Annotated in this window: 75 protein-coding genes and 1 riboswitch (1 of these 76 cut by a window edge); of the genes, 45 read left to right on the top strand and 30 right to left on the bottom strand. The window is 31.8% G+C overall.

Going from position 1 to position 95,980, the window contains the following annotated elements:
• Positions 1-583: the 5' portion of a SatD family protein gene (locus Q0820_RS07440; protein WP_298486564.1), read on the bottom strand. 29 nt of this gene lie to the left of the window's left edge; 583 of the gene's 612 nt are visible here — the first part of the coding sequence; its start codon is at positions 581-583; the stop codon falls past the left edge of the window.
• Between the two features lie 71 nt (positions 584-654).
• Positions 655-1,107 (bottom strand): isoprenylcysteine carboxylmethyltransferase family protein, encoded by a 453-nt coding sequence (locus Q0820_RS07445; protein WP_298486566.1) that lies wholly within the window; start codon positions 1,105-1,107, stop codon positions 655-657.
• A 61-nt stretch (positions 1,108-1,168) separates the two neighbouring features.
• Between Q0820_RS07445 and Q0820_RS07450 the strand changes: the two genes are divergently transcribed.
• The 4 genes from Q0820_RS07450 (at position 1,169) to Q0820_RS07465 (ending at position 5,018) form a co-directional block, all read left to right on the top strand.
• A complete protein-coding gene (locus Q0820_RS07450) occupies positions 1,169-1,750 on the top strand; it encodes a non-canonical purine NTP diphosphatase (RefSeq protein ID WP_298486568.1) in 582 nt (193 codons plus the stop codon).
• A 255-nt stretch (positions 1,751-2,005) separates the two neighbouring features.
• The gene (locus tag Q0820_RS07455) at positions 2,006-3,805 is read left to right on the top strand and encodes a DEAD/DEAH box helicase (RefSeq protein ID WP_298486570.1); all 1,800 of its coding nucleotides are present in this window, start codon (positions 2,006-2,008) and stop codon (positions 3,803-3,805) included.
• Between the two features lie 76 nt (positions 3,806-3,881).
• Positions 3,882-4,667 (top strand): carboxypeptidase-like regulatory domain-containing protein, encoded by a 786-nt coding sequence (locus tag Q0820_RS07460; RefSeq protein WP_298486573.1) that lies wholly within the window; start codon positions 3,882-3,884, stop codon positions 4,665-4,667.
• An 81-nt stretch (positions 4,668-4,748) separates the two neighbouring features.
• The gene (locus Q0820_RS07465; RefSeq protein WP_298486575.1) at positions 4,749-5,018 is read left to right on the top strand and encodes a heavy metal-binding domain-containing protein; all 270 of its coding nucleotides are present in this window, start codon (positions 4,749-4,751) and stop codon (positions 5,016-5,018) included.
• 21 nt (positions 5,019-5,039) lie between these two features.
• On the opposite strand, the gene Q0820_RS07470 is transcribed toward Q0820_RS07465, so the two are convergent.
• Both Q0820_RS07470 and Q0820_RS07475 read right to left on the bottom strand, forming a co-directional pair.
• Positions 5,040-5,567: an SRPBCC family protein gene (locus Q0820_RS07470; RefSeq protein WP_298486577.1), complete on the bottom strand. Its 528-nt coding sequence runs from the start codon at positions 5,565-5,567 to the stop codon at positions 5,040-5,042.
• A 42-nt stretch (positions 5,568-5,609) separates the two neighbouring features.
• Positions 5,610-6,266: an RNA methyltransferase gene (locus tag Q0820_RS07475; RefSeq protein WP_298486578.1), complete on the bottom strand. Its 657-nt coding sequence runs from the start codon at positions 6,264-6,266 to the stop codon at positions 5,610-5,612.
• 125 nt (positions 6,267-6,391) lie between these two features.
• Here Q0820_RS07475 and Q0820_RS07480 point away from each other — a divergent pair, with 125 nt between their 5' ends.
• Together Q0820_RS07480 and Q0820_RS07485 are read left to right on the top strand one after the other, a co-directional pair.
• The gene (locus Q0820_RS07480; RefSeq protein WP_298486579.1) at positions 6,392-7,573 is read left to right on the top strand and encodes an HYR domain-containing protein; all 1,182 of its coding nucleotides are present in this window, start codon (positions 6,392-6,394) and stop codon (positions 7,571-7,573) included.
• Positions 7,574-7,678: 105 nt separating this feature from the next.
• Positions 7,679-8,374, top strand: coding sequence for an NAD-dependent deacylase (locus Q0820_RS07485; RefSeq protein WP_298486580.1), 696 nt, complete (start codon positions 7,679-7,681; stop codon positions 8,372-8,374).
• Here the strand turns inward: Q0820_RS07485 and Q0820_RS07490 are convergent.
• A complete protein-coding gene (locus tag Q0820_RS07490) occupies positions 8,337-8,810 on the bottom strand; it encodes a heme-binding domain-containing protein (RefSeq protein WP_298486581.1) in 474 nt (157 codons plus the stop codon). The genes Q0820_RS07485 and Q0820_RS07490 overlap by 38 nt on opposite strands.
• Before the next feature lie 37 nt (positions 8,811-8,847).
• On the opposite strand from Q0820_RS07490, the gene Q0820_RS07495 reads away from it, so the two are divergent.
• Positions 8,848-9,408, top strand: coding sequence for an adenylosuccinate lyase (locus tag Q0820_RS07495; RefSeq protein WP_298486583.1), 561 nt, complete (start codon positions 8,848-8,850; stop codon positions 9,406-9,408).
• 118 nt (positions 9,409-9,526) lie between these two features.
• Positions 9,527-10,870: an adenylosuccinate lyase gene (purB, locus tag Q0820_RS07500; protein ID WP_298486585.1), complete on the top strand. Its 1,344-nt coding sequence runs from the start codon at positions 9,527-9,529 to the stop codon at positions 10,868-10,870.
• A 232-nt stretch (positions 10,871-11,102) separates the two neighbouring features.
• Here purB and Q0820_RS07505 read toward each other — a convergent pair whose 3' ends face one another.
• The 6 genes from Q0820_RS07505 to Q0820_RS07530 all read right to left on the bottom strand — a co-directional run bounded on the left by Q0820_RS07505 (position 11,103) and on the right by Q0820_RS07530 (position 14,813).
• Positions 11,103-11,918 carry a mechanosensitive ion channel family protein gene (locus Q0820_RS07505; protein WP_298486587.1) on the bottom strand — a complete coding sequence of 272 codons (816 nt, stop codon included), beginning with the start codon at positions 11,916-11,918 and terminating at the stop codon, positions 11,103-11,105.
• Between the two features lie 160 nt (positions 11,919-12,078).
• Entirely contained in the window at positions 12,079-12,618 is a 540-nt protein-coding gene (locus Q0820_RS07510) for a DUF4252 domain-containing protein (RefSeq protein ID WP_298486588.1), read from the bottom strand.
• A gap of 57 nt (positions 12,619-12,675) precedes the next feature.
• Positions 12,676-13,218, bottom strand: a complete 543-nt coding sequence (locus Q0820_RS07515) for a DUF4252 domain-containing protein (protein ID WP_298486590.1) — start codon at positions 13,216-13,218, stop codon at positions 12,676-12,678.
• Positions 13,219-13,327: 109 nt separating this feature from the next.
• Positions 13,328-13,876, bottom strand: a complete 549-nt coding sequence (locus tag Q0820_RS07520) for a DUF4252 domain-containing protein (RefSeq protein ID WP_298486592.1) — start codon at positions 13,874-13,876, stop codon at positions 13,328-13,330.
• A gap of 9 nt (positions 13,877-13,885) precedes the next feature.
• Entirely contained in the window at positions 13,886-14,317 is a 432-nt protein-coding gene (locus Q0820_RS07525; protein ID WP_298486593.1) for a hypothetical protein, read from the bottom strand.
• Positions 14,304-14,813: a sigma-70 family RNA polymerase sigma factor gene (locus tag Q0820_RS07530; RefSeq protein WP_298486595.1), complete on the bottom strand. Its 510-nt coding sequence runs from the start codon at positions 14,811-14,813 to the stop codon at positions 14,304-14,306. Before Q0820_RS07530 ends, Q0820_RS07525 begins: the two co-directional genes overlap by 14 nt.
• Before the next feature lie 222 nt (positions 14,814-15,035).
• Here Q0820_RS07530 and Q0820_RS07535 point away from each other — a divergent pair, with 222 nt between their 5' ends.
• On the top strand, positions 15,036-16,526 hold the full coding sequence (locus Q0820_RS07535; protein ID WP_298486597.1) for a S41 family peptidase: 1,491 nt from the start codon (positions 15,036-15,038) through the stop codon (positions 16,524-16,526).
• 72 nt (positions 16,527-16,598) lie between these two features.
• Here Q0820_RS07535 and Q0820_RS07540 read toward each other — a convergent pair whose 3' ends face one another.
• Together Q0820_RS07540 and Q0820_RS07545 are read right to left on the bottom strand one after the other, a co-directional pair.
• A complete protein-coding gene (locus tag Q0820_RS07540; RefSeq protein WP_298486599.1) occupies positions 16,599-17,672 on the bottom strand; it encodes a DUF5074 domain-containing protein in 1,074 nt (357 codons plus the stop codon).
• 3 nt (positions 17,673-17,675) lie between these two features.
• A complete protein-coding gene (locus Q0820_RS07545; protein ID WP_298486601.1) occupies positions 17,676-19,508 on the bottom strand; it encodes a TonB-dependent siderophore receptor in 1,833 nt (610 codons plus the stop codon).
• Positions 19,509-19,542: 34 nt separating this feature from the next.
• A riboswitch (cobalamin riboswitch) is annotated at positions 19,543-19,757 on the bottom strand.
• 112 nt (positions 19,758-19,869) lie between these two features.
• Here Q0820_RS07545 and Q0820_RS07550 point away from each other — a divergent pair.
• From Q0820_RS07550 to Q0820_RS07575, 6 genes are all read left to right on the top strand, one after another.
• Positions 19,870-21,012 carry an ABC transporter substrate-binding protein gene (locus tag Q0820_RS07550; protein ID WP_298486603.1) on the top strand — a complete coding sequence of 381 codons (1,143 nt, stop codon included), beginning with the start codon at positions 19,870-19,872 and terminating at the stop codon, positions 21,010-21,012.
• Position 21,013: 1 nt separating this feature from the next.
• Positions 21,014-22,045: an iron ABC transporter permease gene (locus Q0820_RS07555; RefSeq protein WP_298486605.1), complete on the top strand. Its 1,032-nt coding sequence runs from the start codon at positions 21,014-21,016 to the stop codon at positions 22,043-22,045.
• A 154-nt stretch (positions 22,046-22,199) separates the two neighbouring features.
• Positions 22,200-22,856 (top strand): ABC transporter ATP-binding protein, encoded by a 657-nt coding sequence (locus Q0820_RS07560; RefSeq protein ID WP_366941652.1) that lies wholly within the window; start codon positions 22,200-22,202, stop codon positions 22,854-22,856.
• Between the two features lie 64 nt (positions 22,857-22,920).
• The gene (gene rmuC, locus Q0820_RS07565; protein ID WP_298486606.1) at positions 22,921-24,261 is read left to right on the top strand and encodes a DNA recombination protein RmuC; all 1,341 of its coding nucleotides are present in this window, start codon (positions 22,921-22,923) and stop codon (positions 24,259-24,261) included.
• A 25-nt stretch (positions 24,262-24,286) separates the two neighbouring features.
• The gene (locus Q0820_RS07570) at positions 24,287-24,652 is read left to right on the top strand and encodes a 6-phosphogluconate dehydrogenase (protein ID WP_298486608.1); all 366 of its coding nucleotides are present in this window, start codon (positions 24,287-24,289) and stop codon (positions 24,650-24,652) included.
• A 36-nt stretch (positions 24,653-24,688) separates the two neighbouring features.
• Positions 24,689-25,231, top strand: a complete 543-nt coding sequence (locus Q0820_RS07575) for an acyl-CoA thioesterase (RefSeq protein WP_298486611.1) — start codon at positions 24,689-24,691, stop codon at positions 25,229-25,231.
• A 4-nt stretch (positions 25,232-25,235) separates the two neighbouring features.
• Here the strand turns inward: Q0820_RS07575 and pgl are convergent, their stop codons facing one another.
• On the bottom strand, positions 25,236-25,955 hold the full coding sequence (gene pgl, locus Q0820_RS07580) for a 6-phosphogluconolactonase (protein ID WP_298486613.1): 720 nt from the start codon (positions 25,953-25,955) through the stop codon (positions 25,236-25,238).
• Between the two features lie 40 nt (positions 25,956-25,995).
• A complete protein-coding gene (gene zwf / locus Q0820_RS07585) occupies positions 25,996-27,528 on the bottom strand; it encodes a glucose-6-phosphate dehydrogenase (RefSeq protein WP_298486615.1) in 1,533 nt (510 codons plus the stop codon).
• A gap of 302 nt (positions 27,529-27,830) precedes the next feature.
• Between zwf and gndA the strand changes: the two genes are divergently transcribed.
• Together gndA and Q0820_RS07595 are read left to right on the top strand one after the other, a co-directional pair.
• Positions 27,831-29,234: an NADP-dependent phosphogluconate dehydrogenase gene (gndA, locus tag Q0820_RS07590; protein WP_298486617.1), complete on the top strand. Its 1,404-nt coding sequence runs from the start codon at positions 27,831-27,833 to the stop codon at positions 29,232-29,234.
• Between the two features lie 21 nt (positions 29,235-29,255).
• Entirely contained in the window at positions 29,256-29,606 is a 351-nt protein-coding gene (locus Q0820_RS07595) for a ribose-5-phosphate isomerase (RefSeq protein WP_298486619.1), read from the top strand.
• Between the two features lie 21 nt (positions 29,607-29,627).
• On the opposite strand, the gene Q0820_RS07600 is transcribed toward Q0820_RS07595, so the two are convergent.
• Positions 29,628-33,872, bottom strand: coding sequence for a hybrid sensor histidine kinase/response regulator transcription factor (locus tag Q0820_RS07600; protein WP_298486620.1), 4,245 nt, complete (start codon positions 33,870-33,872; stop codon positions 29,628-29,630).
• A 392-nt stretch (positions 33,873-34,264) separates the two neighbouring features.
• Here Q0820_RS07600 and Q0820_RS07605 point away from each other — a divergent pair, with 392 nt between their 5' ends.
• From Q0820_RS07605 to Q0820_RS07615, 3 genes are read left to right on the top strand one after another with little or no spacing between them, the layout of a single operon-like run.
• Entirely contained in the window at positions 34,265-37,456 is a 3,192-nt protein-coding gene (locus tag Q0820_RS07605; RefSeq protein ID WP_298486622.1) for a TonB-dependent receptor, read from the top strand.
• A 17-nt stretch (positions 37,457-37,473) separates the two neighbouring features.
• Positions 37,474-39,432, top strand: coding sequence for a RagB/SusD family nutrient uptake outer membrane protein (locus Q0820_RS07610; RefSeq protein WP_298486624.1), 1,959 nt, complete (start codon positions 37,474-37,476; stop codon positions 39,430-39,432).
• A 17-nt stretch (positions 39,433-39,449) separates the two neighbouring features.
• Positions 39,450-41,501 carry a SwmB domain-containing protein gene (locus Q0820_RS07615; RefSeq protein ID WP_298486625.1) on the top strand — a complete coding sequence of 684 codons (2,052 nt, stop codon included), beginning with the start codon at positions 39,450-39,452 and terminating at the stop codon, positions 41,499-41,501.
• Between the two features lie 264 nt (positions 41,502-41,765).
• Here Q0820_RS07615 and carB read toward each other — a convergent pair whose 3' ends face one another.
• Positions 41,766-44,618, bottom strand: coding sequence for a carbamoyl-phosphate synthase large subunit (gene carB / locus Q0820_RS07620; RefSeq protein ID WP_298486627.1), 2,853 nt, complete (start codon positions 44,616-44,618; stop codon positions 41,766-41,768).
• A gap of 99 nt (positions 44,619-44,717) precedes the next feature.
• Positions 44,718-44,885 carry a 50S ribosomal protein L34 gene (gene rpmH, locus Q0820_RS07625; RefSeq protein WP_027067351.1) on the bottom strand — a complete coding sequence of 56 codons (168 nt, stop codon included), beginning with the start codon at positions 44,883-44,885 and terminating at the stop codon, positions 44,718-44,720.
• 211 nt (positions 44,886-45,096) lie between these two features.
• On the opposite strand from rpmH, the gene Q0820_RS07630 reads away from it, so the two are divergent.
• Complete coding sequence (locus tag Q0820_RS07630; RefSeq protein ID WP_298486629.1) at positions 45,097-45,612, top strand: DUF2892 domain-containing protein; 516 nt, start codon at positions 45,097-45,099, stop codon at positions 45,610-45,612.
• Between the two features lie 74 nt (positions 45,613-45,686).
• Here Q0820_RS07630 and Q0820_RS07635 read toward each other — a convergent pair whose 3' ends face one another.
• Together Q0820_RS07635 and Q0820_RS07640 are read right to left on the bottom strand one after the other, a co-directional pair.
• On the bottom strand, positions 45,687-46,634 hold the full coding sequence (locus Q0820_RS07635; RefSeq protein WP_298486631.1) for a lytic transglycosylase domain-containing protein: 948 nt from the start codon (positions 46,632-46,634) through the stop codon (positions 45,687-45,689).
• Between the two features lie 46 nt (positions 46,635-46,680).
• Positions 46,681-47,343: an alpha/beta hydrolase gene (locus Q0820_RS07640; protein WP_298486633.1), complete on the bottom strand. Its 663-nt coding sequence runs from the start codon at positions 47,341-47,343 to the stop codon at positions 46,681-46,683.
• A 167-nt stretch (positions 47,344-47,510) separates the two neighbouring features.
• On the opposite strand from Q0820_RS07640, the gene Q0820_RS07645 reads away from it, so the two are divergent.
• A complete protein-coding gene (locus Q0820_RS07645) occupies positions 47,511-47,804 on the top strand; it encodes a GNAT family N-acetyltransferase (protein WP_298486635.1) in 294 nt (97 codons plus the stop codon).
• A 47-nt stretch (positions 47,805-47,851) separates the two neighbouring features.
• Here the strand turns inward: Q0820_RS07645 and mtaB are convergent, their stop codons facing one another.
• The 3 genes from mtaB to Q0820_RS07660 form a co-directional block, all read right to left on the bottom strand.
• A complete protein-coding gene (mtaB, locus tag Q0820_RS07650; RefSeq protein ID WP_298486637.1) occupies positions 47,852-49,180 on the bottom strand; it encodes a tRNA (N(6)-L-threonylcarbamoyladenosine(37)-C(2))-methylthiotransferase MtaB in 1,329 nt (442 codons plus the stop codon).
• A gap of 2 nt (positions 49,181-49,182) precedes the next feature.
• The gene (locus Q0820_RS07655; protein ID WP_298486638.1) at positions 49,183-50,358 is read right to left on the bottom strand and encodes a GlmU family protein; all 1,176 of its coding nucleotides are present in this window, start codon (positions 50,356-50,358) and stop codon (positions 49,183-49,185) included.
• An 84-nt stretch (positions 50,359-50,442) separates the two neighbouring features.
• Positions 50,443-50,715 (bottom strand): type B 50S ribosomal protein L31, encoded by a 273-nt coding sequence (locus tag Q0820_RS07660; RefSeq protein WP_298486639.1) that lies wholly within the window; start codon positions 50,713-50,715, stop codon positions 50,443-50,445.
• 172 nt (positions 50,716-50,887) lie between these two features.
• On the opposite strand from Q0820_RS07660, the gene Q0820_RS07665 reads away from it, so the two are divergent.
• From Q0820_RS07665 to Q0820_RS07680, 4 genes are read left to right on the top strand one after another with little or no spacing between them, the layout of a single operon-like run.
• Entirely contained in the window at positions 50,888-51,409 is a 522-nt protein-coding gene (locus Q0820_RS07665) for a DUF4199 domain-containing protein (protein ID WP_298486641.1), read from the top strand.
• 42 nt (positions 51,410-51,451) lie between these two features.
• Positions 51,452-52,411 (top strand): glycosyltransferase family 2 protein, encoded by a 960-nt coding sequence (locus Q0820_RS07670; RefSeq protein WP_298486643.1) that lies wholly within the window; start codon positions 51,452-51,454, stop codon positions 52,409-52,411.
• A gap of 42 nt (positions 52,412-52,453) precedes the next feature.
• Positions 52,454-54,163 (top strand): phospho-sugar mutase, encoded by a 1,710-nt coding sequence (locus Q0820_RS07675; protein WP_298486645.1) that lies wholly within the window; start codon positions 52,454-52,456, stop codon positions 54,161-54,163.
• Positions 54,163-55,986 (top strand): ABC transporter ATP-binding protein, encoded by a 1,824-nt coding sequence (locus Q0820_RS07680; protein ID WP_298486647.1) that lies wholly within the window; start codon positions 54,163-54,165, stop codon positions 55,984-55,986. Before Q0820_RS07675 ends, Q0820_RS07680 begins: the two co-directional genes overlap by 1 nt.
• Positions 55,987-56,452: 466 nt before the next feature.
• Here Q0820_RS07680 and Q0820_RS07685 read toward each other — a convergent pair whose 3' ends face one another.
• Both Q0820_RS07685 and Q0820_RS07690 read right to left on the bottom strand, forming a co-directional pair.
• Complete coding sequence (locus tag Q0820_RS07685) at positions 56,453-57,154, bottom strand: hypothetical protein (RefSeq protein ID WP_298486649.1); 702 nt, start codon at positions 57,152-57,154, stop codon at positions 56,453-56,455.
• Between the two features lie 9 nt (positions 57,155-57,163).
• On the bottom strand, positions 57,164-60,538 hold the full coding sequence (locus Q0820_RS07690) for a T9SS type A sorting domain-containing protein (protein ID WP_298486650.1): 3,375 nt from the start codon (positions 60,536-60,538) through the stop codon (positions 57,164-57,166).
• Between the two features lie 320 nt (positions 60,539-60,858).
• Here Q0820_RS07690 and Q0820_RS07695 point away from each other — a divergent pair, with 320 nt between their 5' ends.
• The 3 genes from Q0820_RS07695 to Q0820_RS07705 are packed head-to-tail and all read left to right on the top strand — an operon-like array spanning position 60,859 to position 62,392.
• On the top strand, positions 60,859-61,401 hold the full coding sequence (locus Q0820_RS07695; RefSeq protein ID WP_298486652.1) for an RNA polymerase sigma factor: 543 nt from the start codon (positions 60,859-60,861) through the stop codon (positions 61,399-61,401).
• A 33-nt stretch (positions 61,402-61,434) separates the two neighbouring features.
• Positions 61,435-61,953 (top strand): hypothetical protein, encoded by a 519-nt coding sequence (locus Q0820_RS07700; RefSeq protein ID WP_298486654.1) that lies wholly within the window; start codon positions 61,435-61,437, stop codon positions 61,951-61,953.
• On the top strand, positions 61,943-62,392 hold the full coding sequence (locus tag Q0820_RS07705) for a hypothetical protein (RefSeq protein ID WP_298486655.1): 450 nt from the start codon (positions 61,943-61,945) through the stop codon (positions 62,390-62,392). The genes Q0820_RS07700 and Q0820_RS07705 overlap by 11 nt, the downstream gene beginning before the upstream one ends.
• A 33-nt stretch (positions 62,393-62,425) precedes the next feature.
• Here Q0820_RS07705 and Q0820_RS07710 read toward each other — a convergent pair whose 3' ends face one another.
• Positions 62,426-63,457, bottom strand: a complete 1,032-nt coding sequence (locus Q0820_RS07710) for an oxidoreductase (protein WP_298486656.1) — start codon at positions 63,455-63,457, stop codon at positions 62,426-62,428.
• Between the two features lie 72 nt (positions 63,458-63,529).
• Here Q0820_RS07710 and Q0820_RS07715 point away from each other — a divergent pair, with 72 nt between their 5' ends.
• A complete protein-coding gene (locus Q0820_RS07715; protein ID WP_298486658.1) occupies positions 63,530-64,747 on the top strand; it encodes an RsmB/NOP family class I SAM-dependent RNA methyltransferase in 1,218 nt (405 codons plus the stop codon).
• Positions 64,748-64,782: 35 nt separating this feature from the next.
• Here the strand turns inward: Q0820_RS07715 and Q0820_RS07720 are convergent, their stop codons facing one another.
• Positions 64,783-65,805, bottom strand: a complete 1,023-nt coding sequence (locus Q0820_RS07720) for a glycoside hydrolase family 5 protein (protein ID WP_298486660.1) — start codon at positions 65,803-65,805, stop codon at positions 64,783-64,785.
• Positions 65,806-65,988: 183 nt separating this feature from the next.
• Between Q0820_RS07720 and purL the strand changes: the two genes are divergently transcribed.
• A complete protein-coding gene (purL, locus tag Q0820_RS07725; RefSeq protein WP_298486662.1) occupies positions 65,989-69,669 on the top strand; it encodes a phosphoribosylformylglycinamidine synthase in 3,681 nt (1,226 codons plus the stop codon).
• Positions 69,670-69,738: 69 nt separating this feature from the next.
• Here the strand turns inward: purL and Q0820_RS07730 are convergent, their stop codons facing one another.
• Complete coding sequence (locus Q0820_RS07730) at positions 69,739-72,357, bottom strand: T9SS type A sorting domain-containing protein (RefSeq protein WP_298486665.1); 2,619 nt, start codon at positions 72,355-72,357, stop codon at positions 69,739-69,741.
• A gap of 259 nt (positions 72,358-72,616) precedes the next feature.
• Here Q0820_RS07730 and Q0820_RS07735 point away from each other — a divergent pair, with 259 nt between their 5' ends.
• The 9 genes from Q0820_RS07735 (at position 72,617) to Q0820_RS07775 (ending at position 86,354) form a co-directional block, all read left to right on the top strand.
• The gene (locus Q0820_RS07735) at positions 72,617-74,389 is read left to right on the top strand and encodes a long-chain fatty acid--CoA ligase (protein ID WP_298486666.1); all 1,773 of its coding nucleotides are present in this window, start codon (positions 72,617-72,619) and stop codon (positions 74,387-74,389) included.
• 109 nt (positions 74,390-74,498) lie between these two features.
• Positions 74,499-74,954, top strand: coding sequence for a MarR family transcriptional regulator (locus Q0820_RS07740; RefSeq protein ID WP_298486667.1), 456 nt, complete (start codon positions 74,499-74,501; stop codon positions 74,952-74,954).
• A gap of 10 nt (positions 74,955-74,964) precedes the next feature.
• On the top strand, positions 74,965-77,370 hold the full coding sequence (locus tag Q0820_RS07745) for a 3-hydroxyacyl-CoA dehydrogenase/enoyl-CoA hydratase family protein (protein ID WP_298486668.1): 2,406 nt from the start codon (positions 74,965-74,967) through the stop codon (positions 77,368-77,370).
• A 98-nt stretch (positions 77,371-77,468) separates the two neighbouring features.
• Positions 77,469-78,659: an acetyl-CoA C-acyltransferase gene (locus Q0820_RS07750; RefSeq protein ID WP_298486670.1), complete on the top strand. Its 1,191-nt coding sequence runs from the start codon at positions 77,469-77,471 to the stop codon at positions 78,657-78,659.
• Positions 78,660-78,945: 286 nt separating this feature from the next.
• Positions 78,946-80,751: an acyl-CoA dehydrogenase family protein gene (locus Q0820_RS07755; protein WP_298486671.1), complete on the top strand. Its 1,806-nt coding sequence runs from the start codon at positions 78,946-78,948 to the stop codon at positions 80,749-80,751.
• 136 nt (positions 80,752-80,887) lie between these two features.
• A complete protein-coding gene (locus Q0820_RS07760) occupies positions 80,888-81,904 on the top strand; it encodes a DUF3829 domain-containing protein (protein WP_298486673.1) in 1,017 nt (338 codons plus the stop codon).
• A 61-nt stretch (positions 81,905-81,965) separates the two neighbouring features.
• Entirely contained in the window at positions 81,966-82,778 is an 813-nt protein-coding gene (locus Q0820_RS07765) for a hypothetical protein (RefSeq protein WP_298486675.1), read from the top strand.
• A gap of 233 nt (positions 82,779-83,011) precedes the next feature.
• Positions 83,012-85,639, top strand: coding sequence for a T9SS type A sorting domain-containing protein (locus Q0820_RS07770; RefSeq protein WP_298486677.1), 2,628 nt, complete (start codon positions 83,012-83,014; stop codon positions 85,637-85,639).
• A 4-nt stretch (positions 85,640-85,643) separates the two neighbouring features.
• The gene (locus Q0820_RS07775) at positions 85,644-86,354 is read left to right on the top strand and encodes a hypothetical protein (RefSeq protein ID WP_298486679.1); all 711 of its coding nucleotides are present in this window, start codon (positions 85,644-85,646) and stop codon (positions 86,352-86,354) included.
• Positions 86,355-86,532: 178 nt separating this feature from the next.
• Here the strand turns inward: Q0820_RS07775 and Q0820_RS07780 are convergent, their stop codons facing one another.
• The gene (locus tag Q0820_RS07780; protein WP_298486681.1) at positions 86,533-88,332 is read right to left on the bottom strand and encodes a glycoside hydrolase family 15 protein; all 1,800 of its coding nucleotides are present in this window, start codon (positions 88,330-88,332) and stop codon (positions 86,533-86,535) included.
• An 80-nt stretch (positions 88,333-88,412) separates the two neighbouring features.
• Between Q0820_RS07780 and Q0820_RS07785 the strand changes: the two genes are divergently transcribed.
• The 5 genes from Q0820_RS07785 to Q0820_RS07805 all read left to right on the top strand — a co-directional run bounded on the left by Q0820_RS07785 (position 88,413) and on the right by Q0820_RS07805 (position 95,429).
• Positions 88,413-90,620: a bifunctional alpha,alpha-trehalose-phosphate synthase (UDP-forming)/trehalose-phosphatase gene (locus tag Q0820_RS07785; RefSeq protein WP_298486683.1), complete on the top strand. Its 2,208-nt coding sequence runs from the start codon at positions 88,413-88,415 to the stop codon at positions 90,618-90,620.
• A complete protein-coding gene (locus Q0820_RS07790) occupies positions 90,610-91,776 on the top strand; it encodes an MFS transporter (protein WP_298486685.1) in 1,167 nt (388 codons plus the stop codon). The genes Q0820_RS07785 and Q0820_RS07790 overlap by 11 nt, the downstream gene beginning before the upstream one ends.
• Before the next feature lie 10 nt (positions 91,777-91,786).
• Positions 91,787-93,433: a M1 family metallopeptidase gene (locus tag Q0820_RS07795; RefSeq protein ID WP_298486687.1), complete on the top strand. Its 1,647-nt coding sequence runs from the start codon at positions 91,787-91,789 to the stop codon at positions 93,431-93,433.
• 99 nt (positions 93,434-93,532) lie between these two features.
• Positions 93,533-94,687, top strand: a complete 1,155-nt coding sequence (locus Q0820_RS07800; RefSeq protein WP_298486690.1) for a tyrosine-type recombinase/integrase — start codon at positions 93,533-93,535, stop codon at positions 94,685-94,687.
• Positions 94,688-94,745: 58 nt separating this feature from the next.
• Complete coding sequence (locus tag Q0820_RS07805) at positions 94,746-95,429, top strand: hypothetical protein (protein ID WP_298486692.1); 684 nt, start codon at positions 94,746-94,748, stop codon at positions 95,427-95,429.
• 93 nt (positions 95,430-95,522) lie between these two features.
• Here Q0820_RS07805 and Q0820_RS07810 read toward each other — a convergent pair.
• On the bottom strand, positions 95,523-95,980 hold a 458-nt coding region (locus Q0820_RS07810; protein ID WP_298486694.1), incomplete at its 5' end, for a group II intron maturase-specific domain-containing protein.

Consider the following 95,980-nt stretch of genomic DNA (forward strand, 5'->3'; position numbering starts at 1 on the left):
GATAAAAATCTAACATATTTAAGACTAGATCCAATCTTGCTCTTTTGTATCGCTGACTCACTGCAGACTGTTTTATTCCTAGCTGTTTAGCAATTTCCTTTTGTGATACATTTGGATTACTAAGTACTATTGTTACAATTTCCGCAGAAACAACACTCCAGTCGTCCATAAAATCTAAACCTAATTTTAATATCAAATTTAATGTCTTATCATGACGTTTGTTTCCAGTTGCAATTTCTAAATTTAATTTAGAAGCTTTTAATGTATTAAACATTCTTCCAGAACGCTTATACGCCGTTCCATTAGATTCGCTCACGCTACTCCCAACATAAGTTTCAGAACCTATACCTATTGCCATTCTAACATCTAAATTCTTTACTTTTTTAATTTGCGCTTTTAAATGTATCGCAACTTTTAAAGCCTTATCTACAGGAAGTTTAACTTGAAATTCATCTCCCCTATATACTTCCCAATCTAAAGGGGAGGTTCCCAAAGATTCTAAATAGTTTTTTAAAATAGGCATCCAATCCGAAGCGTTATAATTCTCTGAATTAACAATATCTCCTGTAATAACTGCAATCATAACATATAAGTTAAAACGCTAATATATAAAAATATAAGCAAAATAACTAATATTTATTGTTATAAGCTTTTTCAAAACCATCTTCTAACCTTTGCACAATATACTTTGTACGCTTTCCCAAAACGGTTTTGCAGAATTTCTTCCTCTGGAAAAATTTGAAATTTATTCATATAATGTATAAACCCAGCTATTATTAAAGAATTAAATGCATTACCAAGCCATAATCCAAAACCAACCAACAAAAGAAGCATTGCTAAATACATAGGGTTTCTAGTGTATTTATATAATCCATTAGTTACCAAATTAGAAACTTTATCCGGTTTCATAGGATTTACAGTTGTTTTTTCTTTATAAAATTGAATTATAGCTATAAAACCAATGCATAAAGATAACCCTAGCAAAAAATAAATTAGATACGTTTGTCTTAAAAAATTAAAATATCCAAAAGGTAAAACTTTTGCACAAAAGAACATTAGTAAAGCAAATAGTACTAATACAACTGCAGGAGGTAATTTTAATTTCATCTTATAAAATTACTATTTTTGATTTGCATAGAAGAAAGCAACCTATACTAAAAAGAGATAAATGAAAATTGTATTTGCAACAAACAACCATAATAAGTTAAAAGAAGTACAATTACTAGTTCCAAGGACTATTACACTACTTTCCTTAAAGGATATTAATTGTACCGAAGATATTGAGGAAACAGCAAACACCTTAGAGGGAAACGCTAAAATTAAAGCAGATTATATTTCAAACACATACAACTTACCTTGTTTTGCAGACGATACTGGGCTATTAGTTACTGCATTAAATGGGGAGCCTGGTGTATATTCTGCAAGATATGCAGGAGCGCAAAAATCATCTGAAGATAACATGAACCTATTATTACAAAAACTTAGTAATAAAACAGATAGAACAGCACATTTTAAAACCGTAATTGCATTAAATTTAAACGATACACAAACTTTTTTTAGTGGTATTGCAGAAGGAGAAATTACAAAAGAAAAACACGGAGAAAAAGGTTTTGGCTATGATCCTATTTTTAAGCCAAACGGATATAATGAAACTTTTGCACAACTACCATTAGACACTAAAAATGAAATAAGCCACAGAGGCAAAGCCATAAACCAATTAATAAAATATTTGCACACAAAGCCTTTCTAAACTGTAGAAAAAAGTTAACAACAAGACAAACCTAACACCTAAACAAACTTTTAAACAACTGTAATACACTGTTAACAGGCATTTTACAACACCATATCTAAATATAGGAACACATTTTCCTATTCTAATTAAATAGAGTACCTTTGCGCCTTTATTAAACGCCGCTGGTATAGCATGTGTTGCGCTGAGTCTAAATGGGTTACAAGTTAATCGCTCTATGCAACATTCATATTTGCGATTAACATTTTAAACATTATGACAAAATTTACAGATTTAGGACTGGATCAGTCCTTAATAGACGCTGTTACAGATTTAGGTTTTGAGAAACCTTCCGAAGTACAAGAAAAAGCAATTCCAATTTTATTAGAAAGTGAAACCGATTTGGTTGCTCTTGCGCAAACAGGTACTGGTAAAACTGCTGCTTTTGGTTTTCCACTAATACAAAAAATTGATAGTGATAGTAGAACTACACAAGGATTAATCCTTTCTCCTACCAGAGAGCTTTGTTTGCAAATTACAAACGAATTAAAATTATATTCTAAATACGAGAAAAATGTAAACGTTGTTGCCATTTATGGTGGTGCAAGTATTACAGACCAAGCCAGACAAATTAAAAGAGGTGCACAGATTATTGTAGCAACTCCTGGTCGTATGAAAGATATGATTAGCCGTGGCTTAGTAAATATTACAAAAATAGATTACTGTGTTTTAGATGAAGCAGATGAAATGCTTAACATGGGATTCTTTGAAGATATTAAAGATATTCTTTCGGATACACCAGACGAAAAATCTACATGGTTATTTTCTGCTACTATGCCTAGAGAAGTATCTACAATTGCTAAGAAATTTATGCACTCTCCAAAAGAGATTACGGTTGGTGCTAAAAATTCTGGCGCATCTACAGTACAACATGAGTACTACCAAGTAAGTGGCAGAGACCGCTACCCTGCCTTAAAAAGACTAGCAGATACAAATCCTGGAATATTTTCTGTTGTTTTTTGTAGAACAAAAAGAGATACCCAACGTGTTGCAGAAATGCTAATTGAAGACGGTTATAATGCAGGAGCATTACATGGAGATTTAAGTCAAAACCAGAGAGATTTGGTTATGAACTCTTTTCGTAAAAAGCAAATTCAAATGCTAGTTGCTACAGATGTTGCTGCTCGTGGTATTGATGTAGATGATATTACACATGTAATTAACTTTCAATTACCAGATGAGATAGAAACCTATACACACCGTAGTGGCCGTACTGGTAGAGCTGGTAAATCTGGAATTTCTATGGTTTTAGTAACCAGAAGCGAAACTCGAAAGATAAGAGCAATTGAAAATAAAATAAATCAAAAGTTTTTACTTAAAACGGTTCCTACTGGAAAAGATATTTGCGAAATACAATTACAGCACTTAGCAAATAAGATAAAAGACACAGAGATTAATGAAGAAATAGAAAGCCATTTACCTGCTATTAATGAAATTTTAGCAGATGTAGATCGCGAAGAACTTATTAAGAAAATTGTTTCTGCAGAATTTACAAGATTCTTTAACTACTACAACAAAGCCAAGGATTTAAATTCTGGCGGAGATAGAAGAGACCGAAACGACAGAAGAGAAAGAGACGGAGAGGTTCCTACAAGTGGCTCAGTACGTTACTTTATTAATGTTGGAGAAAAAGATGGTTACGATTGGATGTCTTTAAAAGATTTTATTCGTGATACAGTACAACTTGGAAAAGAAGATGTATTTAAAGTAGATTGTAAAGAAAGTTTTTCTTTCTTTAATACCGATGCTGCTGTTACGGAACAAATTTTATCCACATTTACTGAATTTAAGGTAGATGGTCGTTTTGTAAATGTTGAAGTTTCTAAAAACCCTGGCGGTGGCGGAAGAAGAGGCGGCGGAAGAAGAAACGGAAGCGACGGAGGTCGTGGTAGAGATAGAGACCGCGGAAGAGATGGTGGAAGAGGCCGAAGAAGAGACGGAAATTCTTCGCAAGGCGGCGGAGGAACTTTCTCCGGAAAACGTAGAAGCAAAAAAAGAAATACAGACTTCTTTTAGTTAAACCTATATTAAAAAATACGCTTCGGCGTATTTTTTTGTTTTGTTTGCATTTTTATTGATGTATATTAGAATTATGGGAAAAAAATTACTCGTTATACTTTGCCTTATAAGCAGTGTTGTTTTTAGTCAAGAAAATTCAGAAACCAACGAAGACACAGAAATAAGTGCAATAGTTATTAATGCGCAAACAGACGCTCCTATGGAAAGCGTGCATATTGTAAACCTTAATCAAGTAAAAGGAACCATTACTAATGAGAAAGGGGAATTTACATTAACTGCTGCAGTAAACGATACTTTATACTTTTCCTTTCTAGGTTTTAAATCGCAAAAAATTAGAATTACCAATGATATGTTTAAGTTCAAGGATACCAAAATATCTTTAACGGAACTTGCATATGCTTTAGAAGAAGTAATAGTAAGACCCTACCAACTTACTGGATACTTAGAGATTGATGTTAAAAACCTTCCTATAAACAATGCATACCAATATAGCATATCTGGCCTTTCTGTTGGTTATGAAGCTGGCAATAAAAATCCAAGTGCTGTAACAAAAGTATTAGGAGCTATATTAAACCCCGCAGATTTGCTTCGTAATTTGTTTGGAAAAAAACCAAACCAAATGAAAAAGCTTCGCAAAATTAAAGAAGATGACCAAATAAGAAATCTCCTTGCTTCCAAATTTGATAGAGAAACCTTAATAGAACTTCTACAAATAGAAAAAATGGATATTGAAGATATTCTAAATAACTGTAACTACTCTAAATCCTTTATCACAACAGCCAATGATTTACAAATATTAGATGCCATTAGTGGCTGCTATGAAGATTTTAAAGTTCTAAACAGAGGCAAAAAAAGGTAAAAACCTTTACCAACTTAAAGGTCTTTGCATTTAAAATAAAATCTTAAATTGCATTGTATATAACCATTATTCTTCTATAGTATGGCTAAAGTTTTTTCACTTATATTACTTTGTACCTTAGTTTTTTCCTGTAAAGAAAAAACCAAACAAGATACCGCTATCGTTTTGTACCAGTGTCCTATGGATTGTGAAAATGGTAAAACATATACCGAAAAAGGTAGCTGCTCTGTTTGTAAAATGGATTTAAAAACACTAGCACATTCTGAGGATTGTACGTGTGCATCTCATGAAGGAAAATGTAAATGCGAAAAAGGAAAGTGCACTTGCGACAAATGCCCTGAGCACTCCTAAACAAGAATAATTTAGAATCTATTAGGCTTCTAATTGCTCTTTTAAAGCAGCCAAACCTTCTTCAAAATCTTTACCAACTGCTTTATCCATATTCATAAAAAGCATCATTATACTCACAGGAAATTTATTTTTGCCAGAAAATCCCCATGTAACTTTTGTATTTTCTTCACCAGCTTCAGTAACAACAAAATAGCAATTTGAAGTAGACTTCCATGGTTTGTAAAAACGAAGTTCACCTTCTATTCTCTCCCCATCTATAATTTTTGTGATTTCCTGCTCGCCTTCCCCTACTTCTTTATTACCATTCCAATAACTTACAGCTCCAACTTCCCCATCAGTTCCAGTAATTTTTTTCTCCATATTGGGGTCTTTTTTTGCCCAAGGAGACCATTCTTGCTGCTTCTTTAAATATTTAAGGTGTTCAAAAACCTTTGTTTTTGATTTATTTATTTCTATAGCTCTAAAAACATTATAGTTTTTTGGCGCAATAAGTCCTAAAACTACTAATAGTAGTATAATACCTCCTAGAATGTAAAAAATAGCTGTCATAATACTTTAAGTTTAGTTATTTCTCTTAAATTTAAGAAAAACTTAGCTTTTTTTAGAATATCTGTCTAATATAGCATCAATGCTTTTTATAGACTTCTTTGTCCAATCTAATTGTTTTTCTTGTTTCTCTTCATCAGTTAACTGCCAATTTAAATTACTCCTCTTAAGTTTGTTAGTTAAACTTTGTAAAATTATTGCTGCAGAAACTGAAATGTTTAAACTTTCTGTAAAACCTACCATTGGTACTTTTAAATAGCCATCGGCATTTTCTAAAACCTCGTCACTTAATCCATCTCTTTCAGTCCCAAAAAAAAGAGCTATTTTACTATCTAACTTAAAATCATCCAAATAACAAGAATCATTATGCGGTGTAGTAGCAATAATTTTATATCCATTTTTACGCAAACTCTCTATGCAATTTATAGTATCCTTGTATTCATATACATCTACCCAATTTTGCGCACCCATAGAAATTTCTTCATCTAAACATTTAGCATTTCTTTTTTCTATAACATGGGCATCTTGTATTCCAAAAACTTCGCAACTACGTATTACAGCACTCATATTGTGTCTTTGAAAAACATCTTCAATAGCAACTGTAATATACTTTGTTCGCTCCTCTAATATTACTTTAAAACGTTCTACACGTTCTGGAGTTATCATTTCTTCTAAATAAGCTAAAAGCTTTTCATCTATCATGCTCCTAAGGTATAAAAAAGTTTTTTTTTAGAAAACGGAACATTTATTACCTTATTTAGATCATATAAAGAAAACCATTTTTATATAGTCGCATAACTTTACACCTCAATAAAAAAATATTTCTAATGCTAAAAAACAATTTTTTCCAAATTTTACTAGCTTGTTTATTTACATCTATTATCTCTTGCAGTAACGATGAAAAAGAAGAAGAGCAAAAAGATGCTATAGCTCCTTCTATAACATGTTTAGACCCTATTAATGTAAATATAGAGGCTACAGCTAATGATGCCATAGTAACTTATACTACTCCAGAAGGAACAGATAATATTGCTGGTGCTGTAACAAAGCAAACCACTGGTTTAGCGTCGGGAGAATCATTTCCTATAGGAACAACTACAAATACTTTTGTTGTAACTGATGCAGCCGGAAACACTACTTCTTGTAATTTTGATGTAATAGTAGCAAGAAATGCTCCTTCAGAAAACAAGCCTTATTTTATAGGTGATGATCCAACGCCAACAGGCAAAAAATGGACTTCTGTAGCAGAATTATCAGATGAATTTAACACGGATATTTTCGATGATTCTAAGTGGTTTAGAGACCCTTCTCAAGATCAATTTGGATGGTATGGTAGAGAACCTGCACTTTTTCAGCCTGATAATGTTTCTGTAGGAGATGGGTCCTTAAATGTAACAGTGAAAAAATTACAAACACCAATAACTAGTAATGGTCGTAATTGGACTCATGGAGGTGCAATTTTACGTTCCAAAACTAAAGCTATACCTGGTTATTACTATGAGGCTAGGATGAAAGCTAATGAAACAGTAATGTCTTCAACATTTTGGATAGCTTTTCCTCAAAATTGTAATTCAGGACCTTTTAGAAAACTTGAACTAGATATTCAAGAATGTGTAGGAAGAACACATAATGGAACAGATTCATGGGCAAAAGAATGGGATAATATATATCACTCTAATGCCTGGAGACACGCAAGACCTTGTGATATTAATAGCTCTGTACAAAGCCCAGGAAAAAAGGATTTAGAGGAGAAAAATCATTCCAGATATTTTGTATACGGATGTTGGTGGAAATCGCCTACAGAAATATTATTTTATTTAGATGGAGAGTATGTTTATACGATTAAGCCTTCAACAGATTTTGATTTAGAAGGTCACATAACCATGGTAATGGAAACTTATGATTGGAACCCTATTGAGCCAGAGAACGATTTAACTGCTACTGGAACTGAAGAGCAAAGAACTACCAAGTATGATTGGGTAAGAACTTGGAAACTTGAAGATCAATAAAAAAAGGAAAATAATTGATATTTATGAGAAAAAGTTAGATTTAATTATCTAGCTTTTTTTTGTAATTCTGTAATAGAAAAGTAGTTGGATTAAAAGCACGTCTTTATGAAAAAAAGCATTGTTGTTCTTACAGGAGCCGGCATAAGTGCCGAAAGTGGTATAAAAACTTTTAGAGATGCAAATGGCTTATGGGAAGGACATGATATTATGGAAGTAGCCTCCCCACAAGGTTTTAAAAACAACCCAACATTGGTACTAGACTTTTATAACCAAAGAAGAAAGCAATTAACAACTGTAAAACCTAACACAGCTCATTATGCCTTAACTTCTTTACAAAACTATTTTAATGTAAACATTATAACACAAAATGTAGATGACCTACATGAACGCTCTGGAAGTAAACAAGTTATACATTTACATGGCGAACTACTAAAAGCCAGAAGTTCTATGGATAAAAACTTAATATTACCTTGGAACAAAAATATTGAAATAGGTAATTTGTGTAGTAAAGGATCACAATTAAGACCACATATTGTTTGGTTTGGAGAAGATGTTCCTATGATGGATAAAGCCATAGAAATTACCAAAAAGGCTGATGCTTTATTAATTATAGGAACTTCTATGCAGGTGTATCCTGCTGCAGGTTTAATAGATTATGCTCCTAAAAATATTCCCATTTATTTTATAGACCCGAACCCTAAAATAACTAAAAACAATTATAATAATTTAACCATTATAGCTGAATCTGCTACAAAAGGAGTTCCTATTGCTGTAAATTCTTTAATTGATATAATGCTCTAGAACGTTTTGCCCAAGCAACAATAAGTTTCTTTTCTTCTTCTGTAAGCTTAGCTCTTTCATGCGTCCAAGTATATTCTTTTAAAGGCATTCCCCCTTCTTCTAAGGTTTCTATAACCTCCTCTAACTTATGGTCTTTTTTCTTGGTAGAATAAGATTCCCATTCCGAAAAATTTAAATGTTTTTTTCCATCTTTTACATGGTTTGCCATCCAAAAAGAAACTGGCGCTACGTTATTATACCAAGGATAATTGGTATTATTGCTATGACAGTCATAACAAGTTTGTTCCAATAGCACTTTTACATCCTGTGGAGGGTTTGTTTCAGATATAAACAACTTAGTATGATTACCGTGAGATGTATTCTGAGAAGGTCTAAAAAACTGGATAGTAACAAAAGCAACCAGTAGGATAATTGCAGTTTTTTTTAGTAATTTCATTTGGGGAAACAAATTTTTCTAAAATTACATTTTTTTTATGAATAAAGAAGATCTTTTCAAAGCTTTAGATTATGTAAATCATTCTAGAGATAAACGGCAAGAGATGTCTAGCTTAATTTTAAGCAATCCAGAATTAATTAAACCCTTACTCTCCATAGCATTTACTGTAGATAACCCCATATCTTCTAAAGCCTGTTGGGTGTTAGAATTTACAGCAAAAGAAAAATTAGAATATATTTTCCCTTATTTAGATACTTTCACTGCCAATTTACATAAAGTACATTTAGACCCTTCTGTACGACCTATGGCCAAAATTTGCGAATACTTAACAAAGAATTACTTTCAAAAGAAAGAACCTAAGTGTATTAAAAATTTGACTAATAAGCATTTAGAAATTATAGCAAGTAACTGTTTTGATTGGTTAATTGGAGAACACAAAGTAGCTGCGCAAGCATATTCCATGACCTCTTTACTATTACTAGGACGTAAGTATGATTGGATTTATCCAGAATTGTGTATGGTTCTAGAACAAAACTATGCCAATGGTAGTGCAGCTTATAAAGCAAGAGCAAGAATGACATTAGAAAAAATAAAATAAGTTTTTCTTATAACAGATACTTAAAAAGCAACATCAGATTAAACTTTTATAGGCTTTTAAACTCCTGAACTTATAAGTATATTTGCCGCTTGTTAATTACTAATAAATTCATAAGCAAATGTCACTTACGCAACTAAATGCAATTTCTCCTATAGACGGAAGGTATAGTAGTAAAACTAATTCTTTATCTCCATTCTTTTCTGAAGAAGCACTAATTAAATACAGAGTACGAGTAGAAATTGAATATTTTATTGCTTTGTGTGAAATTCCATTACCACAATTAGTAGGGTTTGACGCTTCTAAATTTGATGCTTTAAGAGATATTTATAAAAACTTTGACGCTAAAGATGCGCAAGAAATAAAAGATATTGAAAAAGTTACTAATCATGATGTAAAAGCTGTGGAGTATTTTATAAAAAAAGCTTTTGATGCGCTAGGATTAAGTGAACATAAAGAGTTTATCCATTTTGGATTAACTTCTCAGGACATAAACAACACAGCAATACCTCTTTCTATAAAAGAAGCAATGAATGAGGTTTATGTTCCGCAATACCTAGAGGTGGTTACAAAATTAGAAGAATTGGTAAAAGAATGGGATGCCATTCCTTTATTAGCAAGAACACATGGACAACCAGCTTCTCCTACTAGATTAGGAAAAGAAATTAATGTTTTTGTTACCCGTTTAAAAGAACAATTTAATTTATTGAATGATATTCCTAGTGCTGCAAAATTTGGAGGTGCTACAGGAAATTATAATGCGCACGTAGTTGCATATCCAAATACAGATTGGAAATCTTTTGGAGAAAACTTTGTACATGATAAATTAGGATTACACCACTCCTTCCCTACTACACAAATTGAGCACTACGATCATATGGCTGCTTTATTTGATACTTTAAAAAGAATAAATACCATTTTATTAGATTTAGATAGAGATTTCTGGACCTATGTGTCTATGGATTATTTTAAACAAAAAATTAAAAAAGGAGAAGTGGGTTCTTCTGCTATGCCACATAAAGTAAACCCAATAGATTTTGAAAACTCTGAAGGAAATTTAGGTATAGCAAATGCTATTTTTGAGCATTTATCCGCTAAACTTCCTGTTTCTAGATTACAAAGAGATCTAACAGACAGTACTGTTCTTAGAAACGTTGGTGTACCTTTTGCGCATACCTTAATTGCTTTTCAATCTACCCTAAAAGGATTAAACAAATTACTTTTAAACAAAGAAAAATTTGAGCAGGACTTAGAAAATAATTGGGCTGTTGTCGCGGAAGCTATTCAGACTATATTAAGAAGAGAAGCATATCCTAATCCTTATGAAGCTTTAAAAGGTTTAACTAGAACCAATGAGAAAATTACGAAAGACTCTATGGCAAACTTTATAGATTCTCTAGAAGTTTCCGATGTTATTAAAACAGAATTAAAAGCAATTACTCCTAGTAACTATACTGGTATTTAATATGAAAGCTGGGCACTATTTAATAATAATTGCCCTAGCATTTTATCTTATAGGACGTATTGTAAAAATTTTACATTGGGTATTCCTAAATTTTATAACAGGAAGTCTTTTAATGAATGTAGCCTATATTTTATTTTTTATTGCTATAATTGTTTTACTTCTTGAAGCAAAAAAGAAAAACTAAAAAAGACCGCAACTTGCGGTCTTTTAAATTATAAGAAATAAATTAATATTACTTATTAATTTGTACTTCGTGTGGATAAGGAATTTCAATTTTAGCGTTATCTAATGCTATTTTAGACCCTTCTATGGTTGCAAAATATACATCCCAGTAATCTTCTGGTTTACAGAAAGGGCGTACTGCTAAGTTTACAGAGCTATCTGCCAATTCTTCTACATTTACAGATGGTGCTGGGTCTTTTAATACTTTAGGGTTAGCTACTAACATTGCCAAAAGCACTTCTTTTGCTTTTTTCATATCTTCTCCGTAACCAATACCTACACTGGTATCTACTCTCATTTTACCTTCCGCAGTATAGTTAATAATATTACCGTTTGCCATTGCTCCGTTTGGTATAATTGCTAACTTATTTTGCGGTGTAATTAATTTAGTAGTAAATATCTCAATTTCTTTTACAGAACCTAAAACACCCTGTGCTTCTACTAAATCTCCAATTTTATAAGGCTTAAAAATCATAAGTAAAACACCACCCGCAAAATTAGATAATGAACCCTGTAACGCTAAACCTATTGCTAAACCAGCTGCTGCAATAATTGCCGCAAAACTTGTTGTTTCTACACCAAGTTTAGATATTACCATAATAATTAGGAATATCTTTAATGCCCAACCAATAAGGTTTAATAAAAATTTCTGTAAAGATTCATCATAATTACTTTTAGACATGCCTTTACGAGCAAGCTTTACAATTTTGCTTATAACCCACGAACCAATTATATAAATAATAATTGCTCCTATAACTTTAGGGCCATACTCCGTTATAAAATCCATTCCCTTGCCCATCAAAGAGCTTACATCTGTGTTCTCCATAATAATTTAAAAGTTTTTAGTGTTTAGTAATTGAGACACTAATATATATAGAAGGTCACTAATTCATGCCTATTTTTTTAAAATTTAATATTATTTTAAAGCAAAAAGCCCTGCTGTAACAAAATTTACAACAGAGCTTTCTAATTTTTAATAGAATCTCTTACTCTAGGAATCCTTTAAGTTTACTAAAACCTTCTCCGTTATAATTAGATTTCTCCATAGCCTTTATTAATTCCACCAAATGCGCTGGATTCATATTATCTCCTAAAACTCTTATTAAAGCAAAACCTTTTTCCTTGTTATCTCCATAAATAACAATCTCATCTATAGCGTCTTCATCTCCTAAATATTTAATTGTTGCCTTACCAAAACTGGTATTCATTTTCATTAACTCCGTAAATTTCTTGTTTTTTAAAATAGCTTTAACCTGTTTTTTTTCAGCTACAAAATCAGCTTCATTTTCTCCTGATTTTTTAAAAGCCAGAATATTAAGTTTTTTTAAAGAACTTACGGCTTCTTTTTGGCTAGCAGTTAAATTTGCTTCCTCTAAACGTAATATACTTGAAGGAACATCAAAAGAAATAAAATTAGGATTCTCAGAATTGTCTACATAATATTCTTGTAAACTTTGTGTTGATGAGCATGCGCCTACTAAAAGAAGTACTACAAAAGTTAAAATACTTTTTATTATTGTTGTCATTTTTTTATAATTAAAAAATGCCACTGAGAATATATATTCTCAGTAGCACGTTAATTCCTATTTTTTTCCTGCGTTGTTTAATTCTTTCGGGAGATTCATTTTATTCGTTATTGCTCCTATTTTATTTAAATCTATATTTCCGGTCATGGAAACCAATACTGTTTCAAATTTTCTTCCATGCACATCTACATCCATATTCTTCATACCAGACACAAACATTAAAAGTTCTCTTACATGATCTTCATCTTTACCTTCTTTAATATAGAACTTTACGTTAACATCCTTGTCTTTTACACGCATTAATTCTTCCATTGAAGATTTTCTTAAATACTTTTTTACTGTAGATGTCATATCTGCTGATACAGCTTTGTCTTCTGTAATAAAAACCTTGATACCTTTAATACCTTTGGCCACCTCTGCAAAATCTTGCGCTTCAGGATCATCGGTCATACTTCCTATTTTGCTAACCAAATTTATCATTCCCTTATTTACAACTACAGTTCCTACTTTATCCATATTCTCATATTTATCGAACATAGATTGTGCTAAACCAAAAAACGGTACTAAAACGATTGCTACTACTAAACTAAATTTTCTCATGACTGCTTTGTTTTTATCCTACCCCCTACTTGATTAAAAGGGAAATGTATAGGATTGATTATTAAATTGATTGATGATATTAATTGTTCCTGAAAAATCAGGTGTTTTTTTAATTGTTCTTTTTACCAGCTTTATTTAGTTCTTGTGGTAAATTCATTTTATTAGTTAAAGAACCTATCTTGTTTAAATCTATATCGCCAGTTAAAGACAATAATACTGTTTCAAACTTTCTTCCGTTCATTTCTATATCGGTATTATGTATACCTGTAACAAACATTAAAAGTTCGCTTACATGATCGGCATCTTTACCTTCTTTAATATAAAACTTCACATTAGCATCCTTATCTTTTACACGCATAAGCTCTTCTAGCTTTGCTGTTTTTAAATAAGAATTCATAGACTTAAGCATATCTGCAGATATCGCTTTATCTTCTGTTATAAAAACTTTTAAATTTTTTAAACTTTTTGCTATATCCATAAAGTCTTGCGCTTCTGGATCATCCACCTCAACATCTATCTTACTTAGAAGGTTAAACATACTTTTATTTACGACTACGGCACTTACATTATCTAAATCTTCGTATTTATCAAATAAAGACTGAGACATACCCACTAAAGGCATTAGTGCTATTACTGTTATAATTAGGAACTTTTTCATGATATTAATTTATTTTTTTTTGTATAATTTTTGTTTTGTTTGTTCAAATTGATTTAAGTAAGCAACTTTTCGTGTTCCCTTACTAAAATTTTGTGCTAAAAGGTCTAGTGCTTTTTTTGTTTCGTTATACGCATATAGTGCTTCCTCTTGTTCTGCCTGTTTTTCTTGGTATAAATTTCCAAAATAAAGACTAAAAACTATTACCCCTACTGCAGCCACACTAAGCCATTTATAATAATTTTTGTTTGCCTTTAATGGCAACTGCTTTGTAAACTGCTCTTCCTTTGCTGTAGAAAAGTATTGAAACATAGGTTTGTACGTCTCCAAATGCTTTGCCACATTATCCTGAGAAAAATAGGTGCGTAATGTTTCTTCTTCGGCAACTGTTGCAGTGGCTTCAAAATACTTTTCTAATAATTTTTCTATTTTATGCAATTCCATAATTATGTTTTTGCGTTAATTTTTCTCTTACTGTTTTTCTTGCTCTAGATAAGGCTACTCGTATTGCAGTAGGTTTCATATCTAACAATTCTTCTATTTCTTCAAATGTGTACTGTTCAATATCACGCAATTGTAATACCATTTTTTGTTGCTCGGGTAATTCATCCATTATTTTCTCTACCCAATTAACACTGTCTTTAGCTTCTATATTCTTTTGAAGAGAATTATTATCGTCTCCATAATTACTATGTACCAATTTTAAGTTAGATGCTTGCTTAGATTTTAATCTATCTAAACAAAAATTTTTGGTCATAGTCATTGCAAAAGCCTCCACGTTTTTATACTCTTTCATTTTGCTATTCTTAGACCATAACTTTAATAAAACTTCTTGCGTTGCATCTTCGGCTTCTTCTGTAGAAACCAGTAGCCTTTTAGAAAGTCTAAATAACTTATCCTTAAATGGTAACACCAGATTTAAAAATTCAGTTTGTTTCATTTTTGTTGGTTGTTTGTAAACCTTATTATTGGTTTACATAAGGAAGACGATGTTCATCGAGTTTTGTTACAAAATATTTTTTATTTCTATATATCTCCTTACTTTGGACAACTATTTACACGTAAATTTACGTATGTAAGTAATAAATTCTTCTTTATTTTCCCCCGTCATGTATACTGGAACAATATTTGAAGACGTTTTAACTAAAAAAATACAGTAACTATGAAAAAATATGTTCTAGCATTACTCTCTATAGGAGTATTAATTGCCTCCTGTTCTAAAAGTGATGAAGATAGGTTTATTGAAACCAAAGGCTTAACTGTAGATTCTGACGAAGTTCTTGTACAAGATTTTATGTGGAAAGCAATGAACTCTTGGTACTTTTGGCAAGAAGATGTGCCTAATTTGGCAGATGATAAATTCCTTGACACAGAAGAAGGCATTCAAGAATATATAGATTTTCTTGCAAGTGAATCTAACCCCGCAGATTTTTTTGATAATAAACTATCTTTTTCTGAAGATCGTTTTAGTTTTTATTCTGAGGATTATACAGAGCTTACACAAGCACTTTCCGGTGTTTCTAAAAGTAACGGATTAGAATTTGGTTTGGTTAAATTTAATGATAGTGATAACATCTTTGGATATGTTAGGTACATAATTCCTAATTCTAATGCTGCCACAAAAGATATTAGTCGTGGAGAATTGTTTACAAAAGTAAATGGCAACACACTTACAACAAGTAATTATATAGACTTACTTTTTGGCGATAATGATAGTTATACTTTAGGCATGGCTTCCATAGAAAATAATCAAGTGACTGATAACGAAAAAGAAGTTTCTTTAACTAAAGAGGAAGGTTTAGCAGAAAATCCTGTTTTTTTATCTAAAACTTTTGATATAAATGGAGAAAAAATTGGCTATTTAGTCTATAACGCTTTTACAAATGAATATGATGAAGACTTAAATAATGTCTTTAAAACTTTTAATGAAGCTAACGTTCAACATTTAGTTTTAGATTTAAGATATAACCCAGGAGGTTCTGTAAATACTGCTCGTTTATTATCTAGTATGATATATAGTACAGATACGGAAGAAGTATTCTTAAAAGCCAGATATAATGGAAAATACCAATCTTTTTTAGAAGGAAGAAATGTTGACTTAAATGACTACTTTGGGGATAAAACAAGTAAAGGTTCTGCTATTAATACTTTAAACTTATCTAAAGTATATATCCTAGCAACCAATAGTACCGCCTCTTCTAGTGAGTTAGTAATGAATGGTCTTGCCCCTTATATAGATGTTGTACACATTGGAGAAAACACAAGAGGAAAAAATGAATTCTCAGTAACTATGGTGGATGATAAAGAGAATGATTACATCTACGATCCAACAAGAATAAACAATATTAATAGGAAGAATAAATGGGCTATACAACCATTAATTGGAAGAAATGAAAATGCAGATGGTTTTTACGACTACACTTCTGGCTTAGTTCCTGATATAGATTTAGAAGAAGACATAGCAAACCTTGGCGTCTTAGGTGATGAGAATGAGCCTTTATTAGCAAGAGCTATCCAAGATATTACAGGAGCATCTGGCAAAAGAGATTTTACAGTTAAAGTTCCTGCTAAAATTATGACAAGCTCTAAAATGTTTACAATATTAAAAGATAATATGTTTTTAGATAAACCTTTAAAATTATCTTCTAACTAAATACAAAACATTTTTTACACAAAAAAGGCGCTACAATTGTAGCGCCTTTCTTGTATTATTCTACTAATACATTTACTCATTAAAATAAACCCCATTTGGATTTAAACCAACTGTAAAAGTTTTATCTATTGCTTTTGTATTTAAATCATAAATAGTTAATGTACCATTACTTGCAAAATCTATGGCATCTGCAGTATATAGTTTTCCATTATAAACATCCATACCATACAAAGATGTTGCAGTATGTGTTAAATAAGAAGATGTAGGTAGAGTATCCTCTGTAGTTTTTAAAGTATACACATCTTTACCTAAGTTATAATATAAATTGTCTCCATCTATATTTAAAAAATTAGGGTGCTCAACACCGTTAAAATTAATTGTAGTTACCACTTCATTAGTACTTGTGTTAATTTCTGATAAAACACCAGCACTTTCATCTTCTGGTACTGGCCATGAAGAACCACCAGATGCTAACACCCATAAATTATCATTAGCATCTAATACTAATGAATTTGGTCTTTTACCAACTTCTAATGTTTTAGTAACATCTTCCGATGCAGCATCAATTACTGAAACAATACTATTTGTGCCAAAAGCTCCCTTGTGAGCTACATATATTGTATTTCCTTTTGCTACAATTGCCTCTGGCCCAAGAGCAACAGGAATTGTGCTTTCTACAGTATTTGTTGCTAAATTAATTACCGCAATAAAATCATCCGTTTCATCTGATGTATCTCCCCAATTAGTAACATACCCTTTACCATTTACGGCTACAAAATATCTTGGATTAGATAAACCTGTATCTATAGTAGCTTCGCTTTCAAAAGTATTTCTATTTATTACTTCTATTTTGTTAGATATATTTGCTACCACATAAGCCATATCATCTTCAAAACCAACGGATTGTATAATATTTCCTAAATCTTTATTATTTACTTTATTATATATTTCCGCTTCATTAGTTTCTAAATCTTCCGATAAAAAAGATATTGTTCCAGAACCATTTTGGAAAGGACCTTCGTTAACCACTAATATTCCATTTTCGTATGCTCCTAACGGTAATAACTCTCCCCCATTATCATCATTTTCACAAGACGCAAAAAAAGCGCCAAACGCCATTGCTAATACTACATGTTTAATTTTCATTTTCTAAAATTTAAAGTTTAATTGTAATTTAAAGTTTCTATTAGGCATTGGTCTAAATGCCATGTTTTGGTAATTAGTATTCAAAATATTATTAACACTTAATGCTATTGCAACATCAGTATTAAAAAAGTTTATTACATCATATTCTAAAGTAACATTGCCAATAAAATAATCGGCTACTTCTTGAGATTCGTCTGTTGTGGTAAAAACCAATCCATTATATAGAGTTTGCAAACCTATTTTATACTTGCCATAATGGTACACTAAACTTCCTGTAGCTTTATGAAATGGCACATACATTAATTGGTTCCCAGATTCTTTGTCTATGGCTTTAGTGTAAGCATAAGTTATAGTACCTACTATAGGGTTTTCTTTAATTTTTTTATGTAGAGTTATACTAGACTCTACTCCATACTGGTAAACACTCTTCACATTTATAGGAGACCAAACACCAGAAACACTACTTGGGCGCCATTGTATTAAATCTTTATTTGTTGTATAGTACGAGTACAGTTCAGCCTTTACGCCTTTTTTATTAAAAATTTGTCCAAACTCAACCTGATGGGAAGTTTCTGGTTTTAAATCTTTATTCCCCCCTGTTTCCCAATACAAATCATTAAAAGTTGGTATTCTAAAATTTTTAGAGGTGTTCAGTGTTACTGCATAATTTTTAGTGAGTTTGTATTTGCCATCTAAAGCATATACAAAAGGACTGCTATAATCTGTAACCCAATCTTTTCTAAGATTTACGCCATAGGAAAAATTATTACTAACAGTATGTGAAAACAAGAAGGTAGTTGCCACTACATTTCTAGTAACCGCAACTATAGAAGTACCCTCGCCTCGTACGTTGTTATAGTCTACCAAACCGTTTAACAACATATTATTTATACTATACTTTAGATCGTAATTAAAAAGTATAGTTTTAGCATTACTTGTTGTAAACCTATCCGAATTTTTATTCGCAAAATACTTATTGCGCTCATATAAATATGCCAATTTTGTGCGCTGTACTTTATTTTTTTTATAGTTAACCCATTCTAATAAGGACTTTGAATTATAGTTTTTGTAGTTGCTATTAGATGGAGCTGTTAAAGTTCCTGAAAAGTCACGATCACCAATAAACGTAGAGTGTTGCAGTTTTAATAAATTAGTTCTAGAAAATAATAGGCCAAAACCTAAATCTATAGCTGTATTATTAAAAGCACCGTTTTCATTTTTCTTATCTGTACCTAGATACTTATAGTCATTTTCTGAAGATATATGTCCTAAACCTACACTAAGAGCTGTTATATCTGTTCCGTATTTAGATTTGTAGTTAAAGTTTTTTGTGTCAAAACTACCATACCCTAAATTTAACACACTAGTCCAAGGCTTTGCAAAATCTAAACTATTTTCTAAATGTATGCTGCCACCAACGGCACCTGTTCCATATTGTGTACTTCCGCCTCCACTTCTTACACTTATCTTATCAAAACTTTGCGGAAGAATGGTATTAAAATCCGTTTGCCCATTTAGCTGGGAATTTACATTTATACCGTTCCAAATAACTGCTGTTTGTGATGCTCCTGTACCTCTAAAAGAAGGGGAAGAAACCATTCCGTAACCATTCTCTTTAAAGTAAACCGAGCTATTAAAAAGCAGTGCATTAGTTAATCCGCCAGGTACTCTTTGTAAAGTAGAATCTGTAATTGTTGTAATTTTAATTCCGTTAGAGAACTCTAATAGCCTACTATCAGAAACTACAACCTCATCTAGCTTTAGAATAGAATCTTGCTGAGAGAAAGACAAATTACTGCCAATTATAAATAAAAAAATTACTACAATACGTTTCATCACACCAAAGACCTTTTACCCGAAAGTCTATTGTTCTTTTAGTTAAAAACCTGGCAGGTCTCCTGACTTACGTATTGTTATTTACCTTCCCGCTAAAATAAAAGCAGTGGCTTAGAAGAAATAACAACCATCTTTAAATAATATAAAGACTAAGTTTACAGTTGCGGGAACAGCTCTGGAATTTAACCAGATTCCCTTTTAATTTTATCCCTTTAAAAAGCAATAAAAACCAAATTCACTGCAAAAGTAAACCATATTAACTAATTTCTACTATTTTCTCTTTTAAGTTTTACATTTAAAAAATGACATTCCTTACCTTGCAAAAAAAATCTAATATGTTAGAACCTATTTTTTTTATAGAATGAATCGCATCTTACTATCCTTAACAATACTTCTTTTTTTATCCTGTAAAAACAAAAAAGAAGAAGTCTCTAATTTAGATAAAGCAGTTAACTCTACTCTTAAGCATGCTAAAGGTTTTACAATAAAAAAAGAAAGTTCTGGTATCACAACTATAGAAATTATAGCCCCTTGGCCAAATGCGACTAAAGGTTTTACCTATGCATTAATACCTGAAAAAAAAATAGCAAACCTTAGCCTTAATAAAGATTCTTATGATGCTATTATAACAACCCCTGTTAAAAAAATAATAGTAACATCTACTACACACATACCTGTTTTAGAGGCCTTAGGTATAGAAACTTCCTTAGTGGGTTTTCCTAACACCGACTATATTTCTTCTATGGCAACAAGAAAAAGAATAGTTAACAAACAGGTAAAAGAATTAGGAAATAATGAATCTTTAAACACCGAAATTGCTCTAGAACTACAACCAGATGTTGTAATTGGTTTTGGTATTAACAACCAAAATAAAGCCTATAAAACTCTAGAAGATGCAAATATTCCTGTTGTTTATAATGGCGATTGGGCAGAACAAACGCCACTTGGAAAAGCAGAATGGATTAAGTTTTTTGCTCCTTTCTTTCATAAGGAAAAAAAGGCTGACAGTATTTTTAATTCCATAGAAAAAGAATACCATAAAGTTAAAGAGCTTGCTGCTAAAGCAAAAACTAAGCATACTGTTTTATCTGGCGCCATGTTTAAAGATGTTTGGTATTTACCAGGTGGTAGAAGCTGGGCTGCGCAATACTTAAAAGATGCTAACACAAATTACTTATGGAAAGATGATAAAGAAACAGGTAGCCTTTCTTTAAGCTGGGAAAATGTATTAAATGTAGCACAAAACGCAGATTATTGGGTTTCTCCCTCACAGTTTATAACCTATAAGCAAATGGAAGAAAGCAGTCCGCACTATGCGCAATTTAAAGCATTTAAAAATAAGAAAATTTACACTTTTGCAAACACCACGGGATCTACAGGTGGTTTATTATTTTACGAACTAGCTCCAAGTAGACCAGATATTGTTCTAAAGGATTTAATTTCTATATTTCATCCAGAAATTTTGCCAAACTACCAACCTTATTTTTACAAACCCTTAGAATAATTTGGAGTCTACCAAAACATATATAAAACCATTTTTAGCATTGTCTTTGCTTTTAATTTTATTCTTTGGAATAAATATTAGCTTAGGTTCTGTTTCTATTCCTTTTTTAGACACTATGAGTTCTGTTTTTGGAGGAAAAATTACAAATACTTCTTGGGATTATATTATTTGGAGCTATAGATTACCTAAGGCTTTTACAGCCATTTTAGTTGGTAGCGGACTTGCACTAAGCGGTTTATTAATGCAAACCTTATTTAGAAATCCATTAGCGGGCCCTTTTGTTTTGGGTATTAGTTCTGGCGCTAGCTTAGGAGTAGCTTTACTAATTATGGGTTCTTCTATTTTTAGCAGTATAGCAGCAATTAATTTAGTGAGTAATGTATCTTTAGCTATTGTATCTAGCATTGGAAGTTTTATTGTATTATTCTGCGTAATAATTGTAGCATCTAGAGTAAAAGATACTATGGCATTATTAATTATAGGACTTATGTTTGGTAGCATTACTTCTGCTATAGTAAGCACATTATCTTATTTTACAAATGCCGAAAAACTTCAGCAATATGTTTACTGGTCTTTTGGTAGTATTGGCAATTTAACTTGGGAACAAGTTACTATTCTATGCGTCTTATGCGTGTTAGGCGTTATTTTAAGTATAATTTCTATAAAAACTCTAAATGCCATGCTTTTAGGAGAAAACTATGCACGTACTTTAGGTATTAACATCAAAAAAATGAGGTATTTAATAATCCTAGCCGCAGGAATATTAGCAGGCAGTATAACTGCTTTTGCTGGCCCTATTGCATTTATAGGCTTAGCTGTTCCGCACCTAACAAGACAAATTTTTAATACCACCAATCACAAAATATTGGTCCCAGCTGTTTTAATTTATGGCTCTATTTTAATGTTAATTTGCGACACTGTTGCTCAACTACCAAGTTCGGCAAACATTTTACCAATTAATGCTATAACCTCTATTATTGGAGCTCCAGTAGTTATTTGGTTATTAGTTCGTAAAAGAAAAATGATATTTTAATCTAATTATAAAAACTATTATAACTCCTAAAAAAAATACCGTCCTATCTACTCAAAACCTTAGTATTGGGTACCAAACCAAAAAGGAACAAACACAAATAGGTGCTCCTATTAGTTTCTCTACTAACTCTGGGGAACTTGTTGCTGTCATAGGAATTAACGGTGCAGGAAAATCTACTTTATTACGTACTCTAGGAGCAATACAAAAAAAAATATCCGGAGAACTTCTTATAAAAGGCAAAAATATAAATACATATACACCGCAGCAATTAGCCTTAGAAATAAGTGTTGTATTAACAGAAAAAGTAGCTTCAAAAAACTTAACAGTACTAGAACTTATTGCTTTAGGAAGACAACCATATACCAATTGGATTGGTAATCTTACACAGAAAGATGTATTAATTATAAACGATGTAATTTCTAAGGTAGATCTATTAGAGTTAAAACATAAAAAATGCTACGAACTTAGCGATGGGCAAATGCAACGTGTTATGATAGCCCGTGCTTTAGCACAAGACACCTCTATAATACTTTTAGATGAACCTACAACACATCTAGACCTATACCATAAAGCAAACATATTAAAGCTATTAAAATCAATCACTTACAACACTAACAAAACAGTTATTTTTACTACTCATGAGATTGAATTAGGTATTCAGTTATGCGATAAAATGTTACTCCTTAACAACGCAAACAATTCTTACGGTACGCCAGACGAGTTAATAGAAGAAAAACATTTTAATAGCCTATTTCCAGAAGATACTGTTACGTTTAATGCCACTACAGGTACTTTTAGAGTTAAAAAGTAACTTTATTAGTTTGCTAAAAATAAATGCAGAACCACTATCTTTACTTGCATATTATAGATTATAAATGAACACATATCTTATTTACATTTTAATTGGCATTATATGCCTTGCTATTGGTTATTTTTTAGGGAATTATATACAATTGCTTAAAACAAAATCTAGCCAAAGTGCTTTAGAAGAAAGAGAAAAACAGTTGCAAAATAATATCTCTTCTATAGAGGCTAATTTGGCTGATGAAATAGAACATAAAAGACATTTACAGCAAGAGAAAGAACAAATGAGTAATCAAATTGTTCGTTATCAGTCTGATATAGAAAATTTACAAGAAAAAAACTCTGAACAAAAAGAGGAAGTGGAGAAGCTCCAAGAAAAGTTTACTAAAGAGTTTGAAAACCTAGCAAATAAAATTTTAGAAGAAAAAAGCCTAAAGTTTACAGAGCAAAATCAAAAAAACATAAAAAATATACTTTCTCCATTACAAGAAAAAATTCAATTATTTGAAAAAAAGGTAGAGGATAGTCAAAAAGAAAACATTAGTATACATTCTGCCTTAAAAGAACAGCTTGTTAATCTACAAAGCCAAAATTTAAAAATTACGCAAGAAGCAGAAAACTTAACTAAAGCTCTTAAAGGCGATAGTAAAATGCAAGGTAATTGGGGAGAACTAGTTTTAGAACGTGTTTTAGAAAAATCTGGATTAGAAAAAGACCGTGAGTATAGTGTACAACAGAGTTTTACTAGAGAAGACGGCTCTAGAGTATTACCAGATGTTATTATAAATTTACCCGATGGCAAAAAAATGGTGGTAGATTCTAAAGTATCTTTAACCGATTACGAGCGTTATATTAATGCGGAAGAAGAGGATAAAGAACGATTCTTAAAAGATCATTTAAATTCGTTAAAAAGGCATGTAGACCAACTTTCGGCTAAAAAGTATGAAGACCTTTATGCTATGGAAAGCCCTGATTTTGTTCTCATGTTTGTACCTATAGAACCAGCTTTTGCTATTGCTGTAAATGCAGACAATGCACTTTATAATAAAGCCTTTGAACAAAATATAGTTATTGTTACTCCCTCTACCCTATTAGCTACATTGCGTACTATAGATAGTATGTGGAACAATGAAAAACAACAACGTAATGCAATTGAGATTGCAAGGCAGGCTGGTGCTTTGTATGATAAATTTGAAGGTTTTACTAATGATTTATTAAAAGTTGGTAAAAAAATTGACGAAGCTAAAGGCGAATACAAAGGAGCCATGAACAAACTTGTAGAAGGCCGTGGAAATATAATTACAAGTATTGAAAAGCTTAAAAAAATGGGTGCTAAAGCTAAAAAGTCTATTCCCGAGCCATTATTAAAACGTGCTCAAGAAGACGATTTTGAAGCGCCAAAACTAAAATAAAATCATTTTAAAAAATACACTAAAAATGAAAAAAATTATAAGCCTAATTGTTATAACTGTGGTAGCTGTATTAGCTGCCTACTATGCTTTTATTTATTACGTTCCTTTTAGCGAGGGAGTACGCTCTGGAGAACTTATTAAAATTAGCCGTAAAGGAGTTATAGCTAAAACATGGGAAGGAGAAATTAGCCAAGGAATATCTGGTGCACAAATATTTTCTTTTTCGGTTTTAGATAAAGACAAAGAAGTAATTTCAAAACTAAAGGAATACCAAGGAAAATATGTAAAGCTACAGTATGTGGAACGTTATGCTACTTTCTTTTGGTTAGGAGATACTAAATATTTTGTTACTGAAGTAGCATCAGAAAAATCTCCCCATTTTGGAAATTAAAATATAAAAAACTACCAACTTTAGTATAACAGCCAAATGAAAAATTATAAAAACTCTAAAGAATCTAGAGTATCTATTACAGAATTAATGCTACCTGCACACTCTAATTTTAGTGGAAAAGTACATGGAGGTCATATTTTAAATTTAATGGATCAAATTGCTTTTGCATGTGCCTCTAAACATTCCCAACATTATTGTGTAACAGCATCTGTAAACAAAGTAGATTTTTTAAATCCCATTGAAGTTGGAGAGCTTGTTACTTTAAAAGCTTCCGTAAATTATACGGGAAGAACCTCTATGGTAGTCGGTGTTCGTGTAGAGTCCGAAAATATTACTACAGGAGTAAAAAAGCATTGTAATTCTTCTTATTTTACAATGGTTGCCAAAGGACCTAATGGCGAAAATGCTCCAATTCCTGGTTTAGTGATTGATACGGAACAAGGTATACGTCGTTTTTCTAGAAGTATTAAACGTAAAGAACAATCTATAAAAAGAACTTCTAATTTTAAAGCTTCTAAATTTAAAATAGAAGAACATATAGAAGAACTAAATAATGAAAATGTAAAAATAGACTTATAGTAGGTTACTTTTTCTTAATTTCTTGCGCTGCTGCTGTATCTAAAAACCAAATTAAATTATTAGATTTTGGAGCAACAAGACTTGCAGGGTATTGCTTATAATCTCCTTTTTTGTTTATAATTATATCTACCTTTTCTTTTTTACCTTCTCCTGTAACTAAAAAAGCAACGGTGTCTGCGTTATTAATAACAGCTCCTGTTAAAGAAATTCTTTTTTGACCAGAATCTGGGTGTATTGCTACCTCACAAATATTCTTTGAATCCCATAAATTAATTTCATGAGGAAAAATAGATGCTGTATGGCCATCATCTCCCATACCAAGAATAACTAAATCAAATTTTGGTAAGTTATTTTCTTGCGGCAATTCTTTTACTAAAACTTCGCTATATCTAATTGCCTCTTTAGAAGGAGCTTCCTCCCCTTTTATTCTATGTATATTCTCTTGTGGTATGTTTATTTTGGAAATAAGGTAATCTACCGTCATTTTATAATTACTCTCAGAATCTGTAGGGGCAACACAACGCTCATCTCCCCAATATAGATGTACTCCGCTCCAATCTATTTTATCCAAAAAATTAGAAGCTAGCTCTTCAAAAACAATTTTTGGAGTACTCCCTCCTGATAAAGCTATATGTACGCTCTTATTTTGTTTTATTAAATTAGAAAGGTATTCTGAGAAGTGTATTGCTACTTCTTGCTTTGTATTATAAATATTTATTTTCATTCTTAAGCTTGTTCAATAATTTTAAAAGGAATTTCTATAATTAACAAATAACGCAATAACCAGGGTCATCCGCTAAATTTTCACTTGGGTTACGCCATGTTCCTATACCCTCTATAAGTTCATCTGCATTTTTTGGCCCCCATGCACCTGCAGAATACCCATGCACTCGAACATCTTTACCATTTTTCCAATAGTCTAAAATAGGGTCTACAAAAGCCCAAGCTGCCTCTACCTCATCTGCTCTGGCATATAAAGTAGCATCTCCTTGCATGGCATCTAACAGTAATCTTTCATAAGCTTCCATAACATGCGTTTCTTGCAAACTAGAATAATAAAAATCTAAATTAGCCCGCTCTACTTTAAATCCTTGCCCTGGAACTTTTACACCAAATTTTATTAAAATACCTTCGTCTGGTTGTATTCTTATTATAAGCTTATTTGCTTTATTAAGCATTCCTGAATCTTGAAAAATTTGATGGTGGGGCGATTTAAAATGAATAACTACTTCGGTAACCTTAGTAGGCATACGTTTAGCAGTACGAACATAAAAAGGAACATCTTTCCACCTCCAATTATCTACAAAAAACTTAATTGCAGCATACGTTTCCGTTTTAGATTCTGGGTTAACATCTTTTTCTTCTCTATATCCTTTTACAACTTCACCGTTAATTTTAGAACTTACATACTGGGCTCTAATGGTATTTTCATTAAGCGTTTTCTCGTCTTTCATTATTCTTAAGGATCGTAACGCTTTTACTTTTTCATTTCTAATTTCTTGCGCATTAGCCGCTATTGGTGGCTCCATTACAATTAAAGAAACTATTTGCAATAAATGGTTTTGAAACATATCTCTTAATGCTCCAGAATTATCATAATATCCTCCACGTAATTCTACACCATTACTTTCGGCATTCGTAATTTCAACATGATGTATATAGTTCCTATTCCAAAGTGGCTCAAAAATACTGTTCGCAAAACGTGTAACTAAAAGATTTTGTACTGTTTCTTTTCCTAAATAGTGATCTATCCTATAAATCTGAGACTCTTTAAAATATTTTTGAATTCCTTTATTTAAGTTTTTAGCAGTTTTTAAATCGTAGCCAAATGGTTTTTCTACAATTAAACGTTTAAAACCTTTTGTTTCATCATTAAGTCCTTGTTCTGTTAGGTTCTTTGATATTGCTTCAAACAAACTAGGTGGTGTAGATAAGTAAAAAATATAATTATTACCTATGCTAAATTTTGTATTTAAATCTTCTATACGCTCTGCTAAGTTGCTATAACTAGTATCATAATTTTCTCCTAAATCTTCGTAAAACAAATTCTTAGAAAAATTTTCTATTAACCCAAAATCTTTAACTGTGGCTTTGTTTTTAAGATACTCACTCTCTAAAACAACTTTTTCCCGAAACGCTTTATCTGATAAATTACTTCTACTAACTCCCAAAACAACAAAATTATCTGGAACATGACCGTCTCTAAAAAGATTAAAAAGTGCTGGCACTAATTTTCTTGCTGTTAAATCTCCTGAGGCTCCAAAAATAATGAGCATCTGGTTTTCTGTCTTGTTCATATAATTTGTTCTAATTATTCCTTTTCAAAAATCCTAAATATATATCTCTAATTATAATTAGGGTTCGCTCTTATATTTCGTTGCGAAAATTAATCATAATTCTGCAATTTAAAATACGTAATGTTAAAATAGATTCTATTATTACCTATTTAAAACAACATTATTTTATTAGTTTCAAAAATGTAAATAATATTAAAACTAATTTTTTTCTATTACTTTTGATTCTACTATTTATTTAGACGATAAATAATAACACAACAAACAAAATATTGTATTTAAGGGCATAGATTAAAATAAAACAAATGGGAAAAGCATACGATTTTGGATTAGTAGGATTAGGGGTTATGGGTCGTAACTTTATATTAAATGTTGCAGACAATGGTTTTTCTGCTTTTGGACACGATTTAGATACCGAAAAAGTAACTGCTTTACAAAAAGAAGGTGGCGATACTAGTAAAGTTAACGCTTCTACAGATGCCGCAACTTTTGTAAATGCTCTTTGCTCTCCAAGAAAAATAATGCTATTAGTACCTGCTGGTAAAATTGTAGATAGTGTTATTGAAGGCCTATTACCGCTTTTAGATAAAGGGGACATAATTATAGATGGTGGAAACTCTTTTTTTACAGATACAGACCGTAGAGATGCTTATTTAGCAGAAAAAGGAATTCACTTTTTTGGCTCTGGAGTTTCTGGAGGTGCTAAAGGTGCTCGTTTAGGACCTAGTATTATGCCTGGTGGTAATAAAGAAGCATACCAACACGTAAAACCTATTTTTGAAGCGGTTTCTGCAAAATATAAAGGAGAACCTTGTGTTGCCTATTTAGGGCCAAAATCTGCTGGAAATTATGTGAAAATGGTACATAATGGTATAGAATACGGCTTAATGCAACTAACTTCCGAAATATATGATATCCTAAAAAAGGGTGGAAATTACACCAATACAGAATTACACCAAACCTATTCTAAATGGAATGCTGGAAGACTTCAATCTTTCTTAGTAGAAATTACTTCCGAAATTTTAAATAAAAAAGATGATTTAGGAGATGGTGATTTGGTGGATAAAATATTAGATAAAGCCAAGCAAAAAGGCACTGGAAAATGGACTAGTCAAAATGCGATGGATTTAGGTATACCGGTACCCTCTATAGACGTTGCAGTAAGTATGCGAGAAATCTCTGCCTTAAAAGAAGAACGTGTTAAGGCCGATGCTTTATATGATAAGCCTACGGTTACTCTAATGGACAAAGAAAAACTAGAAAAAATTACTGAAGAGGCTTTATACTTTTCTTTTATTATAACATATGCACAAGGCTTACACCAATTAGCCGATGCTTCTAAAGAGTATGGTTATGAATTAGACATAGCTATTATAGCCAAAATATGGCGTGCAGGATGTATTATCAGAGCTGGTTTATTAGCCGACATTACAGAAGCTTTTAATATAGATAAAGGGCTACCTAACTTACTACTTTCTCCTTCTTTTATAGAAAAAGTACAAAGTACAGTAGGTTCTGCTAGAGAGTTAGTTTCTTATGCTGCTGTAAATGGTATTCCTTTACCGGGGCTATCTAATTCTTTAACTTATTTTGATGCGTATACATCTAACCGTTTGCCTTTAAATTTAATACAAGCGCAAAGAGACCATTTTGGTTCTCATACCTATGAACGAACTGATAAAGAAGGTATTTTTCATACAGAGTGGTAATTAAAGGTATTTTTATACATAATGCCAAAAACAACATATCATATTTATGTAATTGAACTTTCTAAAAAAGTGTTTACAGAAAATAGAAAATTTAGAGAAGCTAATCCGCAATTTAATGGCGTTTTAGAGTGCTTATATGTTGGCATGACAAGTAAGACTCCTAAAGAGCGTTTTGAACAACATAAAACTGGTTACAGAAATAAAAAAGGATATAAAATATCGGCTACTATTGTAGAAAAATATGGCATGTATTTAAGAGGTAGTTTATACCAGCATATAACCCCTCTAAAAACTAGAGAAGCGGCACTAAAAATGGAAGAAACTTTAGCACTAGAATTACGCAGAAAACGTTATGTCGTGTGGTATAACTAAAACTGGTTTTCTTAAATACTTTTAAACATTTTCTTTTGCTTCTTTATTTAAACTTCTAACATATTGCCTTGGCACAACTCCAAACTGTTTCTTAAAACATTTAGAAAAATAAGACGCTGTATTAAATCCAGTCATATACATAATTTCTTTTACAGAAAGTCCGCTTGTATCTAATAATTGTATTGCTCTTTTTAAACGTATATTCCTAATAAACTCACTAGAAGATAAACCCGTAATTTCTTTAAATTTAAGATACAGATTACTTCTACTCATACCCATTTCTTTGACCAACATTTCTACGCTAAAATCGGTATTCATCATATGTTTTTCTACAACTTCAACAGCTTGTTTTAAGAATTTTTCATCTACAGATGTTACGGTTACTTCTGTTGGTTTAAAATTTATAGTTTTATTAAACTTATTTCGTAAACCTTCTCTAGAGCTAAGAATATTTGCTAATTTTAATTTAAGCAACTGCATAGAAAATGGTTTAGAAATATAATCATCGGCTCCAATAGTTAGTCCTTTTAATTGGCTATCTTCAGAAGATTTTGCTGTAAGCATTAAAACCGGAATATGACTTGTAGTTTTATTAGATTTTAAAGATTCGCACATTTGTATACCATCCATTTTAGGCATAACCACATCTGTTAATATAATATTTGGCACATGTTTTTTTGCAAGTTGCAACCCTTTTTCTCCATTTTCTGCTTCATGAATTACATATAAATCTCCTAATGCTTGTTTAATAAATGTTCTTATGTCTTTATTATCATCTACCACAAGAAGAATAGGAAATTTAGACCTAGATTTAGATAAGGGACTATCTTCTATTTCATCATTAATACCAATTGCAAATAATTCTGTTTCAGAAGATCTGGCTAAAAAATCACTATCTACTTCTTCTTTGCAACTTATTTCTGGAATATTCTCATAGGCATCTCTTTGCAACGGTAAATACACTATAAAATTAGTTCCTTTGGTTTCTCTCGTATCAATATCTATAGTACCTCTATGTAGTTCTATTAAACTTTTTGTAAAAGACAACCCAATACCCACTCCTTCAGAATTCTTATGTTTTTCCCCTTTTTCAGTATAAAAACGTTCAAAAATTGTATTCTTTTTACTGTTTTCAATTCCTTCCCCAGAATCTTTTACTTCTATCCTTAAATGTGGAATTTCTTCCTTTTTGGTTAAAGCGTAATTATAAGACATTTTTTGTACTGTAGCTATTTTTACTTCAATATCCCCTTCATTAGGTGTAAATTTAAAAGCATTAGATAATAAGTTGTACATTATTTTCTCTAAAGCTTCATGATCAAACCAAGATTTTAATTCTTTGTCTTTAGATATTATAGAAAAGTTTATATTCTTTTTTCTTGCTAAAAATTGAAAAGGTTCTCCAATTTCTTGTACAAAGGACAATACATTGCTATGACGCATAACAAGCCTCATTTTTCCTTGATTTATTTTTCTAAAATCTAATAATTGATTTACCAACCTTAATAAGTAAGAGGTATTCTTTGACATTAAATCATACTGCTCATCTAAAGTTTTTTCACTTAACTTTTTCCCATTTTCTTTTAAATATTCTAAAGGCCCTTTTATTAAAGTTAGTGGCGTTCTAAATTCATGAGAAACATTGGTAAAAAACTCTAGTTTAATACGTTGCAGTTCTTCTGATTTTTCTTTTTCTATTACATCTAATTCTAATTGATGTTTTTTAGTTGTACTAATAATAGTATACCTCCATAAAGACATTAAAAAACCTATTAATAATACCCCATAAATAATATAAGCTATAGTAGTTCTATAAAAAGGAGGTGCAATTTCAATATAAATATTTGCAGGTGTAGAGTCCCAAACCGCATCATTATTAGAAGATTTAACCATAAATGTATACTTTCCTGGTTCTAAGTTTGTATATGTTGCAAATCTTTTTTCTGCAGTTGTATTAACCCACTCTTTATCAAATCCTTCTAATTTATAGGCAAATTTATTTTTTAATGGTGCTGCGTAGTGTAAAGCAGCAAATTCAAAAGAAAAACTGTTTTCACTATAGTTTAAATTTAAAGAATCTGTAGTATTAATAGATTTTTCTAGTATTACATGATTATTTATTTTAACCCCTTGTTTTATGGATTTATTAGAAATTAAAAAATCTGTAATCATGGTCTGAGCTTCAAATGAGTTTTCTTTAATTTCATTTGGATAAAAAGCACTAAAACCATTAATACCTCCAAATAACATTTCTCCATCACTTCTTTTTAAACAAGCTAATTCTTGAAATTCATTACTTTGCAAACCATCATTAATATCATAATTTTTAAAGGTAATATCTGCTGGATTAAAATTAGAAAGCCCTTGGTTGGTAGAGAGCCAAAGACTACCATCTTCCGCCTCTAATATTCCTTTTATTACGTTGTTTGGTAGCCCATCTTTTTCTGTATAGGATATAAATTTTGCTTTACCCCCATCTTTTGCTGGTATATATTTGTTTAACCCACCTCCAAATGTACCTATCCAAAACTCTCCTTTTTTACTCTCATATAAACTTAATATATAATTAAGACTTAAAGAGTTAGGATTACCTTCTTCATTTCTAAATATATCAAAATGGGGTTTATTTTTTTTAAGTTCTTCTTTCTTTAAACGAGATAAGCCATCTCCTGTGGCAAACCAAACATCACCTTTAGAATCTTGATAAACATTACGAACAATTTGGTTAGATAAACCTTCATCTACACTAAAATAATCTATTAAAAATTCTTTTTTATTAAAATCAGGCTTCCATCTTATTATTCCTTTACTATAAGTACCTATCCAAATATTTTTAAGATTATCCTGCATTACAGAAAACACACTTCCTCTTGTATTTGAAAAAGGAACCATACTGTTCGCTGTATTTTTTTTATTCTTAGAGAGTTCTATTTTATGAAGACCTGGAATACTTTCTCCCCCTACTAACAGCATTTTTTTTCCAAAAAAATCTGCTTCGGTTATCGCAAATATTTTAGAAACTTTATTTAGGTTTTTAAAATTAGAATATTTTAAACCATCTGCTTTAGGCTGTAACATGTTTAAACCACCCCCCTCAGTACCAACCCATAAAGTGTTATTACTATCCTCATAAATAGATCTTATTTTATCATAACTAAGGCTATTAGGATTCAATGTTTTTTTATAATGTTTAAAATACTTTCTATTGGGGTCAAATTTATTAATACCCCCACCATTAGTTCCTAACCATATAATACCAGTCTTATCTTTATAAAGAGATTTAATTATGTTTTTACTAAGCCCTAAAGATTGGTTACTTGGGTTGTATTTAAAATTATTTACCAACTTAATTTTCTCCAGTTGTTTTGAATTATCAAAAACATATAAACCAGAATTATTACCTACATATATGTGGTTTTTATGTGCTAATATGGAAGAATATCGCCCATTTTGCACTTTTTTAAATATAGAGTTATCTTCTTCATCAGACTCTTCTACATAAATGCCTTTATTAGTAGCTAAAAAAAGCCTTCCTTTATAATCTGTTGTGATTTCTTGTACCGTAAACCAATAGTTTGTAAATAAATTCTTTCTAATAAAATATAGAAGCCCATTTTCATCAATAGAAAGTTTATGTAGCCCTCTAATACTTCCAATCCATATTTCTCCTTTATCATCTTCATAAATACAGGAAACACTATTATTAAAACTCTTCTTATTTTTTCCAGAGCTTAAATGAAATTTTTTAAATTTTATACTATCCAAAGGTTTATTTAAATCTGCCATATTTAGACCCTCAGTAGTACCTACCCATAATCTATTTTTACTATCTAAAAAAACATTTAAAATATAATTTCCGCTTAAAGAATTAGGGTTATTTTCATCATGTTTAAAAACTCTAAAAGTTTCTTTACTTCTATCAAAAAAATTTAATCCTCCACCTGTTGTTCCCACCCAAAGGTTTCCTTTTTCATCTCCTGTTATTGCAAAAACAAGGTTACTAGATATTTGCCCCTTTTTACCAGATACTGGCTTATAAACTTTAAAATTATAGCCATCGTATTTATTAAGTCCATCATGAGTAGCAAACCACATAAATCCAAGTTTATCTTGGTAAATATTATTTATATCACTTTGAGACAAGCCATCATCAACCGTAATATGCTCAAAATAAGTAGATTCCTGGGCGCATAATAGATTAATAAAAAACAACCCTATTATTACCGTTTTTATAAAACAATCTACAAGTATAACTCCTCTTCTCATTTAGTTAGCCTATATTTTATCTTTTATAAATTTTAATTTAAAAATGCGAAAAAAACGTCCAATATACTTGTGCTTATGGCTCAAGTTTTAAAACATATGATTAATAAGCATAAAACCTAAAGGCATCTAAAAAATGGTTTTACAAGATGTTTTTTATCAAAGACCAAGAAATTCTTAAAACACTTTTAATCAATTATATTTCCTACAATATAAAGATAAATAGAGCCCCAATTATTAACAAAAAATTACAAAACCATATTAAAATTTATTAAACCTCAAAATTTTAACTCTTTTTAACATTTTCATCATATGTTCTAATATATAGGTCATATGAAAATTACTTTAGTATATAATTAACAAATATTTGTAACTCTAACTTAAAAAGAATTAATATGAAATTTTGTTTAAAAGAAAATGTACACCTAAAACCCAAGCCTTGGCTACTTGTTTTAGCGTGTATCTTTGGTTTTGCAACACTACATGCGCAAACACAAACTATTAGTGGTACTGTAAGCGATAATGGAGGCCCACTCCCTGGCGTAAGTATTGTAGTAAAAGGAACCTCTACTGGAGCTGTTTCTGATTTTGATGGGAATTATACCATTAATGCTAATGGAACTGCAACCCTTATTTATAGTTACATTGGTTATTCCTCCAAAGAAATTAAAATTAACAACCAAACCAACATTAATGTGGTACTACAGGAAGATGTATCGCAATTAGATGAAGTTGTAGTAGTAGGTTACGGAACTCAAAAGAAAAAAGAAGTTACTGGAGCTGTTGTTTCTGTAAAAAATGAAGAGTTAGCAAAAACAACTACTGCAGATATTGGTACTGCTCTTCAAGGACAAATAGCTGGTGTAAATGTTACATCTGGTTCTGGTGCTCCGGGTGAACAGGCTAATATCTTAATTCGCGGTTTTAGCTCTTTAATAGAAGGACAAAACAGTCCTTTATATGTTGTAGATGGTATTCCTTTTGATTCTGACCCACAATTAAGTATTAGTGAAATTGAATCTATTGATGTTCTTAAAGATGCCGCATCTGCATCTATTTATGGTACTCGTGGTGCTGGTGGTGTTATTCTTATTACCACGAAACAAGGTAAAGTTGGTGAAATGAATATTCGTTTAAATTCTGAATATGGAATTCAAGACATTACATCTAATTTTAATGCAATGTCGCCAGAAGAATACACTTATATTCATTTATTAAGAGGTGCATTAAATACAAACAAACCACAAGGTGGTGTTGATGGAGATATTCACAGGAATTCTAGTTATTTTACAAACAATACTAATATTGGAGATGTCTTATTAAACAACAACGCTCCAATACAAAACCATTCGGTTAATGTTTCTGGTGGTAAAGATGGTTTAACCTATAATTTTAATGCAAACTTTTTTCAACAAGAGGGTAGTTTTTATAGTTCAGATTATAAAAGATTTAATGTACGTTCTAACACAGAGTTTACAAAAGGAAAATGGAAAATTACTACTGGTATAACAGCCAAAAGAGATGAAAGGTTAGTTCCTTTTTCTGGGATGATAAATAGAATTTATCAATATCGTCCATTTCAACCAGAAATTAATTTAGATGACGATGTAGCTTCTAACATATCTGAAGTTAGCTTAGATGACCCTAACAATGACTGGAAACTTAACGAAGCAAGAAGACTTGCAAACGCAGCTAGATTACTAAAAACAGATGATCAAAGAAATGGTAATAGCTATACTGGAAACGTGCAGTTTAATTACCAAGCAATAAAAAACCTAACCGTAACTGCAAGATTTGCCGCAACATACTCGGATCAAAAATGGGTTAGAAAAATTCCAAGGTTTGATATTTTTAATACCGAAGGAGAATTAATATCTAATCCAGATAATATTACATCTAATACAACAACGAATATAACATCTTCTAAAATTACTTCAGAACAGTTTCTTAACTATAAGAATCAGTTTGGTAAACACAACTTAACCGTTTTAGTTGGTACTTCTTTTGAAAAATCTACAAATGAGCGTGCTCAATTTGAAGTAAGAAACAATTTGCACCCAGCTATAACGGTTGCAGATAACTATGAATTAGTTTGGGATGTAGAGTCTGGTGGCTTTGATTTTGAAAGAACACTAATGGGAAATATTGGAAGAATACAATATAACTATGATGGTAAATACCTTTTTAGTGCCAGTGGAAGATATGATGGATCTTCTCAATTTAGTAAAGAAAACAGATGGGGATTCTTTCCTTCTGTTTCTGTAGGTTGGAACATATCAGACGAACCTTTCTGGGAACCTTTAAAAGAAGTGGTTAACACTTTTAGAATGAGAGCTGGTTATGGTACTACTGGTAATGACAGGTTTGCTGCTTATAGCAACCAAACAGTAGTAGAAACTGCTAGAGACTATGTTTTTGGAAGCAATAACCCTTCTGGAGACATTAATAACCCATCTTCAGAACAAGTGAATCTTGGTACTACACAATTAGAATTTGGTAACCCTAACTTAAAATGGGAAACCAGTATAGAACAAAACCTAGGTTGGGATTTAGCTTTCTTTAAAAATAAATTTACACTTAGTATGGATGTGTATACCAATGAAAAGCAAGATTTACTTTACCAAGTAGTTAACCCTCCTTCTACGGGTGTATCTGGTGAATACAGAAATACCATTTTTAATATTGGTAATATGGAAAATACTGGTATTGAGTATGCTTTTAAATACAACAACAGAAGTAAAAAAGGATTAAATTGGAATATTTCTGGTACCTATACTAAAAATACAAATAGAGTAACGCAAACAAGTGTTAACAATCCTATTATTTACCTAGATAGAGGGTTTATTTCTGATGGAGGAACTAGAGAAATTGTAACAGTAATTACTGAAGGATATGAAGCTGCCTCTTTTTTCCTAAGAGAAACGGCTGGAATAATAAAAACACAAGAACAGTTAGAGGAATACCAACAAATAGATCCTAGTGCAAAATTAGGAGAGTTAATGTACGTAGACCAATTAACAGAAGACACGGATAATGACGGAATTGCGGATGCAGGAAATGGTGCTATAGATGATAATGATAAGGTATATGCAGGTAGTGGAACACCAGATTTTGAAGCTGGTTTAAACTTTTCTGCAGATTATAAAGGCATTGATTTTAGTATGCAATGGTATGGTTCTTTTGGAGCGGAAATATTAAACGGTAGTAAAGCCTATGCATACCAAGTTGGTACTCATAAAGACTTATACTACTCATGGACGCAAAACAATCCTAATTCTAATATACCATGGTATGATGGAAATAATACTAAATCTTATCGCGGTGGGTCAGATTACTTTTTAGAGAATGGAGATTTTATAAGATTACGTAATATTTCTTTAGGATACTCTTTACCTCAAAAATGGATAGACAATATTGGTGTTAAGAAATTTAGAATCTATGTACAAGCACAAAACCCTTTAACAATTACAGACTATTCTGGTTTTGATCCAGAAGCTGGGGGTAACGGACTAAGCACACGAGGTATTGACCAAGGAAAATATCCAATTTCTTCTCAGTACAAAGCGGGACTTCAAATTCAATTTTAATATAAAACAGATTGAATATGAAAAATATACAGATACAATTCTTAAAAGATATTTTAAAAATGAAAAAGACATTATTAACACGAATAATTCCTCTTATACTGCTTGCTATAAGTTTTCAAGCATGTGTAGACGAATTAGATCAAGTAAATCCAAATGCACTAACACTGGATACTTTTTGGCAAAATTCGGGTGATCTAAACGCTGGTTTAAATGCAACGTACGCATCTCTTAGAGACGAAAATATATTGGGGATTTTATGGGATTACACTCGTACCGATATTGCTGTTCCATTTTCTCAGAGATCCAACTCAACTGGGAACCCTATTTACGACCAAACTTTTGATTTAAGTACTAATGAAGTTCAAAATAAATGGGACGCATGCTATAGAGGAGTCTTTAGAGCAAACCAAGTTATAGATGCGTATAATAGAATAGAATCTACTTATACTACAGATGATGCTAAACAAGCAGGAATATATGTGCTAGCACAAGCTAGAGCTTTAAGAGGATATTTTTATTATGAATTACACAGCTCTTTCAACCAAGGTTCGGTTCCAATTTTTGAAACAGTACCAGAAAATTTTGATGAGTTTCAAATATCCTTTTCTTCATCTGAAGATGTAAAAACATTTTACAGAGCCGATTTACAATTTGGTATGGAAAACTTACCTGCAACATATAATGCTTGGCAAACAGAAGCTGGAAATGGTAATTTAGGACGTATTACAGGTGGATTTTGTGAAGCTTTAATAGGGAAAAGTTACATGAATGATAATGATTTTACTAATGCAGAAATATATTTAAAAAATATAATAGACAATTACGATTATGCTTTAGTAGATGATTTAGCGAAATGTTTTACAGGTATTGATGAATTTAATTCTGAATCTATATTTGAAATTAATTACTCTTATGATGCTAACCCATTAGGTCTTGACGAACAAAACCTTTCACAAAGAATTGCTAGTTTTTTAAATGATGGAAATAGAATTCAATTTACATCATGGTTAACTCTTAAATATAGAGCAGAAAAACCAGATACTGCAGATCCTGCGAATTTAGTAAATAGAAATATTTACTTAGCCAATGGCGATTTAGATAGTATACAAGAAAACGTAGTAAGAATGTATAGCCTACGTATGGCAAACTCTATGTCTTCAGTAGACGATAGAGATTCTCCAATGTATGGTGTAGAAATGGCAGAATATGGTAGAGCTACCACTGCTGCCCCACATGCAAGACAATTTGCAAATTTTGTTAAAAAATTCACATCATGGAACACCCCTAACGGTGGTTTAGGAGAAGACGAAAGTCCTGAAGCCGATCAAAGGTCAGAAGTTAATATCCCTATCATGCGTTTAGCAGAAGTATATCTTATGTATGCAGAGTGTATGGTAGAAAAAGGAGACCTTACTGAGGCTCTTAAATATATTAACCGTATTAGAAAACGCTCTCACCTTATCTTATTAGGAAATGAATCTATCGGGGAATTTGCAGGCTCTACAACTACTTATATGAATGATATTGATTTAGACCCTACTAATGGAGAAGAACCCGTTACGCTATCTAACTTAATGGAACATTTAAGATTTACAGAAAAACCATTAGAATTATCTTTAGAAGATAACAGAACCATAGATTTAAGACGTTGGGGAGTTTGGAAACAGCAACTAACACATATTGCACAATTCCAATATGACGCTTATCATTATAAAAATAATTCTATGGGGAAAAGTCCAACCAGATGGAGATGTTTTATAGTACCTACAGGAGAAGAACCTTCATATTCAGACCCTAATCTTCCTCCTTATCCATTTAGAAATACTGCTAATATTCAGACAAATGCTAATAGAAGAACCCAAGAACCACATTTAAGAGATCATTTATTAGGATCGCAGAATTTTAGTGAAGACTTACATTCTTATCTTCCTATTCCTCAAGATGAGATTAACTCTAACTTAAACTGGGACCAATAAAATAAAGAATTAGAATTATGAAAAATATAAAGAATTTATTTAAAACCATATTTTTGGTATCACTGGCACTCTTTATTGCCTGTGATGATAATGAATATGAGGCTCCGGAAACATTCACAGATTTATCTATAACTTTTACTACTGGCGCCTCTACAGATAGAGTATCTACCGTAAATGGCTTTTTCTCTTTTAGTGATTTATCTGCAGGAGCAATAGAACAGGAATGGAGAATTCCTGAAAGTGCATTTTTCTTAGAAGGGCCTATTCCTAACAACTTAGATAATCATGATGAGTATATCATTAATCCTGGCGAAACAGTTTCTACAGATAAAACGGTTCATGTTATGTGGACTAAAGGAGATACTCTTACCAAAGTAGGCTACTATGCTGTATTCCCCGATTCTACTTCTTTTAGGTTCCCTGCTTATTGGGATTCTGATTTAGGAGAAGCGGTAGAAGACACTATACAAACCAACTTAATTAATGGCCAATGGGTAGCAGAATATGAATTTATTATTGATGTATATGACTCTGTTGTTGCTACTCCAGAAGTAAGGTATTTAGATGAAACCATTTTAGACCATGAAAACACCTCTGCCATTACATTAAATTTTGGAGATCAATTAATCTTTGAAGATTTAAGTGGTTTGCTAGACAATAATAATGCCCGTCCTAATACTACTAAATGGAGAGTGCATACTATTGAAGAAGATGAAGATGACCAAACTAATGCATACAGCAATACTATAGAAAGGGTAGAATTAGATGAAAGAGTTTTAGATACTATTACATTTGATGAACTTGGTGATTTTAGAGTAGAATTAACTGCTACAAGAGTAAGAACAGAAAGATTAAGGGAAAACGAAAACATCTATGAAATACCAACAATAATAACTGTTATTCCTTTAACCGTACCATTAACGCAAATTGGGCAAATAGATGAAACGGATTCTGATGTAATTGAAATTTCCTTAACACATAAAATAAAACCTATAGAAAACTCTGTAGTTGGCAATTTTATAGTAGAAGTTGATGGAGCTATGAAAAGTATAGAATCTGTAGCAAGAAATGCTAATGGTACAAAACTACTTATTACTTTAAACGAACCTTTAGCACCTGAAGATGAAGGCAAAACCGTAACAGTAGCATATGATGGGGCTAGTGATGAATTAAAGTCTTATGATTTAAGATCATTAGATGCCTTTGATGCCTTACCAATTAATGTTTATGTTCCTTCTCCAATGATTCAGACTGGTACTATCATAGAATCTTCTAATCAAAAAATACTAATCCCTTTTGATCAAGACATAGATCCAGCATCTATTTCTGATTCTGCTAACGCTGCTGCTGGCTTTACTGTAACTTTAAATGGTGGTAGTGGTACAATTTCTACTGTTGCGGTAAATGCTGACGATGCTAAAACTCTTGAAATTGACTTAGTAGAAGGAGTGTATACAGATGATGTGATAATGATTTCTTATACCGGCCCTGGAGATATTAAATCTGTAGGAGGTGGTAGTATTTCAGATTTTTCAACTTTAACTTTAGAACCCTATAAATTAAATTTACTAACAGATGGTGGTTTTGAGGGCAACTTTGGAGACTACTGGGTAGAAGGAGCCAGTGGCACTGGAGCAACAGTAGAGTTAAGTACTGATGTTGCATTTGAAGGTACCCAAAGTGCTAAATTAACAGCTTTAAAGCCTCGTTTAGAATCTGGCGCCTCTCTTAACTATGAAGCTGCAACTTACGGTATTTCTTATAGAAGATACATACTATCTTCATCGGTAACTCTTGATGATGCTTTTCATCAAAAAAATCATGGTGATAAAATTTGGTTCGATTCTTCTGATGGGACATCTGCAAAAACGCCAAGATGGTATGGTGCAGATTACCCAGCTGGTACAGCACCTGCATTAGACACATGGGTTTATGTTGAAGCAGAAACTACTTTTACAGCAGAAGCATTAAATAAAATCGTAAGAATACAACCAGTACCTACTTCTGGAACAGATTACACTGTTTATTATGATGATTTTAAAATCTACAAAATAAACAAAAGACCTTAGATTAATAGTTTAGTTTAAGTAGTTAATTCAATTAAAGCCCATTTGACGTGTATCAAATGGGCTTTTTAACACTCAACTTTTGCTGTATTTTTTTATAATAAATATCATAAAAAACTTGTCCATTATATTTTCATTATAAAATGCGTATAATTAGAGTTTATCTTATATTAACTATTAAGAAAGATATATAAAAATAAAAAGACTCTAAGAGCTTGTAATTCTTAGAGTCTTTTTTATAAATAAATTCTATATAATAAAAATGTATTATTTACTCAAATACATTTTACGTCTTGAGTATAAGTTATAAAAATCATCATCTTTTAAACTATCTATAAATAAGATACTCTCCCCAGTACTCTTCATTTCAGGGCCTAAGTTTTTATTTACATTAGGGAATTTATTAAAAGAGAACACAGGTTGTTTAATTGCATAACCATCTAACTGTGGGTTAAAATTAAAATCTTTTAATTTCTTATCCCCTATCATCACTTTAGTTGCATAATTAACATAAGGCTCCTTATATGCTTTCGCTATAAATGGCACCGTTCTAGAAGCTCTAGGGTTGGCTTCTATAATATAAACCGTATCATCTTTAATAGCAAACTGAATATTAATAAGACCTACTGTATTTAAAGCTAAAGCAATTTTCTTTGTATGATCTTTTATTTGCTGCATTACAAACTCCCCTAAGTTAAAAGGTGGTAATGTAGAGTTACTATCTCCAGAGTGTACACCACAAGGCTCTATATGCTCCATGATACCTATGATGTAAACATCTTCTCCATCACAGATAGCATCGGCCTCTGCTTCTATTGCACCATCTAAATAGTGGTCTAAAAGAAGCTTATTCCCCGGAATAGATTTTAATAAATTAACAACATGCTCTTCTAACTCTTCTTTGTTAATTACAATTTTCATTCCTTGTCCACCTAGAACATAAGAAGGTCTAATTAATAAAGGAAAATCTAATTCATCTGCCAATGCAGAAGCTTCGTCTGCTGTCTCTGCTATTCCAAATTTTGGAAAAGGTATTTTTAAATCGGTCAATAAATCAGAAAAACGCCCTCTATCTTCTGCTAAATCTAAAGCATCAAAGCTAGTTCCTATAATCTTTACACCATATTTCTCTAATTTTTCTGCTAATTTTAAAGCAGTTTGCCCTCCTAATTGTACAATAACTCCTTCTGGTTTTTCATGACGAATTATGTCATAAATATGTTCCCAGAATACTGGTTCAAAGTATAATTTATCTGCTGTATCAAAATCGGTAGAAACCGTTTCTGGATTACAGTTAATCATAATAGTTTCATAACCACATTCTGCAGCTGCTAAAACACCATGTACACAACAGTAATCAAACTCTATTCCCTGACCTATTCGGTTTGGTCCTGAACCTAATACTACTATTTTTTTCTTATCGGTAACTTCACTGTCATTTGCAACATAAAGTTCACCATCTGGAGTTTCTATTTCTGCTTCAAAAGTAGAATAGTAATATGGCGTCATTGCTTTAAACTCTGCCGCACAGGTATCTACAAGCTTGTACACCCTGTTTATATTCATTTCTACTCTCTTGTTATAAACTTCGCTCTCATAACAATCTAACATATGTGCTATTTGGCGGTCTGCAAAACCTTTTTGCTTAGCCTCTAACATTAAATCTTTGTTTAATGATGCTATCGTGTAAGTAGAAATTTCTTTCTCTAAAAAGTGTAGTTCTTCATATTGTTTTAAGAACCACATATCTATTTTTGTAATCTCATGGATTCTACTTAGTGGAATTCCAATTTGTATAGCATCATAAATAACAAAAACTCTATCCCAACTTGGAATTTTTAATTTGCTAATTATTTTTTCATAATCTGTGTATCCTTTACCATCGGCACCTAGACCATTACGCTTTATTTCTAAAGACTGTGTTGCTTTATGCAATGCTTCTTGGAAAGAACGGCCTATACCCATTACCTCTCCTACAGATTTCATTTGTAGACCTAAAGTACGATCAGAACCTTCGAACTTATCAAAATTCCAACGTGGTATTTTTACAATAACATAATCTAAAGTAGGCTCAAATAATGCCGAAGTAGATTTTGTTATTTGATTATCTAACTCATCTAAATGATAGCCAATAGCCAATTTAGTAGCTATTTTTGCAATAGGATATCCTGTTGCTTTTGATGCTAATGCCGAAGAACGAGATACTCTAGGGTTAATTTCAATAGCAATAATATCTTCATTTTCATCTGGGCTTACGGCAAATTGTACATTACAACCTCCTGCAAAATCTCCAATACTACGCATCATATGTATAGCCATATCACGCATTTTCTGATACGTTTTATCCGAAAGTGTCATTGCTGGTGCCACCGTAATAGAATCTCCTGTATGAATACCCATTGGGTCCATATTTTCAATAGCACAAATAATTACTACATTATCATTCTTATCACGTAATAATTCTAATTCATATTCTTTCCAGCCCATTAAGGCTTTGTCTATCATTACTTCATGAATTGGCGATACTTCTAGACCAACACTAAGCAATTCATCAAAATCTTCTGGTTTATATACTATTGATGCTCCTGCACCACCCAATGTGTAAGATGCCCTAATAACTAAAGGAAAACCAAATTCTTGTGCTATTTCCTTACCTTTTAAGAAAGATGTAGCAGTTGCTTGTGGAGCCATACCAACCCCAATTTTAAGCATTAATTCACGGAATTGTTCTCTATCTTCTGTAATATTAATAGCATCAATATCTACTCCAATAAGCTCCACATTAAAATCTTCCCAAATTCCTTTTTCATCTGCCTCAATACATAAATTTAATGCAGTTTGCCCTCCCATTGTTGGTAAAACGGCATCTATATTAGGATGTTTTTTAAGAATCTCTATAATAGATTTTGTAGTTAAAGGCTTAAGGTATACGTGATCCGCCATAGACGGGTCTGTCATAATTGTAGCTGGGTTGCTATTAATTAATACTGTTTCTATCCCTTCTTCACGTAAACTTCTAAGAGATTGAGAACCAGCATAATCAAACTCACAAGCTTGTCCAATAACTATTGGTCCGGATCCTATTAATAAAACGCATTTTAAATCTTTTCTTTTTGGCATGGGTGTATTCTATAATTTGTGTTTCTAAAAAATTTGGTCAAAAAAAAGGTGCTACTCTTAAAAAAGTAACACCTTAATATTTTTAAAATAATGAAATCATTACTTCTTATGTCTTGTTTCAGATGAAACAGTCAATTTCTTTCTTCCTTTAGCTCTTCTTCTAGCAAGAACTTTTCTTCCATTTACAGAAGCCATACGCTCTCTGAAACCATGTTTATTCTTTCTCTTACGCTTAGATGGCTGATATGTTCTTTTTTGTCCTGGCATTTTTTAATCCTTTTTGTTATTTTCAAAATTACGATCCTAACCGTAAAATCTGGGCGCAAATATACAAAGAGTTTTTGCATTGACAAATCTAAATAAAAAAATATTTAGGATTGTTTTTATTACTTTTGCCTGAATATTTTTAAAATGCTGTGTTTTAGCAAAAGTATATAGCATTTAAAGCTCTAAATTAAGTAAATAATATATAACCATAATGTTCAACAAAAATTTAAAACTTGTAATTGCCGCTCTTATAATAGCTTATGCTGTTTATCAATTTATAGAAGGAAACATTGGCAATGGTATTTCTTTACTCCTACTTTCTTCTATTTTCATTTTTCTTTATTTTAGAAATGAGATTATTTTACTTTCTTTTTTAAGAATGCGTAAACAAGATTTAGCTGGGACAGAAAAATGGCTTTCCAAAATTAAAAATCCAGAAGCAGCTTTAACCGTTAAGCAACAAGGTTATTTTAATTACTTACACGGAATTATAAACTCACAAACCAATTTAACTAAAGCTGAGAAATTCTTTAAAAAAGCCATTAAGTTAGGTTTAACCATGGATTATGATTTAGCAATGGCAAAACTAAGTCTTGCAGGTATAGCAATGCAAAAAAGAAGAAAAAGAGAAGCTACTTCGCTATTGAGTGAAGCAAAAAAACTAGATAAAAACAAAATGCTTACGGATCAGATAAAAATGATGCAACAGCAAATGAAAAAGATTTAACCTCTTTAAAACATTTTAAAACAAAAAGAGCTTTCTAAATAGAAAGCTCTTTTTGTTTTGTATAAACTACGCCATTATTTTGCCGTATAATATCCTTTATTAGGAATTTCTAATACATACTTTTTTCTAGAAGCATTATTTAAATGCGCCTCTCTTAACCATGGGTTATGACGCTTTAAAATCTTATAATTAATCTCATATTTAGAAGCAAAATCTGCAAAGTTTGTTACTGGCTCATTAAGTTCTACTTTAAAAGTTGGTATTGCAGAATACATATCCTCTTTCTCAATATCAAATCCATATTTATCTGGGTTAGATAATATTTCTTTTATTGCCATGATTCTAAAAACATATCTTCCCGTTTCTTGCCCCAATAACAAATCATAATAATCATCTACCTTTTGTATTCCTAAGTATTTATTTATTGCCCCTGGACCTGCGTTATACGCTGCAGCAGTAAGTGTCCAACTTCCATATTTTTTATACCATCTATTTAAATAATCGCAAGCTACTTGTGTAGATTTTTCTAAATGATACCTTTCATCTACATTAGAATTAATTTCTAAACCATATTCTTTTCCTGTACCTTTCATTATTTGCCAAAAACCTGTTGCTCCCGCATGAGAAACCACATTGGTAAGCGCACTTTCTGCTACTGCTAGATATTTAAAATCATCTGGAATACCGTTTTTAGCCAAAATAGGCTCTATAATTGGAAAATACTTATTTGCTCTTTTCATTAAAAGTAATGCATTAGACTGCCAGTAGGTATTTACCAAAAATTCGCGATCTATACGCTCCATAATTTCTGGATCCTCTTGTGGCACTACTTCTTTTGCAAAATTTAAATCTGCAGGTATATCTATTGCTGTAATTCTATAAGAAGATTTGTCTACAGTCTCATCTGCCCTTATAGCTTTCTTTAATTCTTGTGTTTTATTTTCATCTTGTACCGCAAATATTAAAGTACTAACAACAAATACAACACCCAAAAGCATTAGTATATTTTTTAAAATCTTCATAATTATTATCTATAGTTTGTTACTCAAAGGTATTAATACAACTTTCTTATTCCAAAATAATTGTGGGTAGTTGCTCATTAAACCATTTGGCTCTATGAATTATCATGGTATGCGTCCCATTTTTTACAGGAATACATTTTTCTATATTTTTTATTGGAAAAACAGAATCTTTTTCTCCTTGGATATGAACTAAACCTTTAACCTTTTTTTTAGGGTTAAAATTTATTATTTGGTCAATTGCCCAATCTATATAACGTTTATCTCTTACAGAAAGATATTCCTCATACAGAGCCAAACGTTTTGTAGCAGTTTCACCAAAAGCATATTTAGCTAACAACTCTACATTACTAACCAAACCCGTTGGCAGCAACTTATGTACTTTAGTATATTTTGCAAACAACATTCTTTTTGGTAGCTCTGCTTTACTTTTAACACTTGACACCACTATTACTTTTCTAAAATCCATATACTGCGCCATTTCCTGTACTAACATACCACCAAAAGAGACACCTAACAAGACAGATTTAGGGTGCTTTATCATAGCACACATCTTAATTGCATAAGCTTTTAAAGACATTCCCTTATCTGGCACAAACCACTCTAACCAATGTATTTTAAACTTATTTCCTGGCAATTTTATACTTTTAAATATAGATGGATTTGCGGCCATCCCTGGCATTAAATAAACATGAACTAAAGAATCTTCCATATGAACCTGAATAGCTATAAACTAGGATTTTAGCTTTTTTTTTAGTAACTTTGAGTCTTGTACATTAAATACATTACACAAAGTGTTATTTCTTGTAAATGTATGTAAAATTACAACTTAAGAACATTGTAATTTTTAACAAAGACCAAAAATTAAAATCTAACTATATGAATGAAGTAGAAATTAATGATAACAGTTTCTTGCGCCAATTTGAAACTACTGTTCAGGGGCATTTAGCAAAAATTGAATATTCTTCTCAAGAAAGAAAAGTTTTTTTAACTAAGCTTGTTATTCCTGAAGGTGTTACCAAAGAAGGTTTTAAAGAAGATTTCATTAAAGCTGTATTAAATACCATTCAAGAAAATAATTTAAGAGTTGTTCCTACAAGTCCAGAAATTGCTGGTTTTCTTAGAAAAAACAGACAATACAAAGGAATGCTCCCTATAGGTATTAGAATCTAAATTTTAGATTAAGAAATTAAAAAGTCCCATTGTATTGGGACTTTTTTTTATGCTGTAATTTTATTTTCCTTAAAATTAAACCTTACTAAACCATCTTCATCAATCTCGGTTAAAGTAACGGCACGCAATGTATTTACTAAATCTGGATTCCATGGTGTTTTTACTTTTACATAATTCTCTGTAAAACCATGAATATACCCCTCTTTATTCTCCCCCTCAAACAGCACAGTTAACTCCTGTCCTATTTGACTCTCATAAAACGCTCTACGCTTCTTAACAGACAAACCTCTAAGCATTTTACTCCTCTTATGCCTTACATTTTTAGGAACCACGTTAGGCATTAAAGCCGCTTCGGTATTTTCTCTTTCTGAGTACGTAAAAACGTGTAAATAAGATATATCTAAAGTAACCAAAAAGTTATAGGTTTCTAAAAATAACTCCTCTGTTTCTCCAGGGAAACCAACAATCACATCTACCCCAATACATGCATTTGGCATTGTTGCTTTAATTTTAGTTATCCTATCCACATATAAATTAGTTAAATACCTACGTTTCATAAGTTTTAACAATGTATCACTACCGCTTTGCAATGGAATATGAAAATGAGGCACAAAAGAACTACTATTTGCAACAAAATCTATTGTTTCATTTTTAAGTAAATTAGGCTCTATAGAAGATATTCTTAATCTGTGTATCCCTTTTACAGTGTCTAATGCCTGTACTAAATCATAAAAAGTATGTTCATGTTTTTTGTTCCCAAACTCTCCTTTTCCGTAATCTCCTATATTTACCCCTGTAAGTACAATTTCTTTAATCCCTTTAGCCGATATTTCTGCAGCATTTTTTAACACATTAGCCACAGAATCACTTCTTGAGATACCTCTTGCTAAAGGTATTGTACAATAAGTACATTTATAATCACAACCATCTTGTACTTTTAAAAAAGCTCTAGTCCTATCCCCTATAGCATAACTACCAACATAAAAATCTGCATCCTGAATTTCACAAGAATGCACCTCTCCAAAATCATTTTTAGTAAGGTCATTTATATAATCTGTTATCTTAAATTTTTCCGTTGCTCCTAAAACTAAATCCACCCCATGAACAGATGCTAATTCTTCTGGTTTTAATTGCGCATAACAACCCACAGCTGCAACAAATGCTTCTGGATTAACTTTTTGTGCTTGCTTTACTATGGTCTTAAACTTTTTATCCGCATTTTCTGTAACAGAACATGTATTTATTACATACATATCTGCAGGTTCTGAAAATTCTACACGCTCAAAACCTTCTTTCGTAAAATCTCTAGCAATAGTAGAGGTTTCAGAAAAATTTAATTTACAGCCTAATGTATAGAAAGCTACTTTTTTCTTCATTACTAATATTTACGCCATTTTGCAGTAAGTTCAAAAACCCTACTAAGTATATTAGCATCTATTTCAGTGAATTCTATACCTCTTCTTGCCATTACAACTTTAGCAACATCAAATGCTTTTTTAGGCGCATAACTAGCAAAACCATTAGCTCCTCCCCAACTAAAACTTGGAACAAAATTTCTAGGAAATCCTGGTACATAAACATTTGTATTTACACCTATTACAGTACCTGTATTAAACATTGTATTTATAGCTGTTTTGCTATGGTCTCCCATCATTAAACCACAAAATTGCAGTCCAGTTTGTTCAAAACTTTCCGACGCATAATTCCACAATTTTACTTTAGCATAATTATTCTTAAGATTAGAGTTATTAGTATCTGCTCCTAAATTACACCACTCTCCTAACACGGAGTTCCCTAAAAAACCATCATGACCTTTACTAGAATATCCAAAAATCACAGAATTATTTACCTCTCCTCCAATTTTACTATACGGCCCTACAGTTGTTGCTCCATAAATTTTTGCACCTAATTTTACAGTAGCATGCTCACATAAAGCCAAAGCACCACGAATTATACTACCTTCCCATATTTCGGCATCTTTACCCACATAAATAGGACCATCTGTAGCATTTAATATTGCAAACTCTACTTTTGCTCCTTCTTCTAAAAAAATATTTTCTGGATGTATTACTCTGTTTGTATCTGAGATTGGTTCACTTTCTCGTCCTTCCGTGATAAAATCAAAATCGGCCTGCAGAGCTTCTGCGTTTTTAGAAAAAATATCCCATGTGTTTTCTATACGTAAAACATCCCCCCTATACTCTATATGCTTGTAGTTAGAAAAATCTACATCTTCTTGAGAATCTTTAGTAAAAAAAGCAATGACATCTTCGTTATAAAAAATAGCTTCGTTTTCCTTTAACCCTTTTACCAAGGTTACAATTTCTTTGTTTGGTATAAATGAACTATTTAATAAAATATTTTCATCCATTTCTACCATAGGATATTTTTCTTCTAAATAATCCTCCGTAATTGTAGTGGTTGTTGTATTCAAGTATTTTTCCCATTTTTCTCTAATGGTAAGAATCCCAACACGAATATCTGCAACTGGCCTGGTTAATGTAAATGGAAATAAAGCTTCTCTAACAGTTCCATCAAAAAGAATATAATTCATGCGTTTAATTTTAATAAAATTAAAAAATAAACGCCCTCGATAAAAATTACCGAGGGCGCTAGTATATTATAAAAGTGAAATATGCTATTCCTCTTCTTTCTTTTCAACTTTTGAAAACTTCTTGTACTTATTCTTAAACTTGTCAATACGACCAGCTGTATCTAAGAACTTAGCTTTACCAGTATAAAATGGGTGAGATGTTCTTGAAATTTCCAATTTTACTAAAGGATATTCAACGCCATCCACTTCTAAAGTTTCTTTTGTATCTGCAGTAGATTTTGTTAAAAACACTTCGTCGTTAGACATGTCTTTGAATGCTACTAATCTATAATTTTCAGGGTGTATACCTTTTCTCATCACTTATAACTTTAAATACTTTTCTCTTAAAGAGCTGCAAATTTAATTATTTTTTACAAATTGACAATCTTAAAACTCAAAAAAAATAGAAATAAATTATTATACTTTTATTTGTAACAAAAAATAAAAGGGAACAACTAATATATAATAACAACCAAAAATCGAATTAAAAATGGAAGAAAACAAAATTAAAACAGGGACTTTTGCTTTAAGATATGGCCTATTACTGGGAGTAATTGGTATAACTTTTGGCTTAATGTTATTTTTTGTAGATATGCACTACGAACGTGGTTTTGCAATACAAGCTATACAAATAGGGTTTATTGCCATTACCATAGTCATTGCCATAATTCAATTTAAAAAAGCTAATGAAGGTTTCTTAACACTATCAGATGCTTTAAAAATAGGAACAGGTGTTGCGTTAATTGGCTGTATACTCGGCTTAATATACTTTTTCTTATTATCTAATGTTATTGAACCCGATTATATGGACAAAATGTACGAAATCGGCAAAAGTGAAGCAATAACAAACAATCCAAAACTAACAGAAGAACAAATTGATAAAGGGATTGAAATGCAAAAGAGATTTGCATGGGTGTTTTACCCTATAGGCTTAATAATAAATATTATAATAGGCTTGATTGTTGGATTAGTTAGTGGTTTAATAATGAAGAAAACGAACAACGTTTATTAAATGTATTTGTAGTATTTTTGAAATAGATTTTTAAAATAGCGAATGCAATTATCTATTATAATACCATTACTTAACGAAGAAGAATCGCTAAAAGAACTTCATGATTGGATTGTTACTGTTATGCAATCCAATCATTTTTTATATGAAATTCTTTTTATTGATGATGGTAGCTCTGATGAATCCTGGAATATTATTTCCAAATTAGCTAACACAAACCCCAATGTAAAAGGCATACGTTTCTTTAAAAATTATGGTAAATCACAGGCTTTACACGCAGGATTTAATGCTGCTAATGGAGATGTTATTATTACCATGGATGCCGATTTACAAGACAGCCCAGAAGAAATCCCAGAACTATACCAATTAATAAAGCATGAAGGTTACGATCTTATTTCTGGTTGGAAGAAAAAAAGATACGATTCTATAATTTCAAAAAACATGCCTTCTAAATTATTTAATTGGGCGGCAAGAAGAACCTCTGGAGTAAAACTGCACGACTTTAATTGCGGTTTAAAAGCCTATAAAAAAGAAGTTATAAAAAACATAAAAGTATCTGGCGAAATGCATCGCTATATCCCTGTTTTGGCAAAAAATGCTGGTTTTACAAAAATTGGAGAAAAAATTGTAACCCACCAAGCTCGTAAATACGGAAAAACCAAATTTGGGATGGAACGCTTTATTAATGGCTTTCTTGACTTAATTACGATTTGGTTCGTATCTAAATTTGGAAAAAGACCAATGCATTTTTTTGGCGCTTTAGGGGTGCTAATGTTTATAATAGGTTTTAGCTTTGCTATTTATTTAGGAGTAGATAAATTGTTTATTAATAAAACTGGTAGATTAATTACAGACAGACCGCAATTTTTTATCTCCTTAATCGCTATGGTAATTGGAACACAATTATTTTTAGCCGGGTTTATAGGAGAAATAATTGTTCGCTCCAAAACAAATGAAAACAGATACAATATTTCTGAAGAAGTAAATCTAAAAAAAATACAATAAATAACCGAAAATCAAGTTTTTGAAGTAAAATTCTTACAAATTATGGAAGCATATCTAAATACGGTAAAAACCTGGCAGTCAGACTTTTTTGATGCCGATACAAAGAAAGAAATAGAAGAATTACAAAACAATAATACCGAAGAACTTAAAGATAGGTTCTATAAAAACTTAGAATTTGGTACTGGTGGTATGCGTGGTGTTATGGGCGTAGGTACTAACAGAATTAATAAATATACTTTAGGAAAAAACACCCAAGGTTTGTCTAACTGCCTAAAGAAAGTTTATGCTGGTGAAGAATTAAAAGTAGTTATAGCTTACGATTGCAGACACAATAGTGATACTCTTGCAAAAACGGTTGCCGAAGTATTTTCTGCCAATGGTATTAAAGTTTTTCTTTTTTCTGAATTAAGAACAACCCCTGCTCTTTCTTTTGCAGTTCGTGATTTAGATTGCCATGTAGGCATTGTTTTAACAGCTTCTCATAACCCTCCAGAATATAATGGATACAAAGTTTATTGGACAGATGGCGGGCAAATTGTTCCTCCACAAGATGGTGCTATAATTTCTGAAATAAATAATTTGAATTTTGAAGATATTAAATTTGATGCTAATCCAAGTTTAATTGAATTAATTGACAAAGAAGCAGATGAGTCTTTCATTTCTGCCTCTGTAGCAAACGGAAACTTTAATGCGAAAGGAAAAGACGATTTTAAAATTGTTTTTACTTCCTTACACGGGACTTCAATTACTGCAATTCCAGAAGTTTTAAAAAGAGCTGGTTACAATAACGTAACTATTATTGAAGAGCAAGCAAAACCAGATGGTAATTTCCCAACAGTAGTTTCTCCTAATCCAGAAGAGCCAGAGGCTTTATCTATGGCCATTGCAAAAGCAGAAGAAATTGGGGCAGACATGGTTGTTGGTACTGACCCAGATAGTGATCGTTTAGGTATTGCCGTTCGTAATTTAGAGGGCAAAATGGAAATCTTAAACGGAAACCAAACCATGATATTAATGACCAAATTTCTTTTAGACCAACGCAAAGCTAAAGGAATGAATGGTACTGAGTTTATTGGTTCTACTATTGTTTCTACACCAATGATGGGAAAACTAGCAGAAGGTTATGGCGTAGAATATAAAGTTGGTTTAACTGGCTTTAAATGGATTGCCAAAATGATAAAAGATTTCCCTAATCAAGACTTTGTTGGTGGTGGTGAAGAAAGCTTTGGTTTTATGGTTGGTGATTTTGTTCGTGATAAAGATGCCGTTACCTCTACTCTACTTGCTTGTGAAATTGCTTCTAATGCAAAAGCAAACGGGAGTTCTTTCTTTAAAGATTTAATTGATTGTTATGTAGATTTTGGGTTCTATAAAGAAAAATTAATTTCTTTAACTAAAAAAGGAATTTCTGGTGCCGAAGAAATTAAACAAATGATGGTAGACTTTAAGGAAAATCCTGTAGCTACAATAGATGGCTCTAAAGTTGTAATTGTAGAAGATTATAATACCGCTACTTCTACTAATTTAACCACAGGAGTTGTTACACCAATAGACATACCAACCTCTAACGTTTTAATTTACATTACAGAAGATGGCACCAAAATGGCAGCGAGACCTAGTGGAACAGAGCCTAAAATAAAATTCTATTTTAGTATTAATACTTCTCTAAATAAAGCAGAAGATTTTAAAACTGTAGATGCAGAATTAGATGCAAAAATTAACCGTATTGTAAGTGAACTTAAATTAGGTTAATGGAGTATTTTAAAAAGATACTCCGCTTTGCTAAACCCTATAGGAGTTATGCAATACTAAATATTATATCTAATATTTTTTATGCGCTGTTTGCCACTTTGGCAATGGTTTCCTTATTTCCAATGTTATCTGTTATTTTTAAACAAACAGAAGCTATACATACAAAACCACATTGGAAAGGCCTATTTAATGCAAAGGAGTATCTTTTTGATTATCTAAGTTATTTTGTTACCCAAAAAGCTGGTCAAGGAGAAAATGACGCTTTAATTTTCATGGTTGCCTTAGTAATTTCTATGTTTTTTCTTAAAAACTTATTTAATTACTTAGCCATGTATTTTATTACCTTCCTAAGAAATGGGGTATTAAAAGACATCCGAAATGAGTTGTACAAAAAAACAGTAGAATTACCATTATCCTATTATTCCGAAAAAAGAAAAGGAGATACAATTGCTAGAATAACTACAGATGTTTTGGAGATTCAGCACTCGTTTCTTTCCATATTAGAATTAATTATTAGAGAACCGTTAACTATATTATTTACTATTATAGCAATGGTTTCCATTAGTGTAAAACTAACCATTTTTGTATTTATCTTTTTACCAATTTCTGGTTTTCTAATTTCATTATTAGGAAAATCTTTAAAAAGAAAATCAGATAAAGTACAACAAGAACAAGGAGCTTTTTTATCCATTCTAGAAGAAACTTTAGGTGGTTTACGCGTAATTAAAGCTTTTAATGCTGAAGAAAAGTTCTCTAGTATATTTCAACGTTCTACAAAACGTTTTTTCAACTTTTCAAATACATTATTAAACAGACAAAATTTAGCTTCCCCAACCAGCGAGTTTTTTGGAATAGCAGCAATTGGTGTTATCCTCTGGTTTGGTGGCCAAATGGTTTTGGTTGAAAAAACACTAAAACCAGAATTATTTATTGCCTATATGGGATTAGCATATAATATTCTTACTCCTGCAAAAGCAATAAGCAAAGCTTCTTATGGCGTTAAAAAAGGAAATGCCGCAGCAGAAAGAGTATTAGAAATATTAGAAACAGAAAATCCTATTTCAGAAATTACAAATGCTATAAATAAACAAGACTTTACTACTGGAATAAAATTGGAAAACATTTCTTTTAAATATGAAGAGGAATATGTTCTTAAAGATTTTAATCTTACCGTAAATAAAGGAGAAACTGTTGCCTTAGTTGGGCAATCCGGAAGCGGAAAAAGTACCATTGCAAACCTAGTTACTCGTTTTTATGACGTTAACCAAGGTGCTATTACTATTGATAATGAAAATATAAAAAACCTAACTAAAAAATCGCTTCGCGGATTATTAGGTTTAGTTACGCAAGACTCTATTTTATTTAATGATACGGTTAAAAATAATATTGGTCTAGGAAAAGAAAATGCTACCGAAGAAGAAATTATAGCAGCCGCTAAAATTGCAAATGCACATGATTTTATCTCAGAACTCCCTAATGGATATGATACTAATATTGGAGACAGCGGAAATAAATTAAGTGGCGGACAAAAACAACGTTTATCTATTGCAAGAGCGGTTTTAAAAAACCCGCCAATAATGGTTCTAGATGAAGCTACATCTGCCTTAGATACCGAAAGTGAACGTTTAGTGCAAGATGCATTAGACAAAATGATGCAAAACCGCACTTCTATAGTTATTGCGCACCGTCTTTCTACGATACAAAAGGCAAATACAATAGTGGTTTTACAAAAAGGAGAAATTGTAGAACAAGGAACACACCAAGAGCTTTTAGCTAAAGAAGGGGTTTACAAAAGGCTTGTAGCTATGCAGTCATTGGGGTAATAATCTTAATTACTTTCCAAAACGAAAATTATGAAGAAAAAAACTATCCTTATATTTCTGCATTAGACTTTTCTAGTTATCCTGAGATTTCCAACAAAAACACTAAAAAAATTAATAGATTTAAAACTTGGTAAACACAAGGTAAAGAAACAATTATTGCCGAAATAGCATACTCTTTTACATTAGATTGGAATGATTGGACCAATAATATCGTTTGTGAAGAAAATGTATAGCTTTCACCTAATTATCCTCAAGTATTGATGAGCCAAAATATTTTATCCCCCAAATAAAAACTATTACCACAGAAACAGAAAACTGTATTGGTTTTTGCTATTAGGGAGCAGAATTAATTGCTTGAAAAAGAAATCAATATGAAGATGCTTCTTCTTGTAAAATCAAGTGTTATTTGATTTTTACAAGAAAGCTTTACCTGTATTGAATGAATTTAATGTTGAAAACTAAATCTTTATTGAACAGTAAATTGGAATATTTCAGAAATTGATGAATTACCTTTTTCATCATTAGTTTTTACTTTCCAAAAATATTTATTCCCAGAAATAACATCAACGACTAAGGAAGAAGAATTAGTAATTCCTTGACTTAATAAAGAACCATCCTGTGTTCCAAAAAACACCTCATAATCTTTTATATCATCATCAATATCAATAGCTTGCCATTCCAGGTTAACATTTCCTTCATCAGCAGTTACTAAAGAGTTATTTTCAGGAGCTATAGCTTCCGCTGAAAATGGTACATGATTTACCTCACCGGGTGCAGCATTAAAAAATTGAAAGGTTTCACTAGATGCAGTATTCTCACTAATAATAGACTTAGAAATTACATTCCATTGATAACTTACTCCTCTTTCTAAAATTATCTCCTTAGAATTTGTAAAAGCATCAAAATTTACAATAGAATCTGTGAGCATATTCTTTAATACAACCTGATAAGAATCTGTATACTCAGAAGTATCCCAAAGAAAAACTACTTTACTTTCCGTATCACTTAGAACAGTTCCTTCATTACATTCTGTATTGTCATCAGGAAAAATTAAAGTTGCAGCAACAGGGTCTTCTATACTTACCTCTGGTTCTGGATCAGAAGAACTAGGAGTACAAGAGCTAATAAATACTAAAAAAAAGATAGAATATAAATAATTAAAATTCATAAGGAAATTTTATTTTTTAATGACTTTACGTATACTTTTTTGAGTTTCAGAAGCAATGAAAATAGAATAGATTCCTGCTGGTAAATGATCTATATTAAACTTAATAACATTACTTTTTACGTTTTCTGTTTTTTCAAAAACTCTTACTCCTCTTTGTGAATACAATAAAATCTGTACACTCTCATCCGCTTGAACAAAAGGAAGAAAAACACTTACATCCCCTTTATCAACAGGATTTGGATATATATTTACACTTTCATTTGTAGACATTATTATATCTTCAAATACACCTTGACAATCTAAATTTGTTTTAACAGAAATACTGTTTTTTACTTTAGATAGAGGTAACGTAATTTGATTTTCGGAAGTATTATATTCTAAACCATTAACTGTAATAAAGTAATTTGTGCTACCCTTAAGTTTTAAAGAAACTGTTTTATCAGAAGTGTTTGTTTTAGCATCTACTTCTAGTACCTCTGGCTCTGTTATTTCAACATTAAAACATTTTTCATAATTATCTTCTCCTTCAACTCTTACACAAAGATTATAAGAACCAGCCTCCAAGTCTTGAAAATTAGAAAACACTCTAAATTCTTTTGTTTCATTTTTATCATCCCCAGTTAAAACTGCTGTATATGAAAGGTTTTCTAATGCTTTAAGAAGAATGTTACCATTATTACTTTCTGCACATGTTTCACTTGTTATTTCAATTATAAAGTTATTTACAGGTAATTCAAATTCTGAACAGCTGTCATTTTCTACAATTACAGTTTGCTGTAATTGACAACCCGATGTATGCAGTATTAAAATTGAATAACTACCTGAATTTAAGTTTTTAAATTCGTTAGACTCTTGAAAACCTGATAATTCAACACCATCATTTATATTAAATAAATATTCTTCTTGATTATCAATAGCTATACTAATACTACCATCAGCAGTATTACATGAAGCGATTGTAGTAGTGATTTCAGGTATAATTTGAGGAGCTCCATTAATTTCGAAAATTTGTTCAACAGAGCAACTATTTTTATCTCTAATTACTGAGTAATAAATTCCTTTTTCTAAATTCTGAAAAATATTGGTGGATAAAAAAGTAACACCGCCATCTATGGAATACTCATAAGGAGCAACTCCTCCTTCAGCTTCTATAATAGCACTTCCATCATTATTACCATAACAAATCTCATCTGTAACAGAAATTGTTGAAGCTAAAGGGTCTATTTGATTTATAGTAAAATCTTGTAAAATACTGCAACCATTACTATCCCTAACTTCTGAGATATAAAATCCTTCCTGTAAATTTTGAAAAACATTCGAAGAAGAAAAAGTAACACCTCCGTCTATGGAGTACACATAAGGAGGCACACCTCCTGTTACTTCTATGGCTATTCTTGCGTTATTACTATTAGAACAAGTCATTCCGGTAACTAAAACAGCTGAAGCTAAATGTGTCGGCTCTGTAATAACAATTCCATTGCTCTGTACCTGGTTAAAATCATTATCCGTAACCACAACAGTATAAATACCCGAAGAAAGATTAGAATAAATGTTATTTGCACCACTTGAAATTAAAATATTTCCTGAAGTATAAAGCTCATAAGTATAAGGTGCAGTACCACCCGTAACCTCAACAGCAATTTCTGCATCGGTATCTCCAAAACAAGAAATATTTTTTGTTTGAACTAGTTTAGAATTTAAAGGTTGAGCCTCACATACATCTCCAATACCGTTATTATTTACATCTTCTTGGTTTGGGTTCGGTTTTTCAGGGCAATTATCTTCTTCATTAAGAACACCATCACCATCTTTATCTGGGTTAGTATTACAAAGACCTTTTATATCTTGAGCATTTGAACAACTACCCATATTTCCTGAAACATTTACATAGTTTAAGTCATTTTTACTTAAAAAACTACATATAGGTAATACTTGACACATAGATAATGAAGTATTATTAATCATTGTCAAATTATTAAGTCGTTCAGCATCCCAATTATTCATAGCATCTATATCGTTAAGTGAGGTGTTATTATAAAAATATATAGCATATTGTCCTTGGCTAAAGCCTAAATTCTCTAGACCATCTAATGATAACAGAGATGTATTGTTACTTAAATATAAATCTCCCCATCCTAATGAGCCTTCTCCTGTAGAAGCATTACTAAGAGCTGTTAAATCCACAAGTTTTTCATTACTAAAAAAACGAATAGAACTTTGAGGTATGCTTTGTAAACTTTCTATTCCCTTCAGTGAAGTTAAATTACTATTATATGTAAGCTCTAGCTTCCCTACAGAATTTATTTGAGATAATCCTGTCAGGTTAGGCAAAAGAATATTGTCATTTACAGTCAAATCATCGCCTATTGTCAATAAACCACTAAGTCCATTTAAACTAGTCATTTTAATATTTTGAAATACGAAAAGTCTACCCTCAATAGTCTGAAGATTTTCAAGTCCTATTAAATTTTCTAAATTATCATTACGTTGTACTTCTAAATCATTTTTTATTAATTGCAACGAATTGAGCCCTTCAAAATTCAACAATTTAGGATTACCTTTAATCATTAAATCATCCACAGTTGTTAAATTTGTTAAACCCTGCAAATTTGTTATTTCAGCATCCTCTATAATAAGACTACCGTTATACCCTTGTGAATCTTCATGAATAACAGTTAATGATTCTAAACCCATTAAGTTATCTAGTTTAGGATTACCAAGAATAGTAAAACTCCCACCAACATTGTTTAATTTATTAAACCCCTGTAAAGAGTTCAATTCATTATTACTACCTAAATAAATATCATTCGATATAGTAGCAACATTATTTAATCCCGATAGATTTGATATTAATTCGAAAGAAATAGAAATTCCCCCATCCAACTTCAACAAACCCTCTAAACCTTCAAGAGAGGTAATTTGGTTATTTTTTAGTAATAAACCACTCAAATATTCAAGAGAACTTAACTCCTGTAGAGATGAGACTTGACTATATTTAATTGATAATCCATTAGTTGTATTATGCAATGTATTTAGGCTTCCAATAGATTTTACGTTATTTAATCCTTGTATAGTTGATAAAATAGGGCTCGATTTGATTTCAAGTTCTTCTCCAATAAAAACTAAAGTCTCTAAACCGGAAAGGGTTTCTAAATTATCATTATCCCAAATAGTTAAGCCTCCATTAATATGGGTTAAAGAGTCAAGACCGTTAAAATTTGATAAAGCTGTGTTAATAATTTTTAAATGCCTACTTATCTTTTTTATCCCATTAAGGCTATCTAGATTTCCAATATTACTCCCATTGATTATGATATCTCTATAAATTTCAGTACAATTAGGATAATTTAATTTAAAATGATCAATGTCTGATTGAGATCTCAAATTGACATTTTCTGTAGGACACTGCGAAAAACTACTAAAAAAAACAAATAAAAAAACAAAAGAGAATAGAAATTTCTTCATAAAGGAATGGTCACTAGAGATATTTCATCCCTAATATTTTATAGTTTGGTTTCCTACTAACGGCGAAGTCTATGGATTATTTTAAAATATCAAGATTATTTTCGATAATTATATCTCACTATTTAACATCCCTTGTCTCCAACAAAAAGTAAAAAATCACGTTTAACTTAAAAACTGCCTTAGGCAGTTAAACCTTTGCTTAACTTTATAGTCCAAGCATAGAACGTAAACGTAAACTATTGATTGCTGAGCAAACCTTACTAGAGGAATTAAAGCAAACCGAAACCCAAGCAAGGGCTTTCGAAAAACTTGTTAACACCTACAAAGAAAGGTTATATTGGCACATAAGACGTATTGTATTAAATCATGATGACGCCGATGATGTTTTACAAAACACATTTATTAAAGTCTATAGAAACATTGACAACTTTAAAGGAGATAGCAAACTTTATTCCTGGATGTATAGAATTGCAACGAATGAATCTCTGTCTTTTTTAAAATCGAAATCTAAAAAAATGGGGGTTAGTAGCGTTGCGTTACAAGAAACACTAATAAATAATTTAGAATCGGACGTTTATTTTGAAGGCGATGAAATTCAGTTAAAATTGCAAAAAGCAATTGCTACATTACCAGAGAAGCAAAAGTTAGTTTTTAATATGAAGTATTTTCAAGAAATGAAGTACGAAGAAATATCGGAAATTCTAGAAACTTCTGTAGGAGCTTTAAAAGCCTCTTACCATCTTGCATCAAAAAAAATTGAAACGTATATAAAAGAAAATTAAACCTTTACAAAAAAAAGGAGTCTTATAAATAATATGAAAAAAGTCCATAAAAATAGCGGGTTTAAACTTCCAGAAAATTATCTGGAAAACTTTAATGATTCTCTGTTAGATAAAATTTCTTTGCAAGAAGAAATTAAACTACCTAATAAAGAAGGTTTTACGGTACCCAAAGATTATTTTAAGACTTTACATAAAAATATTTCAGATAAATTAGAAGATACCCCTACAAAAGTTATTCCTCTAAAATCTTATAAAAAATACTATTACTCTGCTATTGCAGCTGCAGCTATTGTTTTACTCTTTGTTGGCATAAACTTTAATAAAACAGGAGATTACAGTATAGAAGATATAGCCAATGCTGATATAGATTCTTATATTGAATATACCGATTTAGACTTTTCTAGTTATGAAATTGCCGAAGTAGTTCCTATAGATAATTTAGATATTACCGATATATTAGACGCTGGAATAAATGAAGAAAATATTATTGACTATTTAGAGGGTGACTTAGATAGTTTTAACGAATTAAATTTAGACAGTTATGGTTATTAAAAAAACAATATTTTTTGCTGTGTTATGTATTGCAACTAGCATTTGTGCACAACGCAAACCCGACCACGAAAAGATAAAAGCACTAAAAATTGCTTATTTAACAGAGAAGTTAGATTTAACAACTAATGAAGCACAAAAATTTTGGCCTGTATATAACGCTTACGAAGAAAAGGTAGAGAAAATAAGAATGCAGCAAAGGTCAGAGATTCATGAAAAATTAAGAGAAATAGGAAAATTGTCTGAAAAAGAGCTAAATAAGCTTTTAGAATTAGAAATTTCTTTAAACAAACAAAAACATGTATTAGAAGAAAAATTAATCCAAGATGTTAGAAAAGTAATTTCTGCAAAAAAAACATTTATTATGCTACAATCAGAATACGGGTTTAAAAGAAAACTACTACATCAATATAGAAAAAAACACAAATCAGAAAATAAATAAGGTATTTAAAAGGAGCTAATAAGCTTCTTTTTTTTATTTAAAACTTAGTTTTGCTATTCTATTTTTTCCTGCAGCATAAGCAATAGTATCATTTGCAAAACGAAGTGTATAAAAAGATTCTTTAGAAAGTTGCCTCCAGCTTTCTCCCCTATCACTAGAATAAGAAATTCCTGTAAAACCTATAGCAACAATTTCATTACCATTAGAATTGGGAACAAATTGCACACAACTTTTATAGCCAGGGTCTTTATCATTGGCTATTAATTTCCATGTACTGCCACCATCTGTTGTTATTGCTTTATTCCTAGTATTAGACTCTGGGTTAGTATAATCTCCTCCAATAGCAACTCCTATTTTAGCATCATAAAAATCTAAAGAATAAATGCCTTGTGTGGGCTTTTCTCCTAGAATAGGAGTTGCTAAAACACGCCAACTAACTCCTTTATTTTCAGAATAATAAATCCTGCTATTTGTGGTAGCTATCCAAGCTTTATCTCCCTGCACTTTAATGTTAGTATTACTCGCAGCAAAAGCCCCTTCCCCTCCTACTCCTTCTGGCAAATTTTCACAAGGAATTCTAAACCAACTTTTACCACCGTCTCTTGTAATTAATATGGAGAGGCAACCATTATTACTATCGCCAACGGCTATTCCCTCCTTAGAATTCCAAAAAGTCATTGCATCATAAAAAACATTTTCTCCTTCTTCTTTATATACTAATTCCATTTTTCCTGCTTCACCGGTTTTATATAACAAAGCCGGACTTCCTATAGAAAGCATAAAAAAATCAGAATTTGTATAGGAAACAGACCTAAAATGAGGCTTCTTACCTTCAAAATCTATAGCATTTAGTCGTACTTTATTTGTTGCTAAATCTACAGAACCAAAAACACCTTTGTCCGCAGCAAAAGCTAAACTATTTCCCATAATCTCAATAGCTCTTATACTAACAGAATCCTCATATATAATAGCTACTTGTACAGAAGAAAAAGGCGTTTTTTTCATTTCTTGATTGCAACCAAATAAAAGCAAAACAACTAATAAAATTAGGAAAGAAAATTTCATGAAGATTAATTTTATCAAAAATAAGTCTATTCACTTCTAATACAATACCTTTGCAGCCTTATTTTTTAAGTGATGAAATTACACAGAAATCTTGTTTTTGCAGTTATAGACGCATTAAATTTAATTTTTAATGAGGATCAATATGCGGATAAAGTAGTACAAAAAGTTTTAAAGTTTGATAAACGTTGGGGCTCTCGTGACCGCGGCTTTATTGCAGAAACTACCTATGATATTGTTCGTTGGAAACGCTTGTACTCTGAAATTGCAGAAGTAAAAGCACCATATTCTAGACCTAACTTATTCCGTTTATTTGCTGTTTGGGCAATTCTTAGAGGTATAAAATTACCCGATTGGAAACAATTAGAGCCAACACCAGAAAGAAAAATTAAAGGAAGGTTTGATGAACTTTCTAAAACAAGAAAATATAAAGAGTCTATTCCAGATTGGATGGATGAACTTTGTGAAAAATCTTTAGGAGAAAAACTATGGGATAAAGAAGCCGCTGCTTTAAACCAACAAGCAGATGTTATTTTAAGAGCAAATACATTAAAAACTACTAAAGAAAAATTACGCAAAAACCTTTTAGAAAATGGTATTGACTCAGATGCTATAAAAGGATATACAAGTGCTTTAAAGTTAGCAGAACGTGGAAATGTATTTACTAGTGATGCCTTTAAAAATGGCTGGTTTGAGGTGCAAGATGCTTCTTCGCAACTGGTATCTGAGTTTTTAGAGGTAAAACCTGGAATGCGTGTGGTAGATACATGTGCTGGTGCAGGAGGAAAAACATTGCATTTAGCTGCTCTTATGGAAAATAAAGGACAATTAATTGCCCTAGACATTTATGCCAATAAATTAAAAGAATTAAAGCGTAGAGCAAAACGTGCAGGAGCGCATAATATTGAACCCAGACATATTGACTCTACCAAAGTAATTAAAAAGCTTTACGGTAAAGCAGATAGGGTTTTAATTGATGCTCCGTGTACTGGTTTAGGAATTTTACGAAGAAATCCAGATGCCAAGTGGAAATTGCAGCCAGAATTTGTAGATAAAATTATAGCAACGCAAAAAGAAATTATCCGTAGTTATAGTAAAATAGTAAAACCAGGCGGGCAAATGGTATACGCTACTTGTTCTATTTTACCACAAGAAAACATAGACCAAGTAAAATCCTTTTTAGGATCAGAAGAAGGTAAAGATTTTGAACTTGTAAAAGACAAAAAAATATTTGCTTCAACTAGCGGTTTTGATGGTTTTTACATGGCGTTATTATCTAAAAAAGACAACTAAAAAATTACAAAACACCAAAGAAATTATAACCAAGATTATTTAAAATCTTGGTTTTTTTCTTTTAATTCTGTCCTAACCATTTTTCCAGAAGTAGTTATTTCATCATTGGACCAATCACCAGTTCCAGAAGCTCCAGGATAAAGCGCTGCTGAAGCTTCTTCCTTATCTGCAATAGACCAATTACACCATGAAATTTTATTTTCATCAAGAAAATCCCACCAAATATTAGCCTCAGAAACATCTATAACACCATCGCCAGATGCCTCAGAAACCCCAAATTCTGTTACAAACAAGGCTATATCTGCATTAATAGCTAATGTTGCAATAGCTCTTAATTCCTGTTTATGGGTAGAAGAATAATAATGTAATGTATATGCTATATTATCTTCTTGAATAGGGCTTGAAATAACCTCATCTACACGTTGCGACCATAATCTTGTGCCACATACTATAATGTTGTTAGCATCATATTTTCGTATCTCTTCTATAACAGTTTCATGATAAGGTTTTAAAACAGTATCCCAAGATACATCTAAGGGCTCATTATAAATTTCATAAATAATATTGGGTTGATTGCCATACTTTTGGGCCACCTCAGAAAAAAAAGTTTTGGCTTCTTCTACATAATCTTCTGCATGATGACTATGCCAATCTACAATTACATACACTCCCGCCTCTATAGCTCCATTAATTACTCTATAAACTTTTTCCTTTTCAATTTCGGGTCTATAAATATAACTTTCCTCCCCCTCGTCTACTCCCATTGCTGCTCTAACCACAGTAACTTCCCAATCTTCTTTAAGCCAGCTTACTGTTTCTTTAGTGTAATATTGCCCCATCCATTGACTCCAGAAAAAAGACATTCCTCTTAATTGTATTGGCTCATTATTTTTATTTACAATTTTATTACCATGAACACTTAATTGTCCATACGTACCTACTGCAGAATTAGAATCTACATTCTCTATATCATCATTATCCATAGCAGAAGAATTATTCTTTTTACAAGAAATGAATATCAAAAACACTACTAATACTACCTGTAAACACCTTTTCATCTCTTTTTTTATTAAAAATACTGTTTTTACAATTAATCTTTATCTCAAAAAATTGTCAAAATCTAGTGCAACAAGCTAAAAGTAATCAACATTTTTTTGCTAATTGTTGATTAATAGGATTGATTTCTTAGATTAAAAAAATGTAAATTTGTGCTTTCTTAAAACTAAACAACAAGAAGCGCAATGATTCATTTTTTCGGGAATGCGACAAACAAAGTTTTTGCAGTACAAACTACCGCTGAACTTTCGGAAGAAACTACAAATAAATTAATATGGTTATTTGGTAACCAACCAAAAATAAACGCGGCGTCTCTAGACGCCTTTTTTATTGGTCCAAGAGCAGCAATGATTACGCCTTGGAGTACTAATGCTACTGAAATAACTCAGAATATGGGAATTACAGGAGTAATTCGTATTGAGGAATTTTATAATGTAGCCGAAGATTTTACAGATTTTGACCCAATGCTTTCTCATAAATTTGAGAGCTTGAATCAAGAAATGTTTACTATAAATATTAAACCAGAACCAATTCTAGAGATAGAAGATATTGCTGCATATAATGCTCAAGAAGGTCTTGCTCTTAGTGAGGAGGAAGTAACCTATTTAGATAGTGTAGCAAAGAAAATAGGTAGAAAACTAACCGATTCGGAAGTTTTTGGTTTTAGTCAAGTAAACTCAGAACACTGCCGCCATAAAATATTTAATGGTGATTTTGTGATTGATGGCGAACAAATGCCAACTTCTCTTTTTAAATTAATTAAAAAGACATCGCAAGAAAATCATAATGATATTGTTTCTGCTTATAAAGATAATGTTGCCTTTGTAAAAGGCCCAGAAGTAATACAATTTGCACCAAAAACAGCAAATAAGCCAGATTTTTATCAAGAAGAAAAATTCGATTCTGTTATCTCATTAAAAGCAGAAACACACAATTTCCCAACCACAGTAGAACCTTTTAACGGGGCTGCTACGGGTTCAGGTGGTGAAATTAGAGACCGTTTAGCTGGTGGGCAAGGTTCATTACCATTAGCAGGAACAGCGGTTTATATGACAGCTTATTCTAGATTAGAAAAAGACAGAAAATGGGAAAATGGATTAGCAGAACGTAAATGGCTATACCAAACTCCAATGGATATTTTAATAAAAGCATCTAACGGAGCATCAGACTTTGGTAATAAATTTGGACAGCCTTTAATTAATGGTTCTGTACTTACGTTTGAACATAAAGAAGAAGAGACTTCTAGTGATAATCCTCGCCGTTTAGGGTTTGATAAAGTTATTATGCAAGCTGGTGGTATTGGTTATGGAAAAGCATCGCAAGCTATAAAAGCAAAACCAGAAGAAGGAGATAAAATTGTTATCCTTGGTGGTGACAATTACCGTATTGGTATGGGTGGCGCAGCTGTTTCTAGTGCAGATACTGGTGAATTTAGTTCTGCCATAGAACTTAATGCCGTACAACGTTCTAATCCAGAAATGCAAAAACGTGCGGCCAATGCAATTCGTGGAATGGTAGAGAGTAATGCCAACCCTATTGTATCCATTCATGATCATGGTGCTGGCGGACATTTAAATTGTTTATCAGAATTGGTAGAAGAAACTGGTGGAAAAATAGATCTAGATAAACTTCCTGTTGGTGACCCTACCCTATCTGCTAAAGAAATTATAGGCAATGAGTCTCAAGAACGTATGGGATTGGTTATTGGTAAAGAAGATACTAGCTTACTTAAAGAGATTGCAGAACGTGAGCGTTCTCCAATGTATGAAGTTGGTGATGTTACTACAGATGACCGTTTTACGTTTGAGTCTAGTACCACAGGGGAAAAACCTATGGATGTAGCTTTATCTGATATTTTTGGAAGCTCTCCTAAAACAGTTTTAACAGATAATACAGTAACTCGTACTTACGATGCGCCAGAATATAAATTAGAAAATTTTCACGATTATTTAGAGCAGGTATTACAGTTAGAAGCTGTTGCAGCAAAAGATTGGTTAACAAATAAAGTAGACCGCTGTGTTGGTGGTCGTGTTGCCAAACAACAATGTGCCGGACCATTACAACTACCTTTAAACAATTGTGGTGTTATGGCCTTAGATTTTAAAGGAAAAGAAGGTATTGCTACTTCTATTGGGCACTCACCTATTTCTGCTTTAATAGACCCTGCTGCTGGAAGTAAAAATAGTATTACAGAAGCGTTAACAAATATAATTTGGGCTCCTTTAAAAGACGGATTACAATCTGTTTCTTTATCTGCCAACTGGATGTGGCCTTGTAAAAATAATGGTGAAGATGCACGTTTATACAAAGCTGTTGAAGCGGTGTCTGAGTTTTCTATCGCTTTAGGAATCAACGTACCTACAGGAAAGGATTCGCTTTCTATGAAGCAAAAGTATACCGATGGTGATGTTATTTCTCCAGGTACGGTTATTATTTCTGCTGCTGGTAACTGTAATGATATTACTAAAGTAGTAGAGCCTGTTTTACAAAAAGATGGCGGAGACATATACTATATCAACCTATCACAAGACACCTTTAAACTAGGTGGTTCTTCCTTTGCACAAGTATTAAATACCATTGGTAATGAAGCGCCAAATGTAAAAGATACTGGGTATGTAAAAACGGTATTTAATACGATTCAAACTTTAATTAAAGAAGGACAAGTACTTGCAGGTCATGACGTTGCCTCTGGTGGTTTAATTACCACTTTATTAGAATTATGTTTTGCAGATGTTAATCTAGGAGCCAATGTAGACCTTAGTTCTTTAAACGAACAAGACACTATAAAACTTCTTTTTGCTGAAAACTCTGGTATAGTTTTACAAGCCAAAGATGCTTCCATTGAAACTGTTTTAAGTAATGCTAATATCGACTTCAAAAAAATTGGAACGGTTTCTTCTGAAGCTACGCTTACGATTAAAAACGGTGGTATGGAAATGGGCTTAAATGTTAGTTCATTACGAGATACTTGGTTTAAAACATCCTATTTATTAGATAACAAACAAACGGCAAACAACTTAGCAAAAGACCGTTATGACAATTATAAAAACCAAGCATTACAATATACATTCCCTAAGAATTTTACTGGGAAACTAAACCCAAGACCTACAAAACGCCCAAAAGCTGCTATTTTAAGAGAAAAAGGAAGTAATTCTGAGCGCGAAATGGCAAATGCAATGTATTTAGCTGGTTTTGATGTTAAGGATGTTCATATGACCGATTTAATTTCTGGTCGTGAAACTCTAGAAGACATTCAATTTTTAGGTGCTGTTGGAGGGTTCTCTAATTCGGACGTTTTAGGAAGCGCAAAAGGATGGGCTGGAGCCATAAAATATAATGAAAAAGCAAATGCCGTAATTAAGAATTTCTTTGCAAGACCAGATACACTTTCCGTTGGTATTTGTAACGGTTGTCAGTTGTTTATGGAGTTAGATTTAATTAACCCAGACCATGAAACGCATGGTAAAATGGTACATAATGATTCTAACAAACACGAGAGTAACTTTACATCGGTTAAAATTCAGGAAAACAACTCCATTATGTTATCCTCTTTAGCGGGTAATACTCTAGGTGTTTGGATATCGCATGGAGAAGGGAAATTTAACTTACCCTACGGTGAAGACAAATATCAAATTGTGGCAAAATATGGGTATGAAGGTTATCCTTCTAATCCTAATGGAAGCGATTTTAATACGGCTATGATGTGCGATGCTACTGGTCGCCATTTGGTTACTATGCCTCACTTTGAACGTTCTACATTCCCTTGGAACTGGGCGCACTACCCTAGTAATAGACAAGATGAAGTTTCTCCTTGGTTAGAAGCTTTTGAGAATGCTTATAATTGGGCAATAAAAAACAAAAACTAGTAAAAAAAAGGGTTCTAATTTCCTCACAAGAATTAGAACCCTTTTACAACATTCACTAATCTAAAGCCATTATCTAATAACCATCTTACCACTCCAAGTTTTATCATTTGTACTTGTTATTTTGTACAAATAAATTCCACTAGGTAGGTTCTTTTTATATACTACTATTTCATTTTGTCCTTGTTGTGTATCTCCTTTCATGGTATGAGATGACAATAAATGCCCCCCTACAGTATAAATTTCAAAAGTATATTTTGCATCTTTTTCTTCGAAAAAATACAGTGTTGCCTCACTTTCTATTGGGTTAGGCATTAAAACTGCCTTTTTAGTATCGGCCAGTACATATTCATACTTAGACTCTGTATTATTAAAATCTAAATTAGTAAGGTTTAAAGATTTCTCTTCTGTATTGCCTCTGTTAGTTTTTAATATAAAAGTTAAAACTTTTAAACTAGAGAAATCGGCTACATCTCCAGAGCTATTTTCAAAAACCGCATCTGGCATTGTATAAGTTTGGTTTTCTTCCTCTAATTGTACTTCTGAAATATATTCCTCTCCATTACCCTTTAGTAATTTCACCTCTAAAGTTCCTGTTCCAGAAGCTTCAAAAGATAGGTTTTTGTATTCCGATAAATCTACCGCAAGAAACCTAGGACTAAATGCTCTATACACACCAATATAATCAGTAGTAGTACCAGAAAGTTGAATGTTTCTTTCTACTCTAAAACCATCACCAGTATAAGGCGTTTCGTTTTGTAATACTTCATAGGTATTTATCATGGTTCCATTAGCAGAATCATCTAACCCCCATGGAGCATCCGCTACAAATAAATCATCTGGAGTATCTCCATTACTATTTTCTATTCTAAATCCAAAATCGAATAAGGACCCTGTATTTACGGCTACAGAATCAATATAACCATTTATAGATGCTTGTAAACTTACTGATGTGGTTTCCCCTGTTTCGGTTCTTTTTAAACCACCATCCATAAAAATTTCTTTAGTATTGTTATTGTTTACAACATGCATATTAATTTTTCCATTTTTATAACTAGCAGACTTTACAAATACAGGAGGCGGTGTAGAGCCAGTATAACCTGTAATTTCTGCATTAGCTTCTAATAAGTCTAATATTTCTTCTCCTAAAGAAACTAAATCATCTATAGAGTTAGACCAAACCTGGAAGTTATAATACATGGTGTTATCTTCATATTTATCTATATTCCAGTGCGACTCAATTATGAATTTCTGATTTTCGTCTAATCTTGCGGAGAATGTTAATGCAAATTCAATATTTCCGTCTGCTTGCTTAATTCTAGATTTTATAAAATCTTTTTCTCTAATTTGTATGGTAGATACCGATAATAATTCTGCGCCTAAGAAACGGTCGCAAATAAATTTACTGTGTTCATAAACTTTATTATCCGTCTTAATAACCATTAATGCACTAACTGTCTCCGTATCTTTTAAATAATCTACAGAATAAATATCAGATGCATTTGTAAGTTCTAGCAAATCTGCAGGAGAAGACTCTATAGTGCTAGTCTCCCCAACTATTCCTAGTGGCACCAAGCTATTTAATGGTATTTCTGAAGGGGAAGTTTTACTGCTCTTCTTATAATTAATAGTTTTCTTAACCTTCTTTGCCAATAACTTATCAAACTTATAATTGCTTTTTGCTCTATTATAATTACGCTTACTAATTAAATTCGCTAATCTATCATTACTTTCTAACCCACCAGAGTTACCCCCAGAAGTTATTGTAATTACAGGACAAGCGCTTACACCTGAACAAGAAGGGTCATCACAATCTACCAAACCATCGCCGTCATCATCTAAACCATTTATACAATCTTCCTGTGGCACTGGTGCTGTTGGGCAACGCGCACCATCATTTAAAGAACTTGAAGGGCCAAAAGCAAAAATATTAGAGGAAATTTCCTCACCCTCGATTATATCATGCACATTATTAATAATATATACAGAGCCAGTTTGATTTGCTGAAACATAAAAATTTCCATCTACATCAAAATAAACAGCGCCAAACGTATAATTAAGTCCGGCTAAAATTGGCACCTCTCCTAAGTCTTCTACATCACCAGTTTGCGCAGTAATTCTATAAATATGATTTGTCTTTTTCTCTACTGTATATAATTTTCCATCTACTGCATTAAAAGCCCAATCATGTATGCTAATATTTTTACTTAAAGTTTTTTCTCCTAAGTAATTTACAAGAGGTGTATTATTTAGTAAAGGATTTGGATTTAAATCAATAGAATAATAACTACTCCCCCCTCCTTTTATGTAATAAATACCATCAAGACCTATATCACCTACGTACCTATTCCCAGTATTAGGCAAACCCTCGACAGTATAAATATCGGTAGAGAAATTTTTCCCTATTCTTACAATAGAAATACTTGGTGTAGATAAGTACCCCCATAGATAACCATCTATAGAATTATATGCCGCGGCATTAATATTTCCAGGAGTAACATCTTGCGCCACTAAATAAGAGCTTCCAGATGCTAAATCTAATGCGTAAACATCATTGTATTGAAATAAATAAGCATTAAAATCACAAAAGAAAGGTTCTGATTGTGAGCGAGCATTAAAACTTAACATTACTGTAAATAGCATAAATGCTATATACTTTGTATAAAATTTAGAAAAGTAGTTTTTTTCCATTTTTAAAAGATTTGGGGTTAATCAATTTTAAATAAATGTATGAATTTGTTTATAAGATTTTTCTTACATTTAGATGAATGCTATCTATAACTAGATTAAAACCATTTTATTGTAGACGAATGGATAAACTCCAAAAAAAAAATTATAACCTATGTTAAAATTTAACAATTATTAAAAAAATAGCACTAATTTTATTAATTCGATTTTAAAATGTGACATCCTTTTCCTATTTTACAATTTCTTATCTCAAAATTTTTATATGCATAAAGTTACCCGACTCTTTGATTTCCCTTATTATCAATTAGAAAAATTTAACTTAAAAAAGTCCTTAGTTTCAAAAAAAGATGGAAATTGGATTTTTACTTCTACTCAAGAATATATAGATAAAGCAAATGCCATTAGTAGAGGTCTTTTGCGTTTAGGTGTAAAGCCTAATGACAAAATTGCTGTAATATCCTTAACTAATAGAACCGAGTGGAATATTATAGATGTAGGAGTTTTACAATTAGGTGCTCAAAATGTACCAATTTATCCCACCATTTCTGAAGAAGACTATGCTTATGTTCTTAATCATTCCGAAGCAAAATATTGTTTTGTTTCTTGTAACGAAGTACTTAATAAAGTAAAAGCGGTTAGAAAAGATACACCACATTTAAAAGAAGTTTATTCTTTTGATGATTTATCGGATTGCAAAAGCTGGAATGAAGTTTTAACTCTTGGAAAAGACAATAGTAACCAAAATGAAGTAGAAAACTCTAAAAATGCAGTAAAGCCTGAAGATTTAGCTACATTAATTTACACTTCTGGTACAACAGGAAAACCTAAAGGAGTAATGCTTTCTCACAACAATCTAGTAAGTAATGCCATAGAAAGCTCCGAAAGGTTTCCTATAGAAGATGGTAATACCGTTTCTCTTAGCTTTTTACCCTTATGCCATGTATATGAGCGTATGCTTATTTACTTATACCAATATAGAGGTGTAACTATATATTATGCAGAAGCTATGGATAAGATTAGTGACAACTTAAAAGAAGCTAAACCGCATGTAATGACTGCTGTTCCTAGATTATTAGAAAAAGTATATGATGGTATTATAGCCAAAGGAACGCAACTAACAGGTATTAAAAAGAAACTATTCTTTTGGGCAGTAGAACTGGGACTTACATATGAACCCTATGGGAAAAACGGTTGGTGGTATGAAACAAAATTAAAATTAGCCCGAAAATTAATTTTTAGTAAGTGGAAAGAAGCCTTAGGAGGTAACTTATCTCTTATCGCATCTGGTAGTGCTGCACTACAACCTAGGTTATCTAGAGTATTTAATGCTGCAGAATTTGGTGTCATGGAAGGCTACGGTTTAACAGAAACCTCTCCTGTTGTATCTGTAAACGATATGCGAAAAAAAGGATTTAAAATAGGAACTGTAGGTAAATTAATAGGAAATACAGAAGTTAAAATCGCAGAAGACGGAGAAATTTGCGTTAAAGGCCCACAAGTAATGATGGGATATTACAAGGACCAAGAAAAAACAGATGCTGTAATTAAAGATGGCTATTTTCATACTGGAGATATTGGAGAAATTGATACCAATGGCTTTTTAAAAATTACAGACCGTAAAAAAGAAATGTTTAAAACTTCTGGCGGTAAGTATGTTGCTCCACAATTATTAGAAAACAGATTTAAACAATCTCGCTTTATAGAACAGATTATGGTAGTTGGCGAAGGCGAAAAAATGCCAGCAGCTTTAATTCAGCCTAATTTTGAATTTATTAAGGAATGGGGAAATTTACACCAATTACTTTTAAATAATAATGATGAGATTATTAACAATCAAAAAGTTATTGATCGTATACAAGAAGAAGTAGATTTAGCAAATGCAGATTTTGCTAAATGGGAAAAAGTAAAACAATTTAGACTAACACCAGAGGTATGGAGTATAGATGGCGGACATGTAACCCCTACTCTTAAACTTAAGCGAAAAATTATTAAAGAAAAATACATCTCTTTATATAATGATATATATGGGCATTAAAAATTACAAACCTATGAAGTAAAAAATAAATTACTATTTTTTTTATAATTTACTATGCATGCATAGTAAATTTTTCATATATTTGTTTGCCACCACAAATAAACCATGTATGAAGGAACTTACTATAGACTATGCTCTAAGAGCCACTTGGCAGGCTGTAGCAAGAATGTATAATGAAGAAGCTAAAGAGTTTGAAACCACTATGGCTGTTGGTTTTACTTTATTAAGTATAGACCCAAAAACAGGGACTCCTTCTACTGCCTTAGGACCTAAAATGGGTATGGAAGCAACAAGTCTTTCTAGAATACTTAAAAGTATGCAAGAAAAAGGACTTATAGAACGCAAGCCAAATCCTAATGATGGCAGAGGTGTATTAATACATCTTACAGAATTTGGTCTAGAAAAAAGAACAGATTCTAAAAATGTAGTATTAATTTTTAACGAAGCTGTTAAAAAAAATGTTACTCCAGAACAGTTAAAAAACTTTTTTGAAGTTACAGAAACTATTAACAAGCTTATAGCAGACAAAAAAGTCTATACAAAAGATAATAACATTAATAAATAATAGTAATTTAATGAACAAGCATATTAATAAAGTTGCCGTCATTGGTTCTGGTATAATGGGAAGCGGAATAGCATGCCATTTTGCCAATATTGGAGTAGAAGTTTTGTTATTAGATATTGTTCCTAGAGAACTAAATGATAAAGAAAAAGCAAAAGGACTTACTTTAGAAGACAAAGTAGTAAGAAACCGTTTGGTAAATAACTCGCTTACTGCATCATTAAAATCGAAACCTTCACCTATATATAATCAGAAATTTGCTAGTAGAATTACTACTGGTAACTTAGAAGATGATATTGCTAAAATTGCTAAGGTAGATTGGATTATAGAAGTTGTTGTAGAACGCTTAGATATTAAAAAAATGGTTTTCGAGAATATCGAAAAGCATAGAACCCCCGGAACCTTAATATCTTCAAATACTTCAGGTATTCCAATCCAATTTATGAGTGAAGACCGTAGTGATGATTTTCAAAAACATTTCTGCGGAACTCACTTCTTTAATCCTGCGCGTTACTTAAAATTATTTGAAATAATTCCAGGTCCTAAAACTTCTCCTGAAGTATTAGACTTCTTAAATGGTTATGGAGAACAATTTTTAGGAAAAACATCTGTAATAGCAAAAGACACTCCAGCATTCATTGGTAACCGTATTGGTATTTTTAGTATTCAAAGCTTATTCCATTCTGTAAAAGAATTAGGAATGACGGTTGAAGAGGTAGATAAATTAACTGGTCCTGTAATAGGAAGACCAAAATCTGCCACTTTTAGAACTGTAGATGTTGTTGGTTTAGATACACTTGTTCATGTTGCTAATGGTATACACGAAAATTGTAAAGAAGATGAGCGCTTAGATTTATTTAAACTTCCAGATTTTATTGATACCATGATGGAAAACAAATGGTTAGGAAGTAAATCTGGCCAAGGGTTTTACAAAAAAGTAAAAGGGGATAAAGGAAAAAGTGAAATACTAACTTTAGATTTAGACACGATGGATTATCGTGCTAAAAAAAGTGCAAAATTCGCTACACTTGAGCTTACTAAAACTATAGATAAAGTAGTAGACAGATTTTCTGTTCTTACTGCAGGAAAAGATAAAGCTGGGGAGTTTTACCGTAAAAGTTTTGGAGCCTTATTTGCATACGTATCACATAGAATTCCTGAAATTTCAGATGAATTATATAAAATAGATGACGCTATGAAAGCTGGTTTTGGCTGGGAACATGGTCCTTTTGAAATCTGGGATGCCGTTGGATTAGACAAAGGGTTGGAATTCATAAAGAACGAAAATCAAGATGCTGCAACATGGGTGGCAGATATGAAAGCTGCTGGAATTAATAGTTTTTATACCGTGAAGGAAGGCGCTACCTATTTTTATGATATTCCTTCAAAAGAAATGAAAAAAGTACCAGGACAAGATGCTTTTATCCTATTAGATAACATTAGAAAAACTAAAGAAGTATTTAAAAACAGTGGTGTTGTAATTGAAGATTTAGGAGATGGTATTCTAAATGTAGAATTCCAATCCAAAATGAATACTATTGGTGGTGATGTTTTAGCCGGACTTAATAAAGGTATAGATTTAGCCGAAAAAGATTTTCAAGGTTTAGTAGTTGGTAACCAAGCAGCAAATTTCTCTGTAGGCGCTAATATTGGAATGATTTTTATGATGGCTGTAGAACAAGAATATGATGAGCTAAATATGGCCATTAAAATGTTCCAAGATACCATGATGCGTATGCGCTACTCCTCTATCCCAACTATATCTGCTCCTCATGGTATGACACTTGGTGGTGGTTGCGAACTTTCACTTCATGCAGACAAAGTTGTTGCCGCAGCAGAAACGTACATTGGATTAGTAGAATTTGGTGTTGGCGTTATTCCTGGTGGTGGTGGTTCTAAAGAATTTGCAGTTAGAGCTTCTGATTTATTTAGTAAAGGAGATGTAGAACTTAACGTTCTTCAAGAGTATTTTTTAACTATTGGTATGGCAAAAGTATCTACCTCAGCTTATGAAGCCTATGATTTAGGTATTCTTCAAAAAGGAAAAGATGTTGTTGTAGTAAACAAAGACCGCCAAATAGCAACTGCTAAGGCTCATGCAAAACTAATGGCAGAATCTGGTTACACAAGACCAGTAAAGCGTAAAGACATAAAAGTTTTAGGAAAACAAGCTCTTGGGATGTTCTTAGTAGGAACAGACTCCATGGAAGCTAGTCACTATATAAGTGAGCATGACAAGAAAATTGCAAATAAATTAGCCTATGTAATGGCTGGTGGCGATTTATCGGAACCTACTAGAGTAAACGAACAGTATTTATTAGACTTAGAAAGAGAAGCTTTCTTATCTCTATGTACCGAACGTAAAACTTTAGAGCGTATACAACATATGTTAAAGACAGGAAAACCTCTACGTAATTAAAATTATGAAGCTATTTGCCATTAGCTAGTAGCTGTTGGCACATTTTAATAAACAACATATTGCTAATAGCCAAAAGCTAGTAGCCAAAAGCATAAAAAATGAAACAAGCATATATAGTTAAAGCATATAGAACCGCAGTAGGTAAAGCTCCTAAAGGTGTGTTCCGTTTTAAAAGAACAGATGAGCTAGCAGCAGAAACCATTGAGTACATGATGAAGGAGTTGCCAGATTTTGACAAAAAACGTATTGATGATGTTATTGTTGGAAATGCAATGCCTGAAGGTTCTCAGGGGCTAAACATGGCAAGACTTATTTCTTTAATGGGTTTAGATATTGTAGATGTTCCTGGAGTAACTGTAAATCGTTTTTGTTCTTCTGGAATAGAAACTATTGGTATAGCCACTGCTAAAATTCAAGCTGGTATGGCAGATTGTATTATTGCTGGTGGTGCAGAAAGCATGAGTTCTGTTCCTATGACAGGGAATAAGCCTGAACTAAATTATGATTTAGTAAAAGCTGGTCATGAAGATTATTATTGGGGAATGGGAAACACTGCTGAGGCCGTAGCAAATCAATTTAAAGTTTCTCGTGAAGACCAAGATGAATTTGCCTACAATTCGCACATGAAAGCATTAAAAGCGCAAGCCGAAGACCGTTTCCAAGACCAAATTGTTCCTATTGACGTAGAACAAATTTATATTGATGCAAACGGAAAAAAAGCATCCAAAAAATACACTGTAACAAAAGATGAAGGTCCTAGAAAAGGAACTTCTAAAGAAGTTTTAGGAAAGCTAAGAGCTGTTTTTGCTGCTGGTGGTAGTGTTACCGCAGGTAACTCTTCCCAAATGAGTGATGGTGCTGCCTTTGTAATGGTAATGAGTGAAGATATGGTGAAAGAACTAAACCTAGAGCCCATTGCTCGTTTAGTAAACTATGCAGCTGCTGGTGTAGAGCCGAGAATTATGGGAATTGGTCCTGTAAAAGCTATTCCAAAAGCATTAAAACAAGCAGGTTTAAAACAAGAAGATATTGAGCTAATTGAGCTTAACGAAGCCTTTGCTTCACAATCCCTAGCGGTAATGCGAGAATTAAACCTTAACCAAGATATTGTAAATGTTAATGGTGGCGCAATTGCCTTAGGGCATCCGCTTGGTTGCACTGGTGCCAAATTATCCGTGCAGTTGTTTGATGAGATGCGTAAACGTAACATGCAAGGAAAATATGGGATGGTTACCATGTGCGTTGGAACAGGGCAAGGCGCTGCAGGAATTTTTGAGTTTTTAAAATAGAACCAAAATTTAGTAGAAAAGCAGTTTCTATACCTTCTAATATTTTGATGGTACTAGCAAAAGCTCTGATAAACATTTTAGTAATTATTTAGAACATAGTTTAGGCTCTGCCTTTGAATGGGAAGTGCAATTAAATGTTACTTAAAATGAAAAGTATCTACCTAAAGAAAAGTTCATTGCATTAGAACAAAGAATAAAAGAAATACAAAAAATGATATTGAGTTTCAAATCTAGATTACAATAAAATCTTAATTCTTGACTCTATAATCTAAAAATCTAAATAAAAATGGCAACAGAAGAAAAAGACATACTAAGAGGAGGACAGTTCCTTGTAAAAGAAACACATTGCGATGATATTTTTACGCTTGAGGATTTAACCGAAGAGCACAAAATGATGCGCGATAGTACCAAAGAATTTGTTGATAGAGAGCTTTGGGCACATTGGGAGCGTTTTGAGAAAAAAGACTATGCGTACACCGAAGAAACTATGCGAAAAGCTGGAGAACTTGGTTTATTAAGTATTGCAGTACCACAAGCCTATGGCGGAATGGGAATGGGTTTTGTTTCTACGATGTTAGTGTGTGATTATATTTCTGGAGCTACAGGTTCTTTTAGTACTGCTTTTGGAGCACATACAGGAATTGGCACTATGCCTATTACACTTTACGGTACTGAGGAACAAAAACAAAAGTATGTTCCAAAATTAGCTTCTGGTGAATGGTTTGGAGCATATTGTTTAACAGAACCTGGTGCTGGTTCTGATGCTAACTCAGGAAAAACTAAAGCAGTTTTATCTGAAGATGGCAAACATTATAGCATTTCTGGTCAAAAAATGTGGATATCTAATGCAGGCTTTTGTAGCGTATTTATTGTTTTTGCTAGAATAGAAGATGATAAAAATATTACTGGTTTTATTGTAGAAAATGACCCTAGTAATGGAATTACGTTAGGAGACGAAGAGAAGAAATTAGGAATACACTCCTCCTCTACTCGTCAGGTGTTCTTTAATGAAACTAAAGTTCCGGTAGAAAATATGCTTTCTACTAGAGGAAACGGGTTTAAAATAGCAATGAATGCACTTAATGTAGGACGTATTAAATTAGCGGCTGCTTGTTTAGATGCACAACGTAGAGTAATTGGCGAAGCTACAAACTATGCTAATGAGCGCATGCAATTTAAAACTCCAATTATAAACTTTGGAGCTATAAAAGCTAAAATTGCAAATATGGCTACTAATTGCTACGCAGGAGAATCTGCTAGTTATAGAGCTGCTAAGAATATAGAAGACAGAATTGCTTTAAGAGAAGCTGCAGGTAACTCGCACCAAGAAGCAGAACTTAAAGGTGTTGAAGAATATGCTATTGAATGTTCTATTCTTAAAGTAGCGGTTTCTGAAGATGTACAAAATTGTACCGACGAAGGAATTCAGATATTTGGCGGAATGGGATTCTCTGCAGATACTCCTATGGAATCTGCTTGGAGAGATGCTAGAATTGCTCGTATTTACGAAGGCACAAACGAGATTAACAGAATGTTAGCTGTAGGAATGCTGGTTAAAAAAGCAATGAAAGGTCATGTAGATTTATTAGGACCTGCAACAGCGGTTGGCGAAGAATTAATGGGGATACCTTCTTTTGATGCTCCAGACTTTTCTGAACTTTTTGCAGAAGAAAAAGATTTAATAAAAAGATTAAAAAAGGTATTTTTAATGGTTGCTGGCTCTGCGGTTCAAAAATTTGGACCAGAATTAGAAAATCACCAGCAATTAATGCTATCTGCTTCTGATATTTTAATTGAAATTTACATGGCAGAATCTACCATATTAAGAACAGAAAAAAATGCAAAACGTTTTGGCGAGGATGCACAAGCAACCCAAATAGCAATGTCTAAACTATATTTATACACCGCTGTAGATACAATTGTTCAAAAAGGAAAAGAAGCAATTGTTTCCTTTGCAGAAGGGGATGAACAACGCATGATGCTTATGGGGCTTAAACGTTTTACAAAATATACTAACCAACCTAACGTAGTAGCTTTACGCACGCAAATTGCAGATAAAGTAGCTGCAGATAATGGTTATACCTTTAGCTAATTCAAATAGAAAACTGTGGTTTTCGAATAGAAGAAAAACCGTTCCAAATTGGAACGGTTTTTTTATTTTTTAACGGAATTCAGGGATATAAAATACATTTAAAGACGCTATTTTTGACCATATCAAAAAAATTAAAATGAAAAAATTAAAAGGGATCCTTAGTATTTATCTAGTAATACTAGCCACCTATTCTTGTGGTGATAAAAAAAATGAAAACGCTAAAGAATCTACTACTTCTACAGAGGTAAATTCTAATATTAGTGAAGATAAAAAACAAGCATATATTAATAAATATAATGCATATGTAGCCGTATGGAATAAAGTTAGCCCAAGAGTAGAACGTTCTTACAATACCGTTTTTAATACTATCAATGATAAAACAGGAAAGCCATTAAAAGAGCAAAAAAATTACTATATAACCACTATTAATGAAAGTAGTGTAATAGAAAACCTAAAAAAAACTATTAATGATGAACCAAAAATTAAAGAGTTAGATGCTCTTGGACCTCAACTTATCTCTTCTTACAATGAATTAATAAAACCTCTACAACAGCTTAGCGATTACTATAAATTACAATCTTATAAGGATGATGATTTTAAAAAGGCAACTGAATTATATTCTAAAGTAAGAAAACCTTTAAACGAATTTATGCAAGTAAACACCAAATTAGGCAATGCGGTACAAATAATTGATAACAGAATATCTGTAGAAGCTATTGCAGAATATAAAGAAAATAATCAAATGCTACTTTTTAATAAAAGCATGATTATTCAAAGCATAAAAAAAAGTAGTACTCCACTTTATAACATTACCTTGGATGAATATGAAACTATTGACATAGAAGAATTTAAAAGTAATCTTAAAGATGTTATTAATTATTATACTGCTTTTAAAAAACTTGCTAATAACAAAGCTATTGTTAAAGAAGAATTAAATATAAGTAGACCCTCGCCTTTTATTATGTACTACAGATCTATAGACGATTATATAAAAACGGCAAGAGGTTTTGTAGAAATTCTAGAGGACCCTAAGGAATATGAGAAAATTAAAAAGCAATTACAGTATATGAAACAAAACCCAACTATTAATAGCCATGAAAAATTGCTAAAGAAAGCAGAAAGTGTAATAAATTTTTCTAATAGCTTAAAATAGGGGTTTTTGTTTATTCTAATAGTATTAAAATTTGTTTAACTAATTAGAAAACATAAACAATATGATAGAAAATAAAACATCTCAAGAAAAAAAATGGATTCAAACAATTCTAATAAGTTTATTTTTTATCAGTCTAGGGTATGTTTTATTTGAAAAATATAAGCCTTTAAAAAAATACTTTGAAACAAATAAAGAAGACAAAACCAAGGATTCTCATGAATATCATAAAAATCTAAATTTTGATTATGGAAGCATTTCCGACAGCATTTATTGTAACAATTATTTTAAGTTTCAAATTGCAATTCCCAAAGGTTATGATGGTAAGTATAAGAAATATGATTATATAGAAAAAAACATCTATGAAAGAGACTCTATTCCTATTAGCCCAAGATTAGCAAAAGATATAGAGAATTGTAATTTACTACTTATAGAGCCGCATTTAATTAAAGTAGATTGGCTTAAAAGTTTCAAAGAAACTGGTAGTATAGAAGATTTTGAAAAATACAACTCAAAAAAAATAAAAAGAGATTTTATCGGCACTGATTGTCAATTAACTATTCGCGTTCATAATCTTTATGAAGCTTCCTTAGATAGTTATATTAAACAATTTAAAAATTTACATAACCCCAATTATGGGATCCCGAAAACGAAAACAATATCTGGCATAGATTTTAGAGAATATCACGGAGTAGAATCCCATGGTGGCCCTATTCAAGAAGTACATTTTAAACTACTAGGCGGAAAAAACAAAAATATTATTTCTTATAATACGCAAATACATGACTTTGCATTTAGTATAGATATATTCTACACCACTAAAAAACAAAAAAAACATTTATTAAAAATTGTAGAAAACATGTCCTTTTTTAAATAAAAAAAGAGCCCTAAATGTTTTAAGTTTAGGGCTCAATAATTATATAATATTAACTTATTTTTTCTAAAATTTGTTGTTCATCATTCTTTTTAGAAACGAGGTCCACATAGTCCCTATTAATCTATAAAATGATACAAAAAAAGTAAAAAAGACTATTTGATGCCTAAAATCAATGATTTGGTATATTCTTTATATTAATATTAGAATATTTTGGTGCTATAAAAATTTATAGCATGAATATATTTATAAAAATTGTTGCCTTTTTCATATGTTTTTCCGTTTTCTCAAAAGACATATATGTCTCAAAAAATGGAAATGATTCTAATCCGGGAACACTAGAGTCTCCATATTTAACAATTTCTAAAGCAGCTAGTGTTGCTGTAGCAGGAGACATAGTTTATATAAGAGAAGGTACTTATGAAGAAACATTATCCCCAGCAAATTCTGGAGAAAATGGAAACCCTATTACATTTCAAGGCTATCAAGAAGAAAAAGTTATTATAACAACTATGCAAGCTCTTAATAATTGGACAGAAGAAGGGGCCGGAATTTATAAAACAACAGTTACTTGGGATTTAAATCAAAGAAACTTTGTGATGAATGGTACTGATGCTCTTGATTTAGCTCGTTGGCCTAATAACATAGACAGTGATAGGTTTACATTAAACTCCTTAAGAAATGATGGTGGAAGTCAAGATGAAGTATCTACAAATGCTTTTTTAACAGATAGTGAAATACCTAATTGGGATTGGTCTAATGGAGGTTCTCTTGTTTTCTATGGAGACCGACCTGGCTCTGGATGGACTACCTGGAGAGCTTGGATAAAAAGCAGCACAACAGGAAGAATAAATTTTGATGCAGTTAAAAACCAATCCTGGATTATTTCTGCACACCCTCCTGGTGATTTAGGTGATTATTACCTAGAAGGAATAAAAGAAGCATTAGATTATGAAAATGAATGGTATTTTGATACTGCATCAAAAGAATTATTTATTAAACTTCCAAATGGAGCTGTTCCTGTAGATGGAGAAGTTAAAATGGCACGAAGAGAAAGAACCATAGACCTATCAAACAAGAATCATATTACAATAAATAATTTAGCCGTTTTTGGAGGCACCATAGAAATTACTGGCAATGGAAATAGATTATACGGTGTTTCTAGTTTTTATGGAAGTATGACTAGAGGTATAAACCCAAATTTTAATTCTGGAGTAAACGCAATTAATGTAGGGTGGAATGCCGAAAACACTACAATAGAAAAATGTGAAGTTGGTTTTGGCGATGGTACCGGTATTTGGGACTCTGGATTAGGAACAACTATAATTAATTGTTACGTTCATGACTTTGATTTTTTAGGTTCTTATGACGCTCCTTTAATGGTTAGAGGACAGAACAATGCAAAAGTATTAAACAATACTGTTACAAGAGGTGGTAGAGATGCACTGCAAATAATATCTAAAGGTTCTGAAGTAGCTTGGAACGATTTTTCACACAGTAATTTAATTGCAGATGATTGCGCTTTATTATATACAATTGGTGAAAATTTAGATATGGAAATTCATCATAATTGGTTTCATGATGCGCAAGGGCGAGGTGATTTAAAAAAAGCAGCTGGAATATATTTAGATAATAGCGCTGGAGATGTTCGTGTCTCTAGGAATGTAGTTTGGAATGTAGAGTGGACCGCAATACAAATTAATTGGGATGGAACAAACATAGATATTTTTAATAACACTTTAGTTAAAACAGACGGTGGAACAATGGGTGCGTGGCATAAAGAAGGAACCCAATTTACGAATGTTAAAGTATGGAATAACGTTACAGACAAACACGCTGTTAATAACCAAGGGAACCAAGAAACAGAGGCTACTTGGGAACCACAATCCGATAAACAAAATAACCTAGTTAGTAATACTATTTTTAAAGATTATGCTAATAATGACTTTTTATTAAAAGAAAATTCTGAAGCAATTGATTTTGGTAGAGAAATTGTTGGCTACACAGAAAATTTTAACGGTGCTAATCCTGATGCTGGAGCATACGAATTTGGAGGCGATGTATGGAAACCAGGTGTAGATTGGAATATAGCTGCTGGGCCTACCAATAAATGTTATGGACTTCCAGGTGAAGGCTGTGTAGCTAAAGTAATCTCTCAAGATAATTTTAAAGTACTTGTTACTGGTGAAACATGTAGTAAAAATAATGATGGTAGCATTTTAATTACAGCTATTAAAAATTTAAATTATAAAGCAACAATTACAGGAGATATAACTACATCTAAAGACTTTACTAATACTATAGAGTTTGAAAATTTAGCAGCAGGTAATTATAATATTTGTATAACTATGGACGCCGATTCAGATTTTGAACAATGTTTTGATCTTGTTGTAAGCGAACCAGATACTTTTGAATTTAGCGCAAAAGTATCTTCTAATAACAAACAAGTTAATTTAAAACTTAAAGGAGGAGAACTTTTTAGAATTCATTTAAATGATGTAATTACTGTTACAGATAAAAAAAATATAACTCTAAATCTTAAGAATGGAGAGAATAATTTAGTTATAAAAACGGATAAAGATTGTCAAGGAATTCACGAACAAAAAATTTTTATACGAGAAAATAATTTCACTATTTATCCAAATCCTATCGAAGACCTATTAAATATTGAAACCAATATTGAGTACGAAAAAATAAATGTTACCATATACAATCTTTCTGGAAAATTAATCCTGAGCAAAAACTTTACAAAAAGTAATTCTACACCAATTTCCATAAACATATCTAACCTACCTGCAGGTATGTACATGGTAAAATATAACTACAATGGAAATAGTAAAATAGTTAACTTGATTAAAAAATAAAAAGATGAAAAAAATAATTATTATATGTACGGTATTATCTGGTTATTTATTAATGATGAGTTGCGGAGGGAGCAAAAATGATACTATTGAACCTGAATTACCAGCTAAACCACCAGAAGCTTCTGTTTTAATATTTCCACTAAAAGATGAAATTTGTACAACTGGCGAGTTTATATCGGATATAGAAAGTGAAGTTGAGTTTGAATGGAATACCTCAGTAAATACGAATTCTTATGAGGTTGTCCTAAAAGATTTAAATACAAATAATGAAACAGCTATAGCTACTAATAACACAAAAATTAAAATTACTTTAAAACAAAATAACCCATATACTTGGAAAGTAATATCTAAATCTAATAAAACAAATGAAACTGCTATTAGTGAGGAATGGCGATTATATAATGCCTCGCAGGGAATAAAAAACTATGCTCCTTTCCCTGCTAAATTAGTAATGCCCGAGAATGAAAATACTATTATTGGAACAAGTACAAATTTAGAGTGGCAAGGGGTAGATGCAGACGGAGCTAATGATATAGAATTATATGATATTTTTTTAGGAACAGAAAACCCTCCAATAACACTTTTGAATACCACTACCGAATCAGAAATCACTAGTGGTACTTTAAGCTCTGGAACCTATTATTGGTATATTATAACTACCGATAAATCTGGAAATAAAACAACATCCCAAATAAATAATTTTACAGTAAACTAAAATATCTAGTAAATTTCCCTATAGCAAGCCCACGATGCATTTTTAAGGAATACGTTTTAAAACTTTATTGTTGACAGGCAAGAGTAAGCCTCAAGCTATTAAACATTATATAGAATAAAAAAAAGAGATTCTTTTAAAATTCAAAGAATCTCTTTTTCTAAATTTAATAAAATTAATATTAACTTATTTTTTCTAAAATTTGTTGTTCATCATTCTTTTTAGAAAAAAGAATAGCACATTCTATCATTGCTAAATGTGAGTATGCTTGCGGGAAATTCCCTAATAACCTTTTTGTTTTAAAGTCTATATCTTCACTAAACAACCCAAGATGATTACTGTATCCAAGTAATTTATTAAATAGAGCTAAGGCTTTCTCCTCCTCGCCTATTTTAAACAAACTATTTATAAACCAAAAAGTACATATGGTAAAAGAAGAAGATGGTAATCCAAAATCGTCTTCATTTTTGTATCTATATAATAAACCATCATTACTAAGTTCCTTTTCTATAGCTTTTACAGTACTCACAAACTTAGGGTCTTTAGCTTCAATAAAACCATAAGATTCCATTAATAAAACACTAGCATCTAAATCTTTAGAACCATAAGATTGCACAAAAGATTCTACCTCAGAATTCCATGCATTTGCATGAATATCTTCTTTTATTTCTTTTTCTAGTGCTTTCCAAGTTTCAATTTTATGTGTTTTACCTAAAATATCTGCTGTCTTTATTGCTCTATCTATAGCCACCCAACAAAGAACTTTTGAGAAGGTAAAGTGCCTATCTTCTGCTCTAAATTCCCAAATACCTTTATCTGCTTCTTTCCAGTGTTTATTAACTATCCATACAATACCTTTTGTAATTCCCCAAAGTTCTTCTCCATTATCAATGTCAGTACCAAATTTTACTAATTGGGCATGAATAACATCCATTAATATACCATAAATATCATTCTGCGTTTGTTTGTAAGCGGCATTACCAATACGTACTGGTTTAGATCCTTTATACCCATCTAAGTGGTCTAAAGTTTCTTCTGTAAGCTTTTTTTGCTTATTAATACCGTACATAATTTGAAGATTTTCATCCTTATCTGGCATTAAGTCTATAATAAACTGTAGGTATCTTTTTGCTGAATTTTTATGTCCAAGTTCTGATACTACTTTTATTACCATAGATGCATCTCTAATCCAACAAAAACGATAATCCCAGTTACGCACCTCGCCTATTGTTTCTGGTAAAGAAGTAGTTACAGCTGCTAAAACTGCTCCTGTTTTATCATAGGTTAACATTTTTAATGTCATTGCGCTACGTATTATTTGCGCATTAAACTTACTATACGTTGGTGTGCGATCTACCCAGTTTAACCAATATATTTTTGTGCGCTCTAATTCTAAATAAACTTTATGTAAATCTGGCACAAAAAGTTTTTCGTTATAAGAAATTAAAAAATACCCATCTCTTTGCAGTAACATTTCTTCACCATTTAGCACTGCATTCTTGTCAAATGAAGTGTACATAAACATAGTATCAAACTGTTCTTGATTGGTAAGACTTACAATAAAATCATCCTTAACATAAGAATTAGTAATCCCCTTTGCGTATTCTAATTTAGGGTCATATTTTACAGAAAAATGTGGTCTTCCAAATTTATGTTTTATATATCTAATTACCTCAGGAGGAGCATGGTACTCTTCTTTATTTTTATAATACCTTGGCATAAAATCATGCACTTCAAAAGCATCATCTCCATTACTATACGTTGTAATTAAAATACACGTTTGTGGTTCATAATTTTGCGAAATAGAATAGGTTTCATCTACTAATATTTCAAAACTTCCGCCTTTTTTATCATCTAATATTTTAGCAAAAACAGAAGAAGAATCAAACTCTGGTAAACAGCACCAATCTAAAGATCCTGTGTTAGAAATGATAGCCGCGCTTCTACAATTTCCAATTATTCCGTAATTTAAGTTGTCCATATATTCATATTAAAGTAAGTTTGATAGTATATTATCGTAATTGTAAGAAAAATAGTATAATTTAATTTAAAAAACAATCCATGGGTAAAACTATAATAATTTCTAATAGACTGCCAGTACAATTGCAAATTTCTGAAGGAGGAATTGTAGCAACCCCAAGTGTCGGAGGACTTGCTACTGGAATGAAATCTATACATAATAGCGGTAAAAGCCTATGGATAGGGTGGTCTGGGCTTACAGATGAAGAAACTCCGGAAGAATTAAACGATGCTATAAATAATGCTTTAGAAAAACATAATTGCTCTAAGGTAAATCTTTCGCAAGAAGAAATGGAAGGGTATTATTTTGGTTTTAGTAATAGAACTATATGGCCACTATTTCATTACTTCATGGAATATACAGAGTTTGAACTTAGTTTTTGGGAGTCTTACAAATCTGTAAATCAGAAATTTGCAGACGCAATTCTAGAAAATTCTGATGAAGATGATATTATATGGGTACATGATTACCAATTAATGTTGGTACCACAAATGATAAAAGAAAAAAGACCTAATGCTGTAATAGGCTTCTTTTTACACATACCTTTCCCTTCCTACGAAATATTTAGAACACTTCCTTGGCGTGAAGAACTATTAACAGGCTTACTAGGCTCCGATTTAATAGGTTTTCATACGTACGATTATGAAAGACACTTTTTAAGCTCTGTACGTAGATTATTAGGACTTGAGGTTAGTTTTAATGATATAAATGTTGGTAATAGAGTAGTTAAAGTAGATTCTTTCCCTATGGGAATAGATTACAAAAAATTTAGAGATGCGGCAATTGCACACAATGCATTAGCTCCAGAAAACCGTTCTGTACTGCAAAAAAGATTAGACGACCATAAAATATCTGCACCAGATACCAAATTAATTTTATCCATAGATAGGTTAGATTATAGTAAAGGTATTGCAAAGCGTATTAGTGCTTTTGAATATTTTTTAAACAAATATCCAGAATATAAAGAAAAAGTACGTTTGGTTATTTTGGCGGTTCCTTCTAGGTCTAATGTACCACAATACCAATTACTCAAAAAAGAAGTAGACGAGCTTGTAGGGCGCTTAAATGGAGAGTTATCTACCGTTAACTGGACACCAATTTGGTACTTTTACCGCTCCATGCCTTTTAAAAATTTAATAGATTTATATATATCTAGTGATATTGCATGGCTAACTCCTTTAAGAGATGGTATGAACCTTGTTGCCAAAGAATACATTGCAACCAGAATAGATAAAACTGGTGTTCTTATTTTAAGTGAAATGGCTGGTTCTGCTTATGAAATGAATGAAGCATTACTTATTAACCCTAATAATTTTGAACACCAAGCTACAACATTAAAAAAAGCTATTACAATGCCTAAAAAAGAGCAAATGGCGCGTAATATGTTTTTACAAAAAAGATTAGAACGCTATAATGTTGAAGTTTGGGCACAAGAATTTATGAAAGCCCTACACAACCAAATAGAAAATAATGACGCTTTTGTTTCTAAAAAAATTAATGATACCATTCTTTCTAAAATTACTACGAAATATAAAAATGCTACAAACAGACTTGTATTTTTAGACTATGATGGTACTTTAGCAGATTTTCATAACGACCCACAGCAAGCATCTCCGGATGATGCCTTGTACGAGATTTTAGATAAAATACACCATCAAAAAAATACAACCTTATTCTTAATAAGCGGTAGAGACAAACAAACGTTTACAAAATGGTTTTTACCTAAAAAATACAATATGATTGTGGAGCATGGGGTTTGGATTTCTAGAAACGGTGAGGAGTTTTCTTTACTAGAGAACGTAAAATCGGACTGGATGCATAAAATTAAACCTGTACTAGAATCTTTTGTAGACCGTACTCCAGGTTCTTTTATTGAAGAAAAAAATTACTCCCTTGCTTGGCACTACCGTAATACCGACCCAGATTTTGGAGAAAAACGTGCAACAGAGCTTAATACGGTATTAACCAGCCTTACCAGCAATGATAGTCTTAGTGTTTTAAATGGTAATAAAGTAATGGAAGTTAAAAGTAGTAATGTAAACAAAGGAAGAGCCGCAGTACGTATGTTAAGCGAAGATAATTATGATTTTGTTTTTGCTATGGGAGATGATTGGACCGATGAGTATATGTTTGAGGAACTTCCAGAAAGCACAGTATCTGTAAAAGTAGGAAGGCAAAAAACACAAGCCAAGTACTTTATTGAAAATACAAAAAAGGTAAGAGAACTAATAGGAAAATTTGCAGAATAAAAAAGCATACATATTAGTAATCTTAATTTTTTCTCAATTTGCCTGCACTTCTTTATGGTTTGCAGGCAACTCCATTTTAGAACCTTTAATGGTGCAAACTGGTTTGGGAATAGAAATTATGGGATATGTACTATCTTCAGTACAATTAGGCTTTATTATTGGTACTCTAGTATTTGCAACTTTTATGGTTGCAGATAGATTTTCGCCCTCTAAAGTATTTTTTGTCTGTGCACTCTTAGGTGCTTTATGCAATTATAGTTTATTACTAGGAATCTTAACTAAATGGCATTTATTAGCGGCAAGGTTTGGTACCGGTTTTTTCTTAGCTGGCATATACCCTGTAGGCATGAAAATAGCATCAGACTATTATGAAAAAGGATTAGGAAAAGCCTTAGGGTATTTAGTTGGCGCTTTAGTTTTTGGTACTTCTTTTCCTTTTTTTCTTTCCAATTTCATACCGCAAGAAGAGTATACTATTGTTATACAAACCACAACATTTATGGCAATTTTTGGAGGAGTATTAATATACTTTTTGGTTCCAAATGGTCCTTACCGTACCGCAAGTAGTTCCTTACAATTAACAGCTAGCTATCAGCTATTTAAAAACATAAAATTTAGAAAAGTTGCTTTTGGGTATTTTGGCCACATGTGGGAGCTATATGCCTTCTGGGCTTTTACTCCCCTTGCTATAAAAACGTATAACACACTACAAAACACTAATTTACCTATTTCATTACTTACTGGAATAATAATAGCTTTAGGAGGACTTTCCTGTATTTTAGGTGGAATAATTTCACAATACAAGGGTAGTTATAAGGTAGCAGTAAATGCCCTTATAGGCTCTGCTATTTTTTGTTTATTATCTCCTTTATTTTTTAAATCTCCCCCTATTATCTTTATTATTGGTTGGTGTATTTGGGGCATGGCCGTAACAGCAGATTCTCCTCAATTCTCTAACTTAGTCGCACAAGCAGTACCCAGTAATTTAAAAGGAACAGCACTTACCATTGTAAACTGTATTGGTTTTACTATAACTATTTTTAGTATTGAGCTACTTTCTAAATTGTCTAGTGTAATGAATGCTAATTATTTGTTTTTGTTACTTGCTTTAGGTCCAATTATTGGTATTTTTAATCTTAAAATAAATACGAACTAATTTTTGCAAAATGAAAAATGTATTCTTGTTACTAGCTTTAATAATGTGCTTCAATATACAAGCGCAAGGATTGTTAACTCCTAAAAACAATTTTACAGAACAAGATACATTACGAGGTAGCATAACTCCTGAAAGAGTTTGGTGGGATTTAAACTATTACCATCTAAAATTAAAAGTACAACCAGATAAAAAATATATTAACGGCAGTAATTTAATTAGATATAAAGTTTTAGACCAAAAACAAATACTTCAGATAGATTTACAACCGCCATTAAAAATTGAAAAAGTTACCCAAGATGGTAAAAAATTAAAGATAACCTCTAATGGTAATGCCCATTTTATATCTCTTCAAAAAAAACAAAAAATAGGAGATTACAACGAAATTATAGTTTATTATTCCGGGCACCCAAAAGAAGCCGTAAGAGCTCCTTGGGACGGAGGATTTTCATGGAAAAAAGATACAAACGGAAAACATTTTATAGCTACTAGTTGCCAAGGTTTAGGAGCTAGCGTATGGTGGCCAAATAAAGACCATATGTATGATGAAGTGGATAGTATGGCTATAAGTGTTACCGTTCCTAAAGGACTTATAGATGTTTCTAATGGCAGATTAAGAAAAATAGAAGAGCACAAAAATACAAACACCTACCATTGGTTTGTAAGCAACCCAATTAACAACTATGGGGTTAATGTAAATATTGCTGATTACGTTAATTTTAGTGAAGTATATAACGGAGAAAAAGGAAAATTAGATATGGATTATTACGTACTGCGTGATAATCTAGAAAAAGCAAAAGTACATTTTACCGATGCTCTAAAAATGATGGAAGCATTTGAACATTGGTTTGGCCCCTACCCTTTTTATGAAGATAGTTTTAAACTAGTAGAAGTACCTTATTTAGGAATGGAGCACCAAAGCTCTGTAACCTACGGTAACAAATACAAAAAAGGCTATTTGGGTAGAGATTTATCTGGTAGTGGCTGGGGTTTAAAGTTCGATTTTTTAATAATCCATGAAGCAGGTCATGAATGGTTTGCTAATAATATTACGAATAAAGATATTGCAGACATGTGGATCCACGAAGGGTTTACTTGTTATTCTGAAAACTTGTTTCTAGACTACTATCACGGTACTAAAGCGGCCGAAGAATATGTTATTGGCCTACGTAAAAACATTGCAAATGACAAACCCATTATTGGTACTTATAATGTAAATAAAGAAGGCTCTAAAGACATGTATTACAAAGGTGCAAATATGCTACATACACTAAGGCAACTTGTAAATGATGATGTTTTATGGCGAAAAATATTAAGAGGGTTAAATAAAGAATTTTATCATGCCACCGTAACCACGCAACAAATAGAAGATTACTTGTGCAAACACACCCAAAAAGATTTAACATATTTCTTTGACCAATATTTACGCACTGCAAAAATACCAGAGCTAGAGTATGTTATAAAAAAGAATGCTTTAACCTATAAGTATACAAATGTAGTGCCTGAATTTACAATGCCTATAAAAGTATTTATTAATGGAGAGGAAAAATGGTTGCATGTATCTAAAAACTGGGAAACCACTAAAGTAGATAAAGTTATTACCGACATAAAAATAGATCCCAATTTTTATATTACAACAAAAGAAATTGAAGAAAATTAACAACAAAACTTATATTGTTTCATTGCAGTAAGAAAAAACTTTTTCTTTTTGGTTATTCCTCTTAAATTCTTATTTTTAATTAACCATTAATACATATGCATGTCCGTTATTTATATAGAACCCTTTTATCATAAAAAAGAAGCCCAAATAGCGTTTCGTTTTAAATATAATAATGAGATAAAAGAATATATAAAGCAACTAAAAAATCTTAGTTGGAGTAATACCAATAAAACATTTTACTTAAAAAATACCCCAACTAATAAAATATTAGTATATAATCATTTAAAAAATACTCCTTGGATAGTAGACTATAGTGCTTTTAAGAAAAATACTGTACTTGTAAAACCTACTTTAACACAAGAAAGACTGGCCTTTTTTAATGATTTTAAAAAGTTTTTAGTAGGAAAAAGATATAGCGAAAGTACCATTGGTGTATATTCTGGTTTTGTTTATGATTTTTTAGCATTTTTAAAAAATACAAACCTTAAAGAGCTTACAAACAAACATGTAGAACTTTTTGTAGAAGAGGTTATTGTAGCCAAAGCATATTCTATAAGTACGCATAGGCAATTAATAAGCGCATTAAAACAATTTACGTTGTTTTATCCAGAAACTGCAATAACTGATTTAGAATTAAAAAGACCTAAAAAAAGTAAAAAACTACCATTGGTACTTTCGCAGGAAGAAGTTATAGATTTAATACGTTGTACTAAAAACTTAAAACATAGAGCTATATTAGGACTGCTCTATTCTGCCGGAATGCGTATAGGAGAACTTACAAATCTTAAATTAAGAAATATACATGTAGACCGTAAGCAAATATTTATAGAAAACGGAAAAGGAAGAAAAGACCGTTATGTTGTACTTGCGGATAGTTTTATGCCTCTTCTAAAAAATTATTTTACCACCTATAAACCTACCACCTATTTTGTGGAAGGTAATGTAGGAAATCCCTATTCTGAAAGTAGTATTCGTAAATTTTTACAACGTTCTTGTAAAGCAGCAGGAATTAGTAAACATGTAACTCCGCATACATTACGGCATTCATACGCCACACATTTATTAGAAAACGGAATAGGTTTACGACATATACAAGAATTACTTGGGCATTCTAAACCCGAAACAACAATGATTTATACTCATGTTACAAAAAAGGATTTATTAGATATTAGAAGTCCTTTAGACATTATAGTAAACCAATTAACAAAAACCAATAAACGAGAACAAAATGTCCTTTTATCCCGAAATTTATAGGGGATATATTGGAATATTGTTCTCGATATAACAAGTTAGCAGCAACTTAAACAGAATTTTGGGAATATTTAGTTTTATAAAGAAAAAAGAAAAACCTCAATTATCGCCTAAACAAACGATTAAGCGAATAATTGAGTATATGCCTAAAATATACGAAGAGCATAGACAATTTAAAAACAGTAAAGAGTTCTTTGAACAAAATGAGTTTGGTCTTTCTCTTGAAAGTCTTGTTGAACTTGCTGATGAAACAGGACATTATTTCTCTGAAGAATTTTGGGATCAACTAGCAAATTCTGCGCGAAAAATGAAAATGGACAAAATTGCGGAATATTGCGATAACCAATCAAAACGAAATATAACTGAACTTGGATTTAAAATCCCTTTTGGCTGGACCGAAATTAAATCTGCAGAAAACGTTTTTCAAGCTAATATTTCAGAAAAATTAAAAAAAGAATGGAACTCTAAAAGAAGGGTAAAAGACAAAGTAGACAAACTTCTAAATAAAAATGGTGTTCACTTAAAATCAAGAGGACGTGGAGGACATATTTATTACGTTGAAAACGGAAAATTAGCAGAATTCGAATGGGAATTAGAAGTTGGAGGGATCAGATTATGGTTTGAGTCTGAAAGCAAGTGGTGTTTACCTACGGAATCTGAATTAAAAAAAGAAGATAAAAAAAGAATTAAAAATTCCATTGTTGAATGGGCTAAACAAAAAAAAGAGATAATTAAGTTTGACTAAAAAGAAGCTGCTAATCGAGTAGACGGCTCTCCCCATAATTGAGGAGAGTGCGCCTCTCACACCACCGTACGTACGGGTCTCGTATACGGCGGTTCACCAAATTGAAGTTTGCTTATTATTAATGTAATCTATCAAAGGTTTATACCCTTTTCGTTTTAGTCTAGAAACGGTAATGGTAGTTCTTAGAATTGGACTTTGGGCGACTGCCCAGCCTCCCATTCTAGTTCTACTCCAAGCATAAGCTTGTCCTTCTTCTATACCTAAGCAGATTAGGTTTTTTCGTTTCCGCTCTAGTTTCTTCCAATCATGCCAAATGCAATATCGTAACCGATTTCGTAACCATTCATCTAGCTTTTTAACTTTTGCATAGATGTTGGTTAGGCGGTAATTATTCATCCAACCGCTACAGACATCGTTTAGTCGATCCAGACGTTCTAGTAACGACATGGGTTTGGTTTTCTTGGTAATACTTTTGAGGGTACGCTTTAACTTTGCCCAACTTTTCTTGGCTACTACTAATTGGTACTGTCCTTTTATTCCCTTTTTATAGA

The organism is uncultured Maribacter sp. (assembly GCF_947495965.1).
In the GTDB taxonomy this organism is placed as follows: Bacteria; Bacteroidota; Bacteroidia; order Flavobacteriales; family Flavobacteriaceae; genus Maribacter_B.

Coding starts and splice junctions, on each gene's coding strand:
- Q0820_RS07445 (WP_298486566.1), bottom strand. CDS start 1,107: ATGAAATTAAAATTACCTCCTGCAGTTGTATTAGTACTATTTGCTTTA.
- Q0820_RS07450 (WP_298486568.1), top strand. CDS start 1,169: ATGAAAATTGTATTTGCAACAAACAACCATAATAAGTTAAAAGAAGTA.
- Q0820_RS07455 (WP_298486570.1), top strand. CDS start 2,006: ATGACAAAATTTACAGATTTAGGACTGGATCAGTCCTTAATAGACGCT.
- Q0820_RS07460 (WP_298486573.1), top strand. CDS start 3,882: ATGGGAAAAAAATTACTCGTTATACTTTGCCTTATAAGCAGTGTTGTT.
- Q0820_RS07465 (WP_298486575.1), top strand. CDS start 4,749: ATGGCTAAAGTTTTTTCACTTATATTACTTTGTACCTTAGTTTTTTCC.
- Q0820_RS07470 (WP_298486577.1), bottom strand. CDS start 5,567: ATGACAGCTATTTTTTACATTCTAGGAGGTATTATACTACTATTAGTA.
- Q0820_RS07475 (WP_298486578.1), bottom strand. CDS start 6,266: ATGATAGATGAAAAGCTTTTAGCTTATTTAGAAGAAATGATAACTCCA.
- Q0820_RS07480 (WP_298486579.1), top strand. CDS start 6,392: ATGCTAAAAAACAATTTTTTCCAAATTTTACTAGCTTGTTTATTTACA.
- Q0820_RS07485 (WP_298486580.1), top strand. CDS start 7,679: ATGAAAAAAAGCATTGTTGTTCTTACAGGAGCCGGCATAAGTGCCGAA.
- Q0820_RS07490 (WP_298486581.1), bottom strand. CDS start 8,810: ATGAAATTACTAAAAAAAACTGCAATTATCCTACTGGTTGCTTTTGTT.
- Q0820_RS07495 (WP_298486583.1), top strand. CDS start 8,848: ATGAATAAAGAAGATCTTTTCAAAGCTTTAGATTATGTAAATCATTCT.
- purB (WP_298486585.1), top strand. CDS start 9,527: ATGTCACTTACGCAACTAAATGCAATTTCTCCTATAGACGGAAGGTAT.
- Q0820_RS07505 (WP_298486587.1), bottom strand. CDS start 11,918: ATGGAGAACACAGATGTAAGCTCTTTGATGGGCAAGGGAATGGATTTT.
- Q0820_RS07510 (WP_298486588.1), bottom strand. CDS start 12,618: ATGACAACAATAATAAAAAGTATTTTAACTTTTGTAGTACTTCTTTTA.
- Q0820_RS07515 (WP_298486590.1), bottom strand. CDS start 13,218: ATGAGAAAATTTAGTTTAGTAGTAGCAATCGTTTTAGTACCGTTTTTT.
- Q0820_RS07520 (WP_298486592.1), bottom strand. CDS start 13,876: ATGAAAAAGTTCCTAATTATAACAGTAATAGCACTAATGCCTTTAGTG.
- Q0820_RS07525 (WP_298486593.1), bottom strand. CDS start 14,317: ATGGAATTGCATAAAATAGAAAAATTATTAGAAAAGTATTTTGAAGCC.
- Q0820_RS07530 (WP_298486595.1), bottom strand. CDS start 14,813: ATGAAACAAACTGAATTTTTAAATCTGGTGTTACCATTTAAGGATAAG.
- Q0820_RS07535 (WP_298486597.1), top strand. CDS start 15,036: ATGAAAAAATATGTTCTAGCATTACTCTCTATAGGAGTATTAATTGCC.
- Q0820_RS07540 (WP_298486599.1), bottom strand. CDS start 17,672: ATGAAAATTAAACATGTAGTATTAGCAATGGCGTTTGGCGCTTTTTTT.
- Q0820_RS07545 (WP_298486601.1), bottom strand. CDS start 19,508: ATGAAACGTATTGTAGTAATTTTTTTATTTATAATTGGCAGTAATTTG.
- Q0820_RS07550 (WP_298486603.1), top strand. CDS start 19,870: ATGAATCGCATCTTACTATCCTTAACAATACTTCTTTTTTTATCCTGT.
- rmuC (WP_298486606.1), top strand. CDS start 22,921: ATGAACACATATCTTATTTACATTTTAATTGGCATTATATGCCTTGCT.
- Q0820_RS07570 (WP_298486608.1), top strand. CDS start 24,287: ATGAAAAAAATTATAAGCCTAATTGTTATAACTGTGGTAGCTGTATTA.
- Q0820_RS07575 (WP_298486611.1), top strand. CDS start 24,689: ATGAAAAATTATAAAAACTCTAAAGAATCTAGAGTATCTATTACAGAA.
- pgl (WP_298486613.1), bottom strand. CDS start 25,955: ATGAAAATAAATATTTATAATACAAAGCAAGAAGTAGCAATACACTTC.
- zwf (WP_298486615.1), bottom strand. CDS start 27,528: ATGAACAAGACAGAAAACCAGATGCTCATTATTTTTGGAGCCTCAGGA.
- gndA (WP_298486617.1), top strand. CDS start 27,831: ATGGGAAAAGCATACGATTTTGGATTAGTAGGATTAGGGGTTATGGGT.
- Q0820_RS07595 (WP_298486619.1), top strand. CDS start 29,256: ATGCCAAAAACAACATATCATATTTATGTAATTGAACTTTCTAAAAAA.
- Q0820_RS07600 (WP_298486620.1), bottom strand. CDS start 33,872: ATGAGAAGAGGAGTTATACTTGTAGATTGTTTTATAAAAACGGTAATA.
- Q0820_RS07605 (WP_298486622.1), top strand. CDS start 34,265: ATGAAATTTTGTTTAAAAGAAAATGTACACCTAAAACCCAAGCCTTGG.
- Q0820_RS07610 (WP_298486624.1), top strand. CDS start 37,474: ATGAAAAATATACAGATACAATTCTTAAAAGATATTTTAAAAATGAAA.
- Q0820_RS07615 (WP_298486625.1), top strand. CDS start 39,450: ATGAAAAATATAAAGAATTTATTTAAAACCATATTTTTGGTATCACTG.
- carB (WP_298486627.1), bottom strand. CDS start 44,618: ATGCCAAAAAGAAAAGATTTAAAATGCGTTTTATTAATAGGATCCGGA.
- rpmH (WP_027067351.1), bottom strand. CDS start 44,885: ATGCCAGGACAAAAAAGAACATATCAGCCATCTAAGCGTAAGAGAAAG.
- Q0820_RS07630 (WP_298486629.1), top strand. CDS start 45,097: ATGTTCAACAAAAATTTAAAACTTGTAATTGCCGCTCTTATAATAGCT.
- Q0820_RS07635 (WP_298486631.1), bottom strand. CDS start 46,634: ATGAAGATTTTAAAAAATATACTAATGCTTTTGGGTGTTGTATTTGTT.
- Q0820_RS07640 (WP_298486633.1), bottom strand. CDS start 47,343: ATGGAAGATTCTTTAGTTCATGTTTATTTAATGCCAGGGATGGCCGCA.
- Q0820_RS07645 (WP_298486635.1), top strand. CDS start 47,511: ATGAATGAAGTAGAAATTAATGATAACAGTTTCTTGCGCCAATTTGAA.
- mtaB (WP_298486637.1), bottom strand. CDS start 49,180: ATGAAGAAAAAAGTAGCTTTCTATACATTAGGCTGTAAATTAAATTTT.
- Q0820_RS07655 (WP_298486638.1), bottom strand. CDS start 50,358: ATGAATTATATTCTTTTTGATGGAACTGTTAGAGAAGCTTTATTTCCA.
- Q0820_RS07660 (WP_298486639.1), bottom strand. CDS start 50,715: ATGAGAAAAGGTATACACCCTGAAAATTATAGATTAGTAGCATTCAAA.
- Q0820_RS07665 (WP_298486641.1), top strand. CDS start 50,888: ATGGAAGAAAACAAAATTAAAACAGGGACTTTTGCTTTAAGATATGGC.
- Q0820_RS07670 (WP_298486643.1), top strand. CDS start 51,452: ATGCAATTATCTATTATAATACCATTACTTAACGAAGAAGAATCGCTA.
- Q0820_RS07675 (WP_298486645.1), top strand. CDS start 52,454: ATGGAAGCATATCTAAATACGGTAAAAACCTGGCAGTCAGACTTTTTT.
- Q0820_RS07680 (WP_298486647.1), top strand. CDS start 54,163: ATGGAGTATTTTAAAAAGATACTCCGCTTTGCTAAACCCTATAGGAGT.
- Q0820_RS07685 (WP_298486649.1), bottom strand. CDS start 57,154: ATGAATTTTAATTATTTATATTCTATCTTTTTTTTAGTATTTATTAGC.
- Q0820_RS07700 (WP_298486654.1), top strand. CDS start 61,435: ATGAAAAAAGTCCATAAAAATAGCGGGTTTAAACTTCCAGAAAATTAT.
- Q0820_RS07705 (WP_298486655.1), top strand. CDS start 61,943: ATGGTTATTAAAAAAACAATATTTTTTGCTGTGTTATGTATTGCAACT.
- Q0820_RS07710 (WP_298486656.1), bottom strand. CDS start 63,457: ATGAAATTTTCTTTCCTAATTTTATTAGTTGTTTTGCTTTTATTTGGT.
- Q0820_RS07715 (WP_298486658.1), top strand. CDS start 63,530: ATGAAATTACACAGAAATCTTGTTTTTGCAGTTATAGACGCATTAAAT.
- Q0820_RS07720 (WP_298486660.1), bottom strand. CDS start 65,805: ATGAAAAGGTGTTTACAGGTAGTATTAGTAGTGTTTTTGATATTCATT.
- purL (WP_298486662.1), top strand. CDS start 65,989: ATGATTCATTTTTTCGGGAATGCGACAAACAAAGTTTTTGCAGTACAA.
- Q0820_RS07730 (WP_298486665.1), bottom strand. CDS start 72,357: ATGGAAAAAAACTACTTTTCTAAATTTTATACAAAGTATATAGCATTT.
- Q0820_RS07735 (WP_298486666.1), top strand. CDS start 72,617: ATGCATAAAGTTACCCGACTCTTTGATTTCCCTTATTATCAATTAGAA.
- Q0820_RS07740 (WP_298486667.1), top strand. CDS start 74,499: ATGAAGGAACTTACTATAGACTATGCTCTAAGAGCCACTTGGCAGGCT.
- Q0820_RS07745 (WP_298486668.1), top strand. CDS start 74,965: ATGAACAAGCATATTAATAAAGTTGCCGTCATTGGTTCTGGTATAATG.
- Q0820_RS07750 (WP_298486670.1), top strand. CDS start 77,469: ATGAAACAAGCATATATAGTTAAAGCATATAGAACCGCAGTAGGTAAA.
- Q0820_RS07755 (WP_298486671.1), top strand. CDS start 78,946: ATGGCAACAGAAGAAAAAGACATACTAAGAGGAGGACAGTTCCTTGTA.
- Q0820_RS07760 (WP_298486673.1), top strand. CDS start 80,888: ATGAAAAAATTAAAAGGGATCCTTAGTATTTATCTAGTAATACTAGCC.
- Q0820_RS07765 (WP_298486675.1), top strand. CDS start 81,966: ATGATAGAAAATAAAACATCTCAAGAAAAAAAATGGATTCAAACAATT.
- Q0820_RS07770 (WP_298486677.1), top strand. CDS start 83,012: ATGAATATATTTATAAAAATTGTTGCCTTTTTCATATGTTTTTCCGTT.
- Q0820_RS07775 (WP_298486679.1), top strand. CDS start 85,644: ATGAAAAAAATAATTATTATATGTACGGTATTATCTGGTTATTTATTA.
- Q0820_RS07780 (WP_298486681.1), bottom strand. CDS start 88,332: ATGGACAACTTAAATTACGGAATAATTGGAAATTGTAGAAGCGCGGCT.
- Q0820_RS07785 (WP_298486683.1), top strand. CDS start 88,413: ATGGGTAAAACTATAATAATTTCTAATAGACTGCCAGTACAATTGCAA.
- Q0820_RS07795 (WP_298486687.1), top strand. CDS start 91,787: ATGAAAAATGTATTCTTGTTACTAGCTTTAATAATGTGCTTCAATATA.
- Q0820_RS07800 (WP_298486690.1), top strand. CDS start 93,533: ATGTCCGTTATTTATATAGAACCCTTTTATCATAAAAAAGAAGCCCAA.